Annotated in this window: 112 protein-coding genes and 1 tRNA gene (2 of these 113 cut by a window edge); 54 read left to right on the top strand and 59 right to left on the bottom strand. The window is 63.8% G+C overall.

The window, feature by feature from the left end:
• Nucleotides 1-128: the end of a pirin family protein gene (locus NG898_RS08040; protein ID WP_252691851.1), read on the top strand. Its footprint begins 742 nt before the window's first position; 128 of the gene's 870 nt are visible here — the last part of the coding sequence; its start codon lies off the left edge, out of view; it ends in the stop codon at nt 126-128.
• A gap of 14 nt (nt 129-142) precedes the next feature.
• Here NG898_RS08040 and ybiB read toward each other — a convergent pair whose 3' ends face one another.
• From ybiB to NG898_RS08005, 7 genes are all read right to left on the bottom strand, one after another.
• Nucleotides 143-1153 (bottom strand): DNA-binding protein YbiB, encoded by a 1011-nt coding sequence (gene ybiB, locus NG898_RS08035; protein WP_252691850.1) that lies wholly within the window; start codon nt 1151-1153, stop codon nt 143-145.
• A 374-nt stretch (nt 1154-1527) separates the two neighbouring features.
• Nucleotides 1528-1932, bottom strand: coding sequence for a VOC family protein (locus tag NG898_RS08030; RefSeq protein ID WP_252691849.1), 405 nt, complete (start codon nt 1930-1932; stop codon nt 1528-1530).
• 103 nt (nt 1933-2035) lie between these two features.
• Nucleotides 2036-2626, bottom strand: coding sequence for a Crp/Fnr family transcriptional regulator (locus NG898_RS08025; protein ID WP_252691848.1), 591 nt, complete (start codon nt 2624-2626; stop codon nt 2036-2038).
• Nucleotides 2627-3098: 472 nt separating this feature from the next.
• Nucleotides 3099-3902, bottom strand: coding sequence for an ABC transporter ATP-binding protein (locus NG898_RS08020; protein WP_102064436.1), 804 nt, complete (start codon nt 3900-3902; stop codon nt 3099-3101).
• Between the two features lie 18 nt (nt 3903-3920).
• Nucleotides 3921-4772: a nitrate ABC transporter permease gene (ntrB, locus tag NG898_RS08015; RefSeq protein ID WP_252691847.1), complete on the bottom strand. Its 852-nt coding sequence runs from the start codon at nt 4770-4772 to the stop codon at nt 3921-3923.
• Nucleotides 4773-4827: 55 nt separating this feature from the next.
• Complete coding sequence (locus NG898_RS08010) at nt 4828-6108, bottom strand: CmpA/NrtA family ABC transporter substrate-binding protein (protein WP_252691846.1); 1281 nt, start codon at nt 6106-6108, stop codon at nt 4828-4830.
• 593 nt (nt 6109-6701) lie between these two features.
• Nucleotides 6702-7340: an ANTAR domain-containing response regulator gene (locus NG898_RS08005; protein WP_092973443.1), complete on the bottom strand. Its 639-nt coding sequence runs from the start codon at nt 7338-7340 to the stop codon at nt 6702-6704.
• Nucleotides 7341-7488: 148 nt separating this feature from the next.
• Between NG898_RS08005 and NG898_RS08000 the strand changes: the two genes are divergently transcribed.
• Nucleotides 7489-8190, top strand: coding sequence for a fumarylacetoacetate hydrolase family protein (locus tag NG898_RS08000; RefSeq protein ID WP_252691845.1), 702 nt, complete (start codon nt 7489-7491; stop codon nt 8188-8190).
• Nucleotides 8191-8216: 26 nt separating this feature from the next.
• The gene (gene maiA / locus NG898_RS07995) at nt 8217-8861 is read left to right on the top strand and encodes a maleylacetoacetate isomerase (protein ID WP_252691844.1); all 645 of its coding nucleotides are present in this window, start codon (nt 8217-8219) and stop codon (nt 8859-8861) included.
• 139 nt (nt 8862-9000) lie between these two features.
• Here maiA and NG898_RS07990 read toward each other — a convergent pair whose 3' ends face one another.
• The 9 genes from NG898_RS07990 to ftsY form a co-directional block, all read right to left on the bottom strand.
• Complete coding sequence (locus NG898_RS07990) at nt 9001-9258, bottom strand: hypothetical protein (RefSeq protein ID WP_252691843.1); 258 nt, start codon at nt 9256-9258, stop codon at nt 9001-9003.
• 63 nt (nt 9259-9321) lie between these two features.
• Nucleotides 9322-9702, bottom strand: a complete 381-nt coding sequence (locus tag NG898_RS07985) for a hypothetical protein (RefSeq protein ID WP_252691842.1) — start codon at nt 9700-9702, stop codon at nt 9322-9324.
• Nucleotides 9703-9764: 62 nt separating this feature from the next.
• Complete coding sequence (locus NG898_RS07980; RefSeq protein ID WP_252691841.1) at nt 9765-10277, bottom strand: hypothetical protein; 513 nt, start codon at nt 10275-10277, stop codon at nt 9765-9767.
• 89 nt (nt 10278-10366) lie between these two features.
• Nucleotides 10367-10888 (bottom strand): hypothetical protein, encoded by a 522-nt coding sequence (locus tag NG898_RS07975; RefSeq protein WP_252691840.1) that lies wholly within the window; start codon nt 10886-10888, stop codon nt 10367-10369.
• Nucleotides 10888-11214: a hypothetical protein gene (locus tag NG898_RS07970; RefSeq protein ID WP_252691839.1), complete on the bottom strand. Its 327-nt coding sequence runs from the start codon at nt 11212-11214 to the stop codon at nt 10888-10890. The genes NG898_RS07975 and NG898_RS07970 overlap by 1 nt, the downstream gene beginning before the upstream one ends.
• Nucleotides 11215-11762: 548 nt before the next feature.
• On the bottom strand, nt 11763-12341 hold the full coding sequence (locus NG898_RS07965; protein WP_252691838.1) for a lysozyme: 579 nt from the start codon (nt 12339-12341) through the stop codon (nt 11763-11765).
• Nucleotides 12341-12865: a PAAR domain-containing protein gene (locus NG898_RS07960; RefSeq protein ID WP_252691837.1), complete on the bottom strand. Its 525-nt coding sequence runs from the start codon at nt 12863-12865 to the stop codon at nt 12341-12343. The genes NG898_RS07965 and NG898_RS07960 overlap by 1 nt, the downstream gene beginning before the upstream one ends.
• Before the next feature lie 11 nt (nt 12866-12876).
• Entirely contained in the window at nt 12877-13239 is a 363-nt protein-coding gene (locus NG898_RS07955; protein WP_252691836.1) for a PAAR domain-containing protein, read from the bottom strand.
• A gap of 248 nt (nt 13240-13487) precedes the next feature.
• Complete coding sequence (gene ftsY / locus NG898_RS07950; protein ID WP_252691835.1) at nt 13488-14666, bottom strand: signal recognition particle-docking protein FtsY; 1179 nt, start codon at nt 14664-14666, stop codon at nt 13488-13490.
• 60 nt (nt 14667-14726) lie between these two features.
• On the opposite strand from ftsY, the gene NG898_RS07945 reads away from it, so the two are divergent.
• The 5 genes from NG898_RS07945 (at nt 14727) to NG898_RS07925 (ending at nt 19341) form a co-directional block, all read left to right on the top strand.
• On the top strand, nt 14727-16223 hold the full coding sequence (locus NG898_RS07945; RefSeq protein WP_252691834.1) for a M16 family metallopeptidase: 1497 nt from the start codon (nt 14727-14729) through the stop codon (nt 16221-16223).
• Nucleotides 16223-17575, top strand: a complete 1353-nt coding sequence (locus tag NG898_RS07940; protein ID WP_252691833.1) for a M16 family metallopeptidase — start codon at nt 16223-16225, stop codon at nt 17573-17575. The genes NG898_RS07945 and NG898_RS07940 overlap by 1 nt, the downstream gene beginning before the upstream one ends.
• A gap of 94 nt (nt 17576-17669) precedes the next feature.
• On the top strand, nt 17670-18326 hold the full coding sequence (gene rsmD / locus NG898_RS07935; protein WP_252691832.1) for a 16S rRNA (guanine(966)-N(2))-methyltransferase RsmD: 657 nt from the start codon (nt 17670-17672) through the stop codon (nt 18324-18326).
• A gap of 197 nt (nt 18327-18523) precedes the next feature.
• Nucleotides 18524-19027, top strand: coding sequence for a pantetheine-phosphate adenylyltransferase (coaD, locus tag NG898_RS07930; protein WP_004633426.1), 504 nt, complete (start codon nt 18524-18526; stop codon nt 19025-19027).
• A gap of 50 nt (nt 19028-19077) precedes the next feature.
• Entirely contained in the window at nt 19078-19341 is a 264-nt protein-coding gene (locus NG898_RS07925) for a YfhL family 4Fe-4S dicluster ferredoxin (protein ID WP_004633424.1), read from the top strand.
• Nucleotides 19342-19407: 66 nt separating this feature from the next.
• Here NG898_RS07925 and NG898_RS07920 read toward each other — a convergent pair whose 3' ends face one another.
• From NG898_RS07920 to NG898_RS07885, 8 genes are all read right to left on the bottom strand, one after another.
• The gene (locus NG898_RS07920) at nt 19408-20055 is read right to left on the bottom strand and encodes a DUF4124 domain-containing protein (protein ID WP_252691831.1); all 648 of its coding nucleotides are present in this window, start codon (nt 20053-20055) and stop codon (nt 19408-19410) included.
• A 33-nt stretch (nt 20056-20088) separates the two neighbouring features.
• Nucleotides 20089-20691 (bottom strand): aminoacyl-tRNA hydrolase, encoded by a 603-nt coding sequence (pth, locus tag NG898_RS07915; RefSeq protein WP_252691830.1) that lies wholly within the window; start codon nt 20689-20691, stop codon nt 20089-20091.
• Between the two features lie 169 nt (nt 20692-20860).
• The gene (locus NG898_RS07910) at nt 20861-21487 is read right to left on the bottom strand and encodes a 50S ribosomal protein L25/general stress protein Ctc (protein WP_037027681.1); all 627 of its coding nucleotides are present in this window, start codon (nt 21485-21487) and stop codon (nt 20861-20863) included.
• A gap of 151 nt (nt 21488-21638) precedes the next feature.
• A complete protein-coding gene (locus NG898_RS07905) occupies nt 21639-22589 on the bottom strand; it encodes a ribose-phosphate pyrophosphokinase (RefSeq protein WP_004633415.1) in 951 nt (316 codons plus the stop codon).
• A gap of 82 nt (nt 22590-22671) precedes the next feature.
• A tRNA-Gln gene (locus NG898_RS07900) sits at nt 22672-22748 on the bottom strand.
• Between the two features lie 50 nt (nt 22749-22798).
• On the bottom strand, nt 22799-23668 hold the full coding sequence (gene ispE / locus NG898_RS07895; RefSeq protein ID WP_252691829.1) for a 4-(cytidine 5'-diphospho)-2-C-methyl-D-erythritol kinase: 870 nt from the start codon (nt 23666-23668) through the stop codon (nt 22799-22801).
• 14 nt (nt 23669-23682) lie between these two features.
• On the bottom strand, nt 23683-24306 hold the full coding sequence (gene lolB / locus NG898_RS07890) for a lipoprotein insertase outer membrane protein LolB (RefSeq protein ID WP_252691828.1): 624 nt from the start codon (nt 24304-24306) through the stop codon (nt 23683-23685).
• Nucleotides 24306-26243 (bottom strand): tetratricopeptide repeat protein, encoded by a 1938-nt coding sequence (locus NG898_RS07885; protein ID WP_252691827.1) that lies wholly within the window; start codon nt 26241-26243, stop codon nt 24306-24308. Before NG898_RS07885 ends, lolB begins: the two co-directional genes overlap by 1 nt.
• Before the next feature lie 101 nt (nt 26244-26344).
• Here NG898_RS07885 and mutM point away from each other — a divergent pair, with 101 nt between their 5' ends.
• From mutM to mutY, 3 genes are all read left to right on the top strand, one after another.
• Nucleotides 26345-27226: a bifunctional DNA-formamidopyrimidine glycosylase/DNA-(apurinic or apyrimidinic site) lyase gene (gene mutM / locus NG898_RS07880; RefSeq protein ID WP_252691826.1), complete on the top strand. Its 882-nt coding sequence runs from the start codon at nt 26345-26347 to the stop codon at nt 27224-27226.
• A 287-nt stretch (nt 27227-27513) separates the two neighbouring features.
• On the top strand, nt 27514-29457 hold the full coding sequence (locus NG898_RS07875; protein ID WP_252691825.1) for a dynamin-like GTPase family protein: 1944 nt from the start codon (nt 27514-27516) through the stop codon (nt 29455-29457).
• Nucleotides 29458-29560: 103 nt separating this feature from the next.
• Nucleotides 29561-30709 (top strand): A/G-specific adenine glycosylase, encoded by a 1149-nt coding sequence (mutY, locus tag NG898_RS07870; protein WP_252691824.1) that lies wholly within the window; start codon nt 29561-29563, stop codon nt 30707-30709.
• 30 nt (nt 30710-30739) lie between these two features.
• Here the strand turns inward: mutY and NG898_RS07865 are convergent, their stop codons facing one another.
• The 12 genes from NG898_RS07865 to NG898_RS07810 form a co-directional block, all read right to left on the bottom strand.
• A complete protein-coding gene (locus NG898_RS07865) occupies nt 30740-31393 on the bottom strand; it encodes an LON peptidase substrate-binding domain-containing protein (protein ID WP_252691823.1) in 654 nt (217 codons plus the stop codon).
• A 104-nt stretch (nt 31394-31497) separates the two neighbouring features.
• A complete protein-coding gene (rapZ, locus tag NG898_RS07860) occupies nt 31498-32391 on the bottom strand; it encodes an RNase adapter RapZ (protein WP_027678304.1) in 894 nt (297 codons plus the stop codon).
• A 94-nt stretch (nt 32392-32485) separates the two neighbouring features.
• On the bottom strand, nt 32486-32827 hold the full coding sequence (locus tag NG898_RS07855) for a PsiF family protein (protein WP_027678303.1): 342 nt from the start codon (nt 32825-32827) through the stop codon (nt 32486-32488).
• Between the two features lie 186 nt (nt 32828-33013).
• Entirely contained in the window at nt 33014-33988 is a 975-nt protein-coding gene (gene hprK, locus NG898_RS07850) for an HPr(Ser) kinase/phosphatase (RefSeq protein ID WP_004633393.1), read from the bottom strand.
• A gap of 73 nt (nt 33989-34061) precedes the next feature.
• The gene (ptsN, locus tag NG898_RS07845; RefSeq protein ID WP_012761097.1) at nt 34062-34517 is read right to left on the bottom strand and encodes a PTS IIA-like nitrogen regulatory protein PtsN; all 456 of its coding nucleotides are present in this window, start codon (nt 34515-34517) and stop codon (nt 34062-34064) included.
• A gap of 346 nt (nt 34518-34863) precedes the next feature.
• A complete protein-coding gene (gene hpf, locus NG898_RS07840; RefSeq protein WP_004633388.1) occupies nt 34864-35217 on the bottom strand; it encodes a ribosome hibernation-promoting factor, HPF/YfiA family in 354 nt (117 codons plus the stop codon).
• Between the two features lie 50 nt (nt 35218-35267).
• Complete coding sequence (locus NG898_RS07835; RefSeq protein ID WP_252691822.1) at nt 35268-36779, bottom strand: RNA polymerase factor sigma-54; 1512 nt, start codon at nt 36777-36779, stop codon at nt 35268-35270.
• 108 nt (nt 36780-36887) lie between these two features.
• A complete protein-coding gene (gene lptB / locus NG898_RS07830; protein WP_004633384.1) occupies nt 36888-37676 on the bottom strand; it encodes an LPS export ABC transporter ATP-binding protein in 789 nt (262 codons plus the stop codon).
• Nucleotides 37677-37706: 30 nt separating this feature from the next.
• Nucleotides 37707-38294 (bottom strand): lipopolysaccharide transport periplasmic protein LptA, encoded by a 588-nt coding sequence (gene lptA / locus NG898_RS07825; protein WP_252691821.1) that lies wholly within the window; start codon nt 38292-38294, stop codon nt 37707-37709.
• Nucleotides 38295-38353: 59 nt separating this feature from the next.
• Nucleotides 38354-38986, bottom strand: a complete 633-nt coding sequence (gene lptC / locus NG898_RS07820; protein WP_252691820.1) for an LPS export ABC transporter periplasmic protein LptC — start codon at nt 38984-38986, stop codon at nt 38354-38356.
• Nucleotides 38987-38990: 4 nt separating this feature from the next.
• Complete coding sequence (locus tag NG898_RS07815; protein WP_252691819.1) at nt 38991-39575, bottom strand: KdsC family phosphatase; 585 nt, start codon at nt 39573-39575, stop codon at nt 38991-38993.
• Between the two features lie 16 nt (nt 39576-39591).
• Nucleotides 39592-40575 (bottom strand): KpsF/GutQ family sugar-phosphate isomerase, encoded by a 984-nt coding sequence (locus NG898_RS07810; protein WP_252691818.1) that lies wholly within the window; start codon nt 40573-40575, stop codon nt 39592-39594.
• Nucleotides 40576-40896: 321 nt separating this feature from the next.
• Here NG898_RS07810 and NG898_RS07805 point away from each other — a divergent pair, with 321 nt between their 5' ends.
• On the top strand, nt 40897-42876 hold the full coding sequence (locus NG898_RS07805; protein WP_252691817.1) for a monovalent cation:proton antiporter family protein: 1980 nt from the start codon (nt 40897-40899) through the stop codon (nt 42874-42876).
• Between the two features lie 9 nt (nt 42877-42885).
• On the opposite strand, the gene NG898_RS07800 is transcribed toward NG898_RS07805, so the two are convergent.
• Both NG898_RS07800 and NG898_RS07795 read right to left on the bottom strand, forming a co-directional pair.
• The gene (locus NG898_RS07800; RefSeq protein ID WP_252691816.1) at nt 42886-43290 is read right to left on the bottom strand and encodes a ribbon-helix-helix domain-containing protein; all 405 of its coding nucleotides are present in this window, start codon (nt 43288-43290) and stop codon (nt 42886-42888) included.
• Between the two features lie 40 nt (nt 43291-43330).
• On the bottom strand, nt 43331-43909 hold the full coding sequence (locus NG898_RS07795; RefSeq protein WP_252691815.1) for a DJ-1/PfpI family protein: 579 nt from the start codon (nt 43907-43909) through the stop codon (nt 43331-43333).
• Between the two features lie 108 nt (nt 43910-44017).
• Between NG898_RS07795 and NG898_RS07790 the strand changes: the two genes are divergently transcribed.
• From NG898_RS07790 to NG898_RS07780, 3 genes are all read left to right on the top strand, one after another.
• Nucleotides 44018-44626, top strand: coding sequence for an adenine phosphoribosyltransferase (locus NG898_RS07790; RefSeq protein WP_175537157.1), 609 nt, complete (start codon nt 44018-44020; stop codon nt 44624-44626).
• Nucleotides 44627-44752: 126 nt separating this feature from the next.
• Complete coding sequence (locus NG898_RS07785; protein WP_252691814.1) at nt 44753-45373, top strand: LysE family translocator; 621 nt, start codon at nt 44753-44755, stop codon at nt 45371-45373.
• Between the two features lie 19 nt (nt 45374-45392).
• Complete coding sequence (locus tag NG898_RS07780; protein WP_252691813.1) at nt 45393-47069, top strand: Na/Pi cotransporter family protein; 1677 nt, start codon at nt 45393-45395, stop codon at nt 47067-47069.
• Nucleotides 47070-47132: 63 nt separating this feature from the next.
• Here NG898_RS07780 and uvrA read toward each other — a convergent pair whose 3' ends face one another.
• Nucleotides 47133-49997, bottom strand: coding sequence for an excinuclease ABC subunit UvrA (uvrA, locus tag NG898_RS07775; RefSeq protein ID WP_252691812.1), 2865 nt, complete (start codon nt 49995-49997; stop codon nt 47133-47135).
• A 242-nt stretch (nt 49998-50239) separates the two neighbouring features.
• Between uvrA and NG898_RS07770 the strand changes: the two genes are divergently transcribed.
• The gene (locus tag NG898_RS07770) at nt 50240-51403 is read left to right on the top strand and encodes an MFS transporter (RefSeq protein WP_252692500.1); all 1164 of its coding nucleotides are present in this window, start codon (nt 50240-50242) and stop codon (nt 51401-51403) included.
• Between the two features lie 50 nt (nt 51404-51453).
• Nucleotides 51454-52011 (top strand): single-stranded DNA-binding protein, encoded by a 558-nt coding sequence (locus NG898_RS07765; RefSeq protein WP_252691811.1) that lies wholly within the window; start codon nt 51454-51456, stop codon nt 52009-52011.
• An 88-nt stretch (nt 52012-52099) separates the two neighbouring features.
• On the opposite strand, the gene NG898_RS07760 is transcribed toward NG898_RS07765, so the two are convergent.
• The 10 genes from NG898_RS07760 to NG898_RS07715 form a co-directional block, all read right to left on the bottom strand.
• Nucleotides 52100-52360, bottom strand: a complete 261-nt coding sequence (locus NG898_RS07760) for a hypothetical protein (RefSeq protein WP_252692499.1) — start codon at nt 52358-52360, stop codon at nt 52100-52102.
• Between the two features lie 23 nt (nt 52361-52383).
• Nucleotides 52384-52845: a hotdog family protein gene (locus tag NG898_RS07755; RefSeq protein WP_252691810.1), complete on the bottom strand. Its 462-nt coding sequence runs from the start codon at nt 52843-52845 to the stop codon at nt 52384-52386.
• Nucleotides 52842-53645, bottom strand: coding sequence for a beta-ketoacyl synthase chain length factor (locus NG898_RS07750; protein WP_252691809.1), 804 nt, complete (start codon nt 53643-53645; stop codon nt 52842-52844). Before NG898_RS07750 ends, NG898_RS07755 begins: the two co-directional genes overlap by 4 nt.
• Complete coding sequence (locus NG898_RS07745; RefSeq protein ID WP_252691808.1) at nt 53642-54859, bottom strand: beta-ketoacyl-[acyl-carrier-protein] synthase family protein; 1218 nt, start codon at nt 54857-54859, stop codon at nt 53642-53644. The genes NG898_RS07750 and NG898_RS07745 overlap by 4 nt, the downstream gene beginning before the upstream one ends.
• Before the next feature lie 72 nt (nt 54860-54931).
• Nucleotides 54932-55795 carry a polysaccharide deacetylase family protein gene (locus NG898_RS07740; protein ID WP_252691807.1) on the bottom strand — a complete coding sequence of 288 codons (864 nt, stop codon included), beginning with the start codon at nt 55793-55795 and terminating at the stop codon, nt 54932-54934.
• Nucleotides 55792-58212 carry an MMPL family transporter gene (locus NG898_RS07735; RefSeq protein ID WP_252691806.1) on the bottom strand — a complete coding sequence of 807 codons (2421 nt, stop codon included), beginning with the start codon at nt 58210-58212 and terminating at the stop codon, nt 55792-55794. Before NG898_RS07735 ends, NG898_RS07740 begins: the two co-directional genes overlap by 4 nt.
• A gap of 13 nt (nt 58213-58225) precedes the next feature.
• The gene (locus NG898_RS07730; RefSeq protein WP_252691805.1) at nt 58226-58822 is read right to left on the bottom strand and encodes a LolA-related protein; all 597 of its coding nucleotides are present in this window, start codon (nt 58820-58822) and stop codon (nt 58226-58228) included.
• Nucleotides 58819-59781 (bottom strand): LpxL/LpxP family acyltransferase, encoded by a 963-nt coding sequence (locus NG898_RS07725; RefSeq protein WP_252691804.1) that lies wholly within the window; start codon nt 59779-59781, stop codon nt 58819-58821. Before NG898_RS07725 ends, NG898_RS07730 begins: the two co-directional genes overlap by 4 nt.
• Complete coding sequence (locus NG898_RS07720; protein ID WP_252691803.1) at nt 59778-61475, bottom strand: AMP-binding protein; 1698 nt, start codon at nt 61473-61475, stop codon at nt 59778-59780. Before NG898_RS07720 ends, NG898_RS07725 begins: the two co-directional genes overlap by 4 nt.
• A gap of 26 nt (nt 61476-61501) precedes the next feature.
• Nucleotides 61502-62176, bottom strand: coding sequence for a COG4648 family protein (locus NG898_RS07715; RefSeq protein WP_252691802.1), 675 nt, complete (start codon nt 62174-62176; stop codon nt 61502-61504).
• A gap of 411 nt (nt 62177-62587) precedes the next feature.
• Here NG898_RS07715 and NG898_RS07710 point away from each other — a divergent pair, with 411 nt between their 5' ends.
• Together NG898_RS07710 and NG898_RS07705 are read left to right on the top strand one after the other, a co-directional pair.
• On the top strand, nt 62588-62848 hold the full coding sequence (locus tag NG898_RS07710) for a phosphopantetheine-binding protein (protein ID WP_092973370.1): 261 nt from the start codon (nt 62588-62590) through the stop codon (nt 62846-62848).
• A 54-nt stretch (nt 62849-62902) separates the two neighbouring features.
• Nucleotides 62903-63673, top strand: a complete 771-nt coding sequence (locus NG898_RS07705; RefSeq protein ID WP_092973368.1) for a glycosyltransferase family 2 protein — start codon at nt 62903-62905, stop codon at nt 63671-63673.
• A 16-nt stretch (nt 63674-63689) separates the two neighbouring features.
• Here the strand turns inward: NG898_RS07705 and NG898_RS07700 are convergent, their stop codons facing one another.
• Nucleotides 63690-64268, bottom strand: a complete 579-nt coding sequence (locus NG898_RS07700) for a TetR/AcrR family transcriptional regulator (protein ID WP_252691801.1) — start codon at nt 64266-64268, stop codon at nt 63690-63692.
• A 327-nt stretch (nt 64269-64595) separates the two neighbouring features.
• Between NG898_RS07700 and NG898_RS07695 the strand changes: the two genes are divergently transcribed.
• Nucleotides 64596-65177, top strand: a complete 582-nt coding sequence (locus NG898_RS07695; RefSeq protein WP_252691800.1) for a tetratricopeptide repeat protein — start codon at nt 64596-64598, stop codon at nt 65175-65177.
• Between the two features lie 154 nt (nt 65178-65331).
• Entirely contained in the window at nt 65332-66165 is an 834-nt protein-coding gene (locus tag NG898_RS07690) for a penicillin-binding protein activator LpoB (protein ID WP_252691799.1), read from the top strand.
• Between the two features lie 84 nt (nt 66166-66249).
• Here the strand turns inward: NG898_RS07690 and NG898_RS07685 are convergent, their stop codons facing one another.
• From NG898_RS07685 to NG898_RS07670, 4 genes are all read right to left on the bottom strand, one after another.
• Entirely contained in the window at nt 66250-67059 is an 810-nt protein-coding gene (locus NG898_RS07685; RefSeq protein WP_252691798.1) for a c-type cytochrome, read from the bottom strand.
• Between the two features lie 50 nt (nt 67060-67109).
• On the bottom strand, nt 67110-67523 hold the full coding sequence (locus NG898_RS07680) for a DUF6691 family protein (RefSeq protein ID WP_252691797.1): 414 nt from the start codon (nt 67521-67523) through the stop codon (nt 67110-67112).
• A gap of 1 nt (nt 67524) precedes the next feature.
• Entirely contained in the window at nt 67525-67959 is a 435-nt protein-coding gene (locus NG898_RS07675; RefSeq protein WP_252691796.1) for a YeeE/YedE family protein, read from the bottom strand.
• Nucleotides 67960-68079: 120 nt separating this feature from the next.
• Nucleotides 68080-69177: a DUF2855 family protein gene (locus tag NG898_RS07670; RefSeq protein WP_252691795.1), complete on the bottom strand. Its 1098-nt coding sequence runs from the start codon at nt 69175-69177 to the stop codon at nt 68080-68082.
• 33 nt (nt 69178-69210) lie between these two features.
• Here NG898_RS07670 and NG898_RS07665 point away from each other — a divergent pair, with 33 nt between their 5' ends.
• The 3 genes from NG898_RS07665 to NG898_RS07655 all read left to right on the top strand — a co-directional run bounded on the left by NG898_RS07665 (nt 69211) and on the right by NG898_RS07655 (nt 71835).
• Nucleotides 69211-69891 (top strand): TetR/AcrR family transcriptional regulator, encoded by a 681-nt coding sequence (locus NG898_RS07665; protein WP_252691793.1) that lies wholly within the window; start codon nt 69211-69213, stop codon nt 69889-69891.
• 120 nt (nt 69892-70011) lie between these two features.
• Complete coding sequence (locus NG898_RS07660; RefSeq protein ID WP_252691792.1) at nt 70012-70983, top strand: alpha/beta hydrolase; 972 nt, start codon at nt 70012-70014, stop codon at nt 70981-70983.
• Nucleotides 70984-71040: 57 nt separating this feature from the next.
• Nucleotides 71041-71835: a hypothetical protein gene (locus NG898_RS07655; RefSeq protein WP_092973348.1), complete on the top strand. Its 795-nt coding sequence runs from the start codon at nt 71041-71043 to the stop codon at nt 71833-71835.
• A gap of 19 nt (nt 71836-71854) precedes the next feature.
• Here NG898_RS07655 and NG898_RS07650 read toward each other — a convergent pair whose 3' ends face one another.
• Nucleotides 71855-72364 carry a gluconokinase gene (locus tag NG898_RS07650; protein ID WP_252692498.1) on the bottom strand — a complete coding sequence of 170 codons (510 nt, stop codon included), beginning with the start codon at nt 72362-72364 and terminating at the stop codon, nt 71855-71857.
• A 232-nt stretch (nt 72365-72596) separates the two neighbouring features.
• Here NG898_RS07650 and NG898_RS07645 point away from each other — a divergent pair, with 232 nt between their 5' ends.
• From NG898_RS07645 to NG898_RS07625, 5 genes are all read left to right on the top strand, one after another.
• On the top strand, nt 72597-74312 hold the full coding sequence (locus tag NG898_RS07645) for an AMP-binding protein (RefSeq protein ID WP_252691791.1): 1716 nt from the start codon (nt 72597-72599) through the stop codon (nt 74310-74312).
• Between the two features lie 703 nt (nt 74313-75015).
• The gene (locus tag NG898_RS07640; RefSeq protein ID WP_252691789.1) at nt 75016-76305 is read left to right on the top strand and encodes a hypothetical protein; all 1290 of its coding nucleotides are present in this window, start codon (nt 75016-75018) and stop codon (nt 76303-76305) included.
• Between the two features lie 123 nt (nt 76306-76428).
• Nucleotides 76429-76863: a hypothetical protein gene (locus tag NG898_RS07635; RefSeq protein WP_252691788.1), complete on the top strand. Its 435-nt coding sequence runs from the start codon at nt 76429-76431 to the stop codon at nt 76861-76863.
• A gap of 16 nt (nt 76864-76879) precedes the next feature.
• Nucleotides 76880-77563 (top strand): C39 family peptidase, encoded by a 684-nt coding sequence (locus tag NG898_RS07630; protein ID WP_252691786.1) that lies wholly within the window; start codon nt 76880-76882, stop codon nt 77561-77563.
• A gap of 43 nt (nt 77564-77606) precedes the next feature.
• Nucleotides 77607-78140 carry a hypothetical protein gene (locus NG898_RS07625; protein ID WP_252691785.1) on the top strand — a complete coding sequence of 178 codons (534 nt, stop codon included), beginning with the start codon at nt 77607-77609 and terminating at the stop codon, nt 78138-78140.
• 1 nt (nt 78141) lies between these two features.
• Here NG898_RS07625 and NG898_RS07620 read toward each other — a convergent pair whose 3' ends face one another.
• From NG898_RS07620 to NG898_RS07605, 4 genes are all read right to left on the bottom strand, one after another.
• Nucleotides 78142-79464, bottom strand: a complete 1323-nt coding sequence (locus NG898_RS07620; RefSeq protein WP_252691784.1) for a transporter — start codon at nt 79462-79464, stop codon at nt 78142-78144.
• A 224-nt stretch (nt 79465-79688) separates the two neighbouring features.
• Nucleotides 79689-80525 carry an NADPH-dependent 7-cyano-7-deazaguanine reductase QueF gene (gene queF, locus NG898_RS07615; protein WP_252691782.1) on the bottom strand — a complete coding sequence of 279 codons (837 nt, stop codon included), beginning with the start codon at nt 80523-80525 and terminating at the stop codon, nt 79689-79691.
• The gene (ilvA, locus tag NG898_RS07610) at nt 80525-82045 is read right to left on the bottom strand and encodes a threonine ammonia-lyase, biosynthetic (RefSeq protein WP_252691781.1); all 1521 of its coding nucleotides are present in this window, start codon (nt 82043-82045) and stop codon (nt 80525-80527) included. Before ilvA ends, queF begins: the two co-directional genes overlap by 1 nt.
• Before the next feature lie 130 nt (nt 82046-82175).
• Nucleotides 82176-82628, bottom strand: a complete 453-nt coding sequence (locus tag NG898_RS07605; protein WP_455650808.1) for an Lrp/AsnC family transcriptional regulator — start codon at nt 82626-82628, stop codon at nt 82176-82178.
• 114 nt (nt 82629-82742) lie between these two features.
• Here NG898_RS07605 and NG898_RS07600 point away from each other — a divergent pair, with 114 nt between their 5' ends.
• From NG898_RS07600 to NG898_RS07480, 25 genes are all read left to right on the top strand, one after another.
• Nucleotides 82743-83402, top strand: coding sequence for a LysE family translocator (locus tag NG898_RS07600; RefSeq protein WP_252692497.1), 660 nt, complete (start codon nt 82743-82745; stop codon nt 83400-83402).
• Nucleotides 83403-83579: 177 nt separating this feature from the next.
• Nucleotides 83580-84497: an ion channel gene (locus NG898_RS07595; protein ID WP_252691777.1), complete on the top strand. Its 918-nt coding sequence runs from the start codon at nt 83580-83582 to the stop codon at nt 84495-84497.
• 31 nt (nt 84498-84528) lie between these two features.
• Complete coding sequence (locus tag NG898_RS07590) at nt 84529-85776, top strand: nucleoside recognition domain-containing protein (RefSeq protein ID WP_092973328.1); 1248 nt, start codon at nt 84529-84531, stop codon at nt 85774-85776.
• A 57-nt stretch (nt 85777-85833) separates the two neighbouring features.
• Nucleotides 85834-86415, top strand: coding sequence for a YqaA family protein (locus tag NG898_RS07585; protein ID WP_232041923.1), 582 nt, complete (start codon nt 85834-85836; stop codon nt 86413-86415).
• Between the two features lie 201 nt (nt 86416-86616).
• On the top strand, nt 86617-90651 hold the full coding sequence (locus NG898_RS07580; protein WP_252691776.1) for a DUF3683 domain-containing protein: 4035 nt from the start codon (nt 86617-86619) through the stop codon (nt 90649-90651).
• A gap of 2 nt (nt 90652-90653) precedes the next feature.
• Nucleotides 90654-91091 (top strand): HIT family protein, encoded by a 438-nt coding sequence (locus NG898_RS07575; RefSeq protein ID WP_252691775.1) that lies wholly within the window; start codon nt 90654-90656, stop codon nt 91089-91091.
• A gap of 114 nt (nt 91092-91205) precedes the next feature.
• Nucleotides 91206-93050 carry an ABC transporter ATP-binding protein/permease gene (locus tag NG898_RS07570; RefSeq protein ID WP_252691774.1) on the top strand — a complete coding sequence of 615 codons (1845 nt, stop codon included), beginning with the start codon at nt 91206-91208 and terminating at the stop codon, nt 93048-93050.
• A gap of 33 nt (nt 93051-93083) precedes the next feature.
• A complete protein-coding gene (locus tag NG898_RS07565; RefSeq protein WP_092973318.1) occupies nt 93084-93500 on the top strand; it encodes a gamma-butyrobetaine hydroxylase family protein in 417 nt (138 codons plus the stop codon).
• 52 nt (nt 93501-93552) lie between these two features.
• A complete protein-coding gene (gene ubiE, locus NG898_RS07560; protein WP_004633265.1) occupies nt 93553-94284 on the top strand; it encodes a bifunctional demethylmenaquinone methyltransferase/2-methoxy-6-polyprenyl-1,4-benzoquinol methylase UbiE in 732 nt (243 codons plus the stop codon).
• A 127-nt stretch (nt 94285-94411) separates the two neighbouring features.
• Entirely contained in the window at nt 94412-95446 is a 1035-nt protein-coding gene (locus tag NG898_RS07555) for a Tim44 domain-containing protein (RefSeq protein WP_252691772.1), read from the top strand.
• A 146-nt stretch (nt 95447-95592) separates the two neighbouring features.
• Nucleotides 95593-96249, top strand: coding sequence for a ubiquinone biosynthesis accessory factor UbiJ (locus NG898_RS07550; RefSeq protein WP_252691771.1), 657 nt, complete (start codon nt 95593-95595; stop codon nt 96247-96249).
• Nucleotides 96246-97823 carry a ubiquinone biosynthesis regulatory protein kinase UbiB gene (ubiB, locus tag NG898_RS07545; RefSeq protein WP_252691770.1) on the top strand — a complete coding sequence of 526 codons (1578 nt, stop codon included), beginning with the start codon at nt 96246-96248 and terminating at the stop codon, nt 97821-97823. Before NG898_RS07550 ends, ubiB begins: the two co-directional genes overlap by 4 nt.
• Nucleotides 97824-97846: 23 nt before the next feature.
• On the top strand, nt 97847-98476 hold the full coding sequence (locus NG898_RS07540; protein ID WP_252691769.1) for a TPMT family class I SAM-dependent methyltransferase: 630 nt from the start codon (nt 97847-97849) through the stop codon (nt 98474-98476).
• A gap of 231 nt (nt 98477-98707) precedes the next feature.
• Nucleotides 98708-100147: a high affinity choline transporter 1 gene (locus tag NG898_RS07535; RefSeq protein ID WP_252691768.1), complete on the top strand. Its 1440-nt coding sequence runs from the start codon at nt 98708-98710 to the stop codon at nt 100145-100147.
• Between the two features lie 247 nt (nt 100148-100394).
• Nucleotides 100395-100745 carry an FmdB family zinc ribbon protein gene (locus NG898_RS07530; protein ID WP_252691767.1) on the top strand — a complete coding sequence of 117 codons (351 nt, stop codon included), beginning with the start codon at nt 100395-100397 and terminating at the stop codon, nt 100743-100745.
• 31 nt (nt 100746-100776) lie between these two features.
• Nucleotides 100777-101514, top strand: coding sequence for a DUF502 domain-containing protein (locus tag NG898_RS07525; RefSeq protein ID WP_252691766.1), 738 nt, complete (start codon nt 100777-100779; stop codon nt 101512-101514).
• A gap of 49 nt (nt 101515-101563) precedes the next feature.
• Nucleotides 101564-103435, top strand: coding sequence for an aspartate--tRNA ligase (gene aspS, locus NG898_RS07520; RefSeq protein ID WP_252691765.1), 1872 nt, complete (start codon nt 101564-101566; stop codon nt 103433-103435).
• 161 nt (nt 103436-103596) lie between these two features.
• Complete coding sequence (locus NG898_RS07515) at nt 103597-104457, top strand: hypothetical protein (protein ID WP_252691764.1); 861 nt, start codon at nt 103597-103599, stop codon at nt 104455-104457.
• 117 nt (nt 104458-104574) lie between these two features.
• Nucleotides 104575-105060, top strand: a complete 486-nt coding sequence (nudB, locus tag NG898_RS07510) for a dihydroneopterin triphosphate diphosphatase (RefSeq protein WP_252691763.1) — start codon at nt 104575-104577, stop codon at nt 105058-105060.
• A 1-nt stretch (nt 105061) separates the two neighbouring features.
• A complete protein-coding gene (locus NG898_RS07505) occupies nt 105062-105808 on the top strand; it encodes an endonuclease/exonuclease/phosphatase family protein (RefSeq protein WP_252691761.1) in 747 nt (248 codons plus the stop codon).
• Nucleotides 105805-107073 (top strand): cardiolipin synthase ClsB, encoded by a 1269-nt coding sequence (clsB, locus tag NG898_RS07500; protein ID WP_252691760.1) that lies wholly within the window; start codon nt 105805-105807, stop codon nt 107071-107073. The genes NG898_RS07505 and clsB overlap by 4 nt, the downstream gene beginning before the upstream one ends.
• 41 nt (nt 107074-107114) lie before the next feature.
• A complete protein-coding gene (locus tag NG898_RS07495; protein ID WP_252691758.1) occupies nt 107115-108779 on the top strand; it encodes an acyl CoA:acetate/3-ketoacid CoA transferase in 1665 nt (554 codons plus the stop codon).
• Between the two features lie 404 nt (nt 108780-109183).
• Nucleotides 109184-109774, top strand: a complete 591-nt coding sequence (locus NG898_RS07490; protein WP_021196492.1) for a TetR/AcrR family transcriptional regulator — start codon at nt 109184-109186, stop codon at nt 109772-109774.
• A 51-nt stretch (nt 109775-109825) separates the two neighbouring features.
• On the top strand, nt 109826-111613 hold the full coding sequence (locus NG898_RS07485; protein WP_252691757.1) for an acyl-CoA dehydrogenase C-terminal domain-containing protein: 1788 nt from the start codon (nt 109826-109828) through the stop codon (nt 111611-111613).
• 74 nt (nt 111614-111687) lie between these two features.
• Nucleotides 111688-113008, top strand: partial view of a 3-hydroxyacyl-CoA dehydrogenase/enoyl-CoA hydratase family protein gene (locus tag NG898_RS07480; protein WP_252691756.1) — the 5' portion only. 1160 nt of this gene lie beyond the right edge of the window; 1321 of the gene's 2481 nt are visible here — the first part of the coding sequence; it begins with the start codon at nt 111688-111690; its stop codon lies beyond the right edge, outside the window.

Raw genomic sequence — 113008 nt, 5'->3', positions numbered from 1 at the left:
GCCACATCTACTGGAACTTCGTCGCCAGCGACAAGGCCGACATTGAAGACGCCAAGCAGCGCTGGGAGAGCGACACCTTCGCCCACGTGCCGGGCGAGACGGAGCGCATTCCGCTGCCGTCCAAGTAAGACCGAGCGATCGATCAGGCAGCCTGCGCCGGTCGTGCACACCGCACGATCGCGCGGACCTGCTTGGCGATCGGCTCCGGCACCGGCTGCTTGCCGTCGAGCACCGCTTCAATCCACCGCGCCGTTGCCGCCACGTCCGTCCCCGCAGGCAATTCAGGCGGCGCGTCGCTCGATCCTTCCACTGCTTCAATCACGGTTTCGTGTGATCCGTCGTGCAGCCACTCCACCGCGCTGCCGCGACGCGCGTCAGCCACCGCCTCGCCTTCGGTGCCGCGTGCGAGCAGCACATTGGCCGGATGGCGCAGGAAGTAGTCGGTGAGCGTGTCGCGGTATTCCGGGTGCGTGTAGCTGACCAGCCGTAGCGCCTCGTGCGGAGCGTGTCCGCCAATGGGCTGCAGCATCTTCACCACCGTGTGGGCCGAATTGCGCAGGCCGACGATCTCGCGCTTGTCCAGCAGCGACGCCAGCTCGGGAGAGAGGACGTCGATCGGCACGTAGGCCAGGCGATCGCTCTCCAGGCGCTCGCGTGCGTCGTCCATGTGTTCGCAGACGGGCCAGCCAAGCGCTTCGAACAGCGCGGCCGTGGTGATGCGGCCGTCGAAGCGGCGAATGCCATGCACCAGCACCGGCACCCCTTCGCGCGCCAGCAGCTTGGCCAGCAGCGGCACGAGGTTTGGCTGGCGGCGGGCACCGTTGTAGCTGGGGATGACGACCGGCAACGCGCGATCAGGCGTATCCGGTGCCGGCAGCGGCCGGCAGTGCGCATGCGTGGCTTCCAGCATGCCGTCGAGTTCTTCCGGCGTCTCCCCTTTGATGCGGTAGGCCATCAGGATGGCGCCGAGCTGCACGTCGGAGATGCGGCCTTCCAGCATGGCGCTGAAAAGCGCGCGGGCGTCGTGCTTGACCAGGGCGCGGGCGCCGTCTGCGCCGCGGCCGATTTCCTTGATGAAGCGGGCTGCGGGGAAGGGGCCGGTGGTGGAGGCGTCTTCACTGGCGGTGGCGGGGAGGATGGGGGGAGCGGGCATCAGGGTGCTGGGCGGGGTGTTTGTGTGGGTTTGATCATAGCGCTGGGGTTTGGGCTGGCGCTAGCGTGGGACGTGGGATGTTTTCTTGTTGGCGGTGCATCCCTTGTTTCATCCCCTGCCGGGGCTGACTCACTTTCTTTGTCTTGCCAAAGAAAGTAAGCAAAGAAAGGCGCGCCCGAGATGGCGAAAGACTCCTTGAATTTCTGTCGCAGGGAGGGAGGGGAGGCAAACTCGCTGCGCTCAGACAGGCCTCCCCTCTTTTTCCTCTCTGCAACAGAAATTCAAGGCGCCATCTAGGGCAGGGACGTCAACGGCCACACCGGCGGTGGGCGGGGCGTGGCGATGTGCTTGTCGTTGCCCCGGCGCCCGGGGCGTCACGAACTCATCGCTGCCGGGTCCATCCACACAGCTTCCCAGATGTGGCCGTCCAGGTCGGCCAGGGCGCGGCCGTACATGAATCCCAGGTCCTGCTTCGGGTTGATGTCGGCCGTGCCGCCGCATTTCACTGCTGCATCGTTCATTTGGTCGACGGCGTCTTTGCTGTCGCAGGTCAGTGCGAGCATCACTTCGCTCGATCCGCTTTGCGGGAGCGGGCGGCTGGTGAACGTTTGCCACTTTGCGTGCGTGAGCAGCATCACGAAGATCGACTCGCTCCACACCATGCAGGCGGCCGTGTCATCGGTGAACTGCGGGTTGTTCGTGAAGCCGAGGGCTTCGTAGAAGGCTTTGGATTGCTGCAGGTTTGCGACGGGAAGGTTCACAAAGATCGACTTGGTCATGACAGGTCTCCTTGGGTTGGGGGCGAGCACTACGCTTGCCTGACCGAACGATACGGGCGCGAACCTTCTTGGCGCATTGACTATTGGTAAGACGCCATCCGGCCTATCCCACACCCAAGGCAATCGCTTTGCGCAGGCGGCTCAGGCTTTCCGGGGTGATGCCCAGCCAAGCCGCGATGTGATGCTGCTTCAGACGCCTGTGCAGATCGGGCTCACTGTCGATGAAGTTGCGATAGCGCTTCATCGCGCTGTCGTGACGGAAGGCGATTTCGACGGGTTCCTTTTCGATGATCCAGTGGCGCTCCATGTAATGGATGTAGAACGCCGCAATATCGGGGAACTGTGCAGTCAACGATCGAAACGCTGCGAATTCGTACTCCAGGACGCTGCAGTCTTCGATAGCGGTGATCGTAAATTGGCTCGGTTTGCCAAGCAGCGTCGCACTGACCGACCCGGCAATCCGGCCCTCCGGAAAGAAGTACTTGATGACCATGTCACCCTCCGGGCCGACATAGTGCTGGAAGAACAGGCCCTCCAGAACAAACGCGAACCGCGTCGGCACGTCCCCCGCCACGACGAGCGACTCGTCTCTCCGGTATTGCCGGGGTTGAAGCAGAGCAGCCCACGCCCGCTCCGCCTCTTCCGAGATTTCCGCATAGGTCCGGACCTTCCTGAAGAACGCTTCGGTATCCACTCGATCACTCTCCTGGCTTGGCACAGCGAACCGCCCTGGAGAGAAACGCAGCAGGGCCAAAGCTCGCCCCGCATTTGTACCAGAAGGGCCCTCCACCCACCCAGCCAGAGAGCCCACCAAGGATCAAGCAACCGAGCCACCAAGCAGGGAGCGGAGCGAACCGCCCACCCACCACCAACGCTGGAGGTCTACGCAAACGCCCAAACCACGCCGGTTTGGCCGTTGACGTTCCTGCCCTAGATGGCGCCTTGAATTTCTGTTGCAGGGAGGAAAAAGGAAGGGAAACTGTCTGAGCGCAGCGAGTTTTTCCCTTCCCCTCCCTGCGACATAAATTCAAGGGGAAGTCGCCATCTCGGGCGCGCCTTTCTTTTGCTTACTTTTCTTTGGCAAGACAAAGAAAAGTGAGTCGGCCCCAGCGGGGACGAAAGGGGGATGGACCACCAACATCAAAACCAAAACCCAACAACAAATCTCAAGCAGCCTCCGCCACCGGATGCCTCTGCTTCCGATACAGAAAATCCAACACCGCCGTCCGACAAGCGTGATAAGTCGCATCCTCCGCCAACGCCATCCGATCCCGCGGCCGCGGCAAATCCACCGTCAACACCTCACCAATCGTCGCAGCCGGCCCATTCGTCATCATGACGATGCGATCCGCCAGCAGCACCGCCTCATCCACATCGTGGGTCACCATCACCACCGTGCTGCCGGTCGCCGCCACGATCTTCAGCAGCTCATCCTGCAGATGCGCCCGCGTGAGCGCATCCAGCGCCCCAAACGGCTCATCCATCAGCAAGACCTTCGGCTCCATGGACAACGCCCGCGCAATCCCCACCCGTTGCTTCATCCCGCCAGAAATTTCATGCGGATGCTTCTGCTCGGCATGCGACAAGCCCACTAACGCCAGCGCCGCATGTGTGCGCTCACGCAGTTGCGCCTTGGTCTCGGTCTTGCCGAAGACGCGTTCGACGGCCAGATACACGTTGTCAAAGCACGTGAGCCACGGCAGCAGCGAGTGGTTCTGAAACACCACCGCCCGATCCGGCCCTGGCCCGGCAATCTCGCGCTCGGCCAGGATCAACCCACCCGTGGTCGGCCGCGTGAGCCCGGCAATCAGGTTAAGCAACGTCGACTTACCGCACCCCGAGTGCCCGATGAGCGCGATGCACTCACCGCGCGCCACCGTCAGGTCGATGTCGCGCAGGGCGACGAACGGGCCGCGCTTGGTCTTGAACGTCTGCCCGACGTTTTCAATGCGCAGGAATTTGTCTGTCATGGCGCTCCCCCAATGTCCTCAAACCGCGTCGTACGAGAAGCGCCGCGCAATCGCCAGCAGCGCATGTTCCAGCAGCAGCCCAACCACACCAATCACGAAGATCGCGATGACGATGTGCTCGACCTTCAGGTTGTTCCATTCATCCCACAGCCAGAAGCCGATGCCGACTCCGCCGGTGAGCATTTCCGCCGCCACGATGACCAGCCACGCCGTGCCGATGGACAACCGCACGCCCGTCAGCATGTACGGCAGCACCGCCGGAAACAGCACGCGCGTGAACACCTTCCACTCCGACAGGTTCAGCACACGCGCCACATTCAGGTAGTCCTGCGGCACGCGCGTGACGCCCACGGCGGTGTTGATCACCATCGGCCAGATCGAGCAGATGAAGATGGCCCAGATGGCCGCCGGGTTGGCCGACTTGAACAGCAGCAGCCCAATCGGCAGCCACGCCAGCGGCGACACCGGCCGCAGCAGGCTGATGATGGGCGAGGCCATCGCGTTGAGAAACGCAAAGCGCCCGATCAGGAAGCCTGCCGGAATGCCGATGACCGCGGCCATGCCGAAGCCCGCACCCACGCGCGCCAGCGACGCCAGCACGTTCCAGCCCACGCCCTGGTCATTCGGGCCATTGCGGTAGAACGGATCGGCAAACAGCGCGACCGCTGCTTTCCACGTCACCGCTGGTGTCGGCAATGCGGGGATGGCCGTGGCAATGCCCTGCCACGCCAGCACAAAGAGCACCAAGCCCAGCACGGGTGGAAAGCCGCGCACCACGGCGGCGACAAACCAGTCGCGCACGGCAAAGCTGCGGCGTTCAGGGGCGGCGTCGGACTGCACGCCGGACAACGTCTTGACGAGCGTGTTCATGTCGGGCTCCATCGATGTGAGGGACCGCAATCAGAAATTCGGAAGGCCGGAGGCGTCAGGCTTTCAGCTTGAAGCCGTCGGCATATGCGGCGGGGTTCTTCGCATCCCACACCACACCGTCGATCAACTTGGCCGTGCGCATGTCGCTCTTGGGCAGCGGCGTGCCGGTGGCGGCTGCCGCCTGCTTGAAGATGTCGATGCGGTTGACCTGCTTGGCGACGGCCAGGTAATCCGGATGCGCTTTCAGCAGCCCCCAGCGCTTGTGCTGCGTGAGGAACCACATGCCGTCCGACAGATACGGGAAGTTGACCGCGCCGTCGTGATAGAAGCGCATCGGGTCCGGGTCGTCCCACGTCTTGCCCAGGCCATTGGTGTAGCGGCCGAGCATGCGGTCGAGAATGATGTCCATGTCGGTGTTGACGTAGGACTTGGCGGCGATGGTCTCGGCCGTCTTGCGGCGGTTCGACGCCGACGCATCGATGAACTTGCTTGCCTCCAGCACCGCAGCCGTGAGCGCACGCGCCGTGTTCGGATACTTCTGCACGAACTCTGCCGTGGTGCCCAGCACCTTCTCCGGGTGGTCTTTCCAGATGGCCTGTGTGGTCTCGGCGGTAAAGCCGATGTTGTCTGCAATTGCGCGGGCACCCCACGGCTCGCCCACGCAATAGCCATCCATGTTGCCTACGCGCATGTTCGCGACCATCTGCGGCGGCGGCACGGTGATCGCCTTCGCATCCTGCAGCGGGTGGATGCCGTGCGCAGCCAGCCAGTAGTACAGCCACATCGCGTGCGTGCCGGTCGGGAAGGTCTGAGCGAACACATATTCGCGCTTGTCCTTCGCCATGACGGCCTTCAACGACGCGCCATCCTTCACGCCTGCTTCCTTGAGCTTGGATGACAGCGTGATCGCCTGGCCGTTGTTGTTGAGCGTCATCAGCACGGCCATGTCCTTCTTGGGGCCGCCGATGCCGAGCTGCACGCCGTAGATCAGGCCGTACAGCACGTGCGCCGCATCCAGGTCGCCCGATACCAGCTTGTCGCGCACGCCCGCCCACGAGGCTTCTTTCGACGGCGTGATCTTGATGCCGTACTTCTTGTCGATGCCCAGCGTGGAGGCCATGACCACCGAGGCGCAGTCCGTGAGCGGGATGAAGCCGACCTTCAGCTCCGTCTTCTCGGGCGCATCGGAGCCGGCGGCCCAGGCGCCGGCACGCACCAGCGGATCGATCAATGCCACGGCACTGCCTCCTGCAATCGTCGCCGCGGCTTTCATGATGCTGCGGCGCTTGGGGTTGATCGGGTTGACGAGAGCGTCGGTCTTGTCTGGCGCGGCCATCCATGGCTCCAAAGAAAAGGCGTCCCGACGCAGGACTGCCGCCCATCCGCAAAGAGGGTCGCGCTGCCGTGCATCGGGACGCCGTTGTCCCGTGCCGATACCCACGTTGGCACCGGCTTCGCAGCGACACTTGCAAGGGGTATGCCAACGTTGAGGGATGGGGCTCGGCTATCCGAGTTCGGAGCTCCACGCGCCGAGCTTTTTGCTCGGCGTTCCGAGCTCGGAGCTCGGCGCGTGAGGCTTTTAGCTCGGCGATTGAGGCTCAGAGCTCGGCGCGCGAGGCTTTTAGCTCGGCGGTTGAGGCTCAGAGCTCGGCGCGTGAGGCTTTTAGCTCGGCGGTTGAGGCTCGGAACTCGATGTGTGAGGCTTTTAGCTCGGCGGTTGAGGCTCAGAGCTCGGCCGTTGGGGCTCAGAGCTCGGCGTGCGAGGCTTTTAGCTCGGCGGTTGAGGCTCGGAACTCGGCGCGCGAGGTTTCTAGCTCGGCGATTGGGGTTCTGAACTCGGCGGTTGAGGTCCGGAACGCCGCGCGCGACTGGTGCGTTTCCAGCGCCGGAGTTGTGCGGCGCACCAAAACTGGGCGGCGGCCCGGCCGATCAACTGGCCATCACATCGATCACGCGTTGGGCCGCTTCCACCAGCTTGATGTTGCGGTCCATCGCCATCTTGCGCAGGCGTTTGAAGGCGTCGTCCTCCGACAGGCTCATCTGCTTCATCAGCAGGCCCTTGGCGCGTTCGAGCACCTTGCGTTCGGCCAGCTGCGTCTTGGCGGTGTCCAGCTCGGCGCGCAGCGCACTCTCGTGCTCGAAGCGAGCGTAGGCAACATCCAGCACGGCCTTGACGCGCGTGGGCTTGATGCCGTCGACGATGTAGGCCGTAATGCCGGCGGCAAACGCCGTCTTGATGCGTGTGGCGTCGTCGTTGTCGGTAAACAGCACGATCGGGCGCGGCGCATGCTGTGTGGCCACGCAGACGTGCTCGATGGTGTCCCGCGCGGCCGATTCAGACGCGACGATGACCATGTCGGGCTGTGTCTCGGCAATGCGCTCTGGCAGCGTCAGGTCGGCATCCGCCAGGCCCACATCCACAAAGCCCGCCTCGGCCAGTCCGGCGCGGATCAGCTCGAGGTTGATCTGTTCAGCATCGAGCGGATCGCGCACCAGCAGCACGCGCATCGGCGCAGCCGGGTGTGGGGCGGCGGGCGGGGCGGATGGGGCGGGTGGTTTCGTTTGCATGGTGCAAAGTGGGGCAGAGTGCACGCCACTCATGCAAGAACCGCGCCGGGCCGGTGCGGGTGTATTCTCGCAAACTCGTCGGTCGCCGGGGGGCGGTGGCCGCAGTGTCCCCACCTGTTCCAATCCAGCTTAGCCTCAGGAGACCCGCATGACCGAGTTCGTCGTCACCCCGCCCGCCGTCAATGGCATTCCCGTCCGTGGCGGGCATGGCCAGTTTCCGGTGCGCCGTGTGTACTGCGTCGGCCGCAACTACGCCGCCCACGCCCGCGAGATGGGCTCCGACCCCGACCGTGAACCGCCGTTCTTTTTCTGCAAGCCGGCCGACGCCGTGCGCTACGTTGCCGACGGTGAGATCGGCCAGTTCGTCTACCCGACCGAAACCAAGGATTGCCACTACGAGATCGAACTGGTGGTCGCCATCGGCACGGGCGGCCGCGACATCTCCGTGGAAACCGCGGCCAACCACATCTACGGTTACGCCATCGGCCTGGACATGACGCGCCGCGACCTGCAGAACGCAGCAAAGAAGGGCGGCCGCCCCTGGGAAACCGGCAAGGCCTTCGACGGCTCCGCACCCATTGGCCCGATCGTGCCGGCCAAGGATGTGGCACACCCGGACAAGGGCGCCGTCACGCTGTCGGTCAACGGCCGCGAGCATCAGCGCGGTGATCTGTCGGACCTGATCTGGTCGGTGCCGGAAACCATTGCGTATCTGTCGCGCCTGTTCGAGCTGCGCCCCGGAGACCTGATCTACACCGGCACGCCCGAAGGCGTCGGCCCGGTGGCCGTCGGCGACCTGATGGTCGGCAAGATCGACGGCGTGGGCGAGCTGCACGTGAAGGTCATTTGATAGACCCGACAGAAGAGTCAGAAGCCATGTCGATCAAGCTGTACAACTATTTCCGCAGTTCGGCGTCGTTCCGCGTGCGCATCGCACTGGAGGTCAAGGGCCTGCCGTACGACTACGCGCCGGTGCACCTGCTCAAGGGCGAGCAGATGGCGCCCGACTTCGTCAAGCTGAACCCCGATGCGCTGGTGCCCGTGCTGTGCGACGGCACCGACGTGCTGAACCAGTCTTTGGCGATCGTCGAATACCTGGAAGAGACGCACCCCGAGCCCACGCTGCTGCCGGGCTCGCCGAGCAACCGAGCGCACATCCGCGCGATCGCTCTGGCCATCGCCTGCGAGATCCATCCGCTGAACAATCCGCGCGTGCTTAAGTATCTGAAGAACACGTTCAACGTGGAAGAAGAGGCGCGCAACGACTGGTATCGCCACTGGGTGAAGCTGGGGTTTGCGGCGTTGGAAACGCGGCTGTCACAGTCGCCGCTGACCGGCGCCTACTGTGTCGGCGACACGCCGACGCTGGCCGACGTGTGCCTCGTGCCGCAGGTGTTCAACGGCAAGCGGTTTGATGTGGCGGTGGAGGATTACCCGACGCTGGCACGCATCTTTGAGCACTGCATGGCACAGGAGGCGTTTCAGAGGGCTGCGCCTGGGGTGCAGCCGGATGCGGCGTGATTGAGATGTGGGGCGTCGCGGTGGCGGCGCCTTTTTTTCGCAGGAGCCAGCGCACTTTGATGTTGGACCTTACTCGTGAGCCTGGACTCGTATTGCGGATTGCTCGACCGATCCATCCAGACTTCAGCTCGGCAAGCGATCACTCCTGAATCTCGAATTGAAACGGGATTTCCGGCTGCACAAATCGCACTCGAACCTCTTTCTGGATTGCCACAAAACGCTGGCCCTCAAAGGTGTAATACGACAGCAGCAAGCCTGCTCGGTTTTCTTGCTGTGCGTCGAGCAGATACGTGTTCTTCGGGAAGGCGACCTTGCCATAGCCGGTCACCGTGACTGCCCTGCACGACGAGAGCAAGCTCGGCAGGTGCAGGAACGTCGCTTTGCCACGCAGCGGCAATGGGTCGAGCAGCAGATAGATCTGTGTATGTCGGTTGGCCTCGCCTGAGCCTGAGCTTGCCCCTTACACGCAAAGCGCGGCTGGATGGACAGTGGTCCTTGGAACCAGAAACACGCTTGCGCCTGGGGGATAGATGTCTGAGGGGTACTCTCCCGAGAAGGTCTTCGCTCGGCCAAAGCGATGGACGGCGCCATTGATGGTGATGCGATCTTGTGCAATCTCAACGCGCAAAGGCGTGCCTTCCAGAAACGCCCGAAGCTTCACATAGCTACCGGGTTGTCCCTGCACAGCATAGGTGGAGTTGTGATCGAATTCGATTGGCGCACCGAAAAGTCTGTGAGGTCGCGAGACGTAGAAGCTGTCGTAGTCTTCGAAAATCTTGGCAGCGCTAGCATTCGTCATTACGGCAATCGCTGCTGTAGCCAACATCACGGAAACTTTCATCGGTACGCCTTCGCCGCTGTGGCGCTGAACTGGGCTGGAACGTGAGGTGAATATCAGACGACTCACTGCGTGTTGATCGAGATGATTTTGATCGTCGGCTTACTTGAGCCTCGTTCCGTGATACCGCTGATCCAAACCTGGCCGTTTCCGATCATGATGCCCCGGTAGCTCACGAATACATCCTCAAATCGTTGTGCTTCGATTGCGTCCTTCACGCGTTGGTTGAAGATCGACGGGTACTCCTTTCTAAATGCTGCCGGCGTCGCGATGCTGCTTGCTCGGTCTAGAGCATGGATGCGCAAGGGGTATTGGACGAGCCGACTGAGGGCATTCTTGTCATCGCGCTTGGTCGCGTCCTTCAAGCAGTCAAAAAATAGTTTTGCCTCGTCAAAGTCCAAGCCAGCTTGTTCATTCAATGCTCTACGAAACACATTTTCTGTCGAACGCGATGGAACAGAGAGTGAGGTTTCAGCTTCATAGCTCGACTTGCCGGTGAGCACGTGCGGGCAGTTGGCGTATGTTGTGCCGGGCGGCATTGCAAAAGACAGGGCTGCGATTGCTTGCAAATAGAGCAAGGGATTGGGGGCGCAGAGCCATAGCCAATGTTTGGAGGGGCGTCGTCGTTTCCTTCTGCGGCGCCGCCCATCTGTCGAAAAGTTGAAAGTCACCAATCAGCGGGTACGTTGGTGGGATCTTTGGACCATTCGGCGTACCCGACCGGCGACGTGCTCGTATGGATTCGGCGTAGCACGATGCGTTGAGATTGAATGGCGCTCTCCGCGTCATAACCGCTTCGATGTACGAGGCGACCTTTTACAGCGCTGGCGCCGATCGTGCCGGCAAACTCGAAAAGATCTCGTGATGGGCGCCCTTGCGGACCTGAGCTTCGGCTGAACTCAGTGCCGGTCGACAACTTTGCCCGAAATCTGATGGCGCTTGTCGAGGGGATGATCTGAGCGTTATCGATGATGCCGCACGGCGTTTCGATCCCGGTCGACACGCACAGCTTTCCGAAGATCCGTTTCCCCTCACGGTAAAGATCAAGGCTATACCCCTCAGTATGTGGGTCGTCGGTACTCCCGACAGTGCGCTGGTTAGAGAAGGAACCGAGATGCTGAGTGATCGTCGGCACTGCTGCTGAAGATGCGCCCATGAAAAAGAGCGCGGCAAGTAGAAGCCGGCGCATCAGTCCGTTGTCGACGACGTGGAGTGCTGCTCAGCCCCAGCTCTGATACGGGCTGGCTGGATATCAAAATTCTGCCTGTCGATGATCCAGCCATGCCCCTTCTTGCACTGAATCTCGGTGTGGAGATAGACCTTCATGACCACGCTGCGCAGTGGGGTGCATGCGTCGCCGGGCACCAAGGTGAACAAGACCCGGTCTTCGGTGTCCTCTTCTGAGGCATAGACAGAGGTACTTTGCTTCGTTGTCCACACTGCAGCTGCATGTTCTCTTGAGCATGCGGTGGCTACCAGGGCATTCAGTAGAAGCATTGGGGCAGAAATCCTCATGGACTCTCCTTGGCTTAAAGCCGTTTTTCACCGTGCTTGACCGGATCTTTCGTCTCGAGAAGCCAATAACTCCTGAATCTCGAATTGAGAAGAAGGAAACATCCCGCTGAGAAGCGTATTTTGCTTTTATCTATGTTTTTATTCTGCCTCTTCTTTACCATTGCGACATTTCTAAAAGATTCTTAAGAAATGAATTTTGTGCCTTCCTGAGTTCATATAGGCATCCCTCATAAATTGCGGGATACATAGATCCATCGGAACTCTTTTCCCATTTTTCGCCAGCGTCTCGTTGTAGTTCGCAAAATTTTTCAGCGTGCGATTGCGAAGTCATGTATTCGTCCAATAGTCGAGCATGAGAATTTCCATGGGGAATTGATTTCGAAACACTCTTATAAATTATCTCGTTCTCTTTGGTGAGATTGATTCTTGATTCTTGGTAGCATTGCGCATCCCCATATCCGCCTCCAAGATGTTTCAGGCAATCGGATTTGTTATCCGAAGCGGAAAAGGCGAAGCCCGATACGGTTACCAAGATTGGCGCGATTATTTTAGTGAGATGCATCATAAACGCCGGTTGTGAAAAGTCGTGCCTCCGAAGCGCGCCTTGCCTGCACACCTCTATTGGTCCCAGCGCGATAGCCTGGCAGGAACTTCGCCGTTGCAGGGTAGTCACCTGTATTGACTTTTTGAATCAACGAGTTTGCTCCTTGCCCGGCCCCGGTATTGTAAATAATGCTAACCAGGGCGTCATATTCATATTGTAGAAGCGGAACATGTACGTCGTTATTGATTCGGCGTTCTGCAATTGAAATATCTTTCCTCTTAAATTGTCTGGCTCGCTCTAGGGAAATGATTTGGCCGGCGGTTATGTTGTCGGATTGAAGAACTCTATGTCCGCATCCAACGGTCAAGATTCCAACATTATCGTAATATGCCTTTAATATGAATCCGTCCGTAACAACATGCCCTTGAAAGTTAACCCCGTTTAGCACCCCTGACTCCCACGTGGCGGTGAAGGACAGTCCTTCATCTGATACTTTCCATGGCTTCGATAATCTTGTTACGGTAACGGAAACGCAGGAGTCTGAGGTGTTGTTGGTTGTGGTAATGCAAATTGCATCCGGCATTAAACGCTCTCCCGATTTCCAATGTAAATGGAAACTTTTAGTGAATCATTGGTTTTAATGCGTTCTGTGCGGCCAGACTGATCAGTGGTCCCGTGTTTGATTTTCCCGTTGGGTAGCTTGGCCGTGTAGTACGTATTTGATAGCGGATTGCCCTGGCGATCCTTCAGCAGGAATTGCTCATCGAAGATCGGGGTGTGCGTGCTTGATTGGGACTTGGCATCGGATGCAGTCATCCGATTCACCGCAACCCGAAACTTATCCGTCGAAGCGATCGCGCGAGGGGGATTGGCGCATTTGCAGAAGATCCACGCACCTTGAATGGCGAGCTGGCGACCGCCCGGAAGCCCGAACGCTGGGCAGGCGTCATTAACTATGTGGCCTATGGATTTGCAGGCTGGGCAAGTTGCCAGATCCCCTTCCGCAGCCACCTCTTTGCCGTGGAACCGCATCCTGCCGGTGGCTATGATGACGCCACCCGTCGTTGTTAAGTCACCATGCCTGAGGCCGGGGCGCATGTCTTCCATGATCGGCCCCCTCAGATCACGCTGCCGGTCGCCGGCTCCGGACGGTACGCCGGGTCAAGCAGGCCGATGATGGGCGCGTCCGCCGGTTCATCGAAAGTTAGGGCCGTGATTGGCGACGAAACAATGGTGTCGCCGTTGCTCAGTGGGCTGCCAATAATCGCAACGGGACGGTCGTCGTCCACCATCGCCATGCCCGCACCCGCGGTAATGGCAGCCACGCTGCCGTCTGGGTAGACAGCCTCATCGCCCACGAGCAGGAGCGTGTGTCCGCTATCTCGGACGCTGCTGGAGCCCTGAATGGTCTCGCCGCCGTTGGCTGTCTTCGCGCCGTTGAACGCCACGACGTAGACCTTGCCGGATTGTGTGTTTTGCATCTGCCATCTCCAATGGAGCACTTCGCTGAAGTGCTCCATTGGAGCAGCGCCATGCGCAGAATCTCAATCAGACAATTCCAATTCGGCGGGGGTTTGAAATCAGCGTAGGGGGCATGCTGATCGGAGGCTAGGTTGAGCCTTAACACATGCCATGTGCTGGTGGGTGCTGAGCGCCGATAAGTTCGACCGCAAATGGAAACGCCCTGAACAATTCAGGGCGTTTCTGTGCAACAAGGTTTCGCAGGACGTTATCCCAACAACGCATCCGCAAATTCGCGCGCGGAAAACGGCTGCAGATCCTCCACCTGCTCGCCCACGCCGATGAAGTACACCGGCACCGGCCGCTGCCGTGCGATGGCGGCCAGGATGCCGCCCTTGGCGGTACCGTCCAGCTTGGTGACGATCAGGCCAGTGAGGCCCAGCGCTTCGTCAAAGGCTTTGACTTGCGCGAGAGCGTTCTGCCCCGTGTTGCCGTCGATCACCAGCAGCGTTTCGTGCGGCGCCGTGGCCATCGCCTTGGCGGTGACGCGGCGCACTTTCTTGAGTTCTTCCATCAGGTGCAGCTGCGTCGGCAGGCGGCCGGCGGTGTCGGCCATGACGATGTCGATGCCGCGTGCGCGCGCAGCGTTCACTGCATCGAAGATCACGGCGGCCGGGTCGCCGGATTCCTGCGCCACGACCGTGACGTTGTTGCGCTGACCCCAGATCACGAGCTGCTCGCGCGCGGCGGCGCGGAAGGTGTCGCCCGCGGCCAGCAGCACCGATTGACCGTAGGTCTGGAAGTGCTTGCAGAGCTTACCGATGCTGGTCGTTTTACCGGCGCCGTTCACGCCCGCGATCATGATCACCATCGGTTGCTCGCGGCCGAGCACCATGGTTTTTTCCAGCGGGTGCAGCAGTTCGACCAGCAGATCGCGCAGGGCGGTCTTCACGCCCTCGGCGGTTTCGATGCGCTGTGCCTTGACGCGGCGGCGCAGTTCGCCCAGCAGGTATTCGGTGGCGTCGACACCGGCGTCGGCCATCAGCAGCGCGGTTTCCAACTCTTCGAACAGCGCTTCGTCGACCTTCACGCCGACGAAGAGCGTGGTCAGGCCTTTGCTCGTCTTCGACAGTCCGGAGCGCAGGCGTGACATCCAGCCCTTGCGGGCCTGTTCGATGACGGCTGGCGTGGGCACGGTTTCGACGTCGTCGGCTTGCACGTCGAGCGCAGGTTGCGCAGCAGGTGCGTCCGGCACGGCAACGTGGGCCGGCGCCGCGACAGGTGCGGGAGCGGGTGCAGCGATGGGCTGGGGCGCAGCAACCGGGGCAGGTACGGGCGCAGGGATGGCAGCCGGGGCAGGCGCCTGCGCGGCTTCGGGTGCCGCTGCGGGCGTGGGTTCGGCGGCCGGTTGGGGCTCTGCCTTGCGCTTCTTCCAGAAACTAAACATCGTAAAAGGCAGTCTATTTCGCCGTTAGAATCAAACGTCGAATTTTATCAGACAGCCCTTATGCGCTCTTCCATGCGAATCGTTTCAAACCGGGCTCGGTCGCGAGTCTGGCAATTGGCTGCGGCGGCCCTGGCGGCAGGCCTGCTGGCCGGCCATGTTGGCGCGCAGGAACTTGCTGCTGCGCCCGGGCGCCCGGTGGCTACCGCCAGCGGCGCCAAAGTGGGCGCCAGCCAGTCCGACACGCACGAATACAAGCTGCCCAACGGGCTGCAACTGATCGTCAAGGAAGACCACCGTGCCCCCACCGTGGCGCACATGGTCTGGTATCACGCCGGCAGCATCGACGAGCACAACGGCACCACGGGTGTCGCCCACATGCTTGAACACATGATGTTCAAGGGCACGAAGGCTGTTGGCCCTGGCGAGTTCTCCCGCCGCGTGGCAGCGCTGGGCGGCCGTGAAAACGCCATGACCACGCGCGATTTCACGATGTACTTCCAGCAGATCGAGAAGTCGCACCTGGCCGATGTGATGGGACTTGAAGCCGATCGCATGGCCAATCTCCAGCTGACCGACAAGGAGTTCAAGCCGGAGATGAATGTGGTGAAGGAAGAGCGCCGCATGCGCATCGACGACTCCGCCCGTTCCACCGTGTATGAGCAGATGCTCGCCACGCTGTTCAACGCTGCGCCATACCGGAACCCGACCATCGGCTGGCCGGGCGATCTCGACACGATGACGGTGCAGGACGCGCAGAACTGGTACCACGCCTGGTACACGCCCAACAACGTCACCGTGATCGTCGCGGGCGACGTGAACCCCGATGAAGTTTTCCGCCTGGCGCAACGCACCTACGGCAAGCTCAAGCCGCATGCGTTGCCGCGCCGCTATGCACAGGAAGAGCCCAAGCAGATTGGCGTGAAACGCATCTGGGTGAAGGCGCCTGCCGAGAACCCGTACGTTGTGCTGGCATACAAGGTGCCGCGCCTGAGCGATGTGGAAAAAGACGTCGATCCGTACGCGCTGGAAGTCCTGTCGGCCGTGCTCGATGGCTATGACAGCGCGCGCCTCTCGAGCCAGCTCGTCAAGGGTGAAAAGCGTATCGCCGACGATGTCAACGCCGGCTACGACGGCCTGAACCGCGGCCCCTCGATCTTCCTGATGGACGGCACGCCCGCCGACGGCCATACCACCGCCGAGATTGAACAGGCGCTGCGCGCGCAGATCGAGCGCATCGCCAAGGAAGGCGTGACCGATGCCGAACTGAAGCGCGTGAAGGCACAGGTTGTGGCCGCGCAGATCTACAAGCGCGACTCGGTGTTCGGTCAGGGCATGGAGATCGGCATGAACGAGATGAGCGGTCTGTCGTGGCGGTCCATCGATCGCCAGTTGGAGAAGATCAAGGCCGTGACGTCGGCGCAGATCCAGCACGTGGCGCAGACGTACTTCAGCGAAGACAACCTTGTCGTCGCCACGCTGCTGCCGCAACCGATCGATCCCAACAAACCGGCGCGCAAGCCTGTTCCTGGCATGCGCGATGAAGGAGGGCTGCGTTGATGCGCGCCATGTCTCTGACCCTGAAGACGGCGCTGGTCGCCATTGTTGCAGCGGCGGCGCAGAGTGCTCTGGCCGCGCTGCCCATCGAACACTGGACGGCACCGACGGGCGCCCGCGTGTTTTTCGTGCCGAGCCCGTCGATTCCGATGCTCGACATCAACCTCGACGTGGATGCCGGCTCGCGCTACGAGCCGGCTGCGAAGGTGGGCCTCGCCTCGCTCACAGCGGGCATGCTCGACAAGGGCGTCGCGGCGCAGGGCAACGCGCCCGCGCGCGATGAAGCCGCGATTGCCGATGCGTTTGCCGATGTGGGCGCAAGCTTTGGCGGCGGCGCCGGTGGCGACCGCACGAGCCTGCGCCTGCGCACACTGTCCGACCCCGTTGAGCGCGGCCCGGCCATCGCGCTGATGACGCAGATCGTCTCGGCGCCGACTTTTCCCGATGCCGTGCTCGCGCGCGACAAGCAGCGCCTCGTGGCAGCCATTCGCGAGTCGCTGACCAAGCCCTCGGTGCTGGCCGAGCGCGCATTCGGCAAGGCCATCTACGGCACGCATCCGTATGGGCAGACCGCTTCGCCGGAAACGGTGGAGAGCATCACGCGTGACGATATCGTGCGCTACTACCAAGCCAACTACACGGCCAAGCGCGCAGTGGTAACGCTCATCGGTGCGATCAGTCGCAAGGAAGCCGAGGCCATCGCCGAGCAGATCACGCGTGGCCTGCCCGCTGACGGTGCCACGCCGCCGGCGCTGCCCGACGTGAAGATGCCGCTGGCGAAAGCGGAGACGATCCGCATACCGCACCCGGCGCAGCAGGCGACGATCATCCTCGGGCAACCGGGCATTGCGCGCGGCGACAAGGATTACTTCCCGCTGCTGGTCGGCAATTACGTGCTGGGCGGGGGCGGCTTCAGCGCGCGTCTGACCAATGAAGTGCGGGAGAAGCGCGGCCTGACGTACAGCATCGGCAGCTACTTCGCGCCCGCTGCGCAGCCCGGTCCGTTCGAGCTGGCGCTGCAGACGCGCAAGGACCAGACCGAGGAAGCGCTGGGCGTGGTGCGTGACACGGTTGCCAAGTTCGTCACCGATGGCCCGACCGACGCGGAACTGAAGGCCGCCAAGGACAACCTCGTCAACGGTTTCCCGCTGCGCCTGGACAGCAACCGCAAGCTGCTGGACAACGTGGCCAACATCGGCTGGTACAACCTTCCGCTCGATTACCTGGACACGTGGACGCAGCGCATCGCGGCTGTCACGCGTGACCAGGTGCGCACGGCATTCCAGCGCGCACTGCAACCGCAGACCATGGCGACGATCGTGGTGGGCGGTCCGGATAAAACCGCCGCGAACTGACGCACGGCGGCTGAATCCAAAAAAACCGGCGGCATTTCCCGCCGGTTTTTGTTTGCGCTCGTTTTATGGAGCAACAGCCCCTAAAATCGCGCCCATGGCACCTCGTACCTCCAGCTCCAAAGGCCCCAAGGCCAAGACCGCCACGTCGCATGCGCGCGCGCCGCAGCAGGTTCGCATCATCGGCGGGCAATACAAGCGCACGCCGCTCCCGGTGGTCGACGCCGACGGCCTGCGCCCGACCAGCGACCGCGTCCGCGAAACCGTCTTCAACTGGCTCGGTCAGGATCTGACGGGCTGGCGCTGCGCCGACATCTTTGCCGGCACCGGCGCGCTCGGTTTTGAGGCGGCTTCGCGCGGCGCCGCGCACGTGACGCTCATCGAAAACCATGCCCCGGCCGTGCGCGCGTTGCATGCGATTCGCGACAAGCTCGGCGCACGCATGGTCGACATCGTCTCCGGGGATGCCTTTGCCTGGCTCGCTCGCCAGCCCGATGCTGCGCTCGATGCGGTTTTCATCGATCCGCCGTTTGCACAGGACTGGACGGTGCGCGCACTGGAAGCCGCAACCCGGGTGGTCAAGCCAGGAGGCGTGATCTACGTTGAAGCGTCGCAGCCGTTAGTGGATGTGAGTACTGATTCACATGGCGATCAGCCAGCCGCCGGCATCGCGCTGCCTGCCGATCTGGTGCTTCACAAACACCTGCGCGCCGGTGCGGTGCATGCGCATTTGCTGCTCCGCAAAAACGGTTAAACTACGCCGCTCGCAACCGATGCATGAGCATCGGGCGGCACCTGCAACGCGGGTGCCCTCGGTGGGTATCGGTGGCACAGGCGGCAGGCTCGGGATCTGCCGCGCTCGATAACGCAACGGTGTCCGAACGCAGTACCGGCGCGGCCATGTCCCACGCCGACGCTTGCGGATGCTCTTTTCCCCTTGGTGGAGGAACCATGGTGATCGCGGTTTATCCCGGCACTTTCGATCCGTTCACGCGCGGCCACGAAGACCTCGTGCGGCGTGCGTCCAACATCTTCGACGAGCTGATCGTCGGGGTGGCGCAGAGTCCGAACAAGCGGCCATTCTTTGCGCTGGAAGAGCGCATCGAGATCGCCCGTGAAGTGCTCGGCCATTACCCGAACGTGCGGGTCGAAGGCTTTTCTGGCCTTTTGAAGGATTTCGTGCGCAAGAACGGCGCGCGCGTCATCGTGCGGGGCCTGCGTGCCGTGTCGGACTTCGAGTACGAATTCCAGATGGCCGGCATGAACCGCTACCTGCTGCCGGACGTGGAAACCATGTTCCTCACGCCGTCGGATCAATACCAGTTCATCTCGGGCACGTTCGTGCGCGAAATCGCCGTGCTTGGCGGTGATGTAAGCAAGTTCGTGTTCCCCTCGGTCGAAAAGTGGCTCAAGGAAAAGACCGGCAAGACGGAAGGGTCGGGGAAATCGGAATAAAATGACGCTTTGGCGAGCGCGGGCTCGCCGGCCATTTCAAGGAAGGCATCATGGCGCTCATAATCACCGATGAGTGCATCAATTGCGACGTATGCGAGCCTGAGTGCCCCAACGGCGCGATTTCGATGGGCCCGGAGATCTACGTGATCGACCCGGGCAAATGTACCGAATGCGTCGGCCACTTTGACGAGCCTCAGTGCCAGCAGGTCTGTCCGGTGGATTGCATCCCCAAAGACCCGGCCCATGAGGAAACGCACGAGCAGTTGATGCAGAAGTACACCCAGCTCACCTCAGCACCACCGCGGGCGGCGTGAGGAAAAAAAAGAGACGGCTTTGGTCGTCTCTTTGCATTGGTGCCTACCGTTTCGTTGGCAGGCCGTTTACTGGATTGGCAGCAGATCTTCCGGCCCTTCGTACGCATAGCCCGGCTCGCAGACGATGCGGTAGTGCGGGTAATGCGGACGCGGCGGGCGCGGCACGATGGGTGTGGGCGCCACCGGCGCTTGTGCGAACGGCTTCGGGCCATTGCCAGGTTGGCGCAGCGCGCCAGCGGGCGGTGCGGGAGGTTGGCGAATGACCGGCATCGGCGTCGGATACGGTTGCGGGTAAGGCGCCGGATACGGCAACGGGCCCACGTAGACGCGATGGCAGTAGCGAACGCCTTCCTGCGCAACCACCACTTTCTGTCGTTGCTCGCGGCGTGCCTGTTCTGCCGCCTGCGCGGCTATCTGGGCTTGGCGAGCGTCTTCCGCAGCCTGCGCTTTGCGGCGCGCGGTCTCCATCTGCTGCACTTCGGCGGCTTCGGCGCTGGCGCGTTCGCGGGCAGCCTTTTGGTCGGCGGCGCTGGGCGTGTTGTCGATCATCGGCACGGGCTGCGCGCGCGTACCGCAGGGATGGTCGGAATAGGTCGTCTGGCCGTTCTCGCTGCAGCGATACACCTGCGCTTGCGCCGGCAGGCTAGCCGCCAGGCCGAGCGCCAGACCCGCCAGCACGGCGGCGCGTGAGGTCAGTTTGGCAAACGGTGTCATGGCGGTGTCCTCAGTGTCCTCGGTGTCGGCGGATCAGCGTGCGGTGTGCAGGCACATCATGGCTTTCTCGGCGTTGCCGGCAATCAGCTCGGGCAGCGCATCCAGGCTCTGATCGATGGCGCGGTCGATTAGGTCCTGCTCTTCCTTGCGAGGCGCTTTGAGCACGAAGTTGGCAACGTCATGCTGGCCGGATGGTGACGTGCCCGGAGGCAACAGGTTGCGCGGGTGGCCGATGCCCAGCCGCAGCCGCCAGAACTGTTGCGTGGTCAGGTGTGCGGCAATGTCCTTCAGGCCGTTATGCCCGCCGGAACCGCCCCCGAGCTTGAGTTTGACAGCGCCGGGCGGCAAATCCAGTTCGTCATGCACGACCAGGATTTCATCGGGCATGACCTTGTAGAAACGGGCCAATGCCACGGTGGCCAGGCCGGAGCGGTTCATGAAGGTTTGCGGCTGCAGCAGCCACACCTCGTGGCCCCAAAGGTTGGCGCGGGCTGCATAGCCGTGAAAGCGCGTCTCGTTGCGCAGCGTCACGTTGCCGATGCGCGCGAGTTGGTCGACCAGCCAGAAGCCGGCGTTGTGTCGCGTCGCCGCATATTCGGCGCCCGGATTGCCGAGGCCGACGATGAGTTTGATCATGCGATTCGTATCAGGTTGAGGTGCGGGAAGCGCCCCTTGATCGTACAAGCATAGCTGCTTTCCGCAGCCTGAAAGCGGTACGGCTCGCCCCGCTCAGGCAGAAAAAAAGCCCGGCGAGACAGGCTCGGCGGGCTTTTTTCGCTCGCACCGAAGTGCGAGGTGCAGCAACTTAGGCTGCCGGCTTGTCTTCGCCTGCAGCAGCAGCGCCTTCTTCGGCGGCAGCGGACTTCTCGCCAGCCGGCACGCTGATGTTGGCAACAGCCGGGTTCTCATCGCCACCGTGGGTGAGGATGGTCACGCCCTTCGGCAGCTTCAGGTCAGCGATGTGCAGAGTCTGGCCGATTTCCAGCGAACCCAGATCCACTTCGATGAACTCGGGCAGGTCGGCCGGCAGGCACGACACTTCAACGTCGTTCAGGATGTGGTTCACGATGCCGTGGCCCAGCTTCACGCCCGGTGCGGTTTCCTGGTTCAGGAAGTGCAGCGGCACCTTGACGTGGATCTTTTCCTTGGCCGACACGCGCTGGAAGTCGACGTGCAGAACCAGTTGCTTGAACGGGTGCAGTTGGAAGTCACGCAGCAGCGCCTTTTCCACCTTGCCAGCCACTTCGATGTCGAGGATCGACGAGTGGAAGGCTTCCTTTTTCAGCGCGTGGTACAGCGCGTTGTGATCGAGTTCGATCAGCTTCGGCTCGGCGCCAGCGCCGTAAATGATGGCCGGGGTTTTGCCGGAATTGCGCAGGCGGCGGCTCGCACCAGTGCCCTGAACGCTACGCTCGAAAGCGACAACTTTCATGATTGCTCCAAACGAAAAGACGACTCGCGACCAAGCCGTCTGGTGAACGGGGCGCCATATTGCGCCCCGCAGACACCGCAGAAGTGCCGTCTAAACGACGTTTTCTGCAGTAAAGCCTTGAATTATAACAGTAAGCCGCTCGGGTGCCGAATTACTCAGCAAACAGCGACATGATCGAATCACCGCGCACGATGCGGGTGAAGGTCTCGGCCAGCAGCGGCGCGGTCGAGAGTTGGCGGATCTTGCCGCACTTGATGGCGTCTTCGCGCAGCGGGATGGTGTCGGTCACGACCACTTCGTCAAGCGCCGAGTCTGCAATGCGGGCAGCTGCGCCGCCCGACAGTACCGGATGCGTGCAATACGAAAACACTTGCTTGGCACCGCGCTCTTTGAGCACCTGCGCGGCTTTGCACAGCGTACCGCCGGTGTCGATCATGTCGTCCATGATCACGCAGTTGCGGCCGTCGACTTCACCGATGATGTTCATCACCTCAGCCACGTTGGCCTTCGGGCGACGCTTGTCGATGATTGCCAGATCCACGCCGAGTTGCTTGGCGAGTGCACGGGCGCGCACCACACCGCCGACGTCAGGCGACACCACCAGCAGGTCTTCGTAGTTCTTCTTGCGCAGGTCTTCGAGCAGGATCGGCGACGCGTAGATGTTGTCGACCGGGATATCGAAGAAGCCTTGAATTTGGTCAGCGTGGAGGTCCATCGTCAGCACGCGCTCGACGCCGGCGACCTCCAGCATGTTGGCCACGACCTTGGCAGTGATCGCCACACGCGCCGAACGCGGGCGACGGTCCTGGCGGGCATAGCCGAAGTAGGGGATGGCGGCCGTGATGCGGCGGGCAGACGCGCGCTTGAGCGCATCGACCATCACCATCAGTTCCATCAGGTTGTCGTTGGTCGGGGCGCAGGTGGATTGCAGGATGAATACGTGCTTGCCGCGCACGTTCTCCTGGATCTCGACCTGAACTTCACCATCGGAGAATCGGCCGACGAGGGCCTTGCCTAGGGGAATGCCTAGGTGCTTGACGACAGCTTCGGCGAGTTTCGGGTTGGCGTTGCCGGTAAAAACCATCAAGCCTTCGCTGCTCATCGGGGCACCTGTTTTTCGACTTCAGACGCGCCGGTCAGTTAAAGCACCAACCGGGCTATTGCTGGGAACATGAGGAAGAAAATGGCAGGGGCGGAAGGATTCGAACCTACGCATGCCGGAATCAAAATCCGGTGCCTTAACCAGCTTGGCGACGCCCCTACACAACCTATTGGTTACCGCCTCCATTGCAGAAGCGATAACTGCAAACCTTACACAGCAAATCCTGCGAGCGGGTGATGCGCCAGACCTGCCGCACACCGACCTTCCCATTCGGAAGGCACCTGATCCGCTACCGCTTGCGCATGCTCGACGTTGTCGAACGGAGCAAACACGCAGGCACCGGATCCGGTCATTCTTGCCAGAGGGCTGAATTGACGCAGCCAGACAAGTGCTCGGGCGATTTCGCCGTATTTCCTTTCCGCCACCGCTTGCAGATCGTTGCGACCGTAAGCGAAAACAATTTGTTGGTCAGGAAAGTCCGTAATTATGGTGAGTGGCGTATCGCGTGTCAACCCTTCATCGGAAAAAATTGCGGGGGTGGGCACATGCACGCGTGGGTGAATCACCACGAAGGCAGCCGGGGGCAGCGTGACGGGTGTGAGTTCTTCGCCGATGCCCTCGGCGAAGGCGTTCTGGCCGAACACAAAGAAGGGCACGTCGGCGCCGAGCTTGAGGCCGATCGACATCAGTTGCGTGCGTGGCAGATCAAGGCCCCAGAGGCGATTGAGCGCGAGCAGCGTGGTGGCGGCATCAGACGAGCCACCGCCAATGCCACCGCCCATCGGCAGACGTTTCTCGATGGCGATGTCGACGCCGTAGGTGCAGCCCGTTTCCGCTTGCAACAGGCGCGCGGCGCGGATCACGAGGTCGTCATCGGCGGGCACGCCTGGGATATCGGTGATGCGCACGAGACGGCCGTCGGTGCGGCGCGCGAAATCCAGCGTGTCGCACCAGTCGATCAACTGGAAGACGGTTTGCAGCAGGTGGTAGCCATCGGGCCGGCGGCCAACCACGTGCAGAAAGAGGTTGAGCTTGGCGGGCGCAGGGCAATCACGCAGCTCGACGGGTGCGGAAGACATGGCGAAGCGTGGCGTTACTGGTCGAGCACGAGCCGCACCGAGAGCGGTCCATTGGTGCCTTGCGGGCGGTCAAGATCGAGTCGGCGGATGCTGGCCTTGGCGCCGTCGGAATTGTTGCCGTCGTCAGTCCAGGCGACGTAATGGACAGTCCAGCCGTTCTGCTCGATGGTTTCGGGGCGCGATTGCGCATCACGTGCGACGCGTGCCGGTGTGCCGGGGGCAGGGCGAGCGCGCAGCCAGTCGCGCAGGCCCGAGACCGGCAGCGAAAAGCCGAGCGCATCCTGCATCAGCGTGTCGACTTCGGGGGCGCGGCGCGGCGGCTGGTTCGGCAGTTCGAGCGTGGCGCCCTGATTGCTCTGGCTGACGATGGCCAGCGTCTGGCCCAGCGGCGACATCAGCTCAAGCTGCACGTTGGGCCCGCGCTCACGCCAGAGGAAGCTGCCGACGGCGCTTTGCTCGGCGTTGTTCTGCGTGTAACGGGCTGAGAAGCGACCCTGATAGCGCGTAATGGTGGCATCGGCGTCTTGCGTGCCGGCGAAAAGATCGTTGGCTGGCCGCAAGTTTGCGCAGCCGCTGAACAGCGCGCAGCCAGCGCCGAGCATCAGCGCGCCAAGCGCGCGTGTGAACCGCATCGCCATCAATTTGCACTCACGGGAACATTCGGCACCGGCTGGCCAAAGCGGCGCAGCGTGTCGCGCAGCGTGGTGTCGTTCACGTCGAGCTTGGACGCTTCGGTCCAGATCTGGCGCGCGTCGTCTTGCTTGCCCGATTGCCACAGCACTTCGCCCAGGTGCGCGCCGATTTCGGCTTGCGGGGCGGCGGCCCACGCCTTGCGCAGGATGTCTGTGGCGGCGGGCAGATCGCCGCGACGGTATTTGACCCAGCCCAGGCTGTCGGCGATGTAGGGATCATCCGGCGCCAGCGACACGGCTTTTTCCAGCAGCTCCTGCGCTTCCTGCAGGCGCACGTTGCGATCCGCCAGCGAATAGCCGAGCGCGTTGTAGCCAATGGCTTGGCCCGGACGCAGGTCGATCACCTTACGCAGCAGCGTTTCCATGTTGTCGTAGTGGCCGTCGTGCTCTTCGAGCATCGCCAGTTGGTACGTGTATTCGACGTTGTCCGGATCGCTCTTGAGCAGCTCGTTGACGCGGGCGCGGGCACGGCCGTAGGCCTTGGCGTCCATCAGCATGCCGATTTCAGCTTGGCGGATGCCATCCATCAGGGCCTGGCGGCGCGGGCCGTCGGGCACGTCTTCGGAATCGGCGACGAGCTCGTCGAAGGTCTGTTGTGCCTCGTCAATGCGACGCAGCTTGCCGAGCAACTGGCCACGCTTGATGCCGGCTGCCAGCGCGGTCTGACCGTCGGCGTCGCCATTGGCGGAACCGGTGATCTTGTCGACCCAGCCCAGCGCGCCTGCGTAGTCGCGCTTTTCCTCGGCCAACTGGGCGAGGCCCTGGTAGCCGGGTTCGGGGCTCAGCGTGGGCAACTTGGCGGTGGCAGCGACGTATTCCTTCAGGTAACGCTCGGCGTCGTCGTACTGGCGCTGCTGCAGGTTAAGCAGGCCCAGGGCAAGCGTGATGCGCGCATCGTTGGGCGCGATCTTCTTGAGCGTTTCGAATTCAGCGCGCGCCTTGTCCTGCTGATTGCGCACGAGATACATGCGGGCGAGCGCCAGGTGGCCGTCGATGGAGGCTGGCGCGGCTTTCAGGAAGCTGCGCAGACCGGCGATGGCGGCATCGGGGTCGCTGTCGGCACGCAACTCTGCGGCGAGGATGGCGGCGTCTTCATAACCAGGGCGCAGCTTGAGCGCGGTGTCCAGTTCCGTCAGCGCGCCGGGGATGTCCTTGGCGGCAACCTTCGCGCGAGCCAAGGCCAGATGCGTTTCTGGGCGCTGCATGTCATGCGAGGCGATGCGCTGCAGCGCGCCTACGGCGCCCGCCGGATCGCTGCTCTTGGACATCTGCTGCTGCAATTGCAGCAGGGCATCGGCACGCTGGCCGGGCGAGACCTTGTTCAACTGCGCCTGCAGCATCGGCTCGACGTCCGACCACTGGCCCGTGGCCACCAGGAGGAGCTGCTGCACCTGGCGTGCCGGCATGGATGTCGGCGACAGTTCCACCCACAGGCGCGCGGCGGTCAGCGCTTGCGCGGGGGAACGCGTCAGAAAAGCGATTTCCGTGGCGCGCTGGGCAAAGCGGGGGTCGCGCGTGTCCTGTGCGAGCGCGAGGTAGGTTCGATACGCCGGCTCGACCAGCCCACGCTGCAGCGACACTTCCGATGCCAGCACGCGGTACATGATGTCTTCAGTGAGCGCGACACGCGGCAGATCGGTGCGCTCCGAATTCAGCAGGCCGGTGCGCGGGCGCGAGCGTTCAATCTGGATGGCTGCGCGGCCGCCCGTGCCGCCTTCCTGGGCCGCCTGGGCAAGGAGCGGGGTGCCGGCAACCGACTGCGACGACCAGGCCGGCAGGCTCGTCAGCCCTCCTGCCACCAGCGCGGCCAGAAGGGCCGTTCGGCTGCGCAGGAATCGCCGCGGGCGTTGCGTCGCGGGCGAACGGGAGAGGGCGTGAGGCATGGTCTCGAAGCTCCGGATGGGGGTTCGGGGCATTGTAGCCTGACCGCTACAATCGCCCGCATCGTAAAAAAGGTTGGAGCAGCACATGGGATGGAGGTTCGATGCCTGAGTTGCCGGAGGTCGAGGTCACTCGCCTGGGTTTGCTACCGCATATTACGGGGCGACGTATCGTGCGCGCAGTGGTGCGCCATCACGGCTTGCGCTGGCCGATCGATCCGGCGTTGCCGAAGTTGCTCGCGGGCCTCACTGTCACGCGCTTGCTGCGCCGGGGTAAATACCTGCTCATCGAATGCATGCCCGCGGTAAGCCAATCCGCAAGCCAGGCCGATGCCGAGGCTACAGGCGGCTGGCTGTTGATCCACCTGGGCATGACCGGCACGTTGCGCGTGCTGGAGGCGCCCGTGCCGCCTGGCCCGCACGATCACGTCGACATCGAACTCGCCGACGCAACTGGCGTACCCATCACACTGCGCTATCGGGATCCGCGCCGCTTCGGCGCCGTGCTCTGGCACGCCGGGGACGAAGCCGGCTTGGCCGAACACCCGCTGCTGCGTAATCTCGGCATTGAGCCGTTCGATGCGCGATTCGACGGCGACTGGATGTTTGCCCGCACGCGCGGGCGCCGGGTTGCCATCAAGTCGGCGCTGCTGGCAGGCGATATCGTGGTCGGCGTCGGCAATATCTATTGTTCGGAGAGTCTGTTCCGCGCTGGGATCCGTCCGACCACGGCGGCGGGCCGCATCAGCCGGCCACGCTATGCGGCGCTGGCCGATGCCATTCGCGCCACGTTGGCCGATGCCATTGCACGGGGCGGCAGCACGCTGCGCGACTTTGTCGGGTCAGATGGGCAAAGCGGCTACTTCCAGCTCGAAGCCTTCGTGTACGACCGCGCTGGTCTGCCGTGCCGAGTGTGCGCCACGCCGATCCGCCAGATCGTCCAGGGCCAGCGCTCCACTTTCTACTGCCCCACCTGCCAGCGCTGACCGCCTTGCCAGGGGCATCGAAAGCCGCCTGGAAACGTCACGCTGGAGCGATCTGGTCGTCATTTCGCAAGGTTTTTGAAGTGGGGTGTCTGGCCGCCGATGGCATCCCGCAACACTTGTCTGCCCGGGCTGGAGAACCTTGCGGAAAGTTCGCCCGGAAGCGGGCGGTTCCCTGTATCGTTCCACCTAAATTTGTGCATTTCTGTGCCGTAATTGAGCGGAACAGCGATGTCGAGGGGCGCGCGCATTTTTTTGCGGTCGGGTCGCGCACACAATAAGACAGAACGATGAACAACACACTGAGCACACAGTTCGAGCAGTACAGCGCCTGGCGCGCTTCGGTACTGCAGTCGGTGGGGGAATTCCAAGACTGGCTGCAAGCCCAGGAGCTGTACGACGCCCAGGCTGACATGCGCGCGCAGCGCATCCGCGGCGTCCTGCGCAGCGACAAGCTCAAGGTCGCCTTCATTGCCGAGTTCTCTCGCGGCAAGAGTGAGCTGATCAACGCCATCTTCTTTGCGGACTTTGGCCGCCGCATCTTGCCGTCGTCGGCGGGCCGGACCACGATGTGTCCGACCGAGCTGATGTACGACGAAAGCTATCCGCCGTCGATCCGCCTGCTGCCGATCGAGACGCGTCTGCATGATGCATCGACGGCCGATTTTCGCGATGCGGGCAGCCACTGGCTGTCGGTGCCGCTCGATCCGTCGTCGCCCGAAGGCATGCTCGAAGCGTTCCGCCACGTGGTGGAAACCGTGCGCGTGCCCAAGGAAGAAGCCGAGCAGCTTGGCCTATACAACGATGCCGATCCCGACGCTGCGTTCTCGGTGGATGCCGCGGGCACGGTTGAAGTGTCGAAGTGGCGTCACGCGATCATCAATTTCCCGCACCCGATGCTCAAGCAGGGCTTGGTGATCCTGGATACGCCGGGCCTGAACGCGATTGGTACCGAGCCGGAGCTGACGCTGCGCCTGATTCCGGATGCGCACGTCGTCGTGTTCGTGCTGGCAGCGGATGCCGGCGTGACCAAGAGCGATCTGGAGCTGTGGCGCTCGCACGTGGGCGGTGGCCAGCGCAAAGGCTGCATCGCAGTGCTCAACAAGGTCGATGGCCTGTGGGATCCGCTGAAGTCCGAAGAGGAAGTCGAGAACGAAGTCAGCCGCCAGATCATGACGACGGCGCAGGTGCTCGATATCGATGTCGAGCGCGTGTATCCGGTGTCGGCGCAGAAGGGTCTGGTCGCCAAGGTCAGCCATGACCATGAGCTGCTGGCCAAGAGCCGGCTGCCGGAGCTGGAGTCGGTGCTGTCGGATCAGTTGATTCCGCAGCGTCGCGAGATCGTGACCGAGCAGGTTCAACTGGCCGTGAAGGACATGGCCACCGGCGCGCAGCAACTGCTGCAGATGCGCCGCCGCGACATCGTCGAGCAGTTGTTCGAACTGCGCGGCCTGCGCGGCAAGAACCACACGATGGTCAAGCACATGCTGATGCGCGTGCAGGGCGAGAAGGAAGAGTTCGAGCAGAGCATCGCCAAGTTCCAGGCGCTGCGTACGGTGTTCGGCCGCCACAGCGCGGAGATCATCAAGAGCGTGCAGCTCAAGCAGATCCGCTCGACCATGCGCGAGGCGCGCGAGAAGATGAAGGAGCGCGTGTTCTCGCGCGGCCTGCGCGACGACATGGACAAGCTGTTCGGTCATCTGACCGGCCTGGTGCGCGATGCCGCCAACCGCATCGATCAACTGCACCAGATGGTCGATGGCATGTACAAGAAGTTCAACGCCGAGCACGGCTTCACGCTGTCGCCGCCGTTGCGCTTCCTGGGCACGCGCTACGACGCTGATCTGAAAGAGACGCTGCAACTGGCGCACAACCATTTCGGCGCATTCAGCTTCCTGACGCGTCCGAAGCCGCAGCTCGTGCACGGCGCGTTCTCGACGGTGGCCAGCCGCGTGCTGGATACCTTCCAGGACATGAACCGCGACATCGAGATCTGGCTGAAGTCGGTCATGACACCGCTCGAAGCACAGGTGCGCGATCACCAGAAACAACTGCGCAAGCGTGTCGATTCGATCGAGCGCATTCACGAGGCGACCGATACGCTGGAAGCGCGCATCACCGAGCTCGAAGCGCTGCTCAATACGCTGGATGAGCGCAGCGGCACGATCGCCCAGTACACCGATCGCATTCTTGCGGCTGGAACAATTCTGGAGCGGCAGTCGTTCGCGGCCTGACGCGCATCGTTGGTCACGGAGAAAGCGCCTGCGGGCGCTTTTTTCGTTCTGGTAGGATCGCCGCCAGCGCGCATCTTCAGCTCGCCGTTTCCTCATCACACGCATGACCGCCACCCCCCGCCGCACGCGCCGCGCCGCGCAACCCGCTGCCGCTTTGCCTTCCCTTCCCGATGATTTCGCCGTGCGCGTCATCGCTTGGCAGCAGCGTCATGGCCGCCATCACTTGCCATGGCAGAACACCGGCGATGCGTATCGCACTTGGCTATCAGAGATCATGCTGCAGCAGACGCAGGTGAGCGCGGTGCTGGGCTACTACGCACGCTTCATCGAGCGCTTCCCGACCGTGCAGGCGCTGGCCGCTGCGCCTGCGGACGACGTGATGGCAGCGTGGGCCGGTCTCGGCTATTACACGCGCGCACGCAATCTGCATCGCTGCGCGCAGATCGTGGTGGCGGAGTACGGCGGCATCTTCCCGCGCGATCCCGACGTGCTTGCGACGCTGCCGGGCATTGGCCGCTCGACCGCGGCGGCCATCGCAGCGTTTTCGTACGGCGTGCGCGCGGCCATTCTGGACGGCAACGTCAAACGCGTGTTTGCCCGTGTGTTCGGCATCGACGGTTTTCCTGGTGACAAGCGCGTGGAAGACACCATGTGGCGCATCGCTGAAACCGTGCTGCCGCCAGCCGAAGGCATTCAGCCGTACACGCAGGGTTTGATGGACCTAGGGGCCACCGTCTGCACGCGTGGCAAACCGGCATGCCTGACGGGCGAACGCGCCTGTCCACTCGAATCGCTATGCGAAGCGCGCAGTACCGATCGCGTGATGGAGTTGCCCGTGCCGCGCCCGCGTAAGGCGATACCTGAGCGTGCCGCGACGCTCGTCATCGCGCTGCACGCCGACGCGGTCTTGCTGCAGCGTCGTCCGCAACGCGGTATCTGGGGCGGGTTGTGGTCTTTGCCGCTGGTGGGCGAGATGGACGACGCGCTGGATGAGCATCCGCTGGATGTGGGCACCGTGCGTCGCGCCGCGCAGGTATATGGCGCGGTCTCGACCGTAGAAATGGCAGGCGCGCTTACGCACACCTTCACGCACTTCCGCCTGCAAATGCACTTGCTGCGCGCAGAGATCGGCACGCCCGCCGAGCTCGACGACGACTGGCGCTGGGTACCGCTTGCCCAACTCAATTCAGTGGGATTGCCCGCGCCGGTGAAGTTGGCGCTGGAGACGCTGGTGCAGCCAAGCCTGATCTAGCCAACCCGGCCTGGGTTGGCTGATACGGCATCACAGAATGTGATGCTGCTTCATGTAGCGATGGACGATCTCGATGCGCATGCCGGCGTCCATCAGTTCCATCAGCTTCTGCTTGGCCTTGAGTGGCACCGGCAGCAGTTCGCAAAGCCGATTCGCGACCCAGCTTGGGCTGGTCCACTCATAGGGTTCCGCCATCGGGACGTTGCCATCTTCGCGTGATCCGAGTGTGGTGATGATGCGGCGCAGGGCACCCACGCAGTCGTCGAAAAGTTCGCCCTTGCAGTCTTCCACGTCTGCGCCGATGGGCTCGACCGTACCGCGCATGAGGCCGTCGGGCGTAGTCTCGAACGACAGTATCTTGAAGCGCTGTGTGCCGCGCACCTTGATCATCAGCAGGCCGAGTTGCTCCATGTCGCATTCGACGATGTGGGCGATGCAGCCCACGTCAACTGGTACGGTCGTGCCGTCTGTAGTGGCCACTTCGTTGCCGCGCTCGATCAGGCAGACGCCGAACGGCGTCTTGTCGCGCAGGCACGTGCGCACCATATCGATGTAGCGGGCTTCGAAAATGCGCAGGGGGAGAAGGCCGCCGGGAAACAGCACCGTATGCAGCGGAAACAGCGACAGCTCGGTGGGCAGCGGCGGCAACGGCGAGAACGGTGAGAGAGCGATGTCTTCTTGCATGGACGGACTTTCAGCAGACAGCGGCAAGACTTTCGCGTGGCGCCGCGCAAGAAGCCGCATCCAAATGAGGCTGGCCGGCGCGGTGAATGTGTCTGGCGCGCGGTTCAGCCGTCTACGGCCAATTCGCGGTGGCGGACCAACACATTACCATGCGCACGGAAGTACGTGGCAAGCCGTTCTGCGATGTACACGGAACGATGCTGGCCGCCCGTGCAGCCGATCGCGACGGTCAAATAGCTGCGGTTGTCGGCGATGAAACTCGGCAGCCACTTTTCGACGTAGGCGCGGATGTCCTCTGCCATCGCAAGCACCATCGGCTGGCTTTGCAGGAAATCGATGACGGGTTGATCGCGGCCCGTGAGTGGACGCAATTGCGTGTCGTAGTACGGGTTCGGCAGCGAACGCACGTCGAAGACGAGATCAGCATCGGTCGGCACGCCATGCTTGAAGCCGAACGATTCGAACATCAAGGTGATGTCATGCGGCTCGTCGCTGATGAACTCTTTGATGTACGCGCGCAGGGCGTTCGTGCGCAGTGTGCTGGTGTCGATGCGATGCGCCGGATCGGCCAGCGGGCTGAGCAGCTCCCGCTCCATTTCGATCGCTTCGATGAGCGAGGTGTCGAGGCCCTTGGCGGCCGCTTGCACGTTGGCAGCGGTATCGGGGCGGCCGTTACGGATCGATAGCGGATGCCGGCGGCGCGTCTCGGAATAGCGCTGCACCAGGGCATTCGTGCTTGCTGTCAGAAACAGCATGCGCACGTCGTGTTCCTTGCGCAGCACGGTGACCGTCTCGGGCACCTTGCGCAGCGATTCCCGGCTGCGGATGTCAGTGGCCACGCCCAGATGCGTATAACCCTGGTCCGCCAGATAGCGCGCCAGTTCGGGGATGAACTGCGCGGGCAGGTTGTCGACGCAGTAGTAGCCTGCGTCTTCGAGCACGTTCAGGGCGACCGATTTCCCTGAACCCGACATACCGGTGATGAGAATGATCCGCATGCCGCGAGGATAGCATCCCTGTGTTGCAAAGCAGCGACCAACAAAAAAGGCGACCGATCCGGCCGCCTTTTTTCGAGCGAGGTTAAGGGAATGCTCAGCCCTTCGAGAGGCACGCTTTCTGGGCGTTCTTGTACTCGTCGCCCTTCTTGCCCTTGTTGGCCTTGGAGCAGGCTGCCATCTTTTCCTGCTGCGTCATCGGCTTGGCGGCCGCAGCCGGTTTGTCCGACAGGCAGCCTTTCATGAAAGCCTTGCGCTCGTCGCCCTTCTTGCCAGCGGCGTCCATGTTGCATTGCTTCATCTTGTCTTGCTGCGAATTCTTGGCTGCCGGGGCGGCAGCAGGTGCGGCTGGCGCGGCTGCGGGTGCGCTGCCTTGGGCGAAAGCTTGGCCGGCCAGGAACGGGAGCGCCAGGGCGCAAGCGGCAATCAGTTGTTTCATCGTCGTATTCTCCTTGGTACCGTCAGAAGAGCGGGCGAAAACAAGCCGCCGCGCTCGCGATGAACGCCGCCGCGTGTGTGCTCGGCGCATTCCTTCCCACAACGGAGTGGTCGCATGTCAGGTTGACGTTTCGTAACGAAAACTAGGGTAAAACCGGCCCGATAGCGAAACTTTGTGGCGACTTTGTTAAAGCAGGCGACCCTGAGGCGAGTGGGAAGCGGCTTCGGCTTGCATGGCGGCGCGCTGGCGGTCCATGAAGTCGCGCAACGTATCGATGCCGCGCAGGCGCAGGATGGTGTTGCGCACGGCAGCTTCGACCAGCACGGCCAAGTTGCGGCCGGCTGCCACCTGGATCTTCACCATGTGGATCGGCAGACCGAGGACATCGAGGTATTGTGAATCGAGCGGCAGACGTTCGAACTCGCCATCGTTGCGGCGCACGAGCTGCACGATCAGCTTGATCTTCATCTTCCGGCGCACCGCCGTCTCACCGAAGATCGTCTTGATGTCGAGCAGGCCCAGCCCGCGCACTTCCAGCAGATTCTGCAGCAGCGGCGGGCAGCGGCCTTCGATAAAGTCCGGCCCGAGGCGAACGAAATCGACTGCGTCATCGGCCACCAGACCGTGACCGCGCGAGATCAGCTCCAGGCCCAGTTCGCTTTTGCCCAGGCCCGAATCGCCCATGATCAGCACGCCCATGCCGAGAATGTCGAGAAACACCCCGTGCATCGTCACGCGCGGTGCCGAGATGCGAGACAGATACAAGCGCAGATGGTCAATGACCGCGGCCGATGAAATCGGCGACGTGAACAGCGGCGTGGACGAGCGTGTGCAGCGCAGTTCCAGATCGGGCGGCGGATCCACGCCATCGGCCACCACCAGAAAGGGCGGTTCCAGCAGGATCAACTCGCCCATCTGGCGCTTGCGGTTTTCTTCCGACAAGCGCTGGTAGTAGGTGATCTCGGGCTTGCCGAGCACCTGAATGCGATTCGGGTGGATGAGGTTCAAGTGCCCGACTAGGTCAGCTGCAGATGTCGCCTCCTTGGCGAAATCCACATCGAACGCGCGGTCTGCGCCCTCCAAGCCGGCGACCCACGACAGCTTTAGATCAGCTGCGTTGTCGTCAAAGATCGATTGGGCGATGACGCCGGTCAGTTCCATAGCAGGGCACGGTGGTGCCGACGGGGCATAGCGCGTTCGCAATCGGTTGCGCTTGCCACCGATCGCGCTGCGATCAGGGCCGCCAGTCGGTCAATAGCTGATGAATCGCCTCGGGCGACGGCAGGGTGGCGAGGCCTTCGCGCATGTCACGGTCGGACAGCAGCTGGGCGATTTCAGAGAGGATTTCCAGATGCTGCTGGGTGGCCTGTTCGGGCACCAGCAAAAAAATCAGCAGCGAGACAGGTTTGCCGTCCGGCGATTCAAAAGGCACCGGTTCGGATAGGCGCATGAAGGCTGCCAGCGGTTGTTTGAGCCCCTTGATGCGGCCATGCGGGATCGCCACGCCGGCGCCCAGGCCCGTGGATCCAAGCGACTCGCGCGCAAACAGGTTGTCGGTGACGACTGCGCGCGTCACGCCGTGGTTGTTCTCGAACAGCAGGCCAGCCTGTTCAAATACCCGCTTCTTGCTCGTTACGCTGACGTCGAGGGCAATGTTCCCGGGCGGCAGCAGTTTGGCCAAGCGATTCATGTGCAATGCGTGAAATGAGCGGCGTCCTTCTGCACCAAAATGGCGCGCGGACAATGAGGTCATTATAGACCACGTGCCGCGCAGCTTTGTGCGGTGCACCAGCGGTGCACCACGCAGGGCAGAGAGGCGAATCCCCCAGGGCTGCGATCAGCCGGTGCCGGCACTGTGCGCACGGCATCGACCCTGTTTTAGCCAGCGTCGCGCCAAAAGCCGCGCCACGCCAGCATTCATACTTTCGTCAGATTTTAGCCCGACTTAAATCCGTTGCAATCGGATTCGTCACGAATGCACCACGGCATAAAAAAACCGCGCCAACTCGGGGCGCGGTTTTTGCGGTGCCGTCCTGCTATTGCTGCATCTGCACGGCCTGGAAGGCTTGGTGCTTCATGCTGTCGCGATCGTGCCCTTGCACGCGGTCCTTGTACTTGATCACTTGCCTGTCCAGTTTATCGACGAGTAGGTCGATGGCCGCATAAAGATCTTCATGGTGTGATTCGACGAAGACGTCCTTACCCTTGAGGTGCAAGTTGATTTCCGCGTACTGACGCCGATCCTTCTCCTTGTGGTTATCGACCGATAGCAACACGCTGACGCCAATCACCTGATCGAAGTGCCTGATCACACGCTCCAGTTTCGTTTCCACGTACTCACGCAAAGCGGGCGTGATGTCCAGGTGGTGTCCACTGAGTTTGAAGTTCATAGCGGTTCTCCTTCTCAAGATGAGCCGCACCGGAACTGCCCGCGATGCGGCTATAAAGACTTGCGCAAATTCACTGCAGGGATCTTGAGGGCTTCGCGGTATTTGGCCACCGTCCGACGGGCCACCACGAATCCTTGTTCGCCTAACAGCTCGGCAATTCTGCTATCGGACAGAGGATTCTTCGGGTCTTCGGCTCCTACAAGTTGCTTGATGAGCGCGCGTATCGCAGTGGATGACGCGGCCCCGCCGGTTTCCGTCGATACATGGCTGCCGAAGAAGTACTTCAACTCGAACGTCCCCATCGGGGTCGCCATGTATTTGTTGGTCGTCACACGGGAGATCGTGGACTCGTGTAGACCCAGTGTATCGGCTATTTCCCGCAAAACCAAGGGGCGCATGGCGATTTCGCCGTGCGTGAAGAAGCTCTTTTGACGTTCGACAATCGCTTGCGAGACACGCAGGATCGTATCGAAGCGCTGCTGAATGTTCTTGATCAGCCAACGTGCTTCCTGCAACTTCTGCTGCAGATTGGCGGCACCCGACTCACCGCGGCTGCTGCGCAGGATCTGCGCGTACATGTCGTTGATACGCAGGCGCGGCATGACGTCGGGGTTCAGTTGCGCCATCCAGCCTGCGCTGGTCTTGCGCACGATCACGTCGGGCACCACGAAATCCGCTTCAGCACGCCCGAATGCATGACCCGGAAACGGTGCCAGTGAACGAATCAGCTCATGCGCTGCTTTCAGTGCGGGCTCGTCGACGGACAGCGCTTTCTTCAGGCGTGTGTAGTCTCGCGCGGCCAGCAGTTCGAGATGCTGATTGACGATGGTGAGCGCCAGCGCCTTCGCAGGCGAATCGAGCCGATGCAATTGCAATGACAGGCATTCAGCAGCTGAACGCGCGCCGACGCCCGGCGGGTCGAAGCTCTGCAGCATGCGCAGCGTGGCTTGCAGTTCGTCAAGCTCGACTTCAAGTTCGGCAGGCAGATCGGCGAGGATTTCGTCGAGCGTGCCAGAGAGGTAGCCTTCGTCGTCGAGCGACTCGATCAGGAAGATGACGAGACCCTTGTCGCGCATCGAGAGCTTGAGCGGCGCGAGTTGTTCCATGAGGAATTCGCGCAGGCTTTGCTCGGCTTCGCGCAACTGCAGTGGCGCGCGATCGTCTTCGTCGGATTGCGGCTTGCGGGCGAAATCGTCGAGGCTCCAGTCCGAGCGGTCGGAGCCGTAATCGCTGTCGAAATCGGCGCCGCTGTCGTGGCCGTTCTCGTAGCTGTTGTCGGCGCTGTCGCTGCTGTCGCCACCGTTGGGTGCAGGCGGAGGCGATTCCGTGGGCAGGGGTGTGGCGCTGTTGCTTTGCAGCGCGTTCACGGAGCCGTCTGCGCCAATGCGGGCGGAGGTGTCGAGCCACTCGTTTTCCCGCTCCAGCAGCGGGTTTTCGGTCAGGGCTTGCTCAACTTCCTGCTGCAGTTCGATGGTCGACAGTTGCAGCAATCGAATCGATTGCTGCAACTGCGGCGTGAGCGCGAGATGCTGAGAGAGGCGGAGCTGGAGCGACTGTTTCATGCGGGCTATTCTATGCCCAACACTTCGCCGATGGAACGGATTTTGCTTTAAGGTGCGGCCTTACCACGTCCCTTCGCACGTCCTTAAGGCGTAGGCGTGCGTCGTGGCTTACATCCGGAAGTTATCGCCCAGATACACCTTGCGTACATCCTCGTTTTCGATGATCTGCTCCGGCATGCCCGCGGCGAGCACGGTACCTTCGCTGATGATGTAGGCGTGATCGCAGATGCCCAGCGTTTCTCGCACGTTGTGATCGGTGATCAGCACGCCGATGTTGCGGTCTTTCAAGAAGCTGACGATGCGTTGAATCTCGCCTACCGCGATTGGGTCGACACCGGCAAAGGGTTCATCGAGCAGGATGAAGCGTGGCGATGAGGCCAGCGCGCGGGCAATCTCCACGCGGCGGCGTTCACCACCCGAGAGCGACAGTGCGGGGTTGTCGCGCAAGTGGGCGATCTGCAAGTCGTCGAGCAGGCCGTCGAGGCGGCGATTGACTTCGTCTTGCGACAGCTTCTTGCCGTTCTGCTCCTGCAGCTCGAGCACCGCGCGGATGTTTTCCTGCACGTTGAGCTTGCGGAACACCGACGCTTCCTGCGGCAAATACGACAGGCCCATGCGCGCGCGCTGGTGGATCGGCAGGCGGCTGATGTGTTCGCCGTCGAGCACAATGTCGCCGGCGTCCAGCGCCACCAAGCCGACGATCATGTAGAACGAAGTCGTCTTACCCGCTCCGTTGGGGCCGAGCAGGCCGACGACCTCGCCGCTTTTCACGTCAAGCGACACGTCCTTGACCACCGTGCGCGTGCCGTAGCGCTTCTTCAGATGGCGGACGACCAGCGTGCTGGAAGTCGTGGCCTGCGGCGCTGCAGTTTTGGGGGCGAGGGTGGTGGCAGACATAAGCGAAACAGAAAAGACAGGCAGTGCGGATCAGGGCTTGGCGGCCGGGGTAGATGCCGGCGCGGCAGGCGTGCTTGTGCGCGGTGCGAGAACGGCGCGCACGCGGCCCGACGGGTTGGCCGAGGTGGCGTTTTCCGCGCCGCCGGAGGCCGTGTAGAACTCCTTCTGACCGTCGTACGTGATGACGGCGCCGCGGATCTCGTCGAGCTGCGTCGCGCCTTGCAGGCGCTCCATGCGTGCACGGGTGATCAGCTTGGAAATCTCTTGTTTGCCGTCGTATTCGATGCGCTCGCCCCAACCCTGGATGTATTCGTCGACGTTGTCCCGCTTCTGGCGAATGAACGCGAGATTGCCGGGTTTGGACGTAGCGACGGCGTAGTTGTAGCCCTCGGGATCGGTGCGCAGATCGGCCTGGTCGGAGCGCAGCACCATGGTGCCCTTGGTCAGCACCACGTTGCCGGTCAAGTGATAGACCTGCTTCAGATCGTCGTAGCTGGCGTTGTCGGCTTCAAGGACGAGCGGCTTGTCGCGGTCGGCGCGCTCGGCGTGTGCGGGCAGGGCCGGGAGCAGCAGCGCAGCGACGATGGCGAGGCCGGCAGCACGGAGGGAGTCAGTCATGGGGATCACGTCGGAGAAGGGCGCGGTCGGTGGGCGTTGTCAGGTGTCGGGGGCAGAGTTTACTGCTTCGGCGCCCCAAGCCCTTCGATTCGGCCGCGCACATTGCCCAGCAATTGTACTTGGCGCGTCACGTTGTTGAAGGTGAGGCCGTTGGCGTTCATGATCGACGGCCCACGGTGCAGCTCGACTGGCTTGTCGGTGCGCACGACGTCGTCGTTGAGCAGCACCTGGAAGTAGGTCGAATCGGCCGTCATCAGCGGGTCCTGGCGGGCGTCGGGTCCCTGCGCGCGGATGACCTTGGCGTTGTTGTAGAGATCGATGATGGTGCCGTCGCCGTTCATCTTGCCCAGGTCCGCACGGGCGGTGACCTGGGGGCGGTCGGGCGCATATACGCGCAGCGCGGGATACGTGACGTCGTAGGTCAGGTCGTCCTCATAGTGATTCATGTGGACGCCGGTGAAGCGGTATTTGGTCGTGCCGGTCTCGTCCAGCGCCGTAGCTGAGATGCCGTCCATGGTGTAGTCGGCGATGTGGCGTTTGGGCTGGGTGGCGGTTTCGTCGGTTTGTGGCGTGTTGACCTGCACGAGCAGGAACGTGACGCCGCAGACAATCGCCATCAGCAGGATCGGCAGCCCGCGCAGCATGACCTGCAGCACGGTGGAGACGAGGCGTTGGGAGCGTTCGCTGGCCATGGAGTCAGAAGGTTTGCGGGGCTTGCAACAATTGCGCAAGCAGGGCGTCGTAGGCGCCTTGTGCCTTGAGGATCAGGTCGGCCACCTCGCGCACGGCGCCGCGTCCGCCCGTGGCTTGCGCGACATAGTGAGCGCGGCTGCGCAGTTCGACATGGGCCTGGGCGGGGCAGGCGGTAAAGCCCACCATCGTCATCACCGGCAGGTCGGGCCAGTCGTCGCCCATGTAGCCGGCGTCGGTGGCCTCAAGTTGCGTGGCCGCCAACAGGTGGGCAAACGCCTCGCGCTTGTCGGCTACGCCTTGGTACAGATGTTCGATGCCGAGTTCCCCGGCGCGCCAGGCGACGATTTCGGATTGCCGCCCGGTAATGATGGCCGACGTGATGCCGGCCTGTGCCAGCAGCTTGATGCCGTGGCCGTCGAGCGTGTCGAACGCCTTGCTGATTTCTCCCTCAGGGCCCACGAGCAGGCGGCCGTCGGTCAACACGCCATCCACATCGAACACCATCAGGCGCACGCGCGCGGCGCGTTCCATTGCCTGCGGAAAGCGTGCGTCGATGTTGCTGTGGACAGGATCGGCCGGGGTGGTCATCAGCGGCGTGGGCGGGTCAGATGACCTTGGCCCGCGTCAGGTCGTGGATGTGCAGCGCGCCGACCAGCACGCCGGCGGCATCGACCACCAGCAACTGGTTGATACGGTGCGTCTCCATGACTTCGACGGCTTCGACGGCGAGCTGATCGGGGCCGACGGAGCGCGGGTGGCTGTGCATGACCTCGTGGATGGGCACGGTGCGCCAGTCACGTGGGGTTTCGAGCAGGCGGCGCAGGTCGCCGTCGGTGAACACGCCCACGGCGCGGCCTTGCGCATCGACCACGGCGGTCATCGCCATGCCCTTGCGTGTGATTTCCATCAGCGCCTGCGACAGCGGCGTGTCTTCGTTCACGCGGGGGATGGCATCGCCGGCGCGCATGACGTCACGTACGTGCGTCAGCAGCTTGCGGCCGAGCGACCCGCCCGGATGCGAGCGTGCGAAATCTTCGGCACCGAAGCCGCGCGCGTCGAGCACGGCCACGGCCAGCGCGTCGCCCAGCGCGATCTGCGCGGTGGTGCTGGCAGTGGGAGCAAGGTTCAACGGGCAAGCCTCGACATCGACGTGCGAGTTGAGCACCACGTCGGCATGCTTGCCAAGCGAGGACTCCGGGTTGCCCGTGACGGCGATCAGCTTGGCGCCCATCCGCTTGACCAGCGGCAGAATGACGTTCAGCTCCGATACCTCGCCGGAATTGGAAAAGCCGATGAAAACGTCGTCGCGGGTCACCATGCCGAGGTCGCCATGGCTGGCTTCGGCCGGGTGCACAAAGAAGGCCGGCGTGCCGGTCGAGGCCAGCGTGGCGGCGATCTTGCGCGCCACATGGCCCGATTTGCCCATGCCGGACACGACGACGCGGCCGGTGCAGCCGAGCACCATTTCGACCGCGCGCGCAAAGTCGGCGGACACCTGGGTTTTGAGACCGAGTACGGCTTGCGCTTCGATGTCGAAGGTTTGCTGCGCCAGCGCAAGCGCTCGGTCCGGATTGAAATTCGCTATCATGGCGGCGAAGTATAACAACGATTGACACTGGCCCTGACTGGCTGCCACACGTTCTGGCATTGCATCGGGGCTGGCTTTGCGGGGAGTCGCGGAGCGTGCGGGCGCTCCGTTTTGCTGCGCCGCGGCATTCAGCTTTCAAATCACTTTTCTTCCCGTCGCCACGCCGTCATTTTTGTACTGCGGCGTCTCGCGTATCGCGTTCTTCGTTTATACCCTGGCATCGGTCTTGCAGCGCCTGCGTGCTCGCCGGCGCACGCACCGTCCTGATGCGTGGGTGCTGTCCCTCCTGTCCAACCCCTTTCGATTGGTTTTTCGCGTCGCATGCATTCGCCGCTGGAACTCACCCTCGTGTTGTTGGCCGCCGCCGTGATCGGCGTGGTGCTGTTCCGCATGCTGCAGTTGCCGCCGATGCTGGCCTACCTGGTGGTGGGCGTGCTGATTGGGCCGAAGGCGACGGGGCTGGAGTCCGATTCTGCTCAGACCCGCTACCTGGCTGAGTTCGGGGTGGTGTTCTTGATGTTCTCGATCGGCCTGGAGTTCAACCTCTCCAAGCTTCGTTCGATGCGACGGCTGGTGCTGGGCCTTGGCGCGTCACAGGTGGTGCTGACCGTGCTGCTGACGATTCCGGTATCGATGCTGCTTTCGCGCTGGTACCCGCTGTCGTGGCAGGCGGGGCTGGCGCTGGGTGGCGCGTTGGCGATGTCGTCCACGGCCATCGTGTCGAAGATGCTGGCCGAGCGCCTGCAACTGGAAACCGAGCACGGCCGCAACATCATCAGCGTGCTGCTGTTCCAGGATCTGGCTGTGGTGCTGCTGCTCATCGTGGTGCCGTCATTGGGCAAGAACCCGAGCGACCTGGTTCTGACGCTGTCGATTGCAGCCCTGAAGATCACCGTTGCGCTGGTGCTGATCCTGTTCCTGGGGCAGAAGTTGCTGTCGCGCTGGTTCCACTTGGTGGCGGCGCGGCGCTCGCAGGAGCTGTTCATGTTGAACCTGCTGCTGGTCACGCTGGGTATGGCGGCGCTGACGGAGCGGCTGGGCTTGTCGATGGCGCTGGGCGCGTTCCTGGCCGGCATGCTGGTGTCGGAAACGCCGTACAAGCTGCAGGTGGAAGAAGACATCAAGCCGTTCCGCGACGTGCTGCTGGGTCTGTTCTTCGTGACCGTCGGCATGCTGCTGGACCCGCGCGTGGTCTTCGAGCACTGGGCGCTGGTGCTGGGCCTGGTGATGGCGCCGGTGCTGTTCAAATTTGTGCTGATTGCGCTGCTGGCGCGGGCCTTCGGTTCCGGTGGGGGTGCGGCGATCCGTACGGCTCTCGGGCTGGCGCAGGCCGGTGAATTCGGCTTCGTGCTGCTCAACCAGATTGACGGGATGAAACTGATCGACCCGTTGCTCGGCCAAGCGATCCTGGCGGCGATGCTGCTGTCGATGCTGCTGGCGCCGTTCCTGATTCAGTACAGCGACGTGATTGCCATGCGGCTGTCGCGCACGGACTGGCTGATGCAATCGCTGGCAATGACGAAGATCGCCGCGCAGAGCATCGCCACCGAGCGCCACGTCATCATTTGCGGCTACGGGCGCAGCGGCCAGAACCTGGCGCACATGGTGGAGCAGGAGGGCATCGGCTATGTCGCGCTCGACCTGGACCCCGACCGCGTGCGCGAGGCCGCGGCCGCGGGCGAGCATGTCGTCTATGGCGATGCGGCGCGGCGCGAGTCGCTGGTGGCCGCCGGTATCCACCGTGCAGCGGCGGTCGCCATTACGTATGCCGATACGGCGTCCGCATTGAAGGTGCTGCACCACGTGCAGGCGCTGGAGCCGACCTTGCCCGTGATCGTGCGCACCATTGACGATGCCGACCTGGATCGCCTGCAGCAAGCCGGCGCCACCGAGGTCGTCCCCGAGATCATTGAAGGCAGCCTGATGCTGGCCTCGCACGCGCTGGTGCTGCTGGGCGTGCCCTTGCGCCGCGTGGTGCGCCGTGCGCAGGAGATGCGCGACGCGCGCTACAGCCTGCTGCGCGGCTACTTCCACGGCCAGGATGACGAGGAAGACATGCTCGAGCGCGACGCTGTGCGTCTGCATTCGGTGCCTTTGGCCAAAGGCTCGCCTGCCATCGGCCACAAGCTAGGCACGATGGGGCTGGAGACGTTCAAGACCTCGGTCACGGCGATCCGGCGCCAGGGCATTCGCGCGCTCGATCCTGATCCGGACACCGTGCTGGAGCTGGGCGATATCGTTGTGCTGCGCGGCACCCCCGAGGGGCTGCAGATGGCGGAGGAGCGGCTCTCGCCGCGTTGATGCCAGCGCTTATTTGATGAACGTTTCCAACAGCGGCCCGCGCGAGCGGCGCGGCGGCGGGGCATCCGCCATGTTGGCCGGCAGGCCGTCCAGCACCGCCGCGGCATCGAGCGAGTTGATCGACACCCGCGTATCAGCCGGAATGCGCCCCTCCTGCTGCAGCATCAGATAGCGCAGGCAGCAGACGCGCAGGAACGACGCGAAGTTCGCCACCTCGCCGCGACGCTCGAACAACTCGTCATAGAGTTTGCTGATGAGCTGGTTGACCGTCAGGCCGTCGCGCTGGCCGATCTCTTCGAGCACCTCCCAGAACAGGCACTCCAGCCGCACGCTGGTCGCCACGCCGTGCAGGCGTAGCGAACGCGCGAGGCTGTCGTACGAATGGGGATTGGCGCGGATGAAGATTTCGCACATGGCCGGGGCTCCTGGGGCGCCCGGCGTGCGGGCAACCGGATCAGTGTAGAACCCGCGTGCCCAGGACTTCAAGAAACTGTGCCAACCATGCCGGATGTGCCGGCCACGCGGGCGCTGTGACCAGCTTGCCGTCGGTGTGGGCCTGGTCGACGGGGATGTCCTGGAACGTGCCGCCTGCCGCCGTGACTTCCGGGCCACATGCCGGATATGCCGAGCACGCCTTGCCTTCCAGCACACCCGCCGCCGAGAGCAACTGCGCACCGTGGCAGATGGCCGCGATGGGCTTGTCCGCATGGGCGAAGTGCCGCACGACGTCGAGCACGCGGGCGTTCAGCCGCAGGTATTCGGGCGCGCGGCCGCCGGGCACGACAAGTGCGTCATACGTTGCCGGGTCGACGTCGGCGAAGGTGGCGTTGACCGTGAACCGATGGCCGGGTTTTTCGGAGTACGTCTGCGCGCCTTCGAAATCGTGAACGGCGGTCGCGACGGAATCGCCAGCGCGCTTGTCCGGACAGACGGCGTGCACCGTGTGGCCGACCATCTGCAGCGCCTGGAAGGGGACCATGACTTCGTAGTCCTCCACGTAGTCGCCGACCAGCATCAGAATTTTCTTTGCCATCGCCGTGTCTCCTGTATGGTTTGGGTTTGCCCATTGTGGTTCGGCGCCATTCGGCCCGGGTGGTAGCCCATTACCGCAGACCACGTTTCCTGCTTTCCCGTTTTTGCCATGAACCAAGTTCCCCCTCACCAGGCGGCGCTGCTCACGCCGTCGTCCATTCCCGCTTCCACCGAACTGGGCGATGTATCGCGCTACCTGCGCGACCGCATCCGCACGGTGCCGGACTGGCCGCAGGCCGGGGTGATGTTTCGCGATATCACGCCGCTGCTGCAGGACCCGAAGAGCCTGCGCGTGCTTGTAGACGTATTCGTCCATCGCTACATGGGGCAGGGGCTGAACCTGGTGGCGGGCATCGATGCGCGCGGATTCATCCTCGGTTCGATCGTGGCGTATGAGCTGAACCTCGGCTTTGTGCCGATCCGCAAGAAAGGCAAACTGCCCTTCAACACGGTGGCCGAGGAGTACATGCTCGAATACGGCAGCGCGACGGTGGAAATCCATGCCGATGCCTGCAAGCCGGGCGATCGCGTCCTGTTGATCGACGACCTGATTGCCACCGGCGGCACCATGATGGCCGGCAAGCGCCTGCTTGAACGGCTGGGCGCGACGGTGGTGGAGGGCGCGGCGATTGTCGACCTGCCCGAGCTGGGCGGCTCACAACTGCTGATTGAGGGCGGGCTGCCGCTCTTCACGGTCTGCCGCTTTGATGGACACTGAGCGGCCACCCGCTGCCTTTGCGTGATGCGCCAGCCGCATACGCTCATGTGACAAAAATATGACGCGCTACTGCCACGCGCAGTAGCATGATCCTTTCCATTTCCCCTGCGCCCCCGGGAGACGTCGATGCCCCACGTATTGCTATTCCTGCTGACTTCGATTGCCATCACGGTGATGCCGGGGCCGGACAACCTGCAAGTGATCGCGCGCGGCGCAAGTCAGGGCCGTAAGGCGGGCCTGTCGGCGGCGGCGGGGTTCGCGTCGGGCTGCCTCTTTCATACGACGCTGGCGGCGCTCGGGCTGGCCGCCGTGCTGCAATCGTCCCCTGTGGCGTTCCAGGCGATCCGCTGGCTGGGCGCAGCATATTTGATCTGGCTGGGCATCCAGGCACTGCGCAGCAAGGGCGGCGTCGGCCTGAATCCTGCTGGAGCGCAGGCGGCGCCAGACCTCTGGCAGGTGTATCGCCAGAGCGTCTTTGCCAATTTGCTCAACCCCAAGGTGACGCTGTTCTTCGTGGTGTTCCTGCCGCAGTTTGTGGATGCGCAGGCCGGCCATGCGGCGCTGCAGATGTTGCTGCTGGGCGGTGTGTTCATGGCGCAGACCATCGTTGTGTTCAGCATCTACGGTTGGTGCGCGGCCGCGCTGGGCGGTTGGATGCGCCGCACGCCGCGTGCCTCGCTGTGGCTCGACCGGGTGAGCGGCTGCATTTTCATCGGGCTGGGCCTGCGGGTGGCTCTGACTAAATAAGCAAGACTGCACGGCAACAATGATCACCCTGCTTAAGCTGCTTTCTGGCGTCGCCCTGTTGGTGTGGGGCACGCAGACCGTCAAGGTTGGCATGTTGCGCCTCTACGGCGCGGACTTGCGCCGCCTGTTGTCACGCAGCGTGTCGAATCGGTTCTCTGCGCTGCTGGCCGGCATTGGCGTGACGTGTCTGGTGCAGAGCAGTAACGCGACGGCCACCATCGTCGGCGCCTTTGTTGCGCAAGGGCTGATGGGCGTGTCGTCGGCGCTGGCGATCCTGCTGGGTGCCAACGTGGGCACCGCCATCATGGCGCAGATATTTGCGCTGGATTTGTCGTGGCTGTCGCCGCTGCTGATCTTCTTTGGCGTGATCCTGCATCTGTCGCGCAAGGGCAGTGCGGTGGGACACTTTGGGCGGGTGCTGATCGGCCTGGGCCTGATCATGATGGCGCTGGAGCTGATCTCGGTCGCGTCGAGCCCGATGGTGGAAGCCAATGCGTTGCGCGTGCTGCTGAGCTCTTTCTCGTCAGACACCGGCCTGAACATGTTGATTGGCGCAGTGCTCACGCTGCTGTGCTATTCGAGTCTGGCGGTGGTGCTGTTCTGCGCGACGCTGGCGACGTCGGCGGCGGTGTCGGTCAAGGTGGCGTTTGCGATTGTGCTGGGCGCAAATATCGGGAGTGCCGTAGCGGCGTTGGCGACCACGCCCTCATCGAGCCAAGCCGCACGCCGCGCAACGCTCGGAAACCTGCTTTCGCGCATGCTGGGCGCCGCGCTGGCGCTGCCCTTTCTGGACAAGCTGGCGGAGTGGGCGCCGCACGCGGGCGTCGCGCCACAGCACGTGGTCGTGGCGTTTCATGTGGTGTTCAACGTGGCGTTGGCGGTGTTGCTGATCGGCTTCACCGATACGATGGCGCGCCTGTGTGCGCGGATCCTGCCGGGCGGCGCGCATATCGACGATCTCGTTGCGCCGCGCTACCTCGATCCTTCTGCGCTGGCCACGCCAACGTTGGCGTTGGGCAATGCGTCGCGCGAGGTGCTGCGCATCGGCGATCGCGTTGAGCACATGCTCGACAACACCCTGCGCGTGCTCAAAACCAACGACGTGCGCCTGTTGCAAACCACCCGCGCCATCGACGACGAGGTGGATGCGCTCTACACCGCCATCAAGCTTTATCTCACGCAGCTGAGCCACGAAGCCCTGGACGCGCGCGAGGGAAAACGCTGGGCCGACATCATCTCGCTCACCATCAATCTGGAGCACGCCGGCGACATTCTCGACCGTCTGCTGCAGGACGTACGCGAGAAGAAGATCGCCCACAAGCTGGCCTTTTCCGAGGCCGGCATGGAAGAGCTGGAAGACATGCACGCACGCCTCGTCACGAACCTGAAGCTGGCGCTATCGGTGTTCCTGACGGGGGACCTGCGCAGCGCGCAGAAGCTGATGCTTGAGAAGGCGCACTTCCGCGATCTGGAGAAGCGCTACTCGCGCAGTCACCTCACACGGGTGTCCGCGCAGACCGCCGAGAGCATCGAGACCAGTTCGCTGCATCTGGACATCATCAGCGATTTCAAGCGGTTGAACTCGTTGTTCTGCGCGGCCGCGTATCCGGTGCTGGATGAAGCGGGGGCGTTGAACCGCAGCCGTATGAAAGACGCGGATGACGTGGAGACCGAGACGGCGCCGGCTGGGCACTGACGCCCGCATGCTCAGAAAAAAGCGCAGCCGAAGCTGCGCTTTTTTATTGCCGGATACCCCTGCCTACTTCCGCTTGAGCAGCGGCGCAAGGTATTTGCCGGTAAAGCTAGCCTTGCTCTTCGCCACATCCTCGGGCGTGCCCTTGGCGATGATCTGCCCGCCGCCGGCACCGCCTTCAGGCCCGAGATCGAGCAGCCAGTCCGCCGTTTTGATCACGTCGAGGTTGTGCTCGATGATCACGATCGTATTGCCGTGGTCGCGCAGCTTGTAGATGACCTTCAGCAGCAGCTCGATATCGTGGAAGTGCAGGCCAGTGGTCGGCTCATCCAGGATGTAGAGCGTGCGGCCTGTGTCGCGCTTCGATAGCTCCAGCGACAGCTTCACGCGCTGCGCCTCGCCGCCCGACAGCGTGGTCGCCGATTGCCCCAGGCGGATGTAGCCCAGGCCAACATCCAGCAGCGTCTGCAGCTTGCGGCGTACCACCGGCACCGGCGCGAAGAACTCGTGCGCCTGCTCCACCGTCATCTCCAGCACTTCGGTGATGTTCTTGCCCTTGTAGAGCACTTCCAGCGTTTCGCGGTTGTAGCGCTTACCGTGGCAGACGTCGCACGGCACGTACACGTCGGGCAGGAAGTGCATCTCGACCTTCAGCACGCCGTCACCCTGGCACGCCTCGCAGCGCCCACCCTTGACGTTGAACGAGAAGCGGCCGGGGTCATACCCGCGCTCCTTGGCCGACGGCACGCCGGCAAACAGCTCGCGGATCGGCGTGAACAGGCCCGTATAGGTGGCTGGGTTCGAACGCGGCGTGCGGCCAATCGGAGATTGGTCGACGTTGATGACCTTGTCGAAATGCTCCAGGCCGTCGATGCGATCGTGCGCAGCCGGTTCCGGCGTCGAGCCATACAGATGGCGCGCCACCGCGTGGTACAGCGTGTCGTTGATCAGCGTCGACTTGCCGGAACCCGACACACCCGTGATGCAGGTCAGCAGCCCGATCGGAATATCGGCCGATACGTTCTTCAGGTTATTGCCGCTGGCGTTGATGATGCGCAGCCAGCGCTCTTCATCGGGCGCCGTGCGCTGCTTGGGCACCTCGATGCGGCGCTTGCCCGACAGGTAATCGCCCGTCAGCGACGCCGGCGATTGCTCGACTTGCTGGGGCGTACCTTCGGCGATGATCTGGCCGCCGTGCACGCCAGCGCCGGGGCCGATGTCGACCACATAGTCCGACGCGCGGATCATGTCTTCATCGTGCTCCACCACCAGCACCGAGTTGCCGAGATCGCGCAGGTGCTTGAGCGTGCCGATCAGTCGATCGTTGTCGCGCTGGTGCAGGCCGATGGACGGCTCGTCCAGCACGTACATCACGCCGGTCAGCCCCGAGCCGATCTGCGACGCCAGTCGGATGCGCTGCGCCTCGCCGCCCGAGAGCGTATCGGCACTGCGCTCCAGCGACAGGTAATCGAGCCCGACGTTGTTGAGGAAGTTCAGCCGCGCGGTGATCTCCTTGACGATCTTGTCGGCAATCTCGCGCTTGGCGCCGTGCATGTTCAGCGTCAGGAAATACGTGAGCGCATCGCGCAGCGGCCAGCCGTTGATCTCGTAGATGCCGCGTGCCTGGTCGCTCTCACCAATCTTGACGAAGCGGGCCTCGCGGCGCAGACGGGTGCCGTTGCACTCCGGGCACTGCTGGTTGTTCTGGTACTTGGCCAGCTCCTCGCGCACGGCGATGGAGTCGGTCTCTTTGTAGCGCCGCTCCAGGTTGGGGATGATCCCCTCGAACGCGTGCTCGCGCACCGTGGTTTTGCCGCGCTCGTTGATGTACGTAAACGGAATCTGCTGCTTGCCCGAGCCGTGCAGCACGATCTGCTGGGTCTCGGGCGGCAGGTCTTCAAACGCGACATCGATGTCGACGTCGTAGAACGCCGCCAGGCTCTGCAGCATCTGGAAGTAAAACTGATTGCGGCGGTCCCAGCCCTTGATCGCGCCGGACGCCAGCGACAGATTCGGAAAGGCCACCACGCGCTTCGGATCGAAGAACGTGATCTGGCCCAGCCCGTCGCAGTGCGGGCAGGCGCCCATCGGGTTGTTGAACGAGAACAGCCGCGGCTCCAGCTCCTGCAGCGAGTATGAGCAGATCGGGCAGGCGAACTTGGAGCTGAAGCCGTGCTCCTTGCCCGTGTCCATTTCCAGCGCGATGGCGCGGCCGTCTGCCAGGCGCAGCGCGGTTTCGAACGACTCGGCCAGACGCTGCTTGAGTTCCGGGTTGACCTTCACGCGGTCGACGACGACCTCGATCGAATGTTTGTCGTTCTTCTTCAGCTTGGGCAGGTTGTCGACTTCGTAGACCTTGGCTTCAGCCTCGTGCGCGGTACCGCCGCCCGAGCGGATGCGAAAGCGCACGAAACCCTGCGCCTGCATCGCTTCGAACAGGTCGACGTGCTCGCCTTTGCGGTTGGCCACCACGGGCGCCAGGATCATCAGCTTGGTATCGGCCGGCAACGCCAGCACGGCATCCACCATTTGCGACACGCTTTGCGCTTCCAGCGGCTGTCCGTGATCGGGGCAATAAGGTGTACCGGCGCGCGCATACAGCAGGCGCAGGTAGTCGTGGATCTCGGTAACGGTGCCGACTGTGGAGCGTGGGTTGTGGCTGGTGGCCTTCTGCTCGATGGAAATGGCCGGCGACAGACCTTCGATCAGGTCAACGTCGGGTTTTTCCATCAGTTGCAGGAATTGCCGGGCATACGCCGACAGCGATTCCACGTAGCGCCGCTGCCCCTCCGCATACAGCGTGTCGAACGCGAGCGACGACTTGCCCGACCCCGAAAGCCCGGTGATCACGATCAACTGGTTGCGCGGCAGATCGAGGTTGATGTTCTTCAGGTTGTGGGTACGGGCCCCACGAATCTTGATTTCGTCCATGTGCGGCTGAGTGCTGCTGAATGCGGCGTCGGAGTGCGGACCGCCTGCGGCAATCGGCGGGAGGGTGGAAAAGGGTAAGCCTGCTAATATACCGAACTTCGGTTTTGCTGGTATCTGCTCCCAGATGGGGCAATCCGTAAAACCGTTCAAGTGTTCTTGTCGCCGCTTTTCTTCCTGGTTTTCGCGGCGGTTTCCGCACCATGTCCTCCGCTTCCCCATCCATGACTTCCGCCTCCGGCCGCATGAACGGCCTTGAGCTGCGCGCGGCTGCCTCGCTGGCCGGCATCTTCGCGCTGCGCATGTTGGGTTTGTTCATGATCATGCCGGTCTTCGCGGTGTTCGCGAAAACGCTGCCTGACGGCAACAACACCCAACTCGTCGCTTTCGCCATCGGCGTGTATGGCCTCACGCAGGCGCTGCTCTATATCCCTTACGGCTGGCTATCGGACCGCTTTGGACGCAAGCCGGTCATCGTCACGGGTCTGGTGATCTTTGCCGTGGGCAGCCTGGTGGCGGCGTTTTCGCATAGCGTCGCGGGCATCGCCGTGGGGCGGGCCATCCAGGGCGCGGGGGCGATCTCGTCTGCGGTGATCGCCTTCGTGGCCGACCTCACCCGCGAGGAACATCGCACGAAGGCCATGGCCATGATCGGCGGCAGCATCGGCCTGTCGTTTGCCGTGGCCATCGTGAGTGCGCCGGTCATCTTCCGCTGGGTCGGCATGCCGGGCATGTTCACGGCGATTGGCGTGCTGGCCATCGTCGCCATCGGCGTGGTGCTGTGGGTTGTGCCCAACCCGCCGCATCCGCCCGAGCATGTGAAGGCACCGTTCCGCGAAGTCCTGCGCAACCCCGAACTGCTGCGCCTGAACTTTGGCGTGTTCGCCCTGCATGCCACGCAGACGGCGTTGTTCGTCGTGCTGCCGCACATGCTGGAAGCCGCAGGCTTGGCCGTAGATTCGCACTGGAAGATCTACCTGCCGGTGATGGGCGTGTCTTTCGTGCTGATGGTGCCGGCCATCATTGCCGCCGAGAAGCGCGGCAAGATGAAGGCGGTTCTGCTGTCTGCCGTGGCGCTGGTGATGGTGGCGCAACTGGCGCTGGGCGAGGTGAATCCGACGCTCGCCGCGCTGGCGATTGCGCTGCTGGTCTACTTCCTCGGTTTCAACGTGCTGGAGGCGTCGCAGCCGTCATTGGTATCGAAGTACGCGCCGGGCGTGCGCAAGGGCGCGGCCATGGGCGTGTACAACACGACGCAGGCGCTGGGCCTGTTTGCAGGCGGGGCGGGCGGCGGCTGGATTCTGCTGCATGCGGGGCAGCACGCCGTATTCCTAACCTGCGCCGCGCTGGCTTTTGCCTGGCTTATAATTGCGAGCCCCATGCAGATGCCGGCATTGCGCCGACACTAATCCGGGCAACACGGCGGCATCACTTCATTTTTTACCTTCGGAAACTCATCATGGCGTCCGTCAACAAAGTCATCATCGTCGGCAATCTCGGCGCCGATCCTGAAACGCGTTACATGCCCAGCGGCGACGCTGTCACCAACATTCGCGTGGCAACCACCGACCGCTACAAGGACAAGGCCAGCGGCGAAATGAAGGAAGCCACCGAGTGGCACCGCATTGCCTTCTTCGGCCGCCTGGCTGAAATCGCCGGCGAATACCTGAAGAAGGGCTCGTCGGTCTACATCGAAGGCCGCCTCAAGACCCGTCAATGGGAAAAAGACGGCCAGAAGCAATACAGCACCGAAATCGTCGCAGAACAAATGCAGATGCTCGGCGGCCGCGGTGGTGAGGGCGGTGGCGGTGGTGGTGGCGGTGCTGGCTACTCGCGCGGCGGTGAAGGCGGCGGCGGTGGTGGTGGCTACGGCGGTGGCCGCAGCCAAGGTCAAAGCCAAGGCCAAGGCGGCGGCTACTCGCGCGGCGGTGAAGGTGGTGGTCAGGGCGGCGGTGCACGTCGCCAGCCGGCACCGTCGAATGGTTTTGAGGATATGGACGACGATATTCCGTTCTAGAGATCATCTCGCCCGACAACAAAAACCCGGCAATCCGCCCAGGACGCCGGGTTTTTTGTTGTCTTCAGCGGGCAGACCTGCCGCCGTTCTAATCACTCTCACACGGCTTCTTGAAGACGTGTTTCACCCCGCATTTGGTCGCGTGCGCCGCGTTCTTCACACCATGCCCCACCGCTCGTGCAGCGTTGGCCGTTGCATGCCCAGCTTCCTTTGCCGCATGGCCGGTCTTGCGGGCGGCTTCCTTCGTGTCCTGCTTGATGTTCTCCTTGGTCTCGGACAAGTCGGCATGGGCCAGGGAGCTGAGCAGCGCCAGCAGCAGCGCAGGGATCAAAAGTAGACGACCTTTCACGGCGGAAATCCTCACAAACAGGTTCATGCAACGGACGCGTCGAGCACCACGGCGGCGCGGCCGGTCAACAGGATGCGCGTACCACTGCGCACGGTGAATCGGTAGAGCACGTTGTTGCCGTCGCCACCGATGCGTTCGGCTTCGATGTCGAGCGGCGAGTCGATGGTGTCGAGCCGGGGGACGTGGGCTTCAACGCTGCGCACGCTGGCGAGAAAACCGGCGCGCGGGCGGGCTTGCGCAGCATCGCACAGAGCGCCATGCACGGCCATCGCCTGAGCGGCGTATTCGATGCCACAGACCGCGGCCAATTGACCGTACGAGCGCAGCGGATTGGCAGCGTCACGATGGCTCGTGGCGCTGCAATGGATGTGTGCGTCGTCCCAGGCGACGACCGCGTCCAGCAGGCACATCGTGCCGCTGTGCGGAATGCGAGCTGCGATCCAGTCGCGGTCGAGTGGGGGAGATGGCTGCGTGCTTGACGTCATGGCGTGCCGAAGGTGATGTCGACCTGCACGCGGGTCTCGGGCAGATAGTCGAGCACGACGTTGGCTGCGCGCCGCGCCGCCAACGCTTCCAGCAGCGGCAGTGCACGCGCCGCTGCGTTGCCCTGCCACAGCGTTTCGAGCCCGGGTTGTGCCAATGCAGTCGATGCCGCGTCGGTCAGCGCGACGTCAATGCGCGCGAGCGTGCGCGGGCCGGCTTCGGGCGCAAGGACCATCGCCACCGCAAACGCATCGGGCACGGGCCGCACCGCGTTCAACGGTTCCGGGTAGTCGCTGTCATACGCGATCAGCAGGGTGGGGGTGGCGTCAATCGCGACCTGACAGAGGCTGTCCAGCAGGCCGGCGGCAAAGCTGCCGTCGTACGCACACAGCACATTGGACGGCGCCATCGCGTGCGTGGCGATGCTCCAGTAGCCGGCTGGCGCGTTGTGCACGGAGTTGTGGAAGCGCGTGGGCGAAAGCTTGCGATCGTCGCCCGCCAGGGTTTCGCAGATGGCGTGGCAGTTTTGGCCATCGCCGCCGGATGAACTGAAGACCGTGGCCAGCGTGGCGGCATCGCGTCCGCTGGCTGCGACGGCCTCGTGGCCGACTGCCAGCGCCAGTTTGACTACGGGCCCCGTGCGGCGGCGCTCGACCGCCGGCAGCCCGGCTGGCGGCGGCAACTCGGTCGGTGCGTGTGCGTATGGTGTTCGACCGGTGAGCACGTCGGCGGTGTGCGGCCAATCCCGCAGACCGGGGCCCAGCACGCCGATGCTCTCGATGAAGGCGCTCAGTCGGGTCATGATGACAGGCCCACGTGGTCTGCGCGGCCGAAGATCAAGCTGCAATTCGTGCCACCAAATCCAAAGGCGTTGCTGAGCGCTGTGCGAACACGGGCGTGGCGGCTCGACGTCAGGTAGTTGATGGCCAAGGTCGGGTCCGGCTGCGTGGTGTTGATGCCGGCCGGCAGCAATTGATGGCGCAGCGCCAGCGCTGTGATCACGGCTTCCAATGCACCCGCCGCGCCCAGTGTGTGGCCGGTCGCACCCTTGGTCGAGCTGCACGCCGTGCCGTCGAACATCGCCTGGATGGCGCGCGCCTCTGCTGCGTCATTGCTGGGCGTGCCGGTGCCGTGCAGGTTGATGTAGTCGATGTCCGTGGCGGCCAAGCCGCTTGTGGCCAGCGCTTGCATCATGGCAGCGCGTGCGCCCAGCCCTTCCGGATGCGGCGAGGACATGTGATGCGCGTCGCTCGATTCGCCAACGCCGAGCAGCAGGATTGCATCGTCGTCCAGCGCGCCCTTCGCCTCGGGGGCGCGCTCCAGCAGCGCAAAGGCTGCGGCCTCGCCGATGGAGATGCCATCGCGCGCCGCATCGTACGGCCGGCACGGTTGCCGCGACAGCAGCTCCAGCGAGTTGAACCCGTACAGCGCAGTCAGGCACAGCGAATCGACGCCGCCCACCACCGCCGCATCGATCAGGCCCGCGGCCAGCATGCGCCGCGCCGAGGCAAACACCTTGGCCCCCGACGAACACGCCGACGAGATCACCATGGCCGGTCCGCTCAACCCAAAGTACGCCCGCACAAACGCGGCGGACGAATAAATGTTGTGCGTCTGTGCGTAGTGAAAGCTCGCCGGCAGCGCGCCCGTTTGCGGATCGCGCTGCTGGTAGGCGCGTTCGGTTTCGAGAATTCCCGACGTGCTGGTGCCAAGGAACACGCCGACGCGTGCGGCGCCATGGCGTGCCTTGGCGGCTTCGACAGCCTCGGCAAAACCGTCTTGTGTGAGGCCGATCTGCGCAAGCCGGTTGTTGCGGCAGTCGAACTCGCGCAGGTCTGCGCGCACGGGCGTGGCATCCGCGCCAGGCACTTCGCCGATCCACGTGTCGAGTTCGGCGCGTGGGAAGTCACACGGCTTGAGCCCGCCACGTTGCCCGCGCAACGCGTCGAGCGTGGCGTCAAGGCCACGTCCGAGGCAGCTTGTGGCGGTGAAATGTGTGAGCAGGACAGGCTTCACTGGAGAGATTGTCGCGGCAATTGTGGGGTGAGCTGACGGAGCAGACGGGGCGCCAATCGTTGACAAATTTTATCAAATGGCCATTTGCGAGCGGGTGGCCTGCGCGGGCGCCTGCGCGAGGGCAGCTCGCAAGGTCGTGCACTGCAATCGCGCGTGGGCGGCGGCTTCGAGCACCTTCGGCAACACAGTCAATATGACGGGCGTGCCGTGTGCATCGCGCGCCGCATGCCCATCGTGGAGCAGCAGGATGTCTTGCGGCGCCAGACCGTGCAGCAGGCGCTGGGCGATGGCGTCGGCGTTATGCGAGCGGGTGTCGAAGCCGCGGCGCGTCCAGCTCGCCAGTTGCAAGCCAAGCTGACACAGCACGGGTTCGAGAAACGGATTGCGCAGTCCGGCTGGCGCCCGAAAGAACAGCGGGCGCGTGCCGGCGATCTGCGCGAGCGTGTCCTGCGCGGCAGCAATCTCGCGCCGCAACGCGCCCGGCCCCTGCAGCGAGAACGTATGCCGATGGCGCTGACTGTGGTTTTCCACCGCATGCCCACGCACGACGATGGCCTCGACGCAGCGCGGGTGCCGCTGCGCCAATTCGCCGATGCAGAAGAAGGTGGCTTTGGCGCCGTGCTGGTCGAGCACGTCCAGCACGCGTGGCGTGACATCGGGGTCAGGACCGTCGTCGATAGTCAACGCGATCTGTTGGCCGGCCGTGGCGGGCAGATGCGTCCAGTTCGGGCCGAGCCATGCGCTGCGCGGCCACAGTCCACCGGCCATCAGCACCAGATGCGAGGCGATGACGCTGCAGCCCGCCCATGGCCATGTTGAGGGGGCGGCCGCAACGGCAACCGCCGCGCCCGCGTGCAGCGCGAGCGTGCCGCTGATCAGCGGCGTCGGCGTCCAGCGGCGGGCGGTGCCAAGTGGTGGGGTGATCGGCGTGTTCATGCTGCAGCGTGCTGTTCGTGATTGGTGCGTGGCGCGAGGATGGCAGCAAACACCAGCGCGAGCATGGCGCCGGGCCCGACGGTCAACCCGAACGTTTCCAACATCGGCACCCGCGAGAATGCCAGCAGGCCGAAGCCCGCCACGGTCGCCAGGTTAGCCACCAGTAATGACACCAGCGTCTGCGGCGCAATGGCCTGCGTGCGTTGGTTGAAAAACAGCGCGTAGTTCGATCCCACCGCCACGATCAGCAGCATGCCCACCAGATGCAGGATGGTCAGCGGCACGCGCGCCAGCGCAAAGCCGGCCGTCACCACCAGCACCGCCGCCACCAGGGGCGCCAGCGCGCGGAGCGTCCGCTGCGGTGAGCGCAACGCCACGAGCAGCAGCAAGGCGATCGCTGCGAAACCGGCCAGCGACAGGCGAAGGTCTTCTCGCACGTAGTTCACGTACAGCCGATCAGCCTCGGCCTTCATGTCGACGAAGAGCGCGCCCGGCACGGCCGCATGCTCGACGGCGGCTCGAATCGGCGCGGCATCCAGGCTGGACGAGTTGGGTGCGTTCTTCGTGGCGGCCGGCGCGGCTGATGGTGCGCGCAACGGCAGCATGGCGCTCCATTGGCCGGCGCGTTCTGTGAGCAGTGCGTCCACCGCCAATGCCATCGATGTGCCCTTCAGGTCTGCGCGCCGCAAAAGGGGCTGCGCGCGTGCCGCGTCTACATCGGCGATAAACGGGGCGAAGAGATCAGGCTTCACGCGGATCGGCTGATCTTCAACGGCGCTGCGCATGCGGGCGGCCAGTGCATCCGCAGGGGGCAGGCTTGCGAGGCGCGCGCGCTGCGTAGCATCGCTCGGCAGATAGCGCGCAGGGTTCTCGACGCCGGCCAGCACGCCGCTGTCCACCAACGGTTGCAGTTGCGCGGCGACCTTTTCGGCGCCTTCAAGCGCGGCCTGCTCGGCCGCGGCCGGAATCACCACCAGATAGCGCACGTCGGGCGCCCCCACGTCTGCGCGCAGGCTGGCGTCGAGCGCCTGGCTTTTCGCGGGCACGGGGCTCAGCGCAGCGAGTTCGCGGCTCCACAGGCCATCGCGATGCAGCGCAAGCGCCGCACATGCGCCCACGAGCACCGTCGCCAACACCCAGCGCAGACGTGGCGCAGCGTGCGTGGCCTGTGCGAGCCACGCCCCCACGCGCGACACATCCCGCGTCGCCACTTCCGCACCACGCAGATGCGGCAGTACGTAACGCGTGACGAGGGCCGCCGTCACCAATCCGACGATCGAATACAGCCCTAACTGCACGAGCCCCGGAAAGCCCGAGAACAGCATCGATGCAAAGCCGCATACCGAGGTCAGCACACCCAGGCGGATGGTCGGCCAGTACGTGGTGATCCATGCGCGCAGGCTGTCGTTGGGGGTGGCGCTACGCAGGCGAGCAGATTGCACGAACAGGTAGATCGAATAGTCGACTGCCTCGCCGATGAGCGTGGTGCCGAAGCCGAGCGTGAGCCCGTGCACCGCGCCAAACGTGAGGCTGACCGCTGCCACGCCAGCCGCCACGCCGGACAGCACCGGCAGCAACCCCAGCATCACCGTACGCGGCGAGCGGTACACCGTGAGCAGCAGCGCCACCACGAGCGCGAGGCTGACGGTGGAAAGCCGCTCCACGTCGTGCTTGATGGTGTCGCGCGATTCAACCGAGAACACGCCCGGGCCGGTCATCAGGATGCGTGCTGAGGCAGCGTTGGGTACCTTGCGTGCAACCGCATCGAACGTGCGGCGCACAGTATCGATGGCCTGCGCCTGAGCGTCGGTGTCGGAGCCGGCTGCCGTTGTCTGCACGACCAGCACGGCTCGCTGGCCATCGCGCGACGTCCACACGCCGTGCATTGACGACGGCAGCGCGGTGTTGTCGAGTTGGCTGACGAGTGCCGCCACCTCGCCGGTCGGGTCGCGCGGCAGCATGTTCTTGGCAAACAGCCCGGCTGACGAACTGAGCAGGTCCAGACTCTCGCCCAGCGCCGCATGCAGGCCTTCAGCGGAAAAGCGTTGCGGCGTGACAGCTGGGCTGAGCACGTAGCGGTGGTCGAAGATGAACTGGCGGTCGCGCGCCTCGCTCACGGGCTCACCGTTGTTGACGGCGCTGAACTGCAGGTCGGTACGCAGCAATGCGGCGAGCTGCTTCGACAGCGCTGCGCGGGCGGCCGCGTCGCTGCCCTCGATGCCGACGAGGATCAGTCGTGACACCAGCCCCTCGCGCAACTGATCGACCAGCACGCGCTGCTCCGCACTCGGCGAGCGCGGCAGAAACGCCGACAGGTCCGCCGTAAAGCTCGTCCGCCCGATCACGACCGCGCACAGCAGCAAGCCGGTCAACCAGACCAGCACGGCGGGCCGCTGCAGGGCGTGCAAGCGATTCATATGCGCGGCGTCCTTAATTGCCCGGCACGCGTTGCAGGCGCATCAGCGAATGATCGCCGTCGGCTTGGCGGATCGCGACGCAGCGCAGCACATCGCGCGTGCCTTCCAGCGTGATGGTGCTGACGACCTTCTGCATGCGCGTGTCGATGGGGGAAAGGGTGAGCGTCCAGTCATCGCCGTGGCCAGCAATGGCGACCTTGTAGATCGCTTCGAGCGCGTAGCGGTTGCCGGCCAGCGTGGCGCGGATGCTTTCAATGAAGGCGCCCAGCTCCGGATATTGCGACAGCGGCATCGTGAACTTGCGCTGGTTGCGCTCCACGGTCAGCTTGTCGCCGTCAATCACGAGGTGCTCGGGCTTCGGCGCCAGGGTGCGCTTTTCCAGGTGGTCGGGCGCCACGAAGACCAGCTCGCCGGACGATTCAATGGGCTCAGCCGCAATCGACAGCGTCTTTGTTTCCGTAAACGTGGCGCGCCCCGACTTGTTGCGTGCAAGCGTGGACATGAGGCGGTCGAGCGTCCAGGCGGTATCCGCGGCGTGGGCGGCTGTTGCCAACATGCTGGCTGCGAGCATGGCCAGAAGGGCGCGAAGGAATGGGCGCGTTGCAGTCATGGCGTTTGGGTGGTCTGGTGCTCGGCCGGGGTGGGATTCTGCGCGCCAGCCGCGTCGGCATCCTGCCAGAAGTCGAAGTAATTGAACCAGTTGTATGGCGCGGCGCGGCAGTAATGTTCAACGCGCTCGACATAGCGGGCCAGTGCGGCTTGCACGGCGGCGGCGCGATCTTCGCGGCGTACGTTGGTGAAATCCGCCAGTGGATCGAAATGCACGGCGTAGCGATTGCCGCCCAGGTGCAGCCCCGTCATGAACAGCACGGGGCGCTTCAGCATGGCGGCCATGTGCAGCGGCCCGAGCGGAAACGATGCCGGGCTGCCGAGAAAATCCCTGCGCTGGATGGATGGCCCCGCGTCGCGCAACAGCGTGCGATCGGCCAGCATGCCGACCAGCCGGTTGTCGTCCAGTGCCTCGCGCACTTGCAGCATGGCGTCTACACGCCCCAGCGGAATGACTTCCGGCGCCGCCGCCGGGTTGATGGCGGCAACTGCGGCGTTGATGTTGCGTGCATTCTCTTCATACATGGCGACGGCTACGCGCAGGTTTGGCACCGTACGGCCAAGCGCGCGCACCACCTCGAAGCTGCCCAGGTGCGCGCCGAGCAGGAATGCACCGCGCCCCCGCTCCAGCACGTCGTGTATGTGCTGCTGGCCCTGCAACTCGACGTCGAATAGATCGAAGCGCCCGCTGATCAGATAAATGCGGTCGTGGATGGTCGTGCCAAAGGTGAACATGTGACGGAACACGTCGCGCAGCGTTGCCGGCCGACCGAGCGCGCGGCGCAGATAGTCACGCGAGGCACGCCGCGCCGCCGGCGAGGCCGCCACAAAGTACACCGCAATCAGCCACAGCAGAGCCCTGCCGAACGGCCGCCCAAGCCGCAGCGAAAGCCACGTCATCACGCGCAGCAGCGCGAGGTTGCTGCGCTCCGGACGCTCAGCCCAGTCGGTGCGCTTCATGCAGCAACGCCCTCCGGCGCTGATGCGGACAGCACGCCGCTGGCCACTTCGCGCTCGCCCGCGCGGATCGTGAAGCGGACGGCGTTGCTCGCCGTCGTCTCGAACGCGAGGTCGAGCAACTCCTCGGGTGCCGCAGGGCTGAGAAACTTGGTCGAACTGATCTTGCAAGCATCAAGCGAGCGTCCCAGCGCCGCACCGATCGTGTGGAGCGCGTGGTCAAGCAGCACCACCCCCGGCACGATTGGGTGGCCGGGAAAGTGCCCCGGCAGCGCCGGGTGATCTGCGGGAATGGTGAAGCGCATGGCGGGCTTGTGTGTGTTGCGGTGCGAATGTTGTGCCACCAGCGCGGCCAGCACATCGCGCGCCAGCTTGCCGGTTTCGTTGCGCGGCAGCGCGTCCACCAGCAGCAGCGGGCGTGGCAGGAATGCTGCATCGATGCGGTCATGCAGGGCACGCAGTACGTCCGCCGCGCTAAGGCTCGGCGCCACAACGAGTGCCACCAGGCGCGTGACTGCGGCGCTGCCCTGCGTATGCGGGGCGGCAGGCGCATCGTCCGGCATGTAGAACACGCCGTCCTCCACACCTGCAATCGCGTTGAGCTGATGATTCAGATACGCCAGCGACGAGCGCTTGCCGGCAATGTTGATCAGATCGGTCTTACGGCCGTGCAGCAGAAAGTGCGTGTCGTCGATCAGCTCAATCACGTCGCTCATCGGCACCGGGGTGTCGACGTGTCCGCCATGGACCCACACCGTGGGGCCGTCGTCTTCCGGCGTGCCGGCGCGCGATTCCATGCGGACGCCGGGGTATAGATGCCACGCGGTTTCCTGCGCGGTACGGCGCGTCGCGACCTGGCCCGTTTCGGTGCTGCCGTAGATTTCCAGGAGCGGCGCAGACAGGCGCGTCTCGGCCTCCCGCGCCAGCGCCTGCGACAGCGGCGCAGTGGCCGACAGCACGAGCGATGCGCTTGGCAACGCGGGTTCTGATGCCAGCAGCGCCCGCAGATGCACCGGCGAGGTCACCAGCACGCGCGGCTGAGGCACAGCCTGCAGCGCCTCGCGAATGTCCGCCGGATAGAACGGCAGCTGGTTGCTGAAGGCCAGACCGCCCTGCAGCACGAGCAGTACCGTCACCTCAAAGCCATACATGTGCTGCGGCGGCACGGTGCCGACCAGCGTGAAGGCGCGCCCGCCGTCCAGGCCAAGGTGCGCGACCGCCGTGCGCATGCAGTGCACAAGTGCGCCCCACGTTTTGCGATGCGGCACCGGCGTGCCGGTCGATCCGGACGTGAACAACACTGCCATGACTTGCGACGCGTCGATCTGCGGCACGTCGTTGAGCGTTGTGTTGGCCGTCAACGCATCGGGATACCGGAAGCCCGGCAGGTCGACGGGGCAGGCGGCCGCATCGTGCAGGCAAAACACATCGGGCGCGAACGCCGAAAGCTGACGCACCATCTGGGGCGTCTGCATGGGCGGCAGCAGGCTGACTTTGCCGGCCACCAGCGTCGCACACAGCGCGACGGCAAAGCGGTAACGGTCTGAACAGGCGTTGAACACGTGACCGCCCGGCGGTAGCATCGCGGCCAGCGCCATCACATCGGCTACGAACGCACGTGCGGAGACGGGCGTGCCGTCACGCCAGGCGAGCGTGTGGTCGAGTGTTGGATGAGAGACCAGCGGGTAAGTCGGCATGACGCAAATCGTGGAGGCGTGTGGGCTCAGCGGGAGCGTTCTGTGGCGGGGCGCGTGGATTGCTGCTGCGTCGCCGATTGTCGATACGCGCGCACCGCATCGAACAGGCTGGAATGTGGCTCGCCGCGCAGCACGACGCGCCGGCAGAGGTATTCCGCCACAAACATCACGCCCACCAGCGGCAGCGACAGGTAGTTCGCAAACGTCGACCACGTTACGGTCGATGCCGCGGCAAACAACAGGGTGGACACGACGGCGGTTGCCAGAAAAAACAGCGTCCATGCCAGCGTGACCTGCCGCGAATAACGCGCAATGCGCGGCGTGAGCGTGCCGTGCACCATGTGGGCAAAGCGCGTGCACAGTGGCTCGCGGTCCGCCACTAACGTGCGGCCGAATACGTAGGTCATCATCAAGTTGAAGCTTGCATGTTCGAGGTACAGGCCCCAGTCAAAATGCGCGGCGAGCGGTGCGCGCGCCATCCACAGCACTCCACAGACGAGCAGCCACAGCGGCAACAGCCATGCCCGATGTGTGGAACGTGTGGCTGCGACCAGCGCAACGGCCAACGGCGGTACCAGAGCCATCGCCAGGCCCATGCCATGCGCGCCTGGCGTGGCCGCCGCGTAATGCGCACCGACCTGATACGCCACGACCGCACCCACCCCCGCTGCGCCCCGCGCAAAGCTGGTCAGTCGCTGCATGGCAGAGCAAGTTGCGAGGAGCGGCGCTGCATGGTGTCGTAGGAGGGGCCGGGCAGTTTCATCATAGGGCGGGGCACATTCTAGGGCCCCGCGCGTGTCTCGCCTGATCCGGCGGCGGCGTGTTTGTAACCGGATGTACGGCGCCCGGGCGGCCCTGTTGCGGCGCCCCTTGCCGCTTTGCGGCCCCACACAAGCCGTTGAATCGTTTGCGTCACTTCGTGCATGCGCCGCGACATGCGGTCTTTGTCACGGTTTCGCGCTATACGGGGTGTAACCCTTCGTCTAGAATCCGCGTAGCTTAAACGACCCCCTTCACAGGCTGGGCTGGACAAGGCAGGGGCTTCGGGCAAGGAGAACGTCGTTGGCTCTGGCCGCAATCCCCGCTGCACGCCGCCTGTGGCTGCAAGACCGATGAACGACCTGGAAAAAGAGCTCGCCGCGCTCATGATCGGCGAACTGAATCTCGAAGACATTCAACTCGATACCCTGACCGCCGACACACCGCTGTATGGCGAAGGGTTCGGGCTCGATTCCATCGATATCCTCGAAGTTGCGCTGTTGATCTCCAAGAAATACGGCTTCGAGCTGCGCTCCGGCGATCCCGACAACCAGAAGATCTTCGCCTCGCTGGGCTCGCTCGCAGCCTACGTGGCAGAACACCGCACGCGATAGGCTCGCGCCAGCGCCCGACGCATTCCGCTTTCAACGTTTGGCCGGACCGACGCCATGCCGATGACCGGCGCTTCCACCTCGCACCTCGTTCTGATTCCAAGCTACAACCCTGGCTCCAAGGTTGACGACACCGTGCGCAGCGCGCGCGCGCAGTGGAACCCGGTCTGGGTCGTGGCGGACGGCAGCACCGACGGCAGCACCGAACGCTTGCAGGCCATGGCAGCGCAAGACCCAGGGCTGCGCGTGATTGTGCTGCCGCGCAATCGCGGCAAGGGCGTGGCCGTGCTGACCGGCCTGGAAGCCGCTGCCGCAGCAGGTTTTACCTACGTGCTGACCATGGATGCCGACGGCCAGCATCCCGCGGAGCTCATCCCCGAATTCATGGCGGCCTCACAGGCTGCACCCGACGCGATGATCCTCGGCCAGCCGGTGTTTGATGCAACGGCGCCGCAGGTGCGCGTGCAGGGCCGGCGCCTGTCCAACGGCTGTGCGGACATCGAAACCCTGTGGGCCGGAATTGGCGATACGTTGTTCGGTTTTCGCGTCTATCCGATTGCGCCGCTGGCCGAGATCATGCGCCGGCAGACTTGGATGCGCGGTTTCGACTTCGACCCGGAAGCGGCGGTGCGCCTGTGCTGGGCCGGTGTGCGTCCGATCCGGCTGGCGGCGCCGGTGCGCTACTTCCGCGCGCACGAGGGCGGTGTGTCGCATTTCCGGTATCTGCGAGACAACATCCTGCTGGTTGGGATGCATCTGCGCCTGGCGGCCGAGGGCATGCTGCGCTTGCCTTCGATGATTGCGCGGCGGGTGCAGCGCGGCTGGTAGGCTGCGGCGGCTGGGTTCAGGCAGCTTCAGTGGCGGCCCTGGCCTGGTTCAGAAGGGTTTCTGCGGCGTGCCAGGCCTGTGACGCGGCGGACGGATCGCCAATTGCGCGGGCGTCGGCGGTGGCGCCCGACAGCAGCATCACGTACACCCCGGCAAGCTGCCGCGCCGTATTGGCAGGCACCACATCCTTGAGCAGTGTTTCCATCATGGCGAGCAGATCGTCGCGGTAGCGCACTGCCACGTCGGTCACCTTGGGGCAGGTGGCGCCAAACTCAGCCAGCGCGCGCTCGAACAGGCAGCCCGCAAATTCGGGAGTGCGGAACCATGCGCCATACCACTCGAAGATGCCCTTGAGGCGGGCAGTGGCGTCGGGCACGGGGCTGAGCTTCTCGGCAATGCTGCCCATGACGAAGGTATAGCGCTGCTCCAGCACTTCCTTGATCAGATCTTCCTTGCCGGCAAAGTGCCGGTACAGCGTCATACGGGCGACGCCGGATTCGTCGATGATCCAATCGACGCCCACGGGGTGAAAGCCGTGCTTGGAAAACAGCTCGCCGGCCTTGTCCACCACCTGTTGGCGCTTGCTTGCGCGCATTGCCACCTCTCCTGATTGCTGAGCCGCATCTTAGCATCGGCCCCTTATTGCGGCCTGGGGATTGGGCCCAAACACGGTCGGCTGCAGAGTGTTGTTGCCGCGTCAGCTTTACGCTTTGATAACACAACGGCACGCGCTTCCCGCTAAAGTAGACCGATCTATATCATGTGCCCGCAAATCCTATGGGCGCGCGGAAGAGAAAGCGTTGTGCAGCCAATGTGGGGGCGCCGGTTTTGCGGACGGGATCGCAAAAACCACCGGCACTGACCAGGTTGTCAGCGGAGTTTCTCTCGATCAACAGCAACAATAAGAGAAAGGGTCAGGCGAATGCGGAATCGTTTGCTGATGTTGGGAGTCGTGTCACTGCTGGCAGCGTGTGCCCAGCCGCAGCCGCCCAGCGATGTGGTACGGGTGTGCGACGACCGTGGCTGTGCCGATCGGCCGAAAGCCCAGGTGGCGTTTGACCAGGCGAATATCCCTGACGAAGATCCGCGCATTATTGCCCTCAAGGAAGTTGCCAAGCGAGAGCCCAAGGCCGCTTACGACCTGGGTCTGCGCTATTTCCGCGGTGACGGCGTCCGCCAGGACAGCTACCAGGCACTGAACTGGATGCGCGAGGCGGCCGAGCACGGCAACCTGCAGGCGCAGAAGGCGCTCGGCGCGTTCTACCTGTTCGGGCTGGAAGAGATGGGCTCCGACCCACGCGAAGCCGAAAAATGGCTCTCGATTGCCGTGAGCCGTGGCGACAAGGAATCCAAGAAGCTGCTTGAGCAAGCACGCGCCGCCAAGAAATCCGACGAAGACGACTACAAGTGGCGCGCGCAATGGCGCAGCACCTACTACGGCTATTGGTATTCGGGTTATCCGTACCTCGGCGTCTGGCGCCAGACGAGCTGGTACTGGTACTGAGAGAGGCGCCGCAGTCATCCGTTTCAAAGCGTTTCAAGGCAGTTCGGGGAGGGGGGAAAGCCTGTTGCACACCTCGCACGCCTGATCAAGGGGGGCTTATTGAGTCGCAGGACGCATAAGCCGAACATCGACTCAATGTGAGCCACACAACAATATGAAAACCAATCTTCTTAGCCGCACTGCCAAGGCCGCAGGCGTGGCATTGATCTCCGCTTCCCTGGCTGCGTGCGCAGGCGGCGGCATGGTGACGCCGGGCGGCCAGAACGCCGGCGTGAGCGGTGCTGCGGCCGGCGGCTCCAGCGTGGGTGCAGACCCGACTCTCGAGCGCTGCGCCTCGCCGCTGGGCACCATCGCCATGGACGACGGCCGCAACGCCGACTGGTACGGCCAGTTCGGCAGCGCCACCAAGGTGACGACGATCGACCCGCTGCTGCGCATGGCCGTGCAGCAATCGAACTGCTTCGTGATCACGTCGATCGGCAACCAGAAGACCGACGCACGCCTGTCGCGCATCACCGATCTGCAGCGCAACTCCGGTGAATACCGTGCGGGCTCGAAGCAGCAGAAGGGCCAGCGTGTGGCGGCTGACTACTACATGGAGCCGCAGATCATCATTAACGACTCGCCGATCGGCGGTGTGGCGGGTGCCGTGGGCGGTCTGCTGGGCAACAGCGCCATCGCCGCGCTGGCCGGCAGTGTGAAGTCGAAGGCTTCGGTCGTGACGCTGACCCTGTTCGACGTGCGCTCGGCCGTGCAGATTGCTGCCGCCGAAGGCAGTTCGACCGCCACGAACTACGGTGCCGTGCTGGCTGGTTTTGGCGGTGGCGTGGGCGGCGGTCTGGCAGGTTTCTCCAGCACGCCGGAAGGCAAGGCCACGGTGGTCGCCTTTATCGACGCGTGGAACAAGATGGTCGTCGCGCTGCGCAGCTACAAGGCGCAAGACGTCAAGGGTGGCCTGGGCCGTGGCGGTCAGCTCAAGGTCAACTGATCGCGTTCAGCGCTCCGAAGTGCGAAACCAAAAAAGCCTGCGGCGGTTGCGTCGCAGGCTTTTTGCTTTTGAGGCGGGAGGCGCTCAGCGCGCGTCTTTCGGTTTGTCGCCCTTGGGCCAGTCGTTGGCGCGCGCGGCATAGTCCGGGCGCGGCTGTTGGGTAAAGAAGGCGGCCACGTCCACGGCCTCCTGTGCGGTGAGCGTGCCGCCCTGGCCCAGCGGCATGTTGTGCTTCACGAAGGCAGCGGCGGTGTACATGCGCGCCATGCCCGCGCCCACGTTGAACGAATCCTTGCCCCACAGCGGCGGCATCAGGTAACCCCCTTGCGGGTTGGGCAGCCCCTGGCCTTCGGCGCCGTGGCAGGCTGCGCAGCGCTGGGCGTAGACGGCTTTGCCGTTCTCGCGGTTGGGCGCGAGGGACGTGTCGATCTTCTCGAAACCGCGTCCCGTCACGTTGGTGCCAACGGGCACGCCGCTGGAGAGCCATTTCATGTAGGCGAGGATGGCATTCATGTCGTCGCCATCGAAGGCGATGGGCTTGCCGTTCATCGACCGCTGGAAGCAATCATTCACGCGCTGCTGCAGCGAAATGACCGCACCGCTGCGCGATCTGTATTCCGGAAACGCAGCGGTCAGACCGACCCACGGCGATGCGTAGGGCGTCGTGCCGCCGTTCAGGTGGCAGCTCGTGCAGTTCAGGCCGTTGCCGACGTTGTGCGGCAGCTGGCGCTTGGTGTCGGTAAGGATCAGCTTGCCGCGCTTGATGGCGTCACCCATGGGTCCAGCGGGGATGGTGGCCTCGTCCGGCACTGGAAGCGTTGCCGGGGCGGTTTGTGCGAATGCGGATGTGCCAATGACCAGCGCCAATGCGGCACCGAGCTTGTGGAGCGTCATGTTGTCCCCTGTAGGTTCGTTATCGGCTTATATGCGGCGGTGCCGCCCGGCTAGCGCTTGCGTTGCAGCCAATTGAAGACGGCCATGCCCACCAACATTGCGGCGACAAAGCCGACAGCCTTGGGCACGCCTGCGCCCAGCGCCACCAGTGCCGGCCCTGGGCAGAAACCGGCCAGTCCCCAGCCGATGCCAAACACGGCGCTGCCCAGCACCAGCCGCGCGGTTACGCCCGTGGCAGACGGCAATTGGATCAGCGTGCCAAGCCATGAGCGGCCGCGCCGACGTGCCATGAAGAAGGCGATCACGCCAACGGCAATTGCTCCGGCCATCACGAACGCCAATGAAGGGTCCCATTGGCCGAACAAATCCAGAAAGCCGAGCACCTTGGCCGGATTGGCCATGCCCGACACGATGAGCCCCGCGCCAAACAGCAGGCCCGCAACGAGTGCGATCACGATGGCCATGTCAGCCTCCCACCACGTGACGCACCACGAACACGGTGACGATGCCCGCGGTCATGAAGGTGACCGTGGCCACCAGCGAGCGAACCGAGCCGCGCGACAACCCGCAGACGCCGTGGCCGCTCGTGCAGCCACCTGCGTAGCGTGTGCCGATGCCGACCAGGAAGCCTGCCGCCAGCACCTCGCCCCAGCCGGCGGCGATGTCAGGAACCACAGGGTGACCAAGCAGTGCGGCAATCACAGGCGCCCCCATCAGGCCGATCAGGAACGCGATGCGCCAATCCATATCGCCCTGCGGACGCAACAACAGCCCGCCGAGGATGCCGCTGATGCCGGCAATGCGGCCCATGCCCAGTATCAGCACGGCCGCCGCCAGCCCGATGATGAGGCCGCCGACGAGGGCAGCGCCCGGGGTGAAATGTGCGAAATCGATCGACATGGGAAAGGGGTGGGGCAGAGAACAATCTAAATTCCAATAATATATAAATTTATAGATTGTTTGTCATGTGCCGGGGCAAGGAAGCGCCAAGCTCGACCTTGGCGCGATGGCAGGGCGGCCTCAAAGTCGGATGACATAACCCTCGCGCGGGTGTGTGCGGCCGGCATGCAGTGCGGCAATGCGCGCCTGAGCTGCGGGCATGCCGTGCTCCTGGATCAGCGTGAGCCAACCGTGCTTTGGGTCACGTACGTGGTCGATGAAGCGTCGCTGTGCTGCGTTGAATTTTTCGGTGACGACCGCGGGCCCCCAGTCGGCGTTGCGCTTGCGGATTTGCACGGGCGCGAAGTAGAACTGCGGCGCGGGGCCGGGTAAGTCGGCAGCCTGGATGAAATCCGTGTTTTGCGCCGATCCTGCAAAGCAGTCGTAGACGAGCGCGTCGCCAAAGTGTTCATGCACGCGCCGGCGCAACGCCGCGTCGCCGGAGAAATCGACGTAGAGCGTGGGAACGTCAGTTGTGAGCGTGTCGAGCGCATCGTACGTGACGCTGTCGTGGTAGCAGCCAAGGCCATCGACAAACGCGCGATTGCCTTCCGAAGTGAGTGCGGTGAGCGTGAGCCCTTGGGTGTCTTGCAGGCAGAACGCGGTGCCGTACGCCGTTTTGCTCGATGCGCTGGAGAAGACCAGGCGCCGCGCGCCGAAGAAGGCGTTGTCCGCCAGGAAATCCGCCAGCATGAACGACGTGATGAACAACGGCCGATAGAGGATCTGGTAGTCCTCCAGCGCTGCATCGTAGGCGGCGTCTTGCGACACGCGCGTGTATTGGTTGTAGGCGGAGACGAGCGCTTGACGATGCGCGGCGCCGTCGTAGAAGCCGCGTGGCGTGACGCGTTCGGGTTGCATGCGCAGATGTGTGGCGATCGGGAAGTAGCCGTAGAAGCGCTCGCCGACGTCGACGCCTTCCACGGTGGAGCTGACCACATTGGCAAAGCCCCACACAGGCATATGGCCCCAGCCATCGTGGCCGGTGGGGAAAAACGCCCAGTACTGCATGGCGTCGCCAAAGGCCGCGTAGGTGATGTTGTTGGTGGTGAGGGCAAAGCGGTCCAGGCGCAGCACGACTTCGCCGGGCGCCGCGGCGGGCGCGGTGTCGGCGCTTTCCAGGCGGCTTTCGTTTAGGGCATCCTTGCGCGTGAAGAGCCGCTGGTACGGGGCGTTCATGGTGTCTTCTCCATTCTCGGGATTGATGGGCTGATGGCTTCACTCTATCGCCGGCAGGCGGGCGCCGGGTTCGGAAACGGACAGGGCGAAAGCGCCCGCGCCAAACCGCTGAAGCGGCCGTCGCAGCGCCGGGCCAAGTTCACGGTGCAGGCTATCTACGAGGCGTTTGTTCGGATTTGGCGGCGCGACGGCGCACAGGCAGCGACCACGCGGGCGGTGGCACTGGAAGCCGGTTGCTCGGTCGGCACGCTGTATGAGTACTTCCCAAACAAGGAGGCGTTGCTCTCAGGCTACGTCCGGCACACCATCGAGGTGCTGCTGGCCCGCATTCAGAGCGAGGTGACGGAACGCATCGATGCCTCCTGGACAGCCCGCGTGCGTCACCTCGTGAGGCTGAGTTGCGGCGATCCGGCGCTCGATCCGCCGTACTTTGATCACGCCATGCTGATGCGTGAAGACCGCATTGCCGAGCCCAAGCATCATTTGCGCTTCTTCGATGAACTGAGCACAGCCTGGCGCCAAGCGCTGGATGCCTGCCCCGATCTACCTGCCCGGCCAGACGACGCACTCGTGCAGACGATGCTGCAAGCCATCTGGGGCGCACGTCGCTACCGCGTGCTGCTGCAGGACGGGCCACCCGCAACCGAGGTGTGGATCAGCGAGATGGAGCGCCTGTGCCTGCGTGCCCTGGCTGCGACCCCTGACGTGGTTTGACGCTACGGCCTGCAAGATGGCGTTGCCGTATGGGGACACCCGCGTTCCAGCAGGGTGTGAACCGATTGTCTGGGCAGCGCATCCTCGCTAGGCTGGGACTTTGCAGCGGAGGGTTGTGCGATGAGCTGGCAGAACTGGGTCGTCTCGAGGATGGTGCGCAACCAGGTCAAGAAGCCGACCGAGCGGGAGCCGTTCGATCCCATCGCCACGCGCCTGCATGCCGAGAAGCGCAAGATGCCTTCGCCCGTGGAATTGCCGCCGGATTGGCGCATCGTGCCGGCCCTGGGGGCCCACGGCGACGGCCTCACCGGCGAATGGATCGAACCCGCCGATCCGGATCTGCATGACGACGCGCCTGTCGTCCTTTATCTGCATGGCGGAGGCTATTTTTTCTGCAGCCCCCGCACACATCGCCCGATCACCATTGGTCTTGCCACGCATGCGCGAGCCCGTGTGTGCGTGCCGGACTACCGGTTGGCACCTGAGCACCCGTTTCCCGCGCCGGTGGAAGATGCGCTCTTTACGTATCGCACGCTGCTGGCGCAGGGCGTGGCGCCATCGCGCATTGTGGTGGCGGGCGATTCCGCGGGGGGAGGGCTGGCGTTGGCGCTGCTGGTGGCTTTGCGTGATGCGGCGGACCCGCTGCCGGCCGGCGCGGTGCTGTATTCGCCGTGGACGGACCTGGCAGCTACCGGCCAGAGCCTGATCGATAACGATGAATCCGACGTGATGTTTCGCGGCGCGTGGATGGCGCATGGTGCGGCGTTGTACCTTGGCGATTCGGGCGCGCCGACGGACCATCCGCTCGCCTCGCCGTTGTATGCGGATTTCACGGGCCTGCCCACACTGCACTGCTATGTCAGCACCAGCGAGGTGCTACGCGACGATACCCTCCGAATGGCCGAGCGCGCGCGGGCGGCCGGGGTATCCGTTTCGGTAGAAATGGGGCGGCGGCTTCCGCACGTGTGGCCGATCTTCTATCCTTTCCTTCCAGAGGCGCGCGTAGCGCTCAAACGATCGGGCGAGCAGATCAGACGACTGGTTGCCGCCCAACATGAGAACCGAGAACCGGTGGCACTGACACCGGCATGACCTGACCTGCGGCGCCCCTGCGTAGCCCAGTCGGGATGCGCAAACGGGGAGCCCAGCATGCGTCGGGTGGTGGTATTGGGTGTGGTGCTGGCCGTGGCGGTCGGCGCCTGGCAGTGGAGTCGGCTGCATCGGCTGAGGCTCGCCGACGTGCGTTTTGCGCCGATCGAAAACGTCGCCGCAGCAACTGGCGCGGCGGGCGCATCCGCACTCAATGCCAACAAATCGCACTGGCTCAAGGCATGCGACCAGGCGCTTGGCCCGATGCGCGTGGAAGTACGTGCCATCGAAACGCCGCTGTCCTTCTCCAACGACCGCTCGGTGGAACAACTCACCGCCGAGGCACCGCCGTACGACCGCTCAGCGCGCGTGCTGGGCAAGACGTACGCCACGCTGGTCGCACGCTTCGACGTCAACAGCCGCTACATGGCCATCGCCACCCAGCCGGCCACGACCTGCCTACGGCCATCTATCTCAGTGGAGCTGTTGCTGAATAATTTTCGGGTCACCGTGGCGCGCGAATTCGCGCCGGGCACTTGTGCTTACAACGCCATCCGCGAGCACGAATTGCGGCATGTGGCCGTCAACCGCGCGGTGCTGCCGCACGCCGCCGAGGTGATCCGCAAGGAGATCGAGAGCGAATACGGCGGCCGGCTCTACTTTGGAGACCCGGACCGCATTGCCGCAGATTTGCAGGCAGCGCTCACGCGCCATTGGCTGCCCCGCGCGCAATCGCTGATCGAACTGGGGCTGCAGGCGCACGAACAGATCGATACGCCGCGCGAGCAGGAGCGCATGAGCCGCGTGTGCAACGGCGAGGTGCAGGCCGTGCTGCAACAACTCACGCGCAGCTAGCGCGCGAACATGTGCGAGTTCACGCGGCCGGGCGGTGCGCGGCGCGTGCCTGCAGTTGCGTGACAGCCTCGTCGACGATGGCTTCGGGCGGCAGCGCGATGTCGACAATGACGGCGTCGGTCGGCTCTTCCAGCGCTTCGAACTGGCTGCGCAGCAGGTTCGGGTTGAAGAAGTGGTCTTTGCGTGCGGCGAGGCGGCCCTGCAGCAGGTCGAAATCGCCCTTCAGGTAGACGAATTCCGCGTTGCCGGCGGGACCGCACAGCACGTCGCGGTAGCGCTGCTTGAGGGCGGAGCAGGCAACCACCAGCGATTGCCCGGTGCTCGTCTTCTCATCCATGTAGGCGCGGATGGATTCGAGCCAGGGTTTGCGGTCGTCATCGTTCAGGGGGATGCCGGCGTGCATCTTGGCGCGGTTGGCCTCGGAATGGAACTCGTCGCCATCACGGAAAGCGCAGCCCAGCCGCTCGGCAATCTTCTGGCCCACCGTGGATTTGCCGCAACCCGAAACACCCATCACTACAACGATCATCGTCATTCCCTACGTGCAAGAAAGCGCAAAACATCAGGCCGGCATGTTAGCGCGTTGATGACGGCGCCCGCCGATTTTTGCTGCTGCAGCGCAGCAATTGTTCCGCGTCATTGTTCGTCCGGCAACGGATTGCCAAATACGTCAAGCTGCGTCAAATTGCGGTGGAAGCAGCGGTTACAAATCATTCAGAACAAGGCCCCAAAAAGGCCAACGTTGATTGGAGGAGACATCCATGGCTGGTGAGGTTTTCGACGCGCGACCGCGCAACGGTGCGTCGTATGTGGTGGGCGACACGGCGGTGCCGCTGGCACACGTGACGGTCTCGGCGTTGCTCGCGGAAACCGTGCGCCGCTGTCCCAACGACGAGGCGGTCGTGTTTCGCGAACAGAACGTGCGCTGGACGTGGCGTGCCTTTGCCGAACAGATCGATGCGCTGGCCGCCGGCCTGCATGCGCTGGGGCTCGAGCGGGGCGACCGCATCGGCATCTGGTCCCCCAACCGTGTCGAATGGGTGCTCACGCAGTTCGCGACGGCGCGCCTGGGGCTCATCCTCGTCAACATCAATCCGGCGTATCGGCTGTCGGAACTGGAATACGCGCTCAACAAGGTGGGGTGCAAGGCCATCGTGGCGGCCGAGGCCTTCAAGACCTCGCGCTATCTGGAAATGTTGCAGACGCTCGCGCCCGAACTGGCGACCGCGCAGCCCGGCGCATTGAATGCCGCCAAGCTGCCGGCGTTGCGCTGGGTCATCCGCATGGGCGAGGCCGAAACGCCTGGCATGCTCAACTTTGCCGATGTCATTGCGCGCGGAAAAAGCGTACCCGTTGATGCGCTGGATGCCATCACGGCCACGCTGTCGCCCGACGACGCCATCAATATCCAATTCACCAGCGGCACGACCGGCGCGCCCAAGGGCGCCACGCTCACGCACGTCAACGTCGTCAACAACGCCCGCTTCGTTGCCATGGCGATGAACCTGCAAGAGGGCGATCGGCTGTGCATTCCCGTGCCGCTGTATCACTGCTTCGGCATGGTCATGTCGGTGCTCACCTGCACGGCCACCGGCGCTTGCATGGTGTTCCCCGGCGAGGCGTTCGATCCGCTCGCTACGCTGCGCACGGTGGCGGAAGAACGCTGCACGCAACTGCATGGCGTGCCGACGATGTTCATCGCGCAGCTCGATCATCCGGACTTCAAGAGCTTTGACGTATCGACCTTGCGCGGCGGCATCATGGCCGGATCGCCGTGCCCCATCGAGGTGATGAAGCGCGTCGTGTCGGAGCTGAACCTGCGCGAAGTCACCATCGCGTACGGCATGACCGAGACGAGCCCGGTGTCTTTCCAGAGCGCCGTAACGGACCCGCTCGACAAGCGCGTGACCACCGTCGGCCGCATCCAGCCGCATCTGCAGGTCAAGCTGGTGGACGGCGCGGGAGAGGTGGTGCCCGTGGGCGAGAAGGGCGAGCTGTGCACCAAGGGCTATTCCGTCATGCTCGGCTACTGGGACGACGAAGCCAAGACCGCCGATTCCATCCATGACGGCTGGATGCGCACGGGCGATCTGGCAACGTTCGATGCCGAGGGCTACTGCAACATCGTCGGCCGCGTGAAGGACATGCTCATTCGCGGCGGCGAGAATGTCTACCCGCGCGAGATCGAAGAATTCCTCTTCCGGCATCCGAAGGTGCAGGCCGTCAACGTATTTGGCGTGCCCGACCCGAAGTACGGCGAAGAGGTCTGCGCGTGGATCGTCCTCAAGCCCGGCCAGCAGGCCACGGAAGATGAGATCCGCACGTTCTGCCAGGGCCAGATCGCGCACTACAAGATTCCGCGCTACATCCGCTTCGTCACCGAGATGCCGATGACGGTGACGGGCAAGGTGCAGAAATTCGTCATGCGCGATCGCATGATCGAAGAGCTCAAGCTGACGGTGGCTGCCACGGCGTGAGTTTGAGCGCGCGGTTTCGCGATTGAAATGCGAACGGGTTGCGCGCGGCTTTTCGTTGCCACGACGATGCTTGCCGCGCGCAGTTTTTTTTCGCCTGCCTGGGCAACGCCAGATGTAGAAATCGAGACGCGTCTCCTGCATACGTCTTGCCGATAGGGGGCGCTCGCAATCCAGCCGCCACGCAAGGCGCCATGCCTGCGGTGCGCACGACATCCAGGCGCACCACGCGACGCGACGTGCGGCACGGGATGCTCACCCGCCGCGACCCACCGCTCACGCAATGTGAGCGGCGATGCGCCGATGTATCACGTCTGAAACACCCAGCAAATCGCTCGTCTCGAACACCCACACTGAGCGCATGCGTGCGCGTGGTTTGCGTCTTGGCGAGAAGGCCTTGCATGCCATGGTTGCCCGCGCGTCACGACGGTGTGTCAGCGCTGTAACCGAAGGGCCGCAAACAGACCTCCAAAAGTTGCATGTCCCGTCACGATTGCGCGGCATGGCGAGCGCTTGTGTACGCGCGTGCCGGTGAAACTTTTGCGTTTTCAAACGCTTAGAACAGTTCTATTGAGCGGGCCCGGAAGTTGGCACCGTTTATGCAAACGAGCCGCCCCGGGGTGGGTCATGTTTTTCCCACAGGCAGAGCGCGCCGGCCTTACTGGCTGCGTTTCCAGCCGTCCCTCTCACCTTTATGGAGTGCGTTATGAAGAAGACCTTACTGGCCACCGCGATCGCCATGGGATTGGGGGTCTCTGGCGTGGCATTGGCCGACATCGGGAATACGGCGTCCGGGGCGGGTGACAAGACCCAAACCAACACGTCGACTATCACCAGAACCAACACCAGCACAGACACGACGACGAATACCGCAACGACCACAACCACAACGGCAACGGATAACTCGAATCAACACAACAACCAAAGCCAGGGCAGCAACCGCGACAACAGCGGCTGGGCCAACGCTGACGGCTACGGTACCGCCGCTGCCAACAACGGCGGCACGGCAACGGCAACATTCACCAACTCCTTCAACACAAGCAAGGCAATTGCTGTCTCCAAGCTGGATGGCACCGTCACCAACATCAGCGTGTCGGGCATCGGCAATGTCGCCACCAACAATGGTGGCTCGGCCAATGGCGGCGCCGGTGGGCGTGGCGGATACGGCTACGGCGGCACAGGCGCTGGCGGCAACGGAGGCGCGGGTGGTGCAGGCGGCAGCGGTGGCGCTGGCGGCAGCTCCGGCAGCGTCACACACGGCAGCGCGACCAACGGTGGCGCAATGGCCGGCAACGGCGGCAATGGCGGAGCCGCTGGCGGCAATGCGGGCGGCGGCGGTACCGGCGGCAGCTCCGGCACGCTGTCGGCGAGCCTAGGTGCAGGCCTTGGCGGTGCAGCGGGCAGCACGAGCGCAGCCGGCGGCGGTGGCGGCGGTGCGGGCGGTACGTCCAGCGCCAGCGGTGGCGATGCGAACCGCCATCAGGGCGCCGGCGCAGCCACCGGCGGCGGCAGTGCCTCGGCAGGCGGTGCAGGCGGCGCTGGTGGCTCCACCACCAGCGGTACGTCAACGGCATCGGCCGGTGCGGGCACGGGCACGAGCAGTGCCACCGGTACCAGCACGGGCGGCGCGGCAGGCGCGGGCGGTGCAGCTACCAATGTGGCAGGCAATGGCGGTGCAGGCGGCAGCGCCACCAACGGCAGCGCAACCAACGGTGCAGCATCGTCCACGGCAGGCAATGGCGCCGTGGGTGCAGTCGGTGCGGCCGGCGGTGCAGGCGGCGTGGGCAATGGCGGTGTCGGCAATGGTGCGGTGGGCGGCACGGGCGGTGCAGGCGGTACGGTCATGGTGGACGCAGGTACGTTCAACATGTCCAACGCCATGACCAGCGTCGGCCAGTCTGCAGCAGGCGTGATGGTGGCGAACCAGAACAGCGGCTTCGCTTCCCTCATCCAGCAAAGCATCAACGTGCAGGCCAACCTGAATGTGGGCAAATAGCCCGGTATGGGCATGAGCGGGGAAGTGCCGCGGCGCAAGCGATGAAGCTTCGCGCATGACGGTGGATGGGGCCGGACTGCATATGTGGTCCGGCCCGCAGTTGGAGCGTAGAGGAGATATTCGATGCGATCCGACAGAAGAACCACAGCAGGATGGGCGGCATGGTGGTTGGCATGCGGCCTGGCAGTGTGGCCAGCGGCAGCAGCGATGGCTGCGGACGATGTGCCGATCGCAGACGGTGCGCAGGTCGCCAACACGGAAGCGGTGCGTCCCCCGGTCGCCGCGGCCGTGTCGGTGCCTGGGTTCGGTCATGCGGTGGGCGCCGATCGGCTCGACAGCTATCGCGGCGGCACGCAGGATCTCTACCAGACCGTCAATGACGCGCGCCTGTCGGGCACCGTGAGCGACAACGCCGCCGTCAACGTGGCGACGGGGTCGAACATCGTGCGCGACGGCTCGTTTGCCAATGCCAGCGGGATCCCCACGGTCATCCAGAACAGCGGAGCGAACGTGCTGATCCAGAACGCCACCATCGTCAACGTGCAGTTCCGGCCTTGAGCTTGCGAAGGGCGGAATGATGCGCAAGACGTGCGGTGCAGTGCTGATGGCACTGATGTGCGGGCCCGCGTTGGCGGGCGCGATCGACATGCTCGGCACGGGCGGCGGCACCTATGCCGTGCCGGTGACGAGCATGAAGGCCGCGCGCTATCTGCGTACCGTGCATCAGCGTTTCGACTTCAGTTGCGGGTCGGCCGCGGTGGCGACGCTGCTCACGTATCAGTACGGCTATCCGGTGAGCGAGCAGACCGTGTTCCAGGCCATGTACGAACATGGCAACCAGGAGAAGATCCGGCGAGAAGGCTTTTCGCTGCTCGACATCAAACGCTATCTGGCGTCTCTGGGTTTTGAGGCGGATGGTTTCGAGCAGCCGCTGGATGCATTGAAGGACGCGCACCTGCCGGCCATCGTGCTGTTGACCGAGAACGGCTATCACCACTTCGTGGTGGTCAAGGGCGTGCAGGAAGGGCGTGTGCTCGTCGGCGATCCGGCCATGGGCACGCGTGCGATTCCGCGGGCGAGTTTCGAGAGCATGTGGGACAACCATTTGCTGTTCGTCGTCCACAACCGCGAGTCGGGGGCGACGTTCAACGCTTCATCGGACTGGCGTGTGGCACCGCGTGCGCCGCTGGAGGAAGGCATGGACCGCAGCGGCCTGGGCAACATCGTCGTTCCCAAGCATGGGCCGTCCGACTTCTGAACGTCGTTTGCGTGGCGGCCCGGTAGTCCGGCAGGAGGGCATCATGAAGCGGTTTGGCAAGATGGCGTGGGCCGGCTGGTTCGCGCTGGCTGCGGCCGGGCATGCGTTTGCTGCCGGCATGGATGGCATGGATAACAATCCCGTCCATGCTTGGCACGCCGTGTCCGAAGGCAAGCTCGACGACATGCGCGGCGGGTTTGATGTGCCCTCGCTCGCAGGGCTGCACATCTCGTTCGGCATCGACCGGGCGGTCTACGTCAACGGCGATCTGGTGGCGAGCGCATCGGTCAACATCCCCGATGTGGCACGCATGACGGCCACGCAGGCGCAGCAGCTGGCCTCGGTGGTCAACACGGTCAACATCGTGCAGAACGGGCCGAACAATGTCGCACCGCCCGATGTGGCGACGGGTGCAGCAGCAGCCGCTACGGTCATCCAGAACAGCCTGAACAACCAGACGCTGCAAGCGGTGACGACCATCAATGCGGCGGTCAACAGCCTGCCGCAATTCCGTCAGATGAATCTCGCCAACGTGCTACAAGGCGCGTTGGCCAACGTCGTCACCATGCTGCACTGAGTTAGAACTGGATCGGCAGGCGAAGCGTGACGGTCAGGTCCGGCGTGTCGCGCGTCAGGCCTGCCCCCACCGACAGATTCAGCGACATCTTGGGCGAGAGGCGGTACGAATATCCGACCAGCAACGTCCCCAGAATTGTCCGCACCGAGCCCGGCACCCGCTGGCCGTTCTGCTTCGTGGGCGCGATGATGCTCTGGTCGTAGCCAATCGAGAACGATGCCTTTTCGTTCAGCGCCAGCCCCATGCCGAAGTTCAGGCCGATGATGTCGCCGGCCTTCACGTTGCCCAGAAACTGCTTCGAGCCGTCCACCAAGTTCAGGCTGACATCCTTGCGCTCGAAGTTGTGCAGGTAGCTGATGCTGCCGAAGAACACGGCGGGGTCCGTCGGGAACAGCCACGTCAGCCCCGGCTGTACGGCGAAGAAGCCCGAGCCCGTGGGCTGCTGCAGAGGCAGGCCGGTGCCCGTGGTATTGCTCACGCAGCGCGTCACGCAATCGGTGGTGACGTCAAACGGATCCTTGCCGGTGCGTGTCTTGAAGCGCATCCAGCCGATGTAGAACGGCTTGTCGACACCGCCCGCATTGATTTGGTAGCGCGCGGTCAGCTCCACATCGCCGATGCCGCGCCCGTGCGAGCTGAAGGCGTTGTCTGTTGCCGTGCCGGTAAACAGTTCGCGGCTGACGGTGTCGCTGGCGCTGTACACATAGGGCACGCGCGCTTCCAGTTCCCAGCGCCGCGCCAGGCCGTAACGCAACGCAACCGTGCCGGTGAGCGTGGTGGTCTTGACCTGCCGTACGTCGATCAGCCCGATCAGCAGCGCGGGGATGATGGTGTAGCCCACCAACGCCACGCGGTCGGACGACGAATACGCCATCTGCAATGACGGCTCGACGACGACCTTGCCCGGCGGTGTAAGCGCGCTGGGCTCGTCGAAGATCTGTGCGATGCGTGGCGGCCGGTCAGGCGGCTCCGGCGGTTTGCCGACAGGCGTGGTGCCGGGCTGCTCGTTCTGCGCGAGTTCAGAAGCGTCACCCGCCGCACCGGGCGCACCGGCACCGCGCACGGTGTCGAGTCGGCCCTCGCTCATGCCGAGCGCGCGCCGCATGCGCCGCAAGTGCGTTTCCTGTTGCTGGATAGAGCGCTTGAGTTCCTGCAGGCGCGCCTGCGTATCGGCAAGCTCGCGCTGCAGCGCTTCCAGGCTGGGTGGCTTGTCGTCCACCGGCTCGTTGGTCTGTGCGAGGACCGGCCCGCCGCAGAGCAGCAGGCATGCGCACGTAACCGCGTGGGTTGACCCACGTTGCGGCTTCCATGGCGTTTTCGTCATGGCAATGTCCCCCGTCGAGAGTGCCCGGCCCGCAAACAGCGGACGGACCCTTCACGATTCCCCCGGGTGGCGTACTGCGGATATCACTATAGGCGAGCGAACGCGAAACGACAGGGCGGAGCTGTCCACAAAACGGACGAGGCCGAAATGCCCGTTTGGCGGATCGCTCCGGCAAGAAAAAAGGCGCCCGAAGGCGCCTTGCGTGGCTTGCGCAGTGTCAGCGCTTACTGACGCGCATTTCTCAGGTTATCTGGCCACGGCGTGTTGTAGTTTGTACGGAACGGGTTGATGTCCAGCCCGCCGCGCCGCGTGTAGCGCGCATACACGGCCAGCTTGACCGGCCTGCACTGGCGCAGGATGTCGGTAAAGATCCGCTCCACGCATTGCTCGTGAAACTCGTTGTGCTCGCGGAACGAAATCAGGTACTTCAGCAGCCCTTCCTGATTGATCGGCGCACCCACATAGCGGATTTGCACAGTGCCCCAGTCCGGCTGGCCGGTCACAAGGCAATTGGACTTCAGCAAGTGCGACACCAGCGTTTCTTCGACCGGGCTTTCTTCCTCATCGGCATGCAGCAGCTCGGGCGTGGGCTGGTAGACGTCGGTTTCGATGTCCAGGCGATCGAGAAGCAGGCCATCGAGTTCGCCCATCTTCTGCCGGGCAAACTCCTCTTGCGGCACGATGCGCACCTGCACCGGCGCGCCGCACGCTTCCGACAAATCGTGGTGGATCAACTGCTGCAGCGCTTCGTGCGATGCCACCTTCGTCTGGTTGAACGAATTCAGATACAGCTTGAACGATTTCGATTCAACGATGTTGGGCGAATCCGCCGGCACGATCACGGTGCCGACAGCCACCTGCGGCTTGCCGCGCAGGTTCAGCCACGACAGCTCGTACAGGTTCCAGAGGTCGACGCCGAAGAAGGGCAGGGGCGTGCCGGCGGCGAGGCCGATCTCGTCGCGCTTACCCTGGCGCGGAATCGGAAACAGCAGGCTCGGGTCGTATGCCGTCTTGTAGGCGGAGGCCTTGCCCAGCGGCGAATGTTCGGGTTGGTTGCTCATCACAAAAACAGGCTGTAGACGGGGTTCTCGCTTTCGTCCCAATAGGTATAGCCCAGCGTGGCGAGAAACGCCTTGAACTCGCGCTTCTCGTTCTTCGGTACCTGGATGCCGACGAGGATGTTGCTCGAATCCGCGCCCTGATTGCGGTAGTGGAACAGGCTGATGTTCCAGTTCGGGCTCATGCTCGAGAGGAACTTCATCAGCGCGCCGGGCCGCTCGGGAAACTCGAATCGATAGAGATGCTCGTTCTCGGCCAGCGGCGAACGTCCACCCACCATGTAGCGGATGTGCTGCTTGGCCAGCTCGTCGTTGGACAGGTCCAGCGTCGGGAAGCCGTGCTTGCGGAAGTTCTCGGCAATCTTGTCGCCCTCTGCGCGCGACGCAATTTGTACGCCCACGAAGATATGAGCGGCGTCCTTGCTGGCAATGCGGTAGTTGAACTCCGTCACGTTGCGCGACCAGCCGACCAGCTCGCAGAAGCGCTTGAAGCTGCCGCGCTCTTCTGGAATCGTCACGGCAAACACGGCTTCGCGTGCCTCGCCCACCTCGGCGCGTTCGGCCACGAAGCGCAGGCGGTCGAAGTTCATGTTGGCGCCGCTGGCCACGGCCACCAGCGAATCGTTCTTCAGCTTGGTTCTTTCGGCATATTGCTTGAGGCCGGCCACTGCCAGCGCGCCCGACGGCTCCAGCAGGCTGCGCGTGTCCTGGAACACGTCCTTCAGCGCCGCGCAGATGGCATCCGTATCCACGGTGATGATTTCGTCGACCAGCTCGCGCGTGATGCGGAAGGTTTCCTTGCCCACCAGCTTGACCGCGGTGCCGTCGGCAAACAGGCCCACGTCTTTCAGTTCGACGCGCTTGCCGGCCGCCACCGAACGCGCCATCGCGTCGGAATCCACGCTCTGCACGCCAATCACCTTGATGTCCGGCCGCACGGCTTTCACGTAAGCCGCAATGCCCGAGATCAGCCCACCGCCGCCAATCGCGCAGAAGATCGCGTGGATCGGCTGCGGATGCTGGCGCAGGATTTCCATGGCGATGGTGCCCTGACCGGCAATCACCTCAGGGTCATCGAACGGGTGCACAAAGGTGTAGCCGTGCTTTTCCTGCAGCTTGGCGGCGTGGTTGTACGCGTCGGAATAGCTTTCACCGTGCAGCACGACATCGACCCATTCGCCGCCGCGGGAGCGCACGCCGTCGATCTTCAACTGCGGCGTCGTCACCGGCATGCAGACCACGGCCTTGCATTCCATCCGGGCCGCGCTGAAGGCCACGCCCTGCGCGTGGTTGCCCGCCGATGCCGTAATCACCCCGCGCTTGCGTTCGGCCGCCGTGAGCGAGGCCATCTTGTTGTAGGCGCCGCGCAGCTTGAACGAGAACACCGGCTGGTCATCCTCGCGCTTGAGGTAGACGCGGTTGCCCGTGCGCGCCGACAGATTGGGCGCGAACTTCAGCTCGGTTTCCACCGCGACGTCATAGACCTTCGCAGTCAGGATTTTCTTGAGGTAATCGATGGCCATGGTGCGGACCGGGTTGGACGTGAACAGAGCCCGTAAGCCTATCACGTGGCGTCTTTTGCACTGGTGCGCCCGCTGTTGGTGCGGGTCAGGGGCTGATGGGTGCGTGCCGAAGACGGCCGCGTCGGCAATGTCATGCCTGTGTCGTGCGCGGTCGTCCAAGGGCACGAGCCGCGATCGGCGTCGACATCATGATCGAGGTGCGTGTTTCTCCATACAGGTTGATCCGTTCGATCAACCGCTCCAGATCCGCAACGCTCGTCGCTGCAAGCCGCATCACGTAGGAATCTGCGCCGGTCACGTGGTGGCATTCCAACACTTCGGGAATCGTCTCGAGCAGCTTGAGGAACTTGGCCTTCGCGGGTTGCGCAACGGTGATACCGATCAGCGCGCTGACCGGGTAGCCCGCGGCAACGGGATTCACACGCGCCACGTAGCCTTCAATCACGCCGGCGTCTTCCAGACGCTTCACGCGCTCCGTGACGGTCGGCACCGACAGCTTCACGTGTCTCGCAAGCTCTGTATACGTCATGCGGCCGTTGTGCTGCAGCAGATCTAGCAGCTTCCAGTCCAGATCGTCCATTATGTTCGCAATTTTTAAGGGGAATTGGCGATTTTGCCTTAAAAACACGATTCCGCCAGGATGCCGCGGTGCCTACGATGAGACCTACACAACAAACCACTGTGGGAGGGCATGCAAGTGCTGTTCATCAAGGCCACCATGATCGGGTTCTGTATTGCTGCGCCGGTCGGCCCGATCGGTATGCTGTGCATCCAGCGCAGCCTGAACCGTGGGTTCCGCTCGGGACTGGCGACGGGCCTCGGCGCCGCGTGCGCAGATGCCCTGTACGGATTGCTTGGTGCGCTCGGTGTCGCCGGCGTCGTTGCTGCGCTCCCTGCGCTGACGCTCGTGCTCAAAATAGCCGGCGGTGCGTTTCTCGTATGGCTGGCGTGGTCGACCGCGCGCGCACCCTCCACCGGGCCCGCTGCGACGGACGCCGCAGGTGATACGCAGGCCGTCGCCAATGCGCGCGAATTCCTGACGACATTCGTACTGACCCTGTCGAACCCGCTGACGATCCTATCGTTCGTGGCGATCTTCGCAGCGCTCGGGCCGTCGGCCGAGGCACATGCGTCAGCCGAAGGTGCCGGATGGCTCACCGTTGCGCAGATGGTCGTCGGCGTCTTCGCCGGCTCGGCTGCATGGTGGCTTTGCCTGAGTGGCGCGACCGCGGCGCTGCGCGTGAGGATGCCAGCGTCATTCATCCCCGGCATCACGCGGCTGTCCGCGCTCGCCATCGCGGGGTTCGGCGCCGTGCAGGTCATCGCGGGACTGCGCAGCGTTGTCCAGGTGGTGTAAGCCCCAGTCAGGCCATCCGCCATCGCGCAGGCGCACGTCATACCGGTCGCCCCGGCCAAGGCTAGGCGATTCTTGATCGAGACCTGGGGTGATCTGTACACTTGCCCGGCACTGTCAGCGGCGCCTACGACGTCGATATCGGACGCAGCTAAAAGCACACTCGGGCGAGAGGCCACCATGAACACCCCGTCGTCTTCCTCCGAGCGTGCCGGACGCGCGCGTCGGGGCCGAAAAGTCTGGTCCGGCACGCAGCACGTCATTGCCTACGGCATGCCGCCGCTGGGCTGGCGTGACCTTTATCACCACGCGCTGGAGGTCAACTGGCCGACCTTCTTCGCGCTGCTGGCCACGCTGTTCCTGGCGCTCAATGCGGTATTCGCGGGGCTGTATTCGTTGGGCGACGGCGCGATTGCGAACCAGTCGCCGGCGGGCTTCGTGGGGGCATTCTTCTTTAGCGTCGAGACCCTGGCCACCGTCGGCTACGGCGACATGCACCCGCAAACGCTCTACGCCCACGTCATCGCCACGCTGGAGATCTTCATCGGCATGTCGGGCATCGCTATGGCGACGGGGCTGGTATTTGCGCGCTTCTCGCGCCCGCGCGCCAAGATCATGTTTGCGCGCAATGTTGTCGTGCGGCCGCTCAACGGCAGATCCACGCTGATGCTGCGGGCGGCCAATGCGCGTCAGAACGTCATCGCAGAGGCCACCGCCCGGCTGCGCCTGATGCAGGACGAGGTCTCGCCCGAGGGCTACTCGATCTACAAGATTCACGACCTGAAGCTTGAGCGCAGCGAGCATCCGATCTTCCTGCTGGGCTGGGTGATGATGCACGTCATCGATGAAACCAGTCCGCTGCATGGCGCCACCGCAGAATCGCTCGCGGCGGGTGATGCCTTGCTTCTGCTCACCATTGAGGGCGCCGACGAAACCGCCGCGCAAACCGTGCAGGCGCGCTATTCCTGGCGGCACGACGAGATCCGCTGGAACTATCGCTATGCCGACCTGATCCGCGACGAGGGCGGCGTCACGTCAGTCGACTACGACAACTTCCACCTGATCCATCCGATCGAGACGCCGCCGCAGGCACAATGACCGGCTTGTCCGATTCCAACGCGCAACCTCCGTGGCCCTGAACCTCGTCTGGCTCGCCTTCTTCCTCGTTGCCTTCGTTACCGCATGCGTGCAGGTGGTGCAGGGCGACATGGAGGTTTTCTCCCGCATGCTGACCGGTATGTTCGATGCCGCGCGCACCGGTTTCGAAATTGCGATCGGCCTGACCGGCATGATGGCGTTGTGGCTGGGCATCATGCGCGTGGGCGAGCGCGCAGGCGTGGTCGATCTGTTCGCGCGGCTCGTGAACCCGTTGATGCGGCACCTGTTTCCCTCCGTGCCCGCCGGCCACCCCGCCAACGGCGCGATGATGATGAACGTCTCGGCCAACGTGCTCGGCCTGGATAACGCCGCCACGCCGCTCGGCCTGCAGGCCATGCGCGAGTTGCAGCAGATCAACCCCCAGCCGCAGCGCGCCAGCGATGCGCAGTTGATGTTCGTGGTGCTCAACACGGCGGGGGTGACGCTGGTGCCGACGTCCGTCATCGCCATCCGCCAGGCCATGGCGGTCAAGCAGGGCCTGGTCGGTTTCAACGCGGCAGACATCTTTCTGCCGACCTTGCTGTCCACGTTCATTGGCTTCTGCGCGGGCATTGCGGCGGTGGCGTGGTATCAGCGCATCAACCTGTTCAAACCTGCCCTGCTGGCGTATTTCGGGGGCTTTGTCGCGCTGATGGGGCTGCTGTTTGCGTGGCTGCGCCAATTTCCGCCGCAGCAGATGGCCGCCTGGATCGGCTTGATCGGCGCGGGCGCCATCCTCACCATCGTCGTGGCGTTCCTGGTATGCGGGGCGATTCGTCGCATCAACGTTTACGAAACCTTCGTCGATGGCGCCAAGGACGGCTTTCAGGTGGCGATCGGCATCGTCCCGTATCTGGTGGCGGTGCTCGTGGGCATTGCCGTGTTTCGCGCGGCGGGTTGCATGGATTTCCTGATGCAGGGGCTTTCCGCGCTGTTCGCTCACCTGGGCATCGACACGCGTTTCGTGCCCGCGCTGCCCGTGGGGCTGATGAAGACGCTGTCCGGCGCCGGCGCGCGCGGCCTGATGGTCGACGTGATGACGACTTACGGCGTCGATTCCTTCCAGGGCAAGCTGGCCGCCATCATCCAGGGCTCGACCGAGACCACGTTCTACGTGCTGGCCGTGTACTTCGGCAGCGTCGGCATCAAGGACACCCGTTACGCACTGGTCTGCGGGCTGTGGGCCGACCTAGTCGGGCTGATCGGCGCCGTGCTTGTCGCCTATCTGTTCTTCGCCTGAGCGGCTAGGGCGGCCCCCAAGCGACGCCGCGGCCGCTCGCCCTCTACAATCGATTGCATGGAACAGTGGATTGACACGCTTTTTGCCACGCTCGCCCTGCCAAAGGTCGGGCTACCCGCCATCTTCGTCGTCAGTTTCATCTCGGCGACCCTCTTGCCGCTGGGCTCCGAACCGGCGGTTTTTGCGTACATCAAGCTCAATCCGGACATGTTCTGGCCGGCCATCGTGGTGGCCACGCTCGGTAACACACTGGGCGGCGTGGTCGATTGGTGGATGGGCTACGCGGCCAAGCTGGCGCTGGTGCGCTACCACCTTGCGCGCCGCCGCCGTCAGCACAACACCGAGCATGCCCAGCACGTGCCGCATCCCAAGCGCCACCGCGAGCCGCCGCTCGATAAAAAATACTTCCGCTGGATGCGCCGCATCGGGCCGGCATCCCTGCTGGTGTCTTGGCTGCCCGGCATCGGCGACCCGCTCTGCACGCTGGCCGGCTGGCTGCGCCTGAAGTTCTGGCCCAGCGTCATGTACATGGCGATCGGCAAATTCCTACGCTATCTGGCCATGACTGCGGCCCTGATGACGCTGCCCGACGGCTTCTGGCACGGCATCCTGGGCTGGATCAAGAGCGTGATGATGTGACGTTTGCGTGGTGCTTGCATCACTTTGGCCGTCTTGTGCTTTTCGCAAGCCATTGAAAACGCGACGGTTTTGCCGCCCATATCACTGGCAGGGATACCGTTGCTGCGACGCATCAACGACGCGCGTTGCAGTACAATCGCCCTTTAAAGACCGCGCGGCTTGGGCCCTCTTTGCCGCGCCCTCCCTCCCCAGCGGCACGCCATGAATGCCCCACTTCTGATCGACGCCAAACTCACGGCGCAGGACGCTGCGCCCCGGCTGCGCGAGATTCCCTACAACTACACCTCGTTCTCGGATCGGGAAATCGTCATCCGTTTGCTGGGCGAGTCTGCGTGGCAGATCCTGGACGAACTGCGCGCCGAGCGCCGCACCGGCCGTTCGGCACGCATGCTGTACGAAGTGTTGGGCGACGTCTGGGTGGTGCGCCGCAACCCCTATCTGCAGGACGACCTGCTCGACAACCCGAAGCGCCGGCAGATGCTGATCGACGCACTCAATCACCGCTTGGCGGAGATCGAGAAGCGCCGCGTGGCCGACCACGATTCGCACCACGACCCGGTGGGCGACGAGCGCGCCAGCAAGGTCGAGCAACTGGTTGTGCACGCCCGCCGCGCCGTCAAAGCGTTCCAGGAAGAATTCGCCCAGGTGTACGACCTGCGCCGCCGCGCCCAGAAGGTGCTCGGCCGCGTCACCGCGAAGGACAACATCAAGTTCGACGGCCTGTCGCGCGTGTCGCACGTGACCGACGCCACCGACTGGCGGGTCGAATATCCGTTCGTCGTGCTCACGCCCGATACGGAAGAAGAGATCGCCGGGATCGTCAAGGGCTGCTTCGAGCTGGGTCTGACCATCATCCCGCGCGGAGGCGGCACTGGCTACACCGGCGGCGCCGTGCCGCTCACGCCGTTCTCGGCCGTCATCAATACGGAAAAGCTGGAGCGTCTGGATGCGGTCGAGATGACCGACCTGCCTGGCGTTGACCATCCCGTGGCGACCATCTACTCGGGCGCCGGCGTGGTGACGCGCCGCGTGGCGGATGCGGCGGAGAAGGCCGGCCTCGTTTTCGCCGTGGACCCGACCTCGATCGATGCGTCGTGCATTGGCGGCAACGTTGCCATGAACGCCGGCGGCAAGAAGGCCGTGCTGTGGGGCACCGCGCTGGACAACCTCGCCTGGTGGCGCATGGTTGACCCGGACGGCAACTGGCTGGAAGTCCAGCGCCTCAATCACAACCTCGGCAAGATTCACGACGCGCCGGTTGTTATGTTCGAGCTGAAGTGGTTCGATGGCAACGCGCCGGTCGGCGCCAAGCTCTTGCGCACCGAGACGCTCACCATCGAAGGCCGCAAGTTCCGCAAGGAAGGCCTCGGCAAGGACGTCACCGACAAGTTCCTGGCCGGCCTGCCCGGCGTGCAGAAGGAAGGCTGCGACGGCATCATCACCAGCGCGCGCTGGATCCTGCACCGCATGCCGAAGTCGATCCGCACTGTGTGCCTGGAGTTCTTCGGCCAGGCGCGTGACGCGATCCCGAGCATCGTCGAAATCAAGGACTACCTCGACGCCGAGACCAAAAAGCCCGGCGGCGCGATCCTCGCGGGTCTGGAGCACCTGGACGAGCGCTACCTGCGCGCGGTCGGCTACGCCACCAAGAGCAAGCGCAACGCGTTTCCGAAGATGGTGCTGATTGGTGACATCGTCGGCGACGACGATGATGCCGTGGCGCGCGCCACGTCGGAGGTGATCCGCCTGGCCAACGGCAAGAGCGGCGAAGGTTTCGTGGCCGTGAGCCCCGAGGCGCGCAAGAAATTCTGGCTGGACCGCTCGCGCACAGCAGCGATTGCCAAGCACACCAACGCCTTCAAGATCAACGAAGACGTGGTGATTCCGCTCAATCGCATGGGCGAGTACACCGACGGCATCGAGCGCATCAACATCGAGCTGTCGATCAAGAGCAAGCTCAAGCTGACCGACGCGCTGCTCGATTTCTTCGCTGGCAGCAACCTACCGCTAGGCCGCACCGACGACGCCAACGAGATCCCCAGCGCTGAGCTGCTGGAAGACCGCGTGCAACAGGCACAGCAACTACTGCGTGCCACGCGTGCACGTTGGCAATATCTGCTGGACCATCTCGACACGCCGGTCACCACGGCGCGCGCAAGCCTGATCGGTCTTGGCCTGGGCTACTTGGCGCAGACCATCGACGATCGTCTGGTGAATCAGCCCGAGGCGAACCTGTTCCACCTGCTGCAGGATCGTACGATCCGCGTGTCGTGGAAGTCGGAGATCCGCGCCGAACTGCGCAAGATCTTCAACGGCGGCGAATTCAAGCCGATTCTTGACGAGGCCCAGTCGATCCACAAGAAGGTGCTGCGCGGTCGCGTATTTGTGGCGCTGCACATGCACGCCGGCGACGGTAACGTGCACACCAACATCCCCGTCAACTCGGATGACTACGACATGCTGCAGGACGCCCACAAGGCGGTGGCCCGCATCATGACGCTGGCGCGTTCGCTGGACGGTGTGATTTCGGGGGAGCACGGCATCGGCATCACCAAGCTGGAATTCCTGACCGACGAAGAAATCGCCGACTTCGCTGCCTACAAGCGCCGTGTCGACCCGAACGGCCGCTTCAACAAGGGCAAGCTGCTGCGCGACATCAACGACCCGCAAGGCTTGGCTGCTGACCTGCGCAACGCCTATACGCCGTCGTTCGGCCTGATGGGGCACGAGTCGATCATCATGCAGCAGAGCGACATCGGCGCCATCTCGGAGTCGATCAAGGACTGCTTGCGCTGCGGCAAGTGCAAGCCGGTGTGCGCCACGCACGTGCCGCGCGCCAATCTGCTCTACAGCCCGCGCAACAAGATTCTTGCCACCTCGCTGCTCATTGAGGCTTTCCTGTACGAAGAGCAGACGCGCCGCGGCGTGTCGGTCAAGCACTGGGAAGAGTTTGCCGACGTGGGCGACCACTGCACGGTGTGCCACAAGTGCGTGACGCCGTGCCCGGTCAAGATCGACTTCGGCGATGTGTCGATGAACATGCGCAACCTGCTGCGCAAGATGGGGCAGAAGAAGTTCAACCCCGGCACCGCAGCCGCGATGTTCTACCTGAACGCGACCAACCCCGAGACGATCAACTTCACGCGCAAGGTGATGTTCGACTGGGGCTACAAGGCGCAGCGTCTGGGCAACGACATCCTGAAGAAGTTCGCCAAGAAGCAGACCGCTCGTCCGCCCGCCACGGTGGGCAAGCCGCCGGTGCGCGAGCAGGTGATTCACTTCATCAACAAGAAGATGCCGGGCAACCTGCCCAAGAAGACCGCGCGCGCGTTGCTGGATATCGAGGACAACGAAATCGTCCCGATCATCCGCAACCCCAAGGCGACCACGCCGGACAGCGAGGCGGTCTTCTACTTCCCGGGCTGCGGCTCGGAGCGCTTGTTCTCGCAGGTGGGCTTGGCCACGCAGGCAATGCTGTGGCACGCCGGCGTGCAAACGGTGCTGCCGCCGGGCTACCTGTGCTGCGGTTATCCGCAGCGCGGCACCGGTCAGTTCGACAAGGCCGAGAAGATCGTCACCGACAACCGCGTGCTGTTCCATCGCGTGGCCAACACGCTCAACTACCTTGACATCAAGACGGTGGTGGTGAGCTGCGGCACTTGCTACGACCAGCTGGCCGGGTATGAATTCGACAAGATTTTCCCGGGCTGCCGGATCATCGACATTCACGAATACCTGCTGGAGAAGGGCGTGAAGATCGATGGTGTGCAGGGCACGCGCTACATGTACCACGACCCCTGCCACACCCCGATCAAGACCATGGACCCGACCAAGCTGGTCAACCAGCTGATGGGCGGCAACATCGGCGCCGACGGCCAGACGCGCGCGATCGAGAAGAACGATCGCTGCTGCGGGGAGTCGGGCACGCTGGCGATCTCACGACCGGACATCTCCACGCAGGTCCGCTTCCGCAAGGAAGAGGAGATGCAGAAGGGCGCCGACAAGCTGCGCAGCCTTGGGCAGACCAACGGCCAGGGCGAGGCGTTCAACGGCGACGTGAAGATCCTCACGAGCTGCCCGGCGTGTCTGCAGGGCCTGTCGCGCTACACCGAAGATGTCTCGGTGCAGGCCGACTACATTGTGGTCGAGATGGCGCGTCACGTGCTCGGCGAAACCTGGCTGCAGGACTACGTTGCCCAGGCCAACGCCGGCGGCATCGAACGAGTGCTGGTTTGACGATGAGCGAGCGGACGCCCGGCTGCGCGCTGTGCGAGGCGGACGGCGGTGAGCCCGTCTGGCGTAATGCCAAGGCGCGCGTGGTGCTGGTCGAGCACGCGCGCTTTCCGGGCTTCTGCCGCGTTATCTGGAACGACCACGTGGCCGAGCAGACCGACTTGTCTGATGCCGATCGCCACTGGCTGATGGACGTCGTCACCAAGGTCGAGCGTGTGCTGCGCGCCGAACTGGCGCCGGACAAGATCAACCTCGCCAGCTTCGGCAATTTCGTGCCGCATCTGCATTGGCACGTCATCCCGCGCTATCGGTGGGATACGCATTTTCCAGAAGCCGTGTGGGCCCCCGAGCAACGCGCGCCCGATACCGCGCGCATGGCCGAGCTCACGGCCAAGTTGCCGGCACTGTCGTACGCGCTGCAGGCGGCGCTGGCTGACGCTTGAGCCCCGTCGACGATCCGCTGGGTAACGCCTGGTAACGCATCGCCACCTCGTGCGCGGAACCCCTGTGGCGCGCACGACGTCTGATTCTCTTTCTGTTGCGCCAACGCCCTCGCCATGACGACACCGCGCACCGCCGCCACGCCCGATTCCCATAAGGATTCCATCTCCGAATTGACCGTCCACCATGGGCGGTTGAATCTCTCGGAGACTTGGCAACTGATTCGCCCGTACTGGTTTTCGGAAGATCGCCACAAGGCCTGGGGGCTGCTTGCGCTGGTGATTGGCCTGAACCTGTTCCTCGTGTTCATGAACGTGTTGTTCACCGATTGGAACCGGCTTTTCTACAACGCGCTCGAGCAGAAAAACTACGCCGAGTTCTGGGCGCAATTGCTGCGTTTCTCATGGATTGCCGCGCTGCTGATCATTGGCTCAATCATGCGGCTGTACTACTCGATGATGTTGCAGATGCGCTGGCGGACGTGGATTACCGGCAGCTTTCTCGACGACTGGCTCGGCAAGCAGGCGTTCTACCGTCTGGAACAGACGCACAGCGCCGACAACCCCGACCAACGCATTGCCGACGACCTGCGCACCTTTACCGATGCGACGCTCACCTTGGCGCTGGGCTTCCTGAATTCGGCCGTTACGCTGGTGTCGTTCTTCGGCATCCTGTGGGCGGTGTCGGGGCCGCTGGCGTTCAGCCTGGGCGGTCACGATTTCGTCATTCCGGGCTACATGGTTTGGTTTGCGCTGCTGTATTCGATCGTGGGCTCGGTCATCATCCACTTCGTGGGGCGGCCGCTGATCGGGCTGTCGTTCCAGCAGGAACGTTACGAGGCGTACTTCCGTTTCCTGCTCGTGCGTGTGCGCGAGAACAGCGAGAGCATCGCCCTGTATCGCGGTGAGCCGACCGAGAAAGCCATCCTGCGCGGCCGCTTCGAGCGCATCCGCACCAACTGGAATCAGTTGATGGATTACACGCGGCGCCTGACCTTCGCCAGTTCCGGCTACGCGCAGTTCGCCATCATCTTCCCGTTTCTGGTGTCGGCACCGCGCTACTTTGGCGGCACGCTCACGCTGGGCGGGATGATGCAGGTCGCGACAGCCTTCGGACAGGTGCAGGACGCGATGTCGTGGTTTGTCACGAACTACCGCACGCTGGTCACCTGGAAAGCTTCCACCAACCGGCTGATCGAATTCCAGCGCGCCATCCGCGCCGCCGAGCGTGAGGAAGAGCATCGCGCCGGCGTGCGCGACGTCGAGGTCGAAATCGCGGCAGTACCCGCCATCGAAGCCCGCGCCCTCGCGCTGAACCTCCCCAACCGCAAGCCCGAAGATTTGCTGGTCGAGCCCTTCGACATGACGCTCGCACGCGGTGAGCGTGTACTCGTCAATGGCCCGTCGGGCTGCGGCAAAAGCACGCTGGTGCGCGCCGTGGCAGGCATCTGGCCGTATGGCAGCGGCCACATCGAGGTGCCGGACGATGCCCGCGTCCTGTTCCTGCCGCAGCGCAGCTATCTACCGTCTGGCACGCTGGCCGACGCGCTTTCGTATCCGGATTTGGCCACCCAATACACCGCTGAGCGTCTGACCCAGGTGCTGAACGCGTGCCGGTTGCCGGCACTGACCGACCTCTTGGACGAGGTGAGCAACTGGAGCCTGCGCCTGTCGCCCGGCGAGCAGCAGCGCCTGGCTTTTGCGCGGGCTTTGCTGCAGCGCCCCGACTACCTCTTCCTCGACGAGGCTACCAGCGCACTCGACGAAGACACCGAGGCGTTCATGTACAGCCTGATGCTCGAATCGATGCCTGATGTGACCATCGTCAGCGTGGCGCACCGCAGCACCGTGGCACGATTCCACCATCGCCGCCTGCGGTACATCCCCGAGGGCGATCCGTTGACTGCGGTAAGCTATCGGGTGGTAGAAGAGCCTGCGCACATGGCGCTGGCGGCTTCCTGAAACGCAGTTTTTTGACTCGACGAGACGTTTTCCATGGCCGGACTTTCCGCCGACACTCCGCACCCGACCGGCATCACCGTGCATACGCAATCACGTGTGCTGGAGATCGCCTTTGCCGATGGCAAGCAGTTCAGCCTGCCGTTCGAATACTTGCGCGTGCTGTCGCCGTCGGCCGAAGTGCAGGGGCATGGGCCCGGTCAGGAGGTTCTGCAGACCGGCAAGCGCGAGGTGGGCATCGTCGGCGTCGAGCCGGTGGGCAATTACGCGATCCGGCCGCTGTTCTCCGACGGCCACGATTCCGGCATCTTCGATTGGGCCTACCTGTACCGCCTCGGCGTTGAGCAAGCCACGCTCTGGCAGGCGTATCTCGATCGTCTGGCCGCTGCTGGCGTCGACCGTGACGCCCCGATGGCAGAGAACGCCGGCCACGCCTGCGGCCACAGCCACTGATTCCCGATTCACTTCGCGGCGCCTGTGCGCTGCACCCGTATCCCTTTCTGTCATGAGCCAAACCCACTTCGGATTCCAGCAGGTCGATGAGCAGGAGAAGGCCGGCAAGGTTGCCGGCGTGTTCCATTCCGTCGCCAGCAAGTACGACGTGATGAACGACCTGATGTCCGGTGGCCTGCACCGCGTGTGGAAAATGTTCACCATCGCCCAGGCAGCGGTGCGCCCCGGCTACAAAGTCCTCGACATTGCCGGCGGCACAGGTGACCTGGCCAAGGCCTTCGCGCGCCAGGCAGGTCCTACCGGCGAGGTGTGGCTGACCGACATCAACGAGTCGATGCTGCGCGTCGGCCGTGACCGCCTGCTCGATGCCGGTGTGCTCACCCCCACCGCGCTGTGCGACGCCGAGCACATTCCCTTTCCGAATGCTTACTTCGATGTGGTGACAGTGGCATTCGGCTTGCGCAACATGACGCACAAGGATCGCGCGCTCGCAGAAATGCGTCGCGTGGTGAAGCCAGGCGGCAAGGTCATGGTGCTGGAGTTCTCCAAGGTGTGGCAGCCGCTGGAGAAGGCCTACGACGTGTACTCGTTCAAGGTGCTGCCGTGGCTGGGTAGCAAAGTGGCGGGCGACCCCGAGAGCTACCGCTACCTGGCCGAGTCCATCCGCATGCACCCGGATCAGGAAACGCTCAAGCAGATGATGGAACAGGCCGGATTGGACTCGGTCGAATACTTCAATCTGACAGCGGGTGTCGTGGCTCTGCACGTTGGCCGTCGCCTCTAAGTGTTTCCGTCGTTCCACCAGATGGGCGATGTAGCGCGCTGCGGCGATATGCCACGATCCTTCACATTGAATTTCCGCATTGACGTCTTCATCTAATGGCGTCACTGCCATTGGAGAGAAGACAGCGATGAGTTTGCATTGGGGTGGAAAATTGATGGCGGGTGCGCTGGTCGCGACGCTCGCACTGGGCACGGCGATTGACGCCAACGCCAAACGCATGGGCGGCAGTCGCAGCGTCGGCAAGCAGTCGTCCACCGTGACGCAACGCCAACAGACGCCGCCGGCCACAACGCCGTCGCCGACGCAGCAGGCCGCACCGGCTGCGCAACCTTCGCCGGCCGCACCGGCTCCGGCCGCGCCGGCCGCAAAACCCGGACGTAACTGGGGCGGCATGCTGGGTGGCCTGGCAGCGGGTCTGGGTATCGGTTACCTGCTGTCGAAGTTCGGTCTGGGCGCGGGCCTTGCCTCGCTGCTGTCGAACCTGATCCTGATCGCGCTCGTCGCTTTCGTGGTGATGTGGATCATCCGCAAGGTGCGCGGCAGCCGTCCGCAAGGTCCGGCCTATGCCACGGGTGGCCCGTCGCTGGGCGGCGACCGTGAGCCGTACGTGCCGCAACCTGCCGCTCCGGCCCCGCAGGCTTCTGCACCGGCAGCCACATCGCTGAACACCGGCAATACGTCGGGCCTGGGCGCTGGCGCGGCAACCGCTGCGCAGTCGTGGAACCTGGGTGGTCCGGCGGCTTCCAGCCCGCAGCCTGCTGGGGCCGCACCGCAACAGCCATGGGGCGTGCCGGCAGATTTCGACACGCAAGCCTTCCTGCGCAACGCCAAGGTCTACTTCATCCGCCTGCAGGCCGCTTGGGATGCCGGCAATCTCAACGACATCCGCGAATTCACCACGCCGGAGATGTTTGCCGAGATCAAGATGGACCTGGCTGACCGCGGCACGTCGCCCAACAAGACCGACGTGGTCTCTGTCGAAGCCGAAATGCTGGGCATCGAAACGCAGGCCGCCGAGTACCTCGCGAGCGTGCGCTTCTCGGGCATGATCCGCGAAGAAGCCAATGCGCCCGCACAGCCGTTTGCCGAGGTGTGGAACCTGACCAAGCCGACGCAGGGTGCGGGTGGTTGGGTGCTGGCGGGTATCCAGCAGTTGCAGTGATGCTGTAACAACTTGAAGCGCCGCAAAACGGCCGTTTCAACATTCCCCGTAAAATAGGGCCCGACCGTCCGGTTTGGGCCCTTTTTGCTGCCCGCCGCCAGCCCGCTTCTTGCTGCTTTCTTGCTGTTTTTGCGCACCATCACCGCATGTCCTCGACAGCCTCTTCGTCTCCGTTTCCGCTTGTGCTGATGCAGCCGCTGCTGCTCGCACTCAACCATCTGCTGCGCCAGGAGCCCTGGGCGCAGGAGACGCTGCGGCCGTTCGCGGGTCGCGTCGCACGCTTTAACTTGGCGCCCATGTCGATGACGTTGCAGGTGGATGCCACCGGCTTGGTGACCGCTCCCGATCCTGATGTTGAACCGGCGGTGACTGTTGTCGTGCCGCTGGCGGCCGCTGCCAGCGATTACGCCACGGGCGGACAGGCCGCCGTGCTCAAGCACGTGCGTATCGAGGGCGAGGCCGAATTCGCCAACGTGCTGTCCACGCTGCTGCGCAATCTGCGCTGGGATGCGGCGGAAGATCTCTCGCGCGTGTTTGGCGACGTCATCGCGCAGCGTATGGTGAGCGGCGCGCAGGCCGCCCGCACCGAGGCCACGCGCGTCAGTCGTTCGCTGGCGGAATCGGTGGTGTCGTATCTGACCGATGAGCAACCGACGCTCGTGCGCCATGCGCGCCTCGCGCAGTTCGCCGCCGATGTGGCGGCACTGCGTGATGCCGAAGCGCGTCTGGCCAAGCGGCTGGAGCGGCTCGAAAAATCCCCCCGACCGGCCATCCGGACCATCCGTCAGGGTGAATCGGCATGACGCGCTTATTCCGGCTGGGCAAGATCGTTTTCGTCATCCTCTATTACGGGCTGGATCAGCTCGCGTTGTCCGGCTTCAAGAGCCGCCGCATTCGCGCGCTCGTCTGGGTGCTGACGTTGGGCCGCAAGCCCAAGCTCCCGCGCGGTGAGCGCCTGCGACTGGCGCTGGAGCAGCTCGGGCCTATCTTCGTCAAGTTCGGGCAGGTGCTGTCTACGCGGCGCGATCTGCTACCGCCCGATGTGGCGGACGAACTGGCCAAGCTGCAGGATCGCGTACCGCCGTTTGACCCGAAGGTGGCGGCGGCCATCGTGGAGAAATCGCTCGGCAAGCCGCTGTCTGCGCTGTTCCATCGATTTGATCATCATCCGGTGGCGAGCGCGTCGATCGCGCAGGTGCATTTCGCCACGTTGCGCGGCGGCCCCGACGATGGCCGCGAGGTGGCGGTCAAGGTGCTGCGCCCGGGCATGCTGCCCGTGATCGACAGCGACCTCGCGCTCATGCGGGACCTCGCTACCTGGATGGAAAAACTGTGGGCCGACGCCAAGCGCCTGAAGCCGCGCGAGGTGGTCGCCGAGTTCGACAAGTACCTGCACGACGAGCTTGACCTGATGCGCGAGGCGGCCAACGCGAGCCAGTTGCGCCGCAATTTTGCCAAGTCCGACCTGTTGCTGGTGCCCGAGGTTTTCTGGGATTGGTGCACGTCTGAGGTGTTCGTGATGGAGCGCATGCACGGCATGCGGATCTCGCACACCGAAGAGCTGCGCGCCGCCGGCGTCGACATGCACAAGCTCGCGCGCGACGGCGTGGAGATTTTCTTCACACAGGTCTTCCGCGACGGTTTTTTCCATGCCGACATGCACCCCGGCAACATCCTCGTGAGTGTGGCGCCCGAGACGCTGGGCCGCTACATCGCGCTGGATTTCGGCATTGTCGGGGCGCTGTCGGAGTTCGATAAGAACTACCTGGCGCAGAACTTCCTCGCGTTTTTCCAGCGCGACTACCACCGCGTGGCGGTGCTCCACATCGAGTCTGGCTGGGCGCCGGAAGAGACGCGCGTGGAAGAGCTCGAAGGTGCCATTCGCGCTTGCTGCGAGCCGTATTTCGATCGGCCGCTGGGTGAAATTTCGCTGGGTCTGGTGCTGATGCGGCTGTTCCAGACCTCGCGCCGCTTCAACGTGGAAGTGCAGCCGCAGCTCGTCCTGCTGCAGAAGACCCTGTTGAACGTGGAAGGCCTTGGCCGCCAGCTCGATCCCGATCTGGACCTGTGGAAGACGGCCAAGCCATTCCTCGAACGCTGGATGCACGAGCAGATCGGCTGGCGCGGCTTTGTCGAGCGCCTGAAGGTCGAGGCGCCGCAATGGGCCAACAAGCTGCCGGACTTCCCGCGCCTGGTGTACCAGATTCTGGATCGCCGCTCCCGCGAGGACGGCAATGCGCAGACCGCGGCGCTCACTGCGCTGCTTGCCGAGCAAAAGCGCACGAACCGGCTGTTGTCTGCCGCGCTGTTGTTCGTCGGTGGTTTCGCGGTCGGCATCGTCGCGACGCATGTTCTGGCCTGGATGGCCCGCTACTGATCCGTCCTCACATTCCGAGTGCCATGGCCCAACCGCCCGTCTTCCAATCCCGTGACGCCGCCGATCCCGCCTTTTGGGACGAGCGCTTCAGCCGCGAGCACACCCCCTGGGATGCCGCCGGTGTGCCCGCCGCGTTCCGGCAATTCTGCGAAGCGCAGCCTGCGCCGCTTTCCACGCTGATTCCCGGTTGCGGCAACGCCTACGAGGCTGGCTGGCTGGCGGATCGCGGTTGGCCGGTCACTGCCATCGATTTCGCGCCCAGTGCCGTGGCGTCGGCTAAGACCGTGCTGGGCCCGCACGCCGACGTGGTGGAGTTGGCGGATTTCTTCCGCTTTTCGTCGCCTCGTCCGGTGCAATGGATCTACGAACGCGCTTTCCTGTGCGCTATGCCGCGTCGTCTGTGGCCCGATTACGCCGCGCAGGTGGCAAAACTGCTCCCGCCGGGCGGGTTGCTGGCCGGCTTCTTTGCCGTGGTGGAAGGCCGAGAGGCGGTCCCCAAAGGGCCGCCGTTCGAGACCACGCAACCCGAGCTGGATGGGCTGCTGTCGCCGGCGTTTGAGCGCATCAGCGATATGCCCATCGCCGAAGCTGATTCGATTCCGGTGTTCGCCGGGCGCGAGCGTTGGCAAGTCTGGCGCCGCCGCGCCGATTGATCCGTTTTCCCGGCCAGTGTTGGTGCGAAGCAACATGGGCCGTCGTCAACAAAAAGCCTGCCGGCGCCCGTTGTGGGCCGTCGCCCAGAAATCTGGCAAACGGGGCGGCATTCGTGGTCGTACCGATGCCCCGGCGTGCGGTCCCATCGCTATAATCCGGCCACTTTGCCCGGCGCCCCGGGGCCCAAAACCGGGCCACCATGGGGTTTTCCAGCTTCTTTCCGCGCTGCCATGCTGATCTGGTTTGTCATTGTTTACTGGGTGATTTCGGTCGGGATCGGCCTGTGGGCTGCACTGCGGGTGCGCAGTACCGCCGATTTCGCCGTGGCTGGCCGCAGCCTGCCGTTCTACGTCGTGACGGCAACGGTGTTCGCGACCTGGTTCGGCTCCGAGGCGGTGCTCGGGATTCCCGCAGAATTTCTCAAGGACGGCCTGCACGGTGTGGTGGCCGATCCGTTCGGTTCGTCGCTGTGCCTGATCTTGGTGGGTCTGTTCTTCGCCAAGCCGCTGTACCGGATGAACCTGCTCACCATTGGTGACTTCTATCGCAACCGCTTTGGCCGAGCAGCCGAAACGCTGACGACCCTGTGCATCGTCGTGTCGTACCTGGGCTGGGTGGCGGCGCAGATCAAGGCGCTGGGTCTGGTGTTCTACACCGTGTCTGACGGCGCGGTCTCGCAAGACCTCGGGATGATGATCGGCGCGGGCAGCGTGCTCGTCTACACGCTGTTCGGCGGCATGTGGTCGGTGGCGGTGACGGACTTCATCCAGATGATCATTATCGTGATCGGCATGCTGTACATCGGCTGGGAGGTGTCGGGTCAGGCCGGTGGCGTGGGCACGGTGGTGGCGCACGCGGCAGCTTCGGGCAAGTTCTCGTTTTGGCCGGCGTTCAACCCGATCGAGGTCATCGGCTTTGTGACAGCGTGGATCACCATGATGCTCGGCTCGATCCCGCAACAGGACGTGTTCCAGCGGGTGACCTCATCGCGCACCGAGCGCATCGCCGGTACGGCATCGGTGCTGGGCGGCGTGCTGTACTTCATGTTTGCGTTCGTGCCGATGTTCCTGGCGTATTCCGCCACGCTCATTGACCCGGAGATGGTCGCAAAGTACATCGATACCGATTCGCAGATGATCTTGCCGAACCTGGTGCTGCAGCACGCGCCGATCTTCGCGCAGGTGATGTTCTTCGGCGCGCTGCTGTCGGCCATCAAGAGCTGCGCGAGCGCGACGCTGCTGGCGCCGTCCGTGACGTTTGCCGAAAACGTGCTGCGCCCGCTGTTGCCGAACATGGATGACAAGCGCTTCCTGCGCGTGATGCAGGCAGTGGTGCTGACATTCACAGTGCTGGTGACGCTGTTTGCGCTGAACTCGCACTTGTCGATCTTCCACATGGTCGAAAGTGCTTACAAGGTCACGCTGGTGGCCGCGTTCGTGCCGCTGGCCTTCGGGCTGTTCTGGAAGCGCGCGACGAAGCAGGGTGGTCTGTTGGCCATCATCCTGGGCCTCGCGGCATGGATCTGGTGCGAAGTGTTCCTGCCCGATGCGATGCTTCCGCCGCAATTGGTTGGCCTCTTGGCCAGTTTCGGCGCGATGGTCCTGGGCTCGCTCGGACCGCAGTGGATCGCGAACCGCGCGCCGACCACCAAGGCGGCCACGCAAGCTTGAGCGTCTCGCTGCAGGCGTGCGCGGTGTGCCACTTTGTCGCGCATCGCCATCGCCCACCCCGAATCTGCGGTCGGGAATTCCCCTAAAAGGGTTTATAATTCAAGGCTTTGCGCGCCAGCACTTGTATGGCGCGCGGCTGCCCCAATCTTGCGTGAGCCCATGTGCGTATTTCCCGCACCGCGCTCGCGGGATGCGCGGGCAATCCAATCGTTTTCTTGTCATTTGTTTGTTTCAGGGTGAGGACACCATGCCGATCTATGCTTATCGATGCGACGCCTGCGGCCACGCCAAAGATGTGCTGCAGAAGATGAGCGACGCGCCGTTGACGGATTGCCCCGCATGCGGCGCGCCGGCGTTCAAGAAGCAGCTCACCGCTGCCGGCTTCCAGCTCAAGGGTTCGGGCTGGTACGTGACGGATTTCCGCGGCGGTTCGGGCGGTGCCTCGGCTGCAGCAGCCGGAACCGGTACGGCGGCCAAGGCAGATGCCGCAGCACCAGCCGCTGCTGCCGCCCCCGCCGCGTCGTCGGATAGCGCGTCGTCCAGCGCCAGCACGCCGGCGGCGTCCGGTGGTTGCGGCACGTCCTGCGCTTGCCACTGATCGCATCGCTCACCTTTCGGCCCATCGCCCCATGAAACAGAAAACCAGCGCACTCAAGACATGGTTCCTGACCGGTCTTCTGGTGCTTGTCCCGCTTGCGATCACGCTGTGGGTGCTGTCGCTCATCATCGGCACGATGGACCAGAGCCTGGCGCTGCTGCCGTCGGCATGGCAGCCGGATCAGCTGTTCGGGCGGCGCATTCCTGGCGTGGGCGCGATTCTCACGCTGGCGTTCATCCTGATCGTGGGCGTGCTGGCCCACAACTTCATCGGCCAGAAGCTGGTGCTGTGGTGGGAAGCGCTCGTGGGCCGCATTCCTGTGGTCGGCCCGATCTATTCGAGCGTGAAGCAGGTGTCGGACACACTGCTGTCGTCCAACGGCAATGCATTCCGCAAGGCGCTGCTGGTGCAATACCCGCGCGAAGGCTCCTGGACGATCGCCTTCCTGACCGGCCGCCCCGGCGGTGATGTTGAGAACCACCTGCAGGGCGAGTACGTCAGCGTGTACGTGCCGACCACGCCGAACCCGACGTCGGGTTTCTTCCTGATGATGCCCAAGGCTGACACCATCGAGCTGGACATGACGGTGGACGCTGCGCTCAAGTACATCGTGTCGATGGGGGTAGTGGCGCCCGAAGCGTTGCCGCGCCGCATGGACCCGCCCGATGCCTCGCCACACACGGAGGACCGGTCGCCGGCTCAAGGGCCGCGCGACCCTTCGAATCCGACCGCGCTGCCTGCAGAGGGCGGCGCCATCGCGGCACCCTGAGTCGGCGATACGAACGAAGTCGAATCGACGCCGGCCCCAATCAACTTTCATGCGCGACGCTTTCTTGGCGGCGCGCTTCGCGGAAAACCACAACATGCAAATGCGTACTCAATACTGCGGTCAGGTCACCGAACAACTGCTCGGCCAGAGCGTCACGCTGTCGGGCTGGGCCCATCGTCGTCGTGACCACGGTGGCGTGATCTTCATCGACCTGCGCGACCGTGAAGGCCTGGTGCAGGTCGTGTGCGACCCGGACCGCCCGGAGATGTTCAAGGTGGCCGAAGGTGTGCGCAACGAGTTCTGCCTGCAGGTGAAGGGCGTCGTGCGCGCCCGGCCGGAAGGCACCACCAACGCCAACCTGACCAGCGGCAAGGTCGAAGTGCTGTGCCACGAGCTGACGGTGCTCAACGCCTCCGTCACGCCTCCGTTCCAGCTGGACGACGACAACCTGTCGGAAACCACGCGCCTGACGCATCGCGTGCTGGACCTGCGCCGCCCGCAAATGCAGTACAACCTGCGTCTGCGCTACAAGGTTGCGATGGAAGTGCGCAAGTACCTGGACGACAAGGGCTTCATCGACATCGAAACGCCGATGCTGACCAAGAGCACCCCGGAAGGCGCGCGCGATTACCTCGTGCCGTCGCGCGTGAATGCTGGCCAGTTCTTCGCGCTGCCGCAATCGCCGCAGCTCTTCAAGCAGATGCTGATGGTGTCGGGCTTCGACCGCTACTACCAGATCACCAAGTGCTTCCGCGACGAAGACCTGCGTGCTGACCGCCAGCCAGAATTCACCCAGATCGACTGCGAAACGTCGTTCCTGAGCGAGCAGGAAATCCGCGACCTGTTTGAAGAGATGATCCGCACGGTGTTCAAGAACACCATGTCGGTGGAGCTGGATGCCAAGTTCCCGGTGATGGAATTCCGCGAAGCGATGGCCCGCTTCGGTTCGGACAAGCCGGACCTGCGCGTCAAGCTGGAATTTACCGAGCTGACCGACGCCATGAAGGACGTCGACTTCAAGGTGTTCTCGAGCCCGGCCAACGCTGAAGGCGGCCGCGTCGTGGCACTGCGCGTGCCGGGCGGTGCTTCCCTGTCGCGTGGTGATATCGACGCATACACCAAGTTCGTCGAAATCTACGGCGCGAAGGGCCTGGCCTGGATCAAGGTCAACGAAGTGGCCAAGGGCCGCGACGGCTTGCAATCGCCGATCGTGAAGAACCTGCACGACGCGGCTATCGCCGAGATCCTCAAGCGCAGCGGCGCACAAGATGGCGACATCCTGTTCTTCGGTGCCGACCGCGCGAAGGTCGTCAACGACGCGATGGGTGCACTGCGCCTGAAGGTGGGCCATTCGGATTTTGCCAAGAGCAACGGGCTGTTCGAAGACGCCTGGAAGCCGCTGTGGGTGATCGACTTCCCGATGTTCGAGTACGACGAGGAAGACGCACGCTGGGTAGCCATGCACCACCCGTTCACGAGCCCGAAGGACGAGCACCTGGAATACCTGGAAACCGATCCGGGCAAGTGCATCGCCAAGGCTTACGACATGGTGCTCAACGGCTGGGAAATCGGCGGCGGCTCGGTGCGGATCTACCGCGAAGAAGTGCAGAGCAAGGTGTTCCGCGCGCTGAAGATCAACGATGAAGAAGCGCGCGCCAAGTTCGGCTTCCTGCTCGACGCACTGCAGTACGGTGCGCCTCCGCACGGCGGTATCGCGTTCGGTCTGGACCGCGTTGTCACGATGATGGCCGGTGCGGATTCGATCCGCGACGTGATCGCCTTCCCGAAGACGCAGCGTGCGCAGGATCTCCTGACGCAGGCACCGAGCCCGGTCGACGAGAAGCAATTGCGCGAGCTGCATATCCGCTTGCGCGCTGCCGAGGCCAAAGTGGCCGCACCGACGGCTGCAACGACTGCCTAAGCGCCCGAGCTGACGCTCCACAACAGACCGCGCCGCCTGAAAGGGCGGCGCGTTTTTTTTTTGCGCCTGCTGGGACAACTCGCAGCAATCGGGAACATTGGGTGCTAAACCGAATCTTTCGTTTCTGTCACGTTGGGTGACAACGAAGGAGGAGTGTTTAGATGGACTACGTCGACTTTGCGCGCACATGGGTCGCCGCACATGCCGAGTTCCTGTTGACTTGGCTGATTGCAGCGCTGGTGGTGATGCTGCTGGCCTGGATCGAAATCCGCCGTGCCACGCGGCGTGCCGCCATGGCCATGACCGAGGCCGTAGCCACCACGGTTGCGGCTTGCGTGCCCGAAATTGCGGCTGCGGCGCAGGGCGCACATCCACCGGGGCCCGCCTCGGCGTCGCCTGCGGGTTTGGCCGAGGGGATGCGCGCGTTGGGTCACCTTGCGGCGGAGCGGATGCATTGGCTGCACGCGGTCGCCAACCTGCGTCTACCCGAAACGGCGTTGCCGCCAGCCGCACCAGGCATGCCCGTGCATCCGCTCGTATATGACACACCGCGCCCGTTGGCCGAAGCGCATTTGGCGGCGGAACTCCGCTTTGCCGATCACGCGCGTGTCTTGCAGGCCGAACGCCGCGCCCTGCAAGTGTTGGAGACCGCTGAGCGCGAAGGCACCAGCGAACTGCATCGCATCGAGCGTGAGACCTCGGCGATTGTTGAACGCTTCGACCAGGCCAACGCGCAATCCGAACAGACCGATGTGCAGCGCTTCCTCATTCAGAAATTCAACACGCTGGGCAACCGCGAACGCGAGTTGACCGCACAGCTCGCTGCGCTGCGCCAACAGCTCGGCGAGCGTACAGAGGCGTTGTGGGCGCAATCACAGCGCGCAGCCGATGACTATGCTGCGATGCTCGATCCGCTGCTGGCCGTCGCCCGCCGTGAGTTTGGTCACGAAACGGCGACGGATGAGACGGCGCTGTGGCTTGCCCGCACGCGCACAGGCCAAGGGCCGTTGCGCGCTGCCTGATTGCTGCCGCGGCATGGCAGCACGCAGAACGTCACGGTGGCACGCTTCTGGCTGCGGTAAGCTATTGCCTTGCAGCGCGATCGCGCCGCCCCATCGAAGCACGCAGCAACCGCACTCATGCCGCACAAGATTCCCGTCTCCGTTCTCGTCGTCATTCACACGCCCGATTTACACGTGTTGGTGATGGAGCGGGCAGATCATCCGGGCTTCTGGCAATCCGTGACCGGCAGTTGCGATGCGCTCGACGAACCCCTGGCCGACACGGCTCGCCGCGAGGTGCTGGAAGAAACCGGCATCGACGCGGCCCAGCATCATCTGATTGACTGGGGCCACCACATCGAATACGAGATCTACCCCCGCTGGCGGCACCGCTACGCGCCGGGCGTTACGCGCAACACCGAGCATTGGTTCGGCTTGCTGGTGAGCGGCAAGGTGCCGGTGCGGATGTCACCGCGCGAGCATGTGCAGGCCGAATGGCTGCCCTACCAAGATGCCGCCGCGCGGTGCTTCTCTCGCAGCAACGCCGAGGCCATTTTGCAGTTGCCCGAACGCCTTGCTGCCTATCACGCGCGTCAGGCCGCACTGACAAAGGACCGAGCCTGACATGCTCCGTTTGCGCGTTGCCACCTACAACATCCACAAAGGCGTGACAGGCATCGCGCGGCGCGTGCGCGTGCATGACGTGCGGCAGGGCCTGCATACGATGGACGCCGACATCGTCTTCCTGCAGGAAGTACAGGACCGCAACGACCGCCTGGTTGCCGCCGAGCTGTTCGATCCGAACTACACGCAGCTGCGCTACCTTGCGACCGACGTCTATCCGCACTCGGTCTATGGCCGCAACGCCGTCTACGAGCATGGCCACCACGGCAACGCCATCCTCTCGCGGTTCCCGATCCTGCTGTCGGAAAACCTCGATATCTCCGACCACCGTTTCGAGCAGCGCGGCCTGCTGCACGCCGTGACCGATCTCGGCTTTGGCGAGGTCCATTTGCTGTGCGCTCACTTCGGCCTGTTTGCCCGCAGCCGGTTGCGGCAGGCAGAGGCGCTCGTCGATCGCGTGCGTTCCGTCGTGCCACCGGATGCGCCGCTCGTAGTGGCGGGCGATTTCAACGATTGGAACAACCGGCTCGATCGCATGATCTGCCAGGCGCTGGGTGCGACCGAAGTGGCCGACAAGGCCGCCGATGCGCGCCCGGTGCGCACTTTCCCGAGCCACATGCCCTGGTTGCGACTGGACCGCATTTACGTGCGCGGGTTTGAGATCGAACGTGCGCATGCGTTGACGGGCCGCGAATGGGCGCAGCGCTCTGATCACGTGCCCCTGCTGGCGGAACTGGCACATTCATGAGGGTCGTTCGCGATGCAGGGCCGCTGCGCTCGGAGTGGCGGCGGGGTAAGCCCCTGCCGGGCAACGACGTCGACCTGCTGTGCGGCGGTGCCGAGTTCTTCCCAGCCTTGATCGAGGCAATCGACGCCGCGCAACGCCGCGTTGCGCTCGAAACCTACATCTACAGCGACGACCCCACCGCCCACAGCGTGACAGAAGCGCTCGCCCGCGCGGCGCGCCGCGGCGTGGATGTCAACCTGACCATCGACGGCTTCGGCACCGGGCTGCTGCCCGACAGCATCGGCGCAATGCTCGAAGCGGCGGGCGTGAGCTTGCGCATCTATCGTCCGGTGCGCGGCTTTCGCCTGCAGCGCCGCTACTTGCGACGGCTGCATCGGAAGATCGTCGTCATCGATGACGACGTGGCGTTCGTGGGCGGCATCAATATCATCGACGACCTGAATCACGCGCCATTTCACGACGCTGCGCTGGGGCCGCGTTACGACTTTGCAGTGCGGGTACGCGGGCCGCTGGTCGCGCAGATTGCGCTGACCGTCGACCGGCTCTGGTGGCAGATGGGCGTGCGTGCCGGCATGCGGGAGGTCGGTGTAACGGGCGTCGCCGCCGAGTTTCCGGTGATGACGGATACGCCGCGACCACGGCATCGCGGAGCATCCGGACGGGAAAGTGAGCGCGCACCGGGCACCGTGTTGGCTTCGCTGGTGCTGCGTGACAACGTCCGTAACCGGCGTGCGATCGAACGCGAGTATCTGCGCGCGCTGGGTGTGGCGCGGCACGAGGTGATCATTGCCAACGCGTACTTCCTGCCGGGCGTGCGCTTCATGCGTGCGCTGGCAGCATGCCGACGGCGCGGTGTGCGCGTGCGCCTGCTTTTGCAGGGGCAGGTCGAATACCGGTTGCAGCACTACGCGACGCGCTCGCTGTATCACATGCTGTTGCGCGACAACGTTGAGATCCACGAATACACATCCAGCTTCCTGCATGCCAAGGTAGCCGTGGTGGACGATCGATGGGCCACGATCGGCTCCAGCAACATCGACCCGTTCAGCCTGCTGCTGGCACGCGAAGCCAACGTCGTCGCGTGGGATGCGACCGTGGCCAACGAATTGCGCGGCGCACTTGAAGACGCGATCACCCATCACGCACGCCGCGTCCTGGCTGATGAGCACGCCGCGCGCCGCTGGTGGTGGCGCCTGGCAGATTGGTGCGCCTACCGCCTCGTGCGCCTTGGCGTCGTCATCAGCGGGCGCGCAGCGCAGTATTAGCGGTGCAGACACCTGCAAAAACATAACAAGACGGAGGAGACATGCAAGTCATCACAGCCGATGAGGCGGCGCGGTTGGTACAGCCGGAGTGGACGGTCGCATGCGCCGGATTTGTCGGCGCGGGCCATGCAGAGGCCGTTACGCACGCGCTGGAGCGGCGCTTTCTGGCCACCGGCGAGCCGCGCGATCTCACACTGGTCTACTCCGCCGGACAAGGCGATCGTGCCACGCGCGGCGTCAACCACTTCGGCAATCCCGGGATGACGCGCTGTGTGGTCGGCGGGCATTGGCGCTCCGCCACACGACTGGCGGACCTGGCGCTTGCCGAACAATGCGATGCGTTCAACCTGCCCCAGGGCGTGCTCACGCATCTGTACCGCGCCATCGCGGGTGGCAAGCCCGGCGTGCTGACCAAGATGGGTCTGCACACCTTCGTCGACCCACGCACGGAGCTTGACGCGCGTTACCACGGCGGCGCCATCAATGCCCGCGCCAAGGCGGCGCGCGCCGCAGGCACGGCCTCGTGGGTCGAGTACGAACCCTTTCGCGGCGAAGACTATCTCTTCTACCCCAGCTTTCCGTTGCACTGCGTCTTCTTGCGCGGTACGGCCGCCGACCCGCGCGGCAATATCAGCACGCACGAAGAAGCCTTTCATCACGAACTGCTGGCCATGGCGCAGGCCGCACGCAACTCGGGTGGCATCGTCATCGCGCAAGTGCGTCGGCTCGTCGATCGGCACGACAACCTGCAGGCGATCCACGTGCCGGGCATCCTCGTCGATTACGTGGTCGTTGCTGACGATGAAGCCGAACATCAGATGACCTTCGGCGAGGCGTTCAACCCGACCTACATCCGCCCGTGGCAAGGCGAGGCGGTCCAACTCAAGGAAGACGCCATCGAAGCGAGCGAGGCGCTGGAGACGAGCCAGCACGGCGCGCTCGATGCCCGCACGCTGGTGCAACGCCGTGCCGTGCTGGAACTGATGGCGCAGCAACCGCGCGTCGTGAACCTGGGCGTCGGCATGCCCGCAGCTGTCGGCGCCCTGGCTGAACAGGAGGGCGCGCGTGGCTTTACGCTCACCGTGGAGGCCGGTCCCATCGGCGGCACGCCAGCAGATGGCCTCAGCTTCGGCGCCTCGGCCTATCCCGAAGCCGTGGTGGATCAGCCAGCGCAGTTCGACTTCTACGAAGGTGGCGGCATCGATCTCGCCATCCTCGGCCTTGCAGAACTGGACGGCGCCGGCAACGTCAACGTCAGCCTGTTTGGCGAGGGCGGCGACACCGTCGTCGCAGGTGTCGGCGGTTTCATCAACATCACGCAGAGCGCACGCTCGGTCGTGTTCATGGGCACGCTCACCGCTGGCGGCCTTCAAGTCGAAGCCGAAGACGGCAAGCTGCGCATCGTGCGCGAAGGGCGGCTCAAGAAGATCGTGCCGGCCGTGTCCCATCTGACCTTCAACGGTGAGTATGCGGCGCGATCGGGCATTCCCGTGCGCTACGTGACCGAGCGCGCTGTCTTCGAAATGCGTGACGCCGGCCACGGCGCACGGCGCCTCACGCTGACTGAAATCGCTCCCGGCATCGACCTGCAGCGCGATGTACTGGACCAGTGTGCCGCAGAGGTTGCCGTGGCAGCCGACCTGCGTGAAATGGACGCCCGCATCTTCCGCCGTGGTGCCATGTGCTCAGGCATTACGCCGGTTTGATTTTCGGGCAGTTTATTTACTGATGGGTAGCACTAGAAAATCCATCCGCTATGCTGCGGCGCACCCGTTTTATAGGTGCGGCGCACACCCTGCAAAGCCTTTCATATAAAGGGTTTGCGGGATTCGCGCTGCGCCGCGGAAGGTGGCAATTCGGGGCCGCCATTTAGATGCCGCTTTCTAATAAAACACTTGCCGCTCCAAGGGCCCCTGTAAATAATTGAACGACCGTTCGATTTTGGGCTAGAGTGTTCGCGCAGGCTGGTTTACAGTCCTGCCCGGCACGCGAAAGGCGCCCTGCAAGAAGCCAATTTTCTCGCGTGTCACGCCCCAGAAAAGAACGGAGAGAAATCATCATGCGTCACCCGACCGCTCGTCTCGAATCAAATCACGCAGCAGCCACGCCGATGCGCAAGGGCGAACTGACGCGTGCAGCGATTCTCGATGCCGCGCTGGAATTGGCTTCGCGCGACGGACTGGAAGGATTGACGATCGGTGTGCTCGCGGAGCGCATGCAGATGAGCAAGAGCGGGGTGTTCGCGCACTTCGGCTCGCGTGAGGATCTGCAGGTGGAAGTGGTTCGCGAGTATCACAAACGGTTCGAGCAGGAAGTCTTCTACCCGAGCTTGACGGAACCGCGCGGTCTGCCGCGCCTGTGGAGCATGGTGCGACGCTGGATGGAGCGTCGCATTCAGGAAGTGACCACGGGCTGCATCTACATCAGCGGCGCGGTGGAGTACGACGATCGTGCCGAAAGCCCGGTGCGCGACGAACTCGTCAAGAGCGTGACGATCTGGCGTGCAGCATTGGCTCGCGCGATCGCACAGGCAAAGGAAGAAGGCCACCTGCGTGCAGAAGCGGACCCGCAATTGATGCTCTTCGAGATGTACAGCCTGGAGCTGGGTCTACATCACGATGCGCGTTTCCTGCGGTTGCCGAACAGCGCAGAGCTGGCCATGGTGGCGCTTAACAAACTCATTCAGTCTTACCGAACCTGACGCGGCATCGCACACCTAGCGGTCGCGCAGTACACACCAAGGAGTTGCAAGATGGGTCAATACACCGCACCGCTGCGTGACATGCAGTTTGTTCTCCACGAGCTTCTCGGCGTGGAGGACCACCTGAAGCAAATGCCGCAGCACGCGGAGATCGATGCAGACACCATCAATCAGGTGATCGAGGAAGCCGGCAAGTTCTGCTCCGAAGTCATCTTCCCGCTTAATCAGTCAGGCGATCGCGAAGGCTGCACCTACCACGGCGACGGCGTGGTGACGGCTCCCAAGGGTTTCAAGGAAGCGTATCAACAGTACGTTGAGGCTGGCTGGCCCTCACTGGGCTGCGATCCGGAGTACGGCGGCCAGGGCCTGCCCATCCTGATCAACAACGCGCTGTACGAGATGCTGAATTCGGCCAACCAGGCCTGGACGATGTATCCGGGCCTGTCGCACGGCGCGTACGAAGCCCTGCACGCACACGGCACCGACGAACTCAAGCAGCGCTACCTGCCGAAGCTGGTGTCGGGCGTGTGGACCGGCACGATGTGTCTGACCGAGCCGCATTGCGGCACCGACCTCGGCATCCTGCGCACCAAGGCTGAGCCGCTGGCCGATGGCTCATATGCCATCACCGGCACGAAGATTTTCATCTCGGCGGGCGAGCACGACCTGGCCGAAAACATCATCCACCTGGTGCTGGCACGCCTGCCGGACGCGCCGGGCGGCACGAAGGGCATCTCGCTGTTCGTGGTGCCGAAGTTCATCCCCGATGCCAACGGCAACCCCGGCGAGCGCAACACTGTGAAGTGCGGCTCCATCGAACACAAGATGGGCATCCACGGCAACGCCACCTGTGTGATCAATCTGGACGGCGCACGCGGTTGGATGGTCGGCGAGCCGAACAAGGGCCTGAACGCGATGTTCGTGATGATGAACGCCGCCCGTCTGGGCGTCGGCATGCAGAGCCTGGGCCTGACCGAAGTTGCGTATCAAAACTCGGCCGCTTACGCCAAGGAACGCCTGCAAATGCGCAGCCTGTCGGGCCCGAAGGCACCGGACAAGCCGGCTGACCCGATCATCGTGCACCCGGATGTGCGCCGCATGTTGCTGACGCAGCGCGCCTTTGCAGAAGGCGGCCGCGCATTCAGCTACTGGATCGCACTGCAGATTGACCGCGAGCTGTCGCACGAAGACGAATCCGCGCGCAAGGACGCGGCTGATCTGGTCGCGCTGCTGACGCCGATCGCCAAGGCCTTCCTGAGCGACAACGCATTCATCTCCACCAACGAAGGCATGCAGGTGTTCGGTGGCCATGGCTACATCGCCGAGTGGGGCATGGAGCAGTACGTGCGCGATGCCCGCATCAACATGATCTACGAAGGCACGAACACCGTGCAGTCGCTGGACCTGCTGGGCCGCAAGATCCTCGGCGACATGGGCGCCAAGATGAAGAAGTTCGGCAAGCTGGTCCAGGACTTTGTGGAAGCCGAAGGCACCAACGAAGCCATGCAGGAGTTCGTCAACCCGCTGGCCGACATTGGTGACAAGGTCCAGAAGCTGACCATGGAAATCGGCATGAAGGCCATGGCCAACCCGGACGAAGTGGGCGCGGCGGCGGTGCCGTACCTGCGTGTGGTCGGCCACCTGGTGTTCTCGTACTTCTGGGCCCGCATGGCCAAGATCGCTCTGGAAAAGCAAAACAGCGGCGACACCTTCTACAAGGTCAAGCTGGCAACGGCGCGCTTCTACTTCGCCAAGCTGCTGCCCGAAACGGCTTCGCAGATCCGCATGGCACGTGCCGGCGGCGCGACGCTGATGGCACTCGAAGCGGATCTGTTCTAAACAGCCGCATTCTCTTGGGGCGACGTGTGCAAGCGTCGCCCCCTCGTCTCTTCCTCTCTCCCCGCGAGGACACCATGACCCGCACTGAACTCTCCACCAGCGCGCAGCCGCAGGCCGGCCAGCGCTCCAACTTCCTCGTCCGGCGCGTTGCTGTGCTGGGCGCCGGCGTGATGGGCGCGCAGATTGCCGCGCACCTGGTCAACGCCAAGGTTCCCGTCACGCTGTTCGATCTTCCGGCCAAGGAAGGCCCGAAGAACGGCATCGTGCTCAAGGCCATTGAAAACCTGAAGAAGCTGTCGCCGGCCCCGCTGGGCATCAAGGACGACGCGAACCTGATCCAGGCTGCCAACTACGAAGACGACATCGAAAAGCTGCTCGACTGCGACCTCGTCATCGAAGCGATTGCCGAACGCATGGACTGGAAGCACGACCTGTACAAGAAGGTCGCGCCGCACATTGCTCCGCACGCGATCTTCGCGTCGAACACCTCGGGCCTGTCGATTACCGAACTGTCGGACGGCTTTGATGCCGAGCTGAAGTCGCGCTTCTGCGGCGTGCACTTCTTCAACCCGCCGCGCTACATGCATCTGGTCGAGCTGATCCCGACCGAACATACGCGCGGCGACATCCTCGACAAGCTGGAAACGTTCCTGACATCCGCGCTCGGCAAGGGCGTGGTGCGCGCGAAGGACACGCCCAACTTCATCGCCAACCGCGTCGGCATCTTCTCGATCCTGGCGGTGTTTGCAGAATCGGCCAAGTACGGCATTCCGTTTGACGTGGTGGACGACCTGACGGGCTCGAAGCTAGGCCGCGCCAAGTCGGCGACGTTCCGCACGGCCGACGTGGTGGGCTTGGACACCATGGCGCACGTCATCAAGACGATGCAGGACAACCTGAAGGACGATCCGTTCGCCCCGGTCTACGCCACGCCGCCCGTGCTGGCCAAGCTGGTGGAAGCGGGTGCCTTGGGCCAGAAGGCAGGCGCCGGTTTCTACAAGAAAGAAGGCAAGGAAATCAAGGTGCTGGACCCGCAAAGCGGCCAGTACGGCCCGAGCGGCAAGAAGGCGGATGACATCGTTGTGCGCATCCTGAAGAAGGAGCCCGCCGAACGCCTGAAGCTGCTGCGCGAATCGACCAACCCGCAGGCGCAGTTCCTGTGGGCGGTATTCCGCGACGTGTTCCATTACATCGCTGTGTATCTGGAGCAGATTGCGGATTCTGCTGCAGAAGTCGATCTGGCAATTCGCTGGGGCTTCGGCTGGAACAGCGGCCCGTTTGAAGACTGGCAAGAGGCCGGCTGGAAGCAAGTCGCCGAGTGGGTGAAGGAAGACATCGAAGCCGGCAAGGCGCTGTCGAACGCAGCGCTGCCGCAGTGGGTGTTCTCCGGCCCGG

This window comes from Ralstonia mojiangensis (assembly GCF_023955645.1).
Taxonomy (GTDB): Bacteria; Pseudomonadota; Gammaproteobacteria; order Burkholderiales; family Burkholderiaceae; genus Ralstonia; species Ralstonia mojiangensis.
Note: the sequence above shows the minus strand (reverse complement) of the source record. Positions and strands in the feature narration are given on the sequence as shown.

Excerpts from the sequence above, each read along its gene's own strand:
- hprK (WP_004633393.1), bottom strand. The coding sequence starts at position 33,988 with ATGGAACTGACCGGCGTCATCGCCCAATCGATCTTTGACGACAACGCA.
- NG898_RS08005 (WP_092973443.1), bottom strand. The coding sequence starts at position 7,340 with ATGCAAACGAAACCACCCGCCCCATCCGCCCCGCCCGCCGCCCCACAC.
- NG898_RS07580 (WP_252691776.1), top strand. The coding sequence starts at position 86,617 with ATGAATGCCCCACTTCTGATCGACGCCAAACTCACGGCGCAGGACGCT.
- NG898_RS07780 (WP_252691813.1), top strand. The coding sequence starts at position 45,393 with ATGATCACCCTGCTTAAGCTGCTTTCTGGCGTCGCCCTGTTGGTGTGG.
- NG898_RS07535 (WP_252691768.1), top strand. The coding sequence starts at position 98,708 with ATGCTGATCTGGTTTGTCATTGTTTACTGGGTGATTTCGGTCGGGATC.
- NG898_RS07540 (WP_252691769.1), top strand. The coding sequence starts at position 97,847 with ATGGCCCAACCGCCCGTCTTCCAATCCCGTGACGCCGCCGATCCCGCC.
- NG898_RS07695 (WP_252691800.1), top strand. The coding sequence starts at position 64,596 with ATGCGGAATCGTTTGCTGATGTTGGGAGTCGTGTCACTGCTGGCAGCG.
- NG898_RS07665 (WP_252691793.1), top strand. The coding sequence starts at position 69,211 with ATGGCTTCACTCTATCGCCGGCAGGCGGGCGCCGGGTTCGGAAACGGA.
- NG898_RS08030 (WP_252691849.1), bottom strand. The coding sequence starts at position 1,932 with ATGACCAAGTCGATCTTTGTGAACCTTCCCGTCGCAAACCTGCAGCAA.
- NG898_RS07555 (WP_252691772.1), top strand. The coding sequence starts at position 94,412 with ATGAGTTTGCATTGGGGTGGAAAATTGATGGCGGGTGCGCTGGTCGCG.
- NG898_RS07700 (WP_252691801.1), bottom strand. The coding sequence starts at position 64,268 with ATGCGCGCAAGCAAGCGCCAACAGGTGGTGGACAAGGCCGGCGAGCTG.
- NG898_RS07735 (WP_252691806.1), bottom strand. The coding sequence starts at position 58,212 with ATGAATCGCTTGCACGCCCTGCAGCGGCCCGCCGTGCTGGTCTGGTTG.
- NG898_RS07960 (WP_252691837.1), bottom strand. The coding sequence starts at position 12,865 with ATGGAAGACATGCGCCCCGGCCTCAGGCATGGTGACTTAACAACGACG.
- NG898_RS07770 (WP_252692500.1), top strand. The coding sequence starts at position 50,240 with ATGAACGGCCTTGAGCTGCGCGCGGCTGCCTCGCTGGCCGGCATCTTC.
- NG898_RS07835 (WP_252691822.1), bottom strand. The coding sequence starts at position 36,779 with ATGAAACAGTCGCTCCAGCTCCGCCTCTCTCAGCATCTCGCGCTCACG.
- NG898_RS07765 (WP_252691811.1), top strand. The coding sequence starts at position 51,454 with ATGGCGTCCGTCAACAAAGTCATCATCGTCGGCAATCTCGGCGCCGAT.
- NG898_RS07800 (WP_252691816.1), bottom strand. The coding sequence starts at position 43,290 with ATGTGCGAAATCTTCATCCGCGCCAATCCCCATTCGTACGACAGCCTC.
- NG898_RS07855 (WP_027678303.1), bottom strand. The coding sequence starts at position 32,827 with ATGAAACAACTGATTGCCGCTTGCGCCCTGGCGCTCCCGTTCCTGGCC.
- rapZ (WP_027678304.1), bottom strand. The coding sequence starts at position 32,391 with ATGCGGATCATTCTCATCACCGGTATGTCGGGTTCAGGGAAATCGGTC.
- mutM (WP_252691826.1), top strand. The coding sequence starts at position 26,345 with ATGCCTGAGTTGCCGGAGGTCGAGGTCACTCGCCTGGGTTTGCTACCG.
- NG898_RS07905 (WP_004633415.1), bottom strand. The coding sequence starts at position 22,589 with ATGAGCAGCGAAGGCTTGATGGTTTTTACCGGCAACGCCAACCCGAAA.
- ubiB (WP_252691770.1), top strand. The coding sequence starts at position 96,246 with ATGACGCGCTTATTCCGGCTGGGCAAGATCGTTTTCGTCATCCTCTAT.
- NG898_RS07815 (WP_252691819.1), bottom strand. The coding sequence starts at position 39,575 with ATGACCACCCCGGCCGATCCTGTCCACAGCAACATCGACGCACGCTTT.
- NG898_RS07720 (WP_252691803.1), bottom strand. The coding sequence starts at position 61,475 with ATGCCGACTTACCCGCTGGTCTCTCATCCAACACTCGACCACACGCTC.
- NG898_RS07625 (WP_252691785.1), top strand. The coding sequence starts at position 77,607 with ATGAAGCGGTTTGGCAAGATGGCGTGGGCCGGCTGGTTCGCGCTGGCT.
- NG898_RS07730 (WP_252691805.1), bottom strand. The coding sequence starts at position 58,822 with ATGACTGCAACGCGCCCATTCCTTCGCGCCCTTCTGGCCATGCTCGCA.
- NG898_RS07495 (WP_252691758.1), top strand. The coding sequence starts at position 107,115 with ATGCAAGTCATCACAGCCGATGAGGCGGCGCGGTTGGTACAGCCGGAG.
- NG898_RS07650 (WP_252692498.1), bottom strand. The coding sequence starts at position 72,364 with ATGATCGTTGTAGTGATGGGTGTTTCGGGTTGCGGCAAATCCACGGTG.
- NG898_RS07490 (WP_021196492.1), top strand. The coding sequence starts at position 109,184 with ATGCGCAAGGGCGAACTGACGCGTGCAGCGATTCTCGATGCCGCGCTG.
- NG898_RS07970 (WP_252691839.1), bottom strand. The coding sequence starts at position 11,214 with ATGAGGATTTCTGCCCCAATGCTTCTACTGAATGCCCTGGTAGCCACC.
- NG898_RS07690 (WP_252691799.1), top strand. The coding sequence starts at position 65,332 with ATGAAAACCAATCTTCTTAGCCGCACTGCCAAGGCCGCAGGCGTGGCA.
- NG898_RS07595 (WP_252691777.1), top strand. The coding sequence starts at position 83,580 with ATGAACACCCCGTCGTCTTCCTCCGAGCGTGCCGGACGCGCGCGTCGG.
- NG898_RS07705 (WP_092973368.1), top strand. The coding sequence starts at position 62,903 with ATGCCGATGACCGGCGCTTCCACCTCGCACCTCGTTCTGATTCCAAGC.
- NG898_RS07670 (WP_252691795.1), bottom strand. The coding sequence starts at position 69,177 with ATGAACGCCCCGTACCAGCGGCTCTTCACGCGCAAGGATGCCCTAAAC.
- NG898_RS07985 (WP_252691842.1), bottom strand. The coding sequence starts at position 9,702 with ATGAAAGTTTCCGTGATGTTGGCTACAGCAGCGATTGCCGTAATGACG.
- NG898_RS07680 (WP_252691797.1), bottom strand. The coding sequence starts at position 67,523 with ATGGCCATCGTGATCGCACTCGTTGCGGGCCTGCTGTTTGGCGCGGGG.
- NG898_RS07630 (WP_252691786.1), top strand. The coding sequence starts at position 76,880 with ATGATGCGCAAGACGTGCGGTGCAGTGCTGATGGCACTGATGTGCGGG.
- NG898_RS07715 (WP_252691802.1), bottom strand. The coding sequence starts at position 62,176 with ATGCAGCGACTGACCAGCTTTGCGCGGGGCGCAGCGGGGGTGGGTGCG.
- ybiB (WP_252691850.1), bottom strand. The coding sequence starts at position 1,153 with ATGCCCGCTCCCCCCATCCTCCCCGCCACCGCCAGTGAAGACGCCTCC.
- queF (WP_252691782.1), bottom strand. The coding sequence starts at position 80,525 with ATGAGCAACCAACCCGAACATTCGCCGCTGGGCAAGGCCTCCGCCTAC.
- NG898_RS07920 (WP_252691831.1), bottom strand. The coding sequence starts at position 20,055 with ATGACACCGTTTGCCAAACTGACCTCACGCGCCGCCGTGCTGGCGGGT.
- mutY (WP_252691824.1), top strand. The coding sequence starts at position 29,561 with ATGACCGCCACCCCCCGCCGCACGCGCCGCGCCGCGCAACCCGCTGCC.
- NG898_RS07975 (WP_252691840.1), bottom strand. The coding sequence starts at position 10,888 with ATGCGCCGGCTTCTACTTGCCGCGCTCTTTTTCATGGGCGCATCTTCA.
- NG898_RS07620 (WP_252691784.1), bottom strand. The coding sequence starts at position 79,464 with ATGACGAAAACGCCATGGAAGCCGCAACGTGGGTCAACCCACGCGGTT.
- NG898_RS07675 (WP_252691796.1), bottom strand. The coding sequence starts at position 67,959 with ATGTCGATCGATTTCGCACATTTCACCCCGGGCGCTGCCCTCGTCGGC.
- NG898_RS07635 (WP_252691788.1), top strand. The coding sequence starts at position 76,429 with ATGCGATCCGACAGAAGAACCACAGCAGGATGGGCGGCATGGTGGTTG.
- NG898_RS08020 (WP_102064436.1), bottom strand. The coding sequence starts at position 3,902 with ATGACAGACAAATTCCTGCGCATTGAAAACGTCGGGCAGACGTTCAAG.
- ubiE (WP_004633265.1), top strand. The coding sequence starts at position 93,553 with ATGAGCCAAACCCACTTCGGATTCCAGCAGGTCGATGAGCAGGAGAAG.
- NG898_RS07550 (WP_252691771.1), top strand. The coding sequence starts at position 95,593 with ATGTCCTCGACAGCCTCTTCGTCTCCGTTTCCGCTTGTGCTGATGCAG.
- NG898_RS07485 (WP_252691757.1), top strand. The coding sequence starts at position 109,826 with ATGGGTCAATACACCGCACCGCTGCGTGACATGCAGTTTGTTCTCCAC.
- lolB (WP_252691828.1), bottom strand. The coding sequence starts at position 24,306 with ATGGCGATGCGGTTCACACGCGCGCTTGGCGCGCTGATGCTCGGCGCT.
- NG898_RS07805 (WP_252691817.1), top strand. The coding sequence starts at position 40,897 with ATGCATTCGCCGCTGGAACTCACCCTCGTGTTGTTGGCCGCCGCCGTG.
- NG898_RS08010 (WP_252691846.1), bottom strand. The coding sequence starts at position 6,108 with ATGGCCGCGCCAGACAAGACCGACGCTCTCGTCAACCCGATCAACCCC.
- pth (WP_252691830.1), bottom strand. The coding sequence starts at position 20,691 with ATGATCAAACTCATCGTCGGCCTCGGCAATCCGGGCGCCGAATATGCG.
- maiA (WP_252691844.1), top strand. The coding sequence starts at position 8,217 with ATGTCGATCAAGCTGTACAACTATTTCCGCAGTTCGGCGTCGTTCCGC.
- NG898_RS07710 (WP_092973370.1), top strand. The coding sequence starts at position 62,588 with ATGAACGACCTGGAAAAAGAGCTCGCCGCGCTCATGATCGGCGAACTG.
- NG898_RS07585 (WP_232041923.1), top strand. The coding sequence starts at position 85,834 with ATGGAACAGTGGATTGACACGCTTTTTGCCACGCTCGCCCTGCCAAAG.
- NG898_RS07875 (WP_252691825.1), top strand. The coding sequence starts at position 27,514 with ATGAACAACACACTGAGCACACAGTTCGAGCAGTACAGCGCCTGGCGC.
- NG898_RS07790 (WP_175537157.1), top strand. The coding sequence starts at position 44,018 with ATGAACCAAGTTCCCCCTCACCAGGCGGCGCTGCTCACGCCGTCGTCC.
- NG898_RS07945 (WP_252691834.1), top strand. The coding sequence starts at position 14,727 with ATGCGCTCTTCCATGCGAATCGTTTCAAACCGGGCTCGGTCGCGAGTC.
- clsB (WP_252691760.1), top strand. The coding sequence starts at position 105,805 with ATGAGGGTCGTTCGCGATGCAGGGCCGCTGCGCTCGGAGTGGCGGCGG.
- coaD (WP_004633426.1), top strand. The coding sequence starts at position 18,524 with ATGGTGATCGCGGTTTATCCCGGCACTTTCGATCCGTTCACGCGCGGC.
- NG898_RS07505 (WP_252691761.1), top strand. The coding sequence starts at position 105,062 with ATGCTCCGTTTGCGCGTTGCCACCTACAACATCCACAAAGGCGTGACA.
- NG898_RS07795 (WP_252691815.1), bottom strand. The coding sequence starts at position 43,909 with ATGGCAAAGAAAATTCTGATGCTGGTCGGCGACTACGTGGAGGACTAC.
- NG898_RS07965 (WP_252691838.1), bottom strand. The coding sequence starts at position 12,341 with ATGCCGGATGCAATTTGCATTACCACAACCAACAACACCTCAGACTCC.
- NG898_RS07785 (WP_252691814.1), top strand. The coding sequence starts at position 44,753 with ATGCCCCACGTATTGCTATTCCTGCTGACTTCGATTGCCATCACGGTG.
- NG898_RS07570 (WP_252691774.1), top strand. The coding sequence starts at position 91,206 with ATGACGACACCGCGCACCGCCGCCACGCCCGATTCCCATAAGGATTCC.
- aspS (WP_252691765.1), top strand. The coding sequence starts at position 101,564 with ATGCGCGACGCTTTCTTGGCGGCGCGCTTCGCGGAAAACCACAACATG.
- ntrB (WP_252691847.1), bottom strand. The coding sequence starts at position 4,772 with ATGAACACGCTCGTCAAGACGTTGTCCGGCGTGCAGTCCGACGCCGCC.
- NG898_RS07725 (WP_252691804.1), bottom strand. The coding sequence starts at position 59,781 with ATGAAGCGCACCGACTGGGCTGAGCGTCCGGAGCGCAGCAACCTCGCG.
- nudB (WP_252691763.1), top strand. The coding sequence starts at position 104,575 with ATGCCGCACAAGATTCCCGTCTCCGTTCTCGTCGTCATTCACACGCCC.
- NG898_RS07750 (WP_252691809.1), bottom strand. The coding sequence starts at position 53,645 with ATGACCCGACTGAGCGCCTTCATCGAGAGCATCGGCGTGCTGGGCCCC.
- NG898_RS07955 (WP_252691836.1), bottom strand. The coding sequence starts at position 13,239 with ATGCAAAACACACAATCCGGCAAGGTCTACGTCGTGGCGTTCAACGGC.
- NG898_RS07660 (WP_252691792.1), top strand. The coding sequence starts at position 70,012 with ATGAGCTGGCAGAACTGGGTCGTCTCGAGGATGGTGCGCAACCAGGTC.
- NG898_RS07640 (WP_252691789.1), top strand. The coding sequence starts at position 75,016 with ATGAAGAAGACCTTACTGGCCACCGCGATCGCCATGGGATTGGGGGTC.
- NG898_RS07810 (WP_252691818.1), bottom strand. The coding sequence starts at position 40,575 with ATGATAGCGAATTTCAATCCGGACCGAGCGCTTGCGCTGGCGCAGCAA.
- NG898_RS08000 (WP_252691845.1), top strand. The coding sequence starts at position 7,489 with ATGACCGAGTTCGTCGTCACCCCGCCCGCCGTCAATGGCATTCCCGTC.
- hpf (WP_004633388.1), bottom strand. The coding sequence starts at position 35,217 with ATGAACTTCAAACTCAGTGGACACCACCTGGACATCACGCCCGCTTTG.
- uvrA (WP_252691812.1), bottom strand. The coding sequence starts at position 49,997 with ATGGACGAAATCAAGATTCGTGGGGCCCGTACCCACAACCTGAAGAAC.
- NG898_RS07740 (WP_252691807.1), bottom strand. The coding sequence starts at position 55,795 with ATGAACACGCCGATCACCCCACCACTTGGCACCGCCCGCCGCTGGACG.
- NG898_RS07655 (WP_092973348.1), top strand. The coding sequence starts at position 71,041 with ATGCGTCGGGTGGTGGTATTGGGTGTGGTGCTGGCCGTGGCGGTCGGC.
- ptsN (WP_012761097.1), bottom strand. The coding sequence starts at position 34,517 with ATGAATCGCTTGGCCAAACTGCTGCCGCCCGGGAACATTGCCCTCGAC.
- NG898_RS07755 (WP_252691810.1), bottom strand. The coding sequence starts at position 52,845 with ATGACGTCAAGCACGCAGCCATCTCCCCCACTCGACCGCGACTGGATC.
- NG898_RS07910 (WP_037027681.1), bottom strand. The coding sequence starts at position 21,487 with ATGAAAGTTGTCGCTTTCGAGCGTAGCGTTCAGGGCACTGGTGCGAGC.
- NG898_RS07645 (WP_252691791.1), top strand. The coding sequence starts at position 72,597 with ATGGCTGGTGAGGTTTTCGACGCGCGACCGCGCAACGGTGCGTCGTAT.
- lptC (WP_252691820.1), bottom strand. The coding sequence starts at position 38,986 with ATGGCCAGCGAACGCTCCCAACGCCTCGTCTCCACCGTGCTGCAGGTC.
- NG898_RS07530 (WP_252691767.1), top strand. The coding sequence starts at position 100,395 with ATGCCGATCTATGCTTATCGATGCGACGCCTGCGGCCACGCCAAAGAT.
- NG898_RS07515 (WP_252691764.1), top strand. The coding sequence starts at position 103,597 with ATGGACTACGTCGACTTTGCGCGCACATGGGTCGCCGCACATGCCGAG.
- rsmD (WP_252691832.1), top strand. The coding sequence starts at position 17,670 with ATGGCACCTCGTACCTCCAGCTCCAAAGGCCCCAAGGCCAAGACCGCC.
- NG898_RS07885 (WP_252691827.1), bottom strand. The coding sequence starts at position 26,243 with ATGCCTCACGCCCTCTCCCGTTCGCCCGCGACGCAACGCCCGCGGCGA.
- NG898_RS07525 (WP_252691766.1), top strand. The coding sequence starts at position 100,777 with ATGAAACAGAAAACCAGCGCACTCAAGACATGGTTCCTGACCGGTCTT.
- NG898_RS07685 (WP_252691798.1), bottom strand. The coding sequence starts at position 67,059 with ATGACGCTCCACAAGCTCGGTGCCGCATTGGCGCTGGTCATTGGCACA.
- ispE (WP_252691829.1), bottom strand. The coding sequence starts at position 23,668 with ATGTCTTCCGCACCCGTCGAGCTGCGTGATTGCCCTGCGCCCGCCAAG.
- NG898_RS07865 (WP_252691823.1), bottom strand. The coding sequence starts at position 31,393 with ATGCAAGAAGACATCGCTCTCTCACCGTTCTCGCCGTTGCCGCCGCTG.
- lptA (WP_252691821.1), bottom strand. The coding sequence starts at position 38,294 with ATGACTGACTCCCTCCGTGCTGCCGGCCTCGCCATCGTCGCTGCGCTG.
- ilvA (WP_252691781.1), bottom strand. The coding sequence starts at position 82,045 with ATGGCCATCGATTACCTCAAGAAAATCCTGACTGCGAAGGTCTATGAC.
- NG898_RS07575 (WP_252691775.1), top strand. The coding sequence starts at position 90,654 with ATGAGCGAGCGGACGCCCGGCTGCGCGCTGTGCGAGGCGGACGGCGGT.
- lptB (WP_004633384.1), bottom strand. The coding sequence starts at position 37,676 with ATGTCTGCCACCACCCTCGCCCCCAAAACTGCAGCGCCGCAGGCCACG.
- ftsY (WP_252691835.1), bottom strand. The coding sequence starts at position 14,666 with ATGTTTAGTTTCTGGAAGAAGCGCAAGGCAGAGCCCCAACCGGCCGCC.
- NG898_RS07565 (WP_092973318.1), top strand. The coding sequence starts at position 93,084 with ATGGCCGGACTTTCCGCCGACACTCCGCACCCGACCGGCATCACCGTG.
- NG898_RS07925 (WP_004633424.1), top strand. The coding sequence starts at position 19,078 with ATGGCGCTCATAATCACCGATGAGTGCATCAATTGCGACGTATGCGAG.
- NG898_RS07940 (WP_252691833.1), top strand. The coding sequence starts at position 16,223 with ATGCGCGCCATGTCTCTGACCCTGAAGACGGCGCTGGTCGCCATTGTT.